Source organism: Veillonella parvula, assembly GCF_024461875.1.
Lineage (GTDB): Bacteria > Bacillota > Negativicutes > Veillonellales > Veillonellaceae > Veillonella > Veillonella parvula_I.
Map to the genome: position 1 here is coordinate 230,686 of NZ_JANGAL010000003.1, position 115,343 is coordinate 346,028.

At 40.0% G+C, this 115,343-nt stretch carries 88 protein-coding genes, 1 other RNA gene and 1 riboswitch (1 of these 90 running past the window's edge); of the genes, 65 read left to right on the top strand and 24 right to left on the bottom strand.

All coding sequences use genetic code 11. From position 1 onward, the window contains the following. Positions 1 to 184: 184 nt before the first annotated feature. The 13 genes from NE668_RS06880 (at position 185) to NE668_RS06940 (ending at position 18,427) form a co-directional block, all read left to right on the top strand. Complete coding sequence (locus tag NE668_RS06880) at positions 185 to 1,378, top strand: GNAT family N-acetyltransferase (RefSeq protein ID WP_227037307.1); 1,194 nt, start codon at positions 185 to 187, stop codon at positions 1,376 to 1,378. A gap of 1 nt (position 1,379) precedes the next feature. Further along, the gene (locus NE668_RS06885) at positions 1,380 to 2,246 is read left to right on the top strand and encodes an RluA family pseudouridine synthase (RefSeq protein WP_195394740.1); all 867 of its coding nucleotides are present in this window, start codon (positions 1,380 to 1,382) and stop codon (positions 2,244 to 2,246) included. 318 nt (positions 2,247 to 2,564) lie between these two features. Beyond that, a complete protein-coding gene (gene gltB, locus NE668_RS06890; protein ID WP_227037308.1) occupies positions 2,565 to 7,145 on the top strand; it encodes a glutamate synthase large subunit in 4,581 nt (1,526 codons plus the stop codon). Between the two features lie 116 nt (positions 7,146 to 7,261). Beyond that, positions 7,262 to 7,361, top strand: an RNA gene (ffs, locus tag NE668_RS06895) — signal recognition particle sRNA small type. A gap of 167 nt (positions 7,362 to 7,528) precedes the next feature. Further along, positions 7,529 to 10,234: a DNA polymerase III subunit gamma/tau gene (dnaX, locus tag NE668_RS06900; RefSeq protein ID WP_227037309.1), complete on the top strand. Its 2,706-nt coding sequence runs from the start codon at positions 7,529 to 7,531 to the stop codon at positions 10,232 to 10,234. A gap of 141 nt (positions 10,235 to 10,375) precedes the next feature. Continuing rightward, complete coding sequence (locus NE668_RS06905) at positions 10,376 to 10,705, top strand: YbaB/EbfC family nucleoid-associated protein (protein ID WP_008714816.1); 330 nt, start codon at positions 10,376 to 10,378, stop codon at positions 10,703 to 10,705. Further along, a complete protein-coding gene (gene recR, locus NE668_RS06910) occupies positions 10,706 to 11,302 on the top strand; it encodes a recombination mediator RecR (RefSeq protein WP_008714818.1) in 597 nt (198 codons plus the stop codon). Positions 11,303 to 11,306: 4 nt separating this feature from the next. Further along, a complete protein-coding gene (locus NE668_RS06915; RefSeq protein WP_004694917.1) occupies positions 11,307 to 11,558 on the top strand; it encodes a hypothetical protein in 252 nt (83 codons plus the stop codon). Positions 11,559 to 11,570: 12 nt separating this feature from the next. Then, positions 11,571 to 14,159 (top strand): 3'-5' exonuclease, encoded by a 2,589-nt coding sequence (locus NE668_RS06920; RefSeq protein ID WP_227037310.1) that lies wholly within the window; start codon positions 11,571 to 11,573, stop codon positions 14,157 to 14,159. Then, positions 14,159 to 15,277, top strand: a complete 1,119-nt coding sequence (locus NE668_RS06925) for an RluA family pseudouridine synthase (protein WP_227037311.1) — start codon at positions 14,159 to 14,161, stop codon at positions 15,275 to 15,277. The genes NE668_RS06920 and NE668_RS06925 overlap by 1 nt, the downstream gene beginning before the upstream one ends. Before the next feature lie 260 nt (positions 15,278 to 15,537). Further along, positions 15,538 to 16,662: a cation diffusion facilitator family transporter gene (locus NE668_RS06930; RefSeq protein WP_227037312.1), complete on the top strand. Its 1,125-nt coding sequence runs from the start codon at positions 15,538 to 15,540 to the stop codon at positions 16,660 to 16,662. 207 nt (positions 16,663 to 16,869) lie between these two features. Beyond that, positions 16,870 to 17,760 (top strand): hypothetical protein, encoded by an 891-nt coding sequence (locus tag NE668_RS06935; RefSeq protein WP_227037313.1) that lies wholly within the window; start codon positions 16,870 to 16,872, stop codon positions 17,758 to 17,760. Between the two features lie 94 nt (positions 17,761 to 17,854). Further along, positions 17,855 to 18,427 (top strand): immunity protein YezG family protein, encoded by a 573-nt coding sequence (locus NE668_RS06940; protein WP_024062680.1) that lies wholly within the window; start codon positions 17,855 to 17,857, stop codon positions 18,425 to 18,427. Between the two features lie 33 nt (positions 18,428 to 18,460). Here the strand turns inward: NE668_RS06940 and NE668_RS06945 are convergent, their stop codons facing one another. After that, positions 18,461 to 19,903, bottom strand: a complete 1,443-nt coding sequence (locus tag NE668_RS06945) for an amino acid permease (protein ID WP_227037314.1) — start codon at positions 19,901 to 19,903, stop codon at positions 18,461 to 18,463. Between the two features lie 293 nt (positions 19,904 to 20,196). Here NE668_RS06945 and NE668_RS06950 point away from each other — a divergent pair, with 293 nt between their 5' ends. The 5 genes from NE668_RS06950 (at position 20,197) to NE668_RS06970 (ending at position 24,051) form a co-directional block, all read left to right on the top strand. Next, positions 20,197 to 20,604, top strand: coding sequence for an SRPBCC family protein (locus NE668_RS06950; RefSeq protein WP_227037315.1), 408 nt, complete (start codon positions 20,197 to 20,199; stop codon positions 20,602 to 20,604). 12 nt (positions 20,605 to 20,616) lie between these two features. After that, a complete protein-coding gene (locus NE668_RS06955; RefSeq protein ID WP_227037316.1) occupies positions 20,617 to 21,060 on the top strand; it encodes a MarR family winged helix-turn-helix transcriptional regulator in 444 nt (147 codons plus the stop codon). Positions 21,061 to 21,095: 35 nt separating this feature from the next. Further along, positions 21,096 to 21,608, top strand: a complete 513-nt coding sequence (locus tag NE668_RS06960) for a pyridoxamine 5'-phosphate oxidase family protein (protein WP_227037317.1) — start codon at positions 21,096 to 21,098, stop codon at positions 21,606 to 21,608. Positions 21,609 to 21,845: 237 nt separating this feature from the next. Next, the gene (locus tag NE668_RS06965) at positions 21,846 to 22,607 is read left to right on the top strand and encodes a hypothetical protein (RefSeq protein ID WP_215675886.1); all 762 of its coding nucleotides are present in this window, start codon (positions 21,846 to 21,848) and stop codon (positions 22,605 to 22,607) included. Between the two features lie 136 nt (positions 22,608 to 22,743). Beyond that, positions 22,744 to 24,051: a hypothetical protein gene (locus tag NE668_RS06970; RefSeq protein ID WP_004694938.1), complete on the top strand. Its 1,308-nt coding sequence runs from the start codon at positions 22,744 to 22,746 to the stop codon at positions 24,049 to 24,051. 236 nt (positions 24,052 to 24,287) lie between these two features. Here NE668_RS06970 and NE668_RS06975 read toward each other — a convergent pair whose 3' ends face one another. Beyond that, positions 24,288 to 25,655, bottom strand: coding sequence for an NCS2 family permease (locus NE668_RS06975; protein WP_021148589.1), 1,368 nt, complete (start codon positions 25,653 to 25,655; stop codon positions 24,288 to 24,290). Between the two features lie 146 nt (positions 25,656 to 25,801). Between NE668_RS06975 and NE668_RS06980 the strand changes: the two genes are divergently transcribed. The 3 genes from NE668_RS06980 to aroD all read left to right on the top strand — a co-directional run bounded on the left by NE668_RS06980 (position 25,802) and on the right by aroD (position 28,693). Beyond that, positions 25,802 to 26,221, top strand: coding sequence for an RrF2 family transcriptional regulator (locus tag NE668_RS06980; protein WP_004694942.1), 420 nt, complete (start codon positions 25,802 to 25,804; stop codon positions 26,219 to 26,221). 261 nt (positions 26,222 to 26,482) lie between these two features. After that, positions 26,483 to 27,739: an MFS transporter gene (locus NE668_RS06985; RefSeq protein ID WP_227037318.1), complete on the top strand. Its 1,257-nt coding sequence runs from the start codon at positions 26,483 to 26,485 to the stop codon at positions 27,737 to 27,739. A gap of 159 nt (positions 27,740 to 27,898) precedes the next feature. Then, positions 27,899 to 28,693 (top strand): type I 3-dehydroquinate dehydratase, encoded by a 795-nt coding sequence (gene aroD / locus NE668_RS06990; protein WP_004694946.1) that lies wholly within the window; start codon positions 27,899 to 27,901, stop codon positions 28,691 to 28,693. Positions 28,694 to 28,895: 202 nt separating this feature from the next. Here aroD and NE668_RS06995 read toward each other — a convergent pair whose 3' ends face one another. From NE668_RS06995 to aroF, 6 genes are all read right to left on the bottom strand, one after another. After that, positions 28,896 to 30,131 (bottom strand): shikimate kinase, encoded by a 1,236-nt coding sequence (locus NE668_RS06995; protein WP_021148587.1) that lies wholly within the window; start codon positions 30,129 to 30,131, stop codon positions 28,896 to 28,898. A gap of 124 nt (positions 30,132 to 30,255) precedes the next feature. Beyond that, positions 30,256 to 31,395, bottom strand: coding sequence for a bifunctional chorismate mutase/prephenate dehydratase (locus tag NE668_RS07000; protein WP_004698197.1), 1,140 nt, complete (start codon positions 31,393 to 31,395; stop codon positions 30,256 to 30,258). Beyond that, positions 31,382 to 32,476: a chorismate synthase gene (aroC, locus tag NE668_RS07005; protein WP_227037319.1), complete on the bottom strand. Its 1,095-nt coding sequence runs from the start codon at positions 32,474 to 32,476 to the stop codon at positions 31,382 to 31,384. The genes NE668_RS07000 and aroC overlap by 14 nt, the downstream gene beginning before the upstream one ends. After that, positions 32,466 to 33,734, bottom strand: a complete 1,269-nt coding sequence (gene aroA, locus NE668_RS07010; RefSeq protein ID WP_021148584.1) for a 3-phosphoshikimate 1-carboxyvinyltransferase — start codon at positions 33,732 to 33,734, stop codon at positions 32,466 to 32,468. Before aroA ends, aroC begins: the two co-directional genes overlap by 11 nt. Before the next feature lie 18 nt (positions 33,735 to 33,752). Further along, on the bottom strand, positions 33,753 to 34,805 hold the full coding sequence (gene aroB, locus NE668_RS07015; RefSeq protein ID WP_024060220.1) for a 3-dehydroquinate synthase: 1,053 nt from the start codon (positions 34,803 to 34,805) through the stop codon (positions 33,753 to 33,755). A gap of 74 nt (positions 34,806 to 34,879) precedes the next feature. Continuing rightward, complete coding sequence (gene aroF, locus NE668_RS07020; protein WP_004694956.1) at positions 34,880 to 35,893, bottom strand: 3-deoxy-7-phosphoheptulonate synthase; 1,014 nt, start codon at positions 35,891 to 35,893, stop codon at positions 34,880 to 34,882. Positions 35,894 to 36,366: 473 nt separating this feature from the next. Here aroF and NE668_RS07025 point away from each other — a divergent pair, with 473 nt between their 5' ends. Beyond that, a complete protein-coding gene (locus tag NE668_RS07025; protein WP_004694957.1) occupies positions 36,367 to 36,783 on the top strand; it encodes a GNAT family N-acetyltransferase in 417 nt (138 codons plus the stop codon). Positions 36,784 to 36,884: 101 nt separating this feature from the next. Further along, positions 36,885 to 37,343, top strand: a complete 459-nt coding sequence (locus NE668_RS07030) for a DIP1984 family protein (protein ID WP_004694959.1) — start codon at positions 36,885 to 36,887, stop codon at positions 37,341 to 37,343. A 382-nt stretch (positions 37,344 to 37,725) separates the two neighbouring features. On the opposite strand, the gene NE668_RS07035 is transcribed toward NE668_RS07030, so the two are convergent. From NE668_RS07035 to NE668_RS07045, 3 genes are all read right to left on the bottom strand, one after another. Beyond that, the gene (locus NE668_RS07035) at positions 37,726 to 38,754 is read right to left on the bottom strand and encodes a ribonucleotide-diphosphate reductase subunit beta (RefSeq protein WP_004694963.1); all 1,029 of its coding nucleotides are present in this window, start codon (positions 38,752 to 38,754) and stop codon (positions 37,726 to 37,728) included. Between the two features lie 148 nt (positions 38,755 to 38,902). After that, complete coding sequence (locus tag NE668_RS07040; RefSeq protein WP_227037320.1) at positions 38,903 to 41,185, bottom strand: ribonucleoside-diphosphate reductase subunit alpha; 2,283 nt, start codon at positions 41,183 to 41,185, stop codon at positions 38,903 to 38,905. A 437-nt stretch (positions 41,186 to 41,622) separates the two neighbouring features. Continuing rightward, complete coding sequence (locus NE668_RS07045) at positions 41,623 to 43,182, bottom strand: hypothetical protein (RefSeq protein ID WP_227037321.1); 1,560 nt, start codon at positions 43,180 to 43,182, stop codon at positions 41,623 to 41,625. A gap of 148 nt (positions 43,183 to 43,330) precedes the next feature. On the opposite strand from NE668_RS07045, the gene NE668_RS07050 reads away from it, so the two are divergent. From NE668_RS07050 to NE668_RS07085, 8 genes are all read left to right on the top strand, one after another. Next, positions 43,331 to 44,503, top strand: coding sequence for an iron-containing alcohol dehydrogenase (locus NE668_RS07050; RefSeq protein ID WP_227037322.1), 1,173 nt, complete (start codon positions 43,331 to 43,333; stop codon positions 44,501 to 44,503). 24 nt (positions 44,504 to 44,527) lie between these two features. After that, a complete protein-coding gene (locus NE668_RS07055) occupies positions 44,528 to 45,355 on the top strand; it encodes a hypothetical protein (protein WP_306795554.1) in 828 nt (275 codons plus the stop codon). Positions 45,356 to 45,367: 12 nt separating this feature from the next. After that, a complete protein-coding gene (locus NE668_RS07060; RefSeq protein WP_227037324.1) occupies positions 45,368 to 46,204 on the top strand; it encodes a hypothetical protein in 837 nt (278 codons plus the stop codon). 166 nt (positions 46,205 to 46,370) lie between these two features. After that, positions 46,371 to 47,690 (top strand): dicarboxylate/amino acid:cation symporter, encoded by a 1,320-nt coding sequence (locus tag NE668_RS07065; protein WP_227037325.1) that lies wholly within the window; start codon positions 46,371 to 46,373, stop codon positions 47,688 to 47,690. 308 nt (positions 47,691 to 47,998) lie between these two features. Next, positions 47,999 to 49,036 (top strand): nicotinate-nucleotide--dimethylbenzimidazole phosphoribosyltransferase, encoded by a 1,038-nt coding sequence (locus tag NE668_RS07070; protein ID WP_227037326.1) that lies wholly within the window; start codon positions 47,999 to 48,001, stop codon positions 49,034 to 49,036. Between the two features lie 9 nt (positions 49,037 to 49,045). After that, positions 49,046 to 50,359 carry a DUF389 domain-containing protein gene (locus NE668_RS07075; RefSeq protein WP_227037327.1) on the top strand — a complete coding sequence of 438 codons (1,314 nt, stop codon included), beginning with the start codon at positions 49,046 to 49,048 and terminating at the stop codon, positions 50,357 to 50,359. A gap of 373 nt (positions 50,360 to 50,732) precedes the next feature. Then, positions 50,733 to 51,566 carry a MetQ/NlpA family ABC transporter substrate-binding protein gene (locus NE668_RS07080; RefSeq protein WP_060919058.1) on the top strand — a complete coding sequence of 278 codons (834 nt, stop codon included), beginning with the start codon at positions 50,733 to 50,735 and terminating at the stop codon, positions 51,564 to 51,566. Between the two features lie 493 nt (positions 51,567 to 52,059). After that, entirely contained in the window at positions 52,060 to 56,316 is a 4,257-nt protein-coding gene (locus NE668_RS07085) for an acyl-CoA dehydratase activase-related protein (protein ID WP_227037328.1), read from the top strand. 709 nt (positions 56,317 to 57,025) lie between these two features. Here NE668_RS07085 and NE668_RS07090 read toward each other — a convergent pair. The 3 genes from NE668_RS07090 to NE668_RS07100 form a co-directional block, all read right to left on the bottom strand. Continuing rightward, positions 57,026 to 58,213, bottom strand: coding sequence for a multidrug effflux MFS transporter (locus tag NE668_RS07090; protein ID WP_008602366.1), 1,188 nt, complete (start codon positions 58,211 to 58,213; stop codon positions 57,026 to 57,028). 389 nt (positions 58,214 to 58,602) lie between these two features. Then, entirely contained in the window at positions 58,603 to 60,240 is a 1,638-nt protein-coding gene (locus tag NE668_RS07095; RefSeq protein ID WP_008602367.1) for an L-lactate permease, read from the bottom strand. 295 nt (positions 60,241 to 60,535) lie between these two features. Next, on the bottom strand, positions 60,536 to 61,675 hold the full coding sequence (locus NE668_RS07100) for an Ldh family oxidoreductase (protein WP_005385319.1): 1,140 nt from the start codon (positions 61,673 to 61,675) through the stop codon (positions 60,536 to 60,538). Positions 61,676 to 62,255: 580 nt separating this feature from the next. On the opposite strand from NE668_RS07100, the gene NE668_RS07105 reads away from it, so the two are divergent. From NE668_RS07105 to cysK, 15 genes are all read left to right on the top strand, one after another. Continuing rightward, a complete protein-coding gene (locus tag NE668_RS07105; RefSeq protein WP_227037329.1) occupies positions 62,256 to 64,259 on the top strand; it encodes a molybdopterin-containing oxidoreductase family protein in 2,004 nt (667 codons plus the stop codon). 204 nt (positions 64,260 to 64,463) lie between these two features. Continuing rightward, entirely contained in the window at positions 64,464 to 65,795 is a 1,332-nt protein-coding gene (gene brnQ, locus NE668_RS07110) for a branched-chain amino acid transport system II carrier protein (protein WP_187002394.1), read from the top strand. Positions 65,796 to 65,944: 149 nt separating this feature from the next. Further along, the gene (locus NE668_RS07115; RefSeq protein WP_004698178.1) at positions 65,945 to 67,018 is read left to right on the top strand and encodes an iron-containing alcohol dehydrogenase family protein; all 1,074 of its coding nucleotides are present in this window, start codon (positions 65,945 to 65,947) and stop codon (positions 67,016 to 67,018) included. Positions 67,019 to 67,062: 44 nt separating this feature from the next. Beyond that, positions 67,063 to 67,299 (top strand): DUF1653 domain-containing protein, encoded by a 237-nt coding sequence (locus tag NE668_RS07120; RefSeq protein WP_004698254.1) that lies wholly within the window; start codon positions 67,063 to 67,065, stop codon positions 67,297 to 67,299. An 8-nt stretch (positions 67,300 to 67,307) separates the two neighbouring features. Next, the gene (locus NE668_RS07125; protein ID WP_004698247.1) at positions 67,308 to 68,084 is read left to right on the top strand and encodes an HAD family hydrolase; all 777 of its coding nucleotides are present in this window, start codon (positions 67,308 to 67,310) and stop codon (positions 68,082 to 68,084) included. Between the two features lie 136 nt (positions 68,085 to 68,220). After that, on the top strand, positions 68,221 to 69,129 hold the full coding sequence (locus NE668_RS07130) for a DUF3829 domain-containing protein (protein ID WP_004698282.1): 909 nt from the start codon (positions 68,221 to 68,223) through the stop codon (positions 69,127 to 69,129). Positions 69,130 to 69,355: 226 nt separating this feature from the next. Continuing rightward, positions 69,356 to 69,997: a peptidylprolyl isomerase gene (locus NE668_RS07135; protein ID WP_004695007.1), complete on the top strand. Its 642-nt coding sequence runs from the start codon at positions 69,356 to 69,358 to the stop codon at positions 69,995 to 69,997. Between the two features lie 124 nt (positions 69,998 to 70,121). Continuing rightward, a complete protein-coding gene (locus NE668_RS07140) occupies positions 70,122 to 70,373 on the top strand; it encodes a GIY-YIG nuclease family protein (RefSeq protein WP_012864827.1) in 252 nt (83 codons plus the stop codon). 51 nt (positions 70,374 to 70,424) lie between these two features. Continuing rightward, positions 70,425 to 70,883 (top strand): YwiB family protein, encoded by a 459-nt coding sequence (locus NE668_RS07145; RefSeq protein ID WP_004695011.1) that lies wholly within the window; start codon positions 70,425 to 70,427, stop codon positions 70,881 to 70,883. Next, positions 70,849 to 72,582 (top strand): arginine--tRNA ligase, encoded by a 1,734-nt coding sequence (gene argS / locus NE668_RS07150; RefSeq protein ID WP_004698104.1) that lies wholly within the window; start codon positions 70,849 to 70,851, stop codon positions 72,580 to 72,582. The genes NE668_RS07145 and argS overlap by 35 nt, the downstream gene beginning before the upstream one ends. 15 nt (positions 72,583 to 72,597) lie before the next feature. Then, positions 72,598 to 74,208, top strand: a complete 1,611-nt coding sequence (gene pyrG, locus NE668_RS07155) for a CTP synthase (protein ID WP_038125685.1) — start codon at positions 72,598 to 72,600, stop codon at positions 74,206 to 74,208. A gap of 9 nt (positions 74,209 to 74,217) precedes the next feature. Continuing rightward, positions 74,218 to 74,433: a hypothetical protein gene (locus NE668_RS07160; protein ID WP_060919048.1), complete on the top strand. Its 216-nt coding sequence runs from the start codon at positions 74,218 to 74,220 to the stop codon at positions 74,431 to 74,433. Between the two features lie 188 nt (positions 74,434 to 74,621). Continuing rightward, positions 74,622 to 75,185 carry an alkyl hydroperoxide reductase subunit C gene (gene ahpC, locus NE668_RS07165; RefSeq protein ID WP_004695016.1) on the top strand — a complete coding sequence of 188 codons (564 nt, stop codon included), beginning with the start codon at positions 74,622 to 74,624 and terminating at the stop codon, positions 75,183 to 75,185. 482 nt (positions 75,186 to 75,667) lie between these two features. Then, a complete protein-coding gene (locus tag NE668_RS07170) occupies positions 75,668 to 76,117 on the top strand; it encodes an RrF2 family transcriptional regulator (protein WP_004695020.1) in 450 nt (149 codons plus the stop codon). A gap of 15 nt (positions 76,118 to 76,132) precedes the next feature. Then, positions 76,133 to 77,068: a cysteine synthase A gene (gene cysK, locus NE668_RS07175; RefSeq protein WP_012864824.1), complete on the top strand. Its 936-nt coding sequence runs from the start codon at positions 76,133 to 76,135 to the stop codon at positions 77,066 to 77,068. A gap of 341 nt (positions 77,069 to 77,409) precedes the next feature. Here cysK and NE668_RS07180 read toward each other — a convergent pair whose 3' ends face one another. From NE668_RS07180 to dapF, 5 genes are all read right to left on the bottom strand, one after another. After that, complete coding sequence (locus NE668_RS07180; RefSeq protein ID WP_256196393.1) at positions 77,410 to 81,198, bottom strand: subtype B tannase; 3,789 nt, start codon at positions 81,196 to 81,198, stop codon at positions 77,410 to 77,412. Between the two features lie 446 nt (positions 81,199 to 81,644). Further along, positions 81,645 to 83,639 (bottom strand): PTS fructose transporter subunit IIABC, encoded by a 1,995-nt coding sequence (locus tag NE668_RS07185; protein ID WP_004695026.1) that lies wholly within the window; start codon positions 83,637 to 83,639, stop codon positions 81,645 to 81,647. 33 nt (positions 83,640 to 83,672) lie between these two features. Continuing rightward, positions 83,673 to 84,587 carry a 1-phosphofructokinase gene (pfkB, locus tag NE668_RS07190; RefSeq protein WP_101928485.1) on the bottom strand — a complete coding sequence of 305 codons (915 nt, stop codon included), beginning with the start codon at positions 84,585 to 84,587 and terminating at the stop codon, positions 83,673 to 83,675. A gap of 28 nt (positions 84,588 to 84,615) precedes the next feature. Continuing rightward, positions 84,616 to 86,013, bottom strand: a complete 1,398-nt coding sequence (locus NE668_RS07195; RefSeq protein WP_050774475.1) for a Na+/H+ antiporter NhaC family protein — start codon at positions 86,011 to 86,013, stop codon at positions 84,616 to 84,618. Position 86,014: 1 nt separating this feature from the next. Further along, positions 86,015 to 86,848 carry a diaminopimelate epimerase gene (dapF, locus tag NE668_RS07200; protein ID WP_004695030.1) on the bottom strand — a complete coding sequence of 278 codons (834 nt, stop codon included), beginning with the start codon at positions 86,846 to 86,848 and terminating at the stop codon, positions 86,015 to 86,017. Between the two features lie 318 nt (positions 86,849 to 87,166). On the opposite strand from dapF, the gene ptsP reads away from it, so the two are divergent. Both ptsP and NE668_RS07210 read left to right on the top strand, forming a co-directional pair. Beyond that, positions 87,167 to 88,894 (top strand): phosphoenolpyruvate--protein phosphotransferase, encoded by a 1,728-nt coding sequence (gene ptsP / locus NE668_RS07205; protein WP_227037331.1) that lies wholly within the window; start codon positions 87,167 to 87,169, stop codon positions 88,892 to 88,894. Positions 88,895 to 89,030: 136 nt separating this feature from the next. Further along, complete coding sequence (locus NE668_RS07210) at positions 89,031 to 89,291, top strand: HPr family phosphocarrier protein (protein ID WP_004695032.1); 261 nt, start codon at positions 89,031 to 89,033, stop codon at positions 89,289 to 89,291. Positions 89,292 to 89,384: 93 nt separating this feature from the next. On the opposite strand, the gene NE668_RS07215 is transcribed toward NE668_RS07210, so the two are convergent. Beyond that, positions 89,385 to 89,663, bottom strand: a complete 279-nt coding sequence (locus NE668_RS07215; RefSeq protein WP_004697521.1) for a metal-sensing transcriptional repressor — start codon at positions 89,661 to 89,663, stop codon at positions 89,385 to 89,387. Positions 89,664 to 89,993: 330 nt separating this feature from the next. Here NE668_RS07215 and NE668_RS07220 point away from each other — a divergent pair, with 330 nt between their 5' ends. The 10 genes from NE668_RS07220 (at position 89,994) to NE668_RS07265 (ending at position 103,384) form a co-directional block, all read left to right on the top strand. Beyond that, the gene (locus NE668_RS07220) at positions 89,994 to 90,800 is read left to right on the top strand and encodes a transglycosylase domain-containing protein (protein WP_058948111.1); all 807 of its coding nucleotides are present in this window, start codon (positions 89,994 to 89,996) and stop codon (positions 90,798 to 90,800) included. A gap of 250 nt (positions 90,801 to 91,050) precedes the next feature. Next, positions 91,051 to 92,262, top strand: coding sequence for an argininosuccinate synthase (locus tag NE668_RS07225; RefSeq protein ID WP_004697508.1), 1,212 nt, complete (start codon positions 91,051 to 91,053; stop codon positions 92,260 to 92,262). Beyond that, positions 92,262 to 93,689 (top strand): argininosuccinate lyase, encoded by a 1,428-nt coding sequence (gene argH, locus NE668_RS07230; protein ID WP_119562544.1) that lies wholly within the window; start codon positions 92,262 to 92,264, stop codon positions 93,687 to 93,689. Before NE668_RS07225 ends, argH begins: the two co-directional genes overlap by 1 nt. A 589-nt stretch (positions 93,690 to 94,278) precedes the next feature. Next, positions 94,279 to 95,610 carry a putrescine-ornithine antiporter gene (gene potE, locus NE668_RS07235; protein ID WP_004697529.1) on the top strand — a complete coding sequence of 444 codons (1,332 nt, stop codon included), beginning with the start codon at positions 94,279 to 94,281 and terminating at the stop codon, positions 95,608 to 95,610. A 402-nt stretch (positions 95,611 to 96,012) separates the two neighbouring features. Then, a riboswitch (cobalamin riboswitch) is annotated at positions 96,013 to 96,200 on the top strand. 144 nt (positions 96,201 to 96,344) lie between these two features. Next, complete coding sequence (gene nikB, locus NE668_RS07240) at positions 96,345 to 97,283, top strand: nickel ABC transporter permease (protein ID WP_004697516.1); 939 nt, start codon at positions 96,345 to 96,347, stop codon at positions 97,281 to 97,283. Next, positions 97,283 to 98,104 (top strand): nickel transporter permease, encoded by an 822-nt coding sequence (nikC, locus tag NE668_RS07245; protein ID WP_227037332.1) that lies wholly within the window; start codon positions 97,283 to 97,285, stop codon positions 98,102 to 98,104. The genes nikB and nikC overlap by 1 nt, the downstream gene beginning before the upstream one ends. Before the next feature lie 153 nt (positions 98,105 to 98,257). Then, the gene (locus NE668_RS07250; protein WP_024061596.1) at positions 98,258 to 99,826 is read left to right on the top strand and encodes an ABC transporter substrate-binding protein; all 1,569 of its coding nucleotides are present in this window, start codon (positions 98,258 to 98,260) and stop codon (positions 99,824 to 99,826) included. Between the two features lie 12 nt (positions 99,827 to 99,838). Next, a complete protein-coding gene (locus NE668_RS07255) occupies positions 99,839 to 100,636 on the top strand; it encodes an ABC transporter ATP-binding protein (protein WP_227037333.1) in 798 nt (265 codons plus the stop codon). Beyond that, a complete protein-coding gene (locus tag NE668_RS07260) occupies positions 100,629 to 101,444 on the top strand; it encodes an ABC transporter ATP-binding protein (RefSeq protein ID WP_101928478.1) in 816 nt (271 codons plus the stop codon). The genes NE668_RS07255 and NE668_RS07260 overlap by 8 nt, the downstream gene beginning before the upstream one ends. A gap of 386 nt (positions 101,445 to 101,830) precedes the next feature. Next, complete coding sequence (locus tag NE668_RS07265; RefSeq protein ID WP_227037334.1) at positions 101,831 to 103,384, top strand: ABC transporter substrate-binding protein; 1,554 nt, start codon at positions 101,831 to 101,833, stop codon at positions 103,382 to 103,384. Between the two features lie 67 nt (positions 103,385 to 103,451). Here NE668_RS07265 and NE668_RS07270 read toward each other — a convergent pair whose 3' ends face one another. Further along, positions 103,452 to 104,381, bottom strand: a complete 930-nt coding sequence (locus NE668_RS07270) for a DUF3829 domain-containing protein (RefSeq protein ID WP_004695044.1) — start codon at positions 104,379 to 104,381, stop codon at positions 103,452 to 103,454. A 314-nt stretch (positions 104,382 to 104,695) separates the two neighbouring features. Between NE668_RS07270 and NE668_RS07275 the strand changes: the two genes are divergently transcribed. The 7 genes from NE668_RS07275 to NE668_RS07305 all read left to right on the top strand — a co-directional run bounded on the left by NE668_RS07275 (position 104,696) and on the right by NE668_RS07305 (position 111,873). After that, positions 104,696 to 107,599, top strand: coding sequence for a DEAD/DEAH box helicase (locus tag NE668_RS07275; RefSeq protein ID WP_227037335.1), 2,904 nt, complete (start codon positions 104,696 to 104,698; stop codon positions 107,597 to 107,599). A gap of 8 nt (positions 107,600 to 107,607) precedes the next feature. Continuing rightward, positions 107,608 to 108,012 (top strand): (deoxy)nucleoside triphosphate pyrophosphohydrolase, encoded by a 405-nt coding sequence (locus tag NE668_RS07280; protein WP_120056047.1) that lies wholly within the window; start codon positions 107,608 to 107,610, stop codon positions 108,010 to 108,012. Positions 108,013 to 108,198: 186 nt separating this feature from the next. Next, positions 108,199 to 109,017: a sulfurtransferase gene (locus tag NE668_RS07285; protein ID WP_105087029.1), complete on the top strand. Its 819-nt coding sequence runs from the start codon at positions 108,199 to 108,201 to the stop codon at positions 109,015 to 109,017. A gap of 13 nt (positions 109,018 to 109,030) precedes the next feature. Further along, entirely contained in the window at positions 109,031 to 109,258 is a 228-nt protein-coding gene (locus NE668_RS07290; RefSeq protein ID WP_008602417.1) for a hypothetical protein, read from the top strand. 137 nt (positions 109,259 to 109,395) lie between these two features. Next, complete coding sequence (locus tag NE668_RS07295) at positions 109,396 to 110,151, top strand: exodeoxyribonuclease III (protein ID WP_101928473.1); 756 nt, start codon at positions 109,396 to 109,398, stop codon at positions 110,149 to 110,151. Positions 110,152 to 110,219: 68 nt separating this feature from the next. Further along, positions 110,220 to 110,909, top strand: a complete 690-nt coding sequence (queC, locus tag NE668_RS07300; protein ID WP_101928472.1) for a 7-cyano-7-deazaguanine synthase QueC — start codon at positions 110,220 to 110,222, stop codon at positions 110,907 to 110,909. Between the two features lie 472 nt (positions 110,910 to 111,381). Continuing rightward, positions 111,382 to 111,873 carry a QueT transporter family protein gene (locus tag NE668_RS07305; RefSeq protein WP_227037336.1) on the top strand — a complete coding sequence of 164 codons (492 nt, stop codon included), beginning with the start codon at positions 111,382 to 111,384 and terminating at the stop codon, positions 111,871 to 111,873. A 141-nt stretch (positions 111,874 to 112,014) separates the two neighbouring features. Here the strand turns inward: NE668_RS07305 and NE668_RS07310 are convergent, their stop codons facing one another. From NE668_RS07310 to NE668_RS07320, 3 genes are all read right to left on the bottom strand, one after another. Further along, entirely contained in the window at positions 112,015 to 113,271 is a 1,257-nt protein-coding gene (locus NE668_RS07310) for a Glu/Leu/Phe/Val family dehydrogenase (RefSeq protein ID WP_227037337.1), read from the bottom strand. Between the two features lie 359 nt (positions 113,272 to 113,630). Beyond that, a complete protein-coding gene (locus NE668_RS07315) occupies positions 113,631 to 115,091 on the bottom strand; it encodes an alanine/glycine:cation symporter family protein (RefSeq protein ID WP_227037338.1) in 1,461 nt (486 codons plus the stop codon). Positions 115,092 to 115,230: 139 nt separating this feature from the next. Further along, a protein-coding gene (locus tag NE668_RS07320; RefSeq protein ID WP_004697535.1) for a GntR family transcriptional regulator crosses the window boundary here: on the bottom strand, positions 115,231 to 115,343 show its 3' portion. It continues 580 nt past the right edge of the window; the window shows 113 of its 693 coding nt (coding positions 581-693); its start codon lies beyond the right edge, outside the window; its stop codon occupies positions 115,231 to 115,233.

Below are 115,343 nucleotides of genomic sequence, written 5' to 3' on the forward strand. Positions count from 1 at the left end.
ATAATAGAATTGTTAGCCTATCTATTTGAATGTAACTATCGTATCATCATAGCGATATGGCGATATGGCGATATGGCGATATGGCGATATGGCGATATGGCGATGCGATGTGCTTAGATTAGATATTATACGCTGTGAAACGACAGATAGATAATGGCTCTTATGATATAACGAGGATATAAATATGGAATTTAGAATTGCAACGGCTCAAGATACGCCTCATGTGGAGAATTTATGGGCGTACTGCTTTGAACCTAAGGAAGATCCATTCTTCCAATATTATTTTACAAATTGCTATGAACCAGAGAATACAATGGTCGGGTTAGAACAGGGCCAATTGTTGAGCACCGTTCATTTGCGTCAATACAATCTTAATGTACGTGGTGCCGTATTGCCTACGAGCTATATGGTAGGCGTTGCAACGCATCCAGCAGCCCGCCGTGGTGGTGTAGGCGGTGCACTGTTAACTGCTGCACTAGAGGAGCTTCGTAAACGCGGTCAAGCTATGACGATTTTGATGCCATCCAAGGCGGCGTTCTATCAGCAATATGGTTGGGAGCTTTATGCTCATCAATGGGTGAACACCATGTCGCTAGAAGACTTGCGCCCTATGACAGATAAAACGTTGAGCTTTGGCTTGCTAAATAGCGTAGATCAATGGACTTTGTTAGATCCAGTATATAAAACCTATACGGCTCGTCTTTCCGGCTACGCAGAGCGCGGTGAAAAGGAATGGAAACGATTATTAGGCAGCTTCTTTGCAGAAGGCGTAAACATTGCTGTAGTGCGCAACGATGATAACGTCATTGAAGGCTATGCAGTGTATCGTTTAGGTCAGCCTGAAATTCCTGTTTCTGAATTGGTTTACACGACACGCCGTGCACAACGTGCATTATTGAACTACTTCTATAATCACCGTTCTCAAGGCACTTCTATCCGTTGGAATGAAGGCCTTCATGATACATACTATCGCTTCTATCCTGATGGTAGAACTGGTCACGCTACAATGCCGTATATGATGAGTCGTATTGTAGATGTAAAAGCTGCTTTTGAAGCGATTCCTGTAAATCCAGAGGCATTGATGATGCCTATAACAATGACCTTTGCTGTAAAAGATGGGCTTTGCAGTTGGAACGAAGGTCGCTATGAAGTACAATATGGCGGTGCATTAACTCCATCCGTTAAAAAGATTTCTGATACATTGGATGGCGAAGCGGATGTTACCTTTGAAGTTGGTGCATTGAGCCAGTTATTAATGGGCACACTTACGGATCGAGACCTTGCTTTTGAAGGGAAACTATTAGTAAGCGAAGAATGGTTAGACTATTTCGATATTCTCTATCCTGAACAAAAAACATATATTAACGAATGGTGGTAATATGAGCTGGAAAACGTATACGGTGAAAGAACCGACTGAGTTGACGGTTTCTAAATATGTAAAGGAACGATTTTCCTTATCCTCTCGGGATATCCAAATGATGTTTCGCAAGAAACGGGTAAAAGTTAATAGCTGTGTGGCTCATTCGCAGCGAGCACTTAAAAAGGGTGATGTATTAACCTTGGAGTTACCACAAGATAAGGATTATGGGGTTGATGTAGAAAAGGGACCGATTACAGTTCTCTATGAAGATGCGCATACGTTAGTTGTAAATAAGGATCCCTTTATGCTCGTTCATCCTGCAGGGCAAACGAAGTCTTGTACATTGAGTAACTATGTGGCAGGGTATTATGCGAAGAAAAACGTAGTTCATAAGGTTCGACCTGTGCACCGCCTCGACCGAGATACATCGGGGTGCATTCTCTTTGGTAAAACAAAAGAAGCACAACAATACTATACGGATGAGCTACAAGCAGGTCGTATCGACCGCATTTATACAGGCCTTGTAGAAGGGCGTATTGATGCGGATGGTATGGTAGATGCGCCTATCGGGGTCGATCCAGTATTTGATAATCGCCGCGTTATCGATGAATTTGGGCAGCCTGCTCAAACAGAATATATTGTTCTTAATCATGAGGGAGACAATACTCTGTTACGTTTTAAGTTATTGACTGGTAGAACTCATCAAATTCGCGTACACATGGAACACATTGGACATCCTATTGTTGGTGATGCTATGTATGGTACGCGCAATAAGCCCTATACACGCCAATGTTTACATGCATCGGAGCTAACTTTCGTGCCGTATGGTAAGGACAAAGCTATTACGGTTACCTGTGATGTAGGGGATAATTTTGGTCGAGAATAATAACTGTAGATTTTACTACTCTAAATAATAAGCCCATCATATCTATCGGACGAGATGCTTATTTTCCCTGTATCCTTGTATACAAAAAACAATAGTGATAAAAACTCATAGTCTATGCATGAAAAGCATAGACTATGTTTTTTTTATATTTTCAATTCACAGTGGACAGGAGTATACTGTGTATAGACATAAAATTCTATAGAATGTTAAATTGATAATTTTATAGAGAAATAGTTTGTTAGTTATACTTTTACCAAGACCGAACGGAACGATGCCGCAGTGCTTGGAATAATCAAGTGATATGAAGGAGTGCACGTTATGGATATGAAGCAAAGCACAATAGAGCAACAACGTCTAGATCAAGCTAGACTCGAAGCCAATGGCATGTATAGCAGCCAATTTGAAAAGGATGCGTGTGGCATGGGTTTTGTTGTTAATATTAAGGGAAAAAAATCTCATGATATTATCGACGATGGTTTGCGTATTTTGGAGCGCCTTGAACATCGTGGTGGTGCTGGTGCCGATAAGGACACAGGTGATGGTGCCGGTATTTTGGTACAAATTCCGCACGAGTTCTTTAAGCGTGAATGCGAAGTGCTTGGTATCAACCTACCTGCAGCTGGTGAGTATGGCGTAGGTATGGTATTTGCTCATAAATATGAAAGTCTCCGTAACGAGCAGAAGCGAATTCTTGAAGAGGTCGTACGCGAAGAGGGCCAGGTTGTTCTCGGCTGGCGTGAAGTACCGGTAGATGGCACAAAGGTCGGTAAAGAGGCTGCGGCGATTCGCCCTTGGATGATTCAAATCCTCATCGGCAAAGGCCCCGATGTAACTAACAATAAGGAATTTGAACGTAAACTATATATCATCCGTAAATTGGCGGAAAAACGCATCATTCCATTGAGCAAGGAATTATCCAGCGATTTTTATATCGCATCTTTGTCTTCTAAAACAATCGTATATAAAGGTATGCTAACACCTGGTCAATTGCGTGACTTCTACCTTGATTTGAGCGATCTTGACTTTACCTCTGCGTTGGCAATGGTTCACTCCCGTTTCAGTACGAATACATTCCCAAGTTGGGCTCGGGCACATCCTAACCGTTTCTTAGTTCATAATGGTGAAATCAACACTATCCGCGGTAATGTAAACTGGATTAATGCTCGTGAAGGTAAAGCGGAATCTCCATTGTTCCCAGATATCAAAAAGGTATTCCCTGTAGTAGATGATAGCGGTTCTGACTCTGCTATGTTTGATAACACATTGGAATTCTTGCATATGACAGGTCGCTCCTTGCCTCATGCGATTATGATGATGATTCCTGAACCTTGGGAACGCAATAATCTCATGAGCCAAGAAAAACATGATTTCTATGAGTTCAATAGCTTTATGATGGAACCATGGGATGGTCCTGCGGCTATGGGATTTACGGATGGTACAGTTATCGGCGGTGTCCTTGACCGCAACGGTTTACGTCCTGCTCGTTACTATGTGACAACAGATGACCGCGTTATTATGGCTTCCGAGGTTGGCGTTGTAAACGAAAATGCTGAAAACATACGCGCTAAAGGCCGTTTAGAACCAGGTAAAATGCTGCTCATCGATACAGAGGAGCAACGTATCATCTCCGATGAAGAAATCAAACATCGCGTCGCTACTGAATTACCATACAATGAATGGGTAAAGGAACACGTTATTCATTTGTCTGAAATTACGCAAGCCGATGAAAGTACAATTCCAAAAGTAGATGATTTATTTAAAGAACAACAAGCTTTTGGTTATACCCAAGAAGACCTTGTGCGCATGATCGTGCCTATGGCAAAAGATGGTAAAGACCCTGTAGGTGCTATGGGTGCCGATGCACCTTTAGCTATCTTGTCCGATAAACCACAATTGCTATATAGCTACTTCAAGCAAATGTTTGCGCAAGTAACAAATCCTCCTATCGACTCTATCCGTGAGGAGATGGTTACATCTACACGGGTTATGCTTGGTAACTCTGGTAATCTAACAGAGCCTAACAAAGCAGGAACCTATGCGCTGTCTATGCGCACACCAATCCTTACGAACCAAGAGTTGGCGTCCATCAAAGCTCTTGATTGTCGTCGCATGAAATCCGTAACCTTGCCAATTCTCTTCGATCCTACTAAGGGTGCTGAAGGCTTGCGCGATGCGCTAAATGATTTATGCGAAAAGGCAGAAGAAGCAGCTCGTACAGATCAAAATGTGTTGATCTTATCCGACCGCGGTGTCGATGAAAATCATGCACCAATTCCAGCGTTGTTGGCTGTAGCTGCTGTTCACAATCACTTGATTAACAAAGTGTTGCGTACAGAAATTGGCCTCATCCTTGAATCTGGTGAACCACGCGAAGTTCATCACTTCTGTACATTAATCGGTTATGGTGTAACAGCTATCAACCCATACTTGGCGCTTGAAACTGTACGCGATTTACAAGCTCGTAAACGTCTTGGCGATATTACGCCAGAACAGGCAGAAAAGAACTACATCAAGGCCGCTGTAGGTGGTATTATGAAGGTCATGTCCAAAATGGGTATTTCTACAGTTCGTTCCTACCACGGTGCACAAATCTTTGAAGCGTTGGGCTTGAATACTAACTTTATTAACAAGTTCTTCGTAAATACACCAACACGTATTGGCGGCATTGGTCTTGGTGGTGTAGCACATGAAGCATTAGCTCGTTTTGAACGGGCTTTCAAATCCGATGAAACAGTACTCGAACCAGGCGGTTGGTATGGTCCAGTAAAAGATGGGGAAGAGCATCTATTCAATCCTAAGACTATCGATCTTTTACAAGCATCCCTTATCGAAAAGGATTATGCAAAATATAAAGAATACTCCAAAGCGATTCGCAACGATTACCATGTTACATTGCGTTCTTTGATGGAATTGAACTATCCTGTAGGCGGTGGTATTCCTATCGAAGAGGTTGAACCGGAAGAGTCTATCGTAAAACGCTTTAAAGCGGGAGCTATGAGTTACGGTGCCATCAGTAAAGAAGCACATGAAGCCATTGCTATCGCTATGAATCGTCTTGGCTCCACATCCAACTCTGGTGAAGGCGGCGAAGATGTAGAGCGTTTTAAACCATTGCCAAACGGCGATAGCATGAACTCCGAAGTAAAACAGATTGCATCTGGTCGTTTTGGGGTAACCGCAAACTACCTCATTCATGCAAAAGAATTGCAAATCAAATGTGCTCAAGGCGCTAAGCCAGGTGAAGGAGGTCAATTACCAGGTAAAAAGGTATATCCTGAAATTGCCAAGGCTCGTCACTCCACTCCAGGCGTTGAGCTCGTATCTCCACCACCGCATCATGATATTTACTCCATTGAAGACTTGGCAGAGTTGATTTACGACTTGAAATGTGTAAACAAAGATGCGCGTATTTCCGTTAAATTGACATCTGAAGCAGGCGTCGGCACGATTGCTGCTGGTGTTGCAAAAGCGAAAGCAGATAACATTTTGATTTCTGGATATGATGGTGGTACAGGTGCAGCAGGTCGCACGTCTGTAAAACATGCAGGTGTACCTTGGGAACTTGGTCTTTCTGAAACTCATCAAACCTTGATGCTCAACAGATTACGTGACCGTGTTCAATTAGAAGTAGACTCCAAGTTGATGACAGGATTCGATGTAGCTGTGGCAGCTATGCTCGGTGCTGAGTTATTTGGCTTTGGCACATTGCCTCTCGTAGCAGTAGGCTGTAAAATGGCTCGTGTATGTAATCTTAATACATGTCCTTATGGTGTAGCTACACAAGACGAAAAATTGCGTGCTCGTTTCACAGGTAAGCCTGAATATGTTGAAAACTTGATGATTTTCATCGCACGTGAATTGCGTGAAATCATGGCTCGCCTAGGTATTCGCTCCGTAGCAGAACTCGTTGGGCGTATCGATCTTGTTCGTCAAAAATCGCAAGACGATAACTTCAAATTGTCCCGTGTTGACCTTAAACGTATATTGTTCCGTCCGTACATCGATGCCTCTGTAGGCCATATGCACACGATTGACCAAGATCACGAGTTGGAACGCACCTTGGATATGTCCAAGCTTTTGCGTATGTGCCGTCCTGCTATTGAGGACCAAAAACCGATTCGCGCTAAATTGGCTATCACTAATATCAACCGTGTTGTAGGTACCTTGGTTGGTTCTGAGGTGACTCGTCGTTATGGTGAAAGCGGTTTGCCAGATAACACAATCAAGTTGAACTTTGAAGGCTCTGCAGGCCAATCCTTTGGTGCTTTCATCCCTAAAGGCATGACCTTAGAACTCGAAGGGGATGCAAATGATTACCTCGGTAAAGGCTTGTCCGGCGGTACTATAACGGTGTACCCACCTAAGAAATCTATCTTTGAAGCGGATGAAAACATCCTAATTGGTAATGTCGCCTTCTATGGTGCAACCTCTGGTACATCCTACATCAACGGTGTAGCTGGTGAACGTTTTGCCGTTCGTAACAGTGGTATCACGGCTGTTGTGGAAGGTGTCGGCGACCATGGTTGTGAATACATGACCGGTGGCGAAGTGCTCGTACTCGGTAAAATCGGCCGTAACTTCGGAGCAGGTATGTCCGGTGGCTATGCGTACATCCTCGATTGCGATGAACGCTATGTAAATCCAGGTCTCGTAGAACTACGTCCTGCCAATAATGATGACCTTAAACGCATTAAAGAACTAGTAGAACAACATGTATTGCATACTAACTCCGCTAAAGGCCGTCACCTTTTAGAAAACTGGAATAACTTTGTAAACAGATTTACAAAGGTTGTACCTGTAGCATACGAGGAAATGCAAGCTGCTATTGAACGCTTTAAAGAACAAGGCTTGTCCTTGGAAGAAGCACAACTGGCTGCATTTAAAGAAAAATATGCATAATAATTTTTAATTTGATTGAATATCGTTTGGATAGGATATATGAAAAGCCTCTATAGCTTTGACTATAGAGGCTTTTTCATGTATAATATTTATATTGCAATATTGGATCATGGCAGTTCTCGGGCCTGTGCAATGGGGGCCTGTGAATCGTGTCAGGACTGAGAGGTAGCAGCACTAAGCGGTAACCTTCATGTGCCACGGGGAACCCGGGGGCTGTCGTGATCGAATATTGCAAGGCGGCCTGTGGGGCCGCTTTTTTTATGTCTAATTGATGGGCTCAAATGACTAGTATGAATTACTGATAAAACTCTATAAAATGAGTCAGATTTTCTTGAATATGGTATAATAAAGTATTATAAGTTTCGGAAAAAGGGGGTGTTCCAATGGCATATATTGCGCTATATCGTAAGTATCGTCCTCAGACATTTACCGATGTAGTTGGTCAGCATCAGGTGTCTGATACGTTGATGCGCGCTATCCGGGAGGATAAGGTAGCTCATGCCTATTTATTTGCCGGTCCTCGGGGGACTGGTAAGACGAGTATGGCGAAGATTTTTGCGCGCGCTATTAACTGTGAGCAGGGCCCAACGGATCACCCTTGCAACGAATGTAGTGCTTGTAAATCAATTTTGAGCGGCCAGTCCATGGATGTTCTTGAAATTGACGCCGCATCAAATCGCGGTATCGATGAGGTTCGTGATCTTCGTGAAAGCGTCAAATTTATGCCTGTTGAGGGGCGTAAAAAGGTGTTTATCATAGACGAAGCCCACATGCTCACTACAGAGGCGTGGAACGCGCTTTTAAAAACAATCGAAGAACCTCCTGCTCATGTGATGTTTATCTTTGCCACTACAGAAATTGAAAAATTGCCTGTTACTATCGTGTCTCGTTGTCAGCGCTATACTTTTAGACGCATTACTTCTGATGACATCGCACAACGGTTATCTTACGTAGCAGAAAAAGAAGGCTTTGGTCTTGATTCTGCGGCGGCTCAGCTCATCGCTGTTCATGCAGATGGTGGTTTGCGTGATGCCTTGAGTATTCTAGACCAATGTGCAGGTATGGCAACGGGCTCTATTACACCGCAAGTGGTGGAAGAGTTAATCGGTCTCGTAAGTAAGGAATGGATTATTCACTTCCTAGATGCTTTGCGCAACGGCGATGGCCCTAAAGTATTATCCTACGTTCACGATGCATTGGCGGAAGGTCGCGATGCGACGCAGATTATGGAAGCCCTCATTCAACATGTGCGTGCCTTGCTCGTTGGTAAGGTGGCTCCTGATGCGGATGAGCTCAAGGTATACGATGCCTTTAAGAATGAGTTCCTAGCTCAGGCCAATAGTGTTGATTTCAATGAACTTAACCAATATGTACGCAGTGCTCAATCCATCATGAATGATGCGAAACAAGTGGATAATCCAAGAACCATCATTGAAATGGGTCTACTTGTGCTTTGCGCTAAATTAGGCTCTGTTGATGAAAGCTTAGAAGACCGTGTATATGCTCTAGAAAGTACTGAGCGATCTGAACGAAATGATTTATTGAACCGCATGGCTCAATTGGAACAACGAGGCCCAGCGGCTCCTACACCAGCTTATGGTGCTAATGCATTTGGTCCACCTAGCGGCTATGCGAATAGCTTTGTTCCTGTAGATAATGGTGCTGTACAGAATACTTCCATGAGTAGTATTCAAAACACTGCTGGTGACACTGTGCCACCTCCAAGTAGTGTAGGCATGATACCACCGCCTGCGAATGTGGGTATGACTCCACCGACTGCGAGTGTAGGCATGACTCCACCACCGATGGGAGCACCAGGTAGTACACCGCCTCCGATGAATGGAGTGGGTATGGCTCCGCCACCAATGGGCGGCGTTGGCATGGTGCCACCGCCAAACAGTGGGGATACGGCTTCCCGAAAACCTACAAAAAACCAAGCTAAAGGTCGCGGTAAAAAAGGCATTAGTACACAGGCCATCATTAGTGACCAAATCCTGTCTGCTCAAGAGTATCGCAATGTACAATCCAATGTCATTAAATACTTGAAGGATAGTAATCGCAATATGACTTCTACCGTTATCGGTCAAGGTCAGCTAGTGTATGTAGACCAAAGCAAGGCGGTCATGGCCTTTAAAAATACATTACATCTCAATGTAATGACCAATGAAGTGAACTTGGCGGAAGCGGTTGATGCTTTCACCTATACACTGGGCTATGCAGTACACGTAGAAATCGTGGATGCCCTCACGCAAGTTTATAAAGACTATAAAAAGGCTGCTGGTAGCACCACACAACGCCAAGTAAAAGCACCCCAACGACCACAAGAACCGATGGTTGACGTAAAGACGACCTCTGGTGGGCAACCGACACAAATGGATTTAACCAATGATCCTCAAGAGAGTAAGCCTGATTCTGCAGCCGTGGACGCGGCTAAGGCTGCGGCTATGGCATTCTTAGCCAAGAAAACCGGCGGTGCTGTTGCAAATACAGCAGTTAGTGATAGTGCGAATACGACTACAATAACTGCATCAGAAACTGCAGTAGGAGCTGATGTAGAAACAGAGCCAGCATTCGGTGGTGATGTGCCGATTACAACTTTTGATGGCAGTCCATCTAATCAGGTCCCCGATGGTGAGATTCCTATTGAGTCTCTAGCGGGTTCTATTGAAGGGGATGATATTCCAGTTCATTCCTTTGATGATGTGCCTATAGATGATATGGAGGATTCTTATGTATCATCCTTAGATGATATGCCGCCACATCCATTAGATAGTGTGACTGTTATCAGCGAGGATGGTGAAGTGTTAGAGCGCCCTATGGATAGCGGTGCACATATCGAGGTTGAAGCTGTCCCAAAGTCTGATGGGGGTGAACCTCATGAGGAAACCCTGCATCAAAGTGATGACAAAGTTATGCTTTCATCAGCACCTATTGAAGTAGAGGCTATCGATAGTGTTACGGTGGCTCGAGAATACGCCTGGGATCCAGAGCATATGACAGAAGAGGAACGAAACAATCCTCTCTTGGCGGAAACATTAGAAAAATTATCTGAAGACCATGACATCATAGTCGAGGTTATCGAAGAATAGATAAAAAAGCAATTATTATATAATGACCTTTGGCCTTAGGGCTATTAGGGGCCACATATGTTATAAACCTATGTCATATAGTATTAATGATATGGACTTAGAATATTAGTATAGGACGATGTCCTAAAAGGAGGAAATACAATGTTTGGTAAAGGTATGGGCAATATGACTGGCATGATGAAAAAAGTTCAAAAAATGCAAGCAGATATGAAGAAAATGCAAGAAGAGTTAAAAACTCGTACTGTAGAAGCTTCCGTAGGTGGCGGTGCCGTAACTGTTGTGATGAATGGCGAAAAAATCATCGAATCTTTGAAATTGAATCCTACAGCTGTTGATCCTGAAGATGTAGAAATGTTAGAGGATCTAGTAATGGCTGCGGTAAACGAAGCTAGCAAAAAAGTAGACGACCTCTTGGCTCAAGAAATGGGCAAAGTGACTGGTGGTCTAAACTTGCCAACAGGTTTATTCTAAATGACAAACGCTTTAGAACGGCTCGTAGAACAGCTGCGCCGCTTGCCTGGCATCGGCTCCAAGTCGGCTAGACGCTTGGCTTATCATTTGGTAGAAATGCCGAAGGAAGAGGTAGACCGCCTCGTGGAAACTATCGTAGAAGCGAAGGGGGCTACGCGTCACTGTTCTATTTGCTTTAACTTATCAGCTCAAGATCCTTGCGAATTCTGTAGCAATCCAAATCGCGACCAAACGACGATTATGGTTGTTGAAACATCTCGCGATGTGATTGCTATCGAGCGCAGTGGTGATTATAAGGGCTTGTATCATGTATTGGAAGGCGCTTTATCCCCTATGGAGGGCATCGGTGCCGATGATATTCGCGTAAAAGAATTGATTGCACGCCTTCGTGATGGTGTTGTACAAGAGGTGATCCTCGCGACAGACCCAGATATCGAAGGGGAAGCAACAGCTCTGTATTTGGCGCGCTTATTAACTCCAAGTGGCATCAAGGTAACGCGCATTGCCCGCGGTGTTCCTGTGGGTGGAGATATCGAATATGCCGATGAATTAACGCTAGGCGGTGCCGTAGTGAACCGTCAAGAAATGAAAGGATAGTAGTATGGGAGCTTTATTAGCATCACCGATTATATCGGCGGTTATTTCCATTGCTGTAGCCTACATTGCTTTCAAAGTAGCATTTTTCACCATTAAACGGGTGGCTATGAATGTTGTGATTGGTGGGTTAACCTACTGGGTATGCGTTCATATACTTAATATTCCAATGGATATTGGGGTGGGTATTTGGGCATTAACAGCAATTTTAGGCCCTATTCCTATGGTCTTAGCTGCTATATATTACGGCATTAAATAACAGGAGGTTTTTATGCTTATCAATCGTGAACAACAACGCGTTATTGATGAAGTGGAACAGAATATCCTCTTGTTAGCGTCCGCTGGGACGGGAAAAACGAATACACTTGCTTATCGGGTGGCTCATCTCATCGAGGGTGGCTATGCGAAGGCGGAGAATATCTTGTGCATGACCTTTACGAACAAGGCCGCAAATGAGATGAAAGGCCGCATTCAATCGCTCGTAGGCAGTCCTGCAAAGGCTGTGGAGGTTAGTACATTCCACAGCTTTTGCTTTTTCATTCTCCAACAAGAGGGAAAGCGCAACGAAACCTTGTACACAGATGTGACCATCTTTGACGAAGAAGACTGCAAGGAACTCTCTGAACCGTACCGTCCTGGTAAATTGCGAGAAATGTCCTTTGCTAATGTTATCGCTATGGTGAAAGAATATCGCTCTTTATATGGATTTTATTCTGATGACCTTCTAGGCGATTACAAGCGGACCATCGAACGCTTACAGAAGGAACAGCGTGAAGCCATTGAGCAGCAATTCTCCAGCTTTGGCAATGTCCTCTATAGTGAACTCAATGATTTCTTGAACCATGGTCACGAATGGATTGCTGCGTATGATGAAAGCCTAGCTTCCGTGCATGGCCTAGATTTTACGGATCTGATCTGCGGTGTTCATCGCCTATTCCAAGACCCTGTAGTTCGTGAACGCTGGCGCAGTCGTTACAGCTATATCTCTGTAGATGAAATGCAAGATACTGGCGTACTGGAGTACAAAGTATTAGAAATGTTGTGGGAAGGTAATCACGTGCTACTATGTGGAGACTATTTCCAAACCATATACGAATGGCGTGGCTCCGATCCGTTCCGCTTGCTTAAGCAATTTGATGCGGATTTCAAGCCCTTGAAAATCATCTTTTATGAAAATTATCGCTCTAACTGGACGCTTTTTACGATGGCTTTCAAGACCTTGCAAAATATGTTCCCCGATCTAGTTGGGTCTATCTACACTGAATTGCCTCGTGCCAATAGTGAAAGCAAGGGTAAGCCAGTTCTCATTAAAGGCTGTAAAAATAGTTATCTTGAGGGTCGATATATCTACGAATCCATCTGCGCCTTACCAAAGGATGCTAATATCGGCGTTCTTGTGAGGGATAATAAAAAGGCACAGCAGTTAAGTGATTCTTTTGAACGTCTTAACGGCGAACGACCTGAAGAGGAACGCCGTCATTTTATGATTATCGACGAGTTCAAATTCTTTAGACGTCAAGAAATCAAAGACGTTATGGCTTACTTTAAACTGCTTATGAACCCGAATGACTCCGTCAGCGCTAAGCGCATTATAAAACGTTATGTTGCTGGCATCGGTGACGCTCGTATCGCTGCGATTGAAAGCCCTGAGACGCGTCAAGTAGGTTTAAAATTGACGGATTTCATGGATATGCCTATCTTTGAGGCGGAGCCTTATGCAAAGCTCGTAAGTGGGCTTGAACAGCACGAAGTAGTTGTTTATGACGTGGAGAGCACCGGCACAGATACGGCTCAAGACCATATCATTCAAATTGCGGCTATCCGCATCGATGAACATGGACAGGTCTTAGAGACTTTTGAACGCTTTATCAATCCTGGTGTACCTGTTGGTCAATCCGAAGAGGTACACGGCTTCTCCGATGCGTATTTACAAGAGCACGGCGAAGAGCCAGCTATAGTGTTACAAGCCTTTAAGGAATTTTCCAAGAATGCTATTATTGTAGGTCACAATGTAAACTATGATGTAAGCATTTTTACGAACGAATTGGCGCGTCATAACTTAGGTAATCCTGAGTTCAAGGCTATCTACGATACCCTCGATATCTACCGTCGTTTCTATCCTAATTTACCAAATCATAAATTGGGCTTCCTTGCGTCTGAGTTTCCTATCCACCATGAGCCAACGCACAATGCGATGGACGATATCTTAGCCACTGCACAGCTTTTAATTTATGCGGTGAAAGAAAATATCGTGCCTACTACAACGGGACGTATGGTAGCTATTAACAAATATAAGGCAGCTTTCACGAGTATCGCATCTCAAATGGCGACGTTGCGTAGAAAAGCCTATACGGAGATGCCAACGAAATTATTGGCGTACATCATGAATCAAATGGGAGTTCTAGAATACTACAAATCTCATGGAGAAGCGGCTAAAGTAGAGCATATACGCGATTTATATCGTATTATGGAAAAATTAGATGCGGCTTATGAAGGGCCTGCAGGACTGGCGCGGTTAAATCAAATCTTGCAGCTCGCAGCTCTCACGGCAGGCGAGCCTGCACAACAGGTGCGAAACGAAGACCGCATTCCTATCATTACCATTCACCAAGCAAAGGGCAGTGAGTTCGATTACGTATTTTTAGCAGGACTCAACGAAGGTATGTTCCCAAGTCCTTTTGCCCTTGCAGAAAATCGTGAAGACGAAGAAAAGCGCTTGTTCTATGTGGCCATCACTCGACCTAAACAAGAATTGACCATTACCTTTGAACAGACGAATATAAGAGGTCGAGCCGTTCAACCAAGCTCGCTACTCAACTATATGCCACGAGATCCTGAACTCGTAGAAAGGAGATACTGATGGCGCGAAAAACACATCGTCCTGACGATATTCTGTGGACCGTGACCGCTGCAGATATAGACGCTGTGCTTAGTCAGAAATATGCAAAACAAAAGCTGTCTGATAATGGTCAAGGCGTATTTAGTAGCAGTCGAGGTATATCGAGTAGCAATCAAGACATGTCAAGTCGTGATCTAGAACATACTGGCGAAGCATGTGATATTTCACTTGGCGAAGTGTTAGATACTAAATATCCTCGAAAGTCCTTAGTTAAACTCTTTGAAGAGAAATTAATCCATATTAATGGGCATAAGGCTACACCAAAGGATGCAATCTCCGTAGACGATGAGATCTGGATTGCTATGGCTAAAGAGAAGATTGACCACGATCCAATCGAAATGGACTTATCCGTTTTATACGAAGACGAGGATCTTTTTATCGTGGATAAGCCAAGTGGTGTGACGGTGAACTCTAAAGATCAACTATCGCTTGCCAATGGTGTGGCGCACTATTTTAAAGAACATGGTATCAAGCGAAAGGTACGTTTCTTGAACCGTCTAGATCGAGATACGACGGGCTGCATTGTGATTGCAAAAAGTGGTTTAGCACAAAGTATTTATCAACAGCAAATGGATGATAATACCTTTGAAAAGTGGTATATGGCGACTGTGGAAGGCATTGTAGAAGCCGATGAAGATTCTTTGGTATTTCCTATGGAACGCAGTGCTGATGGGATTCATTACGAAGTGAATCCTAAGGGAAAAGAGACTCGTACAGATTTTTCCGTCCTATGTAGACATTCTTCGCAGGCTGTGGATAACTCTGTGAATAAGTCTAAAAATTCTGTGGATATAGCAGCAAAAAATGTGGATATAAACTTAGGAGATGTTGATAAAAGTAATCAAAATGTGGACAAAACTGTGTATAAGTCCAATAAATGTGGATATTCTGAGGTTTTAGTTCGTTTGTACACAGGGAAAACACATCAAATTCGAGTAGCTTTCAGCCATATAGGGCACCCTCTTGTAGGAGATACCTTATACGGTGCACAACCTACGGAACAGGCATTTCAATTACGCGCTCAAAAGGTGGTATTTACACACATGCGCACAGGAGAGCGTATTACGGTTATGGCATAATCTGATCTGATTAACTTGTTACGTAATACAAAATACTAGTTTGTTAATAATAGGTTTGTACTATACATTGTGAAGTCACAATACATCAAATACTCTAATTGAGAAATGAGAATTATTGATAACTCAGTAAAATCAATAAGTTTAAAAATATTTTTCAAGAAAAATAATGACAAATGATAATCGATAAGCTATAATAGGATTATAAGTAAATCGATATAGTTCAATTTAAAAACTATAAATCAGAATGTAAGAGGTGTAGTATGATTTTACAAGATAATGGTGCAGCACGTAATCGGGGGATTACGCTTGCCAGTATAAAAGGCATTATAGGTAATGTCGTTCTCGTTATTTTTAAAATGATTGTGGGCCTTGCGTCTAATTCCATCGCCATCATCCTTGATGCGGTAAATAACTTAACAGATGTATTGTCCTCTGTATTAACTATTGTGGGTACGAAATTAGCCGCCAAAGGGGCTGATAAGGAGCATCCATTTGGCCACGGTCGTATAGAATATATGACTACCATGGCTATAGCTTTCATCATTCTCGGTGCAGGTATTGGATCCCTTAAGGAATCTGTGGATAAAATTATCCACCCTGAGGTATCTACATTTGATATTCCAGGTCTTGTTATCATCGCTGTTGCCATCGTTGTGAAAGTAGTGATGGGTCGTTATATCAAGGCACAAGGTGAAAAATATAAATCTGATGCGCTCGTAGCATCTGGTATAGATGCCCTTTTTGATGCGGTGATTACCTTTGCTACATTGGTATCTGCAGGCTTAGTATTTTTCTTTAACTTTGATATTCAAGGTTATGTGGGCGCTGTTATTTCTGTTTTGATTTTAAAAGCGGCGTATGATATTTTACGTGAAATGTATAACCATTTGCTCGGTGTTCGAGCAGATGATAATTTAATCCGTAATATTAAAGAAACTATCGCACAGCATCCGAATGTGGGTGGTGTATATGACTTGGTATTAAATAGCTATGGGCCAGGAGAAACAATTGGTTCCGTTCATATTTCTGTACCAGATACGATGACAATGGCAGAAGTTCACCCATTAACAAAGGGCATTGCGGTTCATCTTTATAAAAAGTTTGGTATCAATATGACTGTTGGTGTATATGCTGAAAACAAACCAAGTGTAGAAGTACTTGAAATTAGAAAAGCTCTTGATCAAGTTATTAGTTTATATACACATGTAGTACAAGTACATGCCTTCTACGTACAAGAAGAAAAGAAGGTTATCTACTACGATATTATCTTTGACTTTGATGAAGAAGATCCACATAGTACATTAGAAAAAATCAAGGCAGAAATGCAAAAACGTTACCCTGATTATACACAATTCGCTATTGTGGATACGGATTTTAGTAACTAATTTAGTAATATTGATTTTGATATTTCTGCGAATAGAAACATCTAAGTATATCTCTTTGCTATATAGGACAATTTCATAACCAATATTATAAAATTAAAGGCTTTTACCAGTAATTGACAGAATATAATCAGTCAAGAATTGGCAGAAGTCTTTTCTTTTATTAGTCGACAGATTTAGTTATACTATAGGTAAGAGAGAGGTGGTCCTATGTTGCAATGGATACAAAAGCATTATATTGTTGTTTTTTTGCTTTTACTTATCCTTATTTTGTGTGCCTTACACCTTAGTGGTACGAGAAATGAGGCTCGAATTTTACCAAAACAAGGGGTAATTATAGAAAAGGATATTGCGGTTGATATTAATCGTAATCCTACTGCGGCATTAAAGATTCTGAGTGCATCTAATTATTCTGAATCGTATACTATCGATGTATTACCCATTTTAAAACAATATAACTGTTATATTGTTGATTATCTTATTATTAATGAGGAACTATATCTACTCGGATGCTCTAATGATACTATTCCTGATATGAAGTTGTATCCACTTTTGATTTTTAAAATCAATGATACATCTTTAGTTTCTAATATTATTGGATATGATTTAGATAAATTTTCTGCTTCCTTAGATTATATAGATGGAAAAATTATAGCCTCTAATCGAGATGGAGAATATATTATAGATGCTAATTTATCTGCTTCTAAAATAGTTGATACAGATCCACGTTTGGTTCAACAAAAGAAAGAAAGTAAACATGGTATTAAAAATGATAAAGTAATATTAGACTCTCTTATTCCTAGAGAATTATATATAAATGGTAAGGTAGGAGATACTTATTTGCTCACGGTTACTCCTCTTATATATGCGAAACCAAATATGAATTTACCTTTTGATTTTTTTAAAGCTGAACAGTATTATGGTATTCCTATATATGAAAATATGATGTTGTTCTGGAATGTTAAGACTGATGAGATGGAACGCTATGAAAATCTAAAATCGATTACCTCTTTTAATATTAAATATATGGATATGAACTACGATACTAAACGTTTTGAACGATGGAACCAAATCATTAATAGTGTCAGTCCTAAAAATTAAGTATGACTTGATATTAAACTGTTTAATGAATATAATAGAATGTGTTGCATAAAATATAATTTGTTTTGATGTATCCTAACTAAGGAGAGATGGAATGAAAAAAATTGCTCTTACCGCATTAGCTGTAATGGCGGTTGTTGGTATGTTCGCGGTTCAGCCTGCAGATGCAAAAAAGGTAGAACAAGATCCAGTAGTGGCACCTATTGATATGCCTATGAATGATGAAATTCAACAGGTTAATGGTGTGTCTAAATCAACAAATAAAGAAACACGACGTTTGTCTAATAATTTAGCAGAAGCTACAAAAGTGATGATTAAAAAGAATTGGAAGACCATTTATATTAAAGCTGTTCCTACGGGAGATAAGGATGCTGTACGCTTTTATTACAAAGATAATAGAGGTCAAGTATACAATGGACAAGTCATTAGAAATACAGGTCTATCCAAAGGTAAATATATGACCGGTTCTTTACGTCAAACAGAGGCCTTGCAAGAATTAGTTAACCACTTACAACAGAATGGTCAAGAAGTACCATCCTCTATTGATATCATCATCACTCAAGAAGGTTATCGCATCAAGACTATCTTTAATTACAATGAAGATACAAGTAATTTACCAGCATATCTAGAACAATATGAACAACAGAATTTTCCTACTATGAAGTAAAAGAAAAGCTCGTGCTATGCACGAGCCTTTTTGTTAGATTACGTAATCATCGGAATCGTCTTTTTTAGGTTTTTTGTAAATTTCTTTTACACCAGCCATTTCGATGAGTTCTTCCCCAAGAGCATCTTCATCGTCCGTGTTAAGCATGGAGTAGAAGGCCCAAAGAATGATAAACCAAATTGGTGTGAACAAGAGGGCAATTCGCGTATCTTCGTTTAAGGCTAGAATGGCTAAAACGAAAACGAAGAAAGCGAGGATGACGTAGTTCATTACAGGGTATAGAGGCATTTTAAATTTAGACTGTGCCGCTATCTCAGGATTTTTCTTGCGATATTTGAGATGGCAAATAACCATCATGGCCCAAATAAAGATAAAGCAGAACGTGGAGATTGATGTAATCATAACGAATACTGCTTCAGGCATTACGTAGTTGAGTACAACTGTAATCAATAATACGGCTGCCGAGAAAATCGTTGCTTGGTATGGCACACTGCTGTGAGTCAAGCGGCGCATCGAACTCGGAGCGTGACCGCGTTTTGCCAAGGCATAAATCATACGACCTGTACTGAAGATACCAGAGTTTGTAGCGGATGCTGCAGAAGTAAGAACAACGAAGTTTACGATACCTGCGGCGGCTGTAATGCCAACGGCGGTAAATACAGCCACAAATGGACTTGCAGCAGGGTTAACGGCAGTCCAAGGGTAAATACTCATGATGATGGCTAAAGAGCCTACATAGAATAAAATAATACGCAATGGGATATTGTTTATGGCCATTGGAATAACCTTTTCAGGATCTTCTGTTTCGCCAGCCGTTAAACCTACGAGTTCTATGCCTGTGAAAGCAAATACAACCATTTGGAATGATAGGATAAAGCCCATCGTTCCATTCGGAAACCATCCTCCGTAATTCCACATATTGCTAAAGGCGGCGACGCCAGCATCTGTGGTGAAACCAGTAATAATCATGATGATACCGATAATGATAAGAGAGATGATAGCAATCACCTTAATCAAGGCAAACCAGAATTCCATTTCGCCAAAATATTTTACCGCTGTCAAGTTCATTAACAGCAAGGCGACTAGAACAAGTAGGGCTGGTATCCATTGAGGGAGCCACGGTATCCAGTATTGCATGTAGAGGCCTACGGCCGTTAAGTCTGCCATGGCTAGTGAAAGCCAGCAGAACCAGTATGTCCATCCCGTGATAAAGGCTGCTCGATCCCCTAAGTAATCTTCTACAAAATCGATAAAAGAGTGGTGGTTTAGGTTGGATAACAGTAATTCGCCTAGTGCTCTCATAATAAAGAAGCACATAACACCTGTTATTAGGTAGGCGAATATAATGGATGGACCTGCCAAGTGAATGGCGCGGCCGGAGCCTAAGAATAAACCTGTACCAATAGCACCGCCGATGGCGAGCAGCTGTACATGCCGGTTCTTAAGACCCCGTTTTAACTGATGCGTATCAGACATAATAAAGACCTCTTTTCTACAAACTATCTATAAATATAAAGGCTATGGATTACCACAGCTTTAACAATCTATAGAATCTTTAAAACTATTTTTTTATAATACAGTATCTATTCTAAAAAGTCAAATGTATTTTTACAGTAGACAAAAGACCTGATGATTTTCTGATGAGAGTATACCCTTATATTGATAAACGCATAGAATATCCTTTTTTGGAAGTTAATTGACGAATAATATAAAATAATTTATAATAAGTATACTTATAATAAAGCACTCGTAAAAAAGGAGGATATAAAATGGAATTTAGTTTTAGTTTGAAAATAAAAGCAACAAAAGAAGCTGTATGGGCGTACTATGCGAATATCGAAAAATGGTATGACTGGGAAGAGGATCTAAAAAATATTACATTAAACGGTAAATTTGAGACCGGTTCATGTGGTACAATGGAGCTTGAAGGCATGCCGCCTATGGAATATCAGCTCACTCTTGTAAAACCTTTTGAAGAGTTTTGGGATAAGACTGAAACTCCATTTGGTGCTATTCTTTTCGGACATCAAATAATTGATAATCATGACAGAAGTGTAAATGTAAAGCATACTGTAAGCTTAGAAAGTGAAGATAAGCAACATTTAGAATTTTTAAGTCAAGTTTTTTCAGATGTTCCCCAATCTATATTTATTCTAAAAAAATGTTTAGAAAGATAAGGTGATTGTTGTTTGTTTACATCAAAATATAAAGACAATTCAGAAAAATCAACAGGATTATTGTTCATGAGGGTGTACAATAAATGGCATTTTACTATAAAACAAGCGTTAAAAGAGCTGAACTTAACACATCCTCAATTTGTTGTTTTAGCATCTCTTGCATATCTATCACAACATGATAACGAAGTTACACAAGTTATGATTTCAAAACATTCAGGGATAGATGTTATGACGGTATCTCAAATATTGAGCTTATTGGAAAAACGTGGTTTTGTAGAGCGAAAAGAGCACTCTAGAGATACACGTGCGAAAGCTGTTCTTTTAAATAAAGAGGGCGGTGCAATATTACAAAAGGCAGTCCCATTAGTTGAAGAGATTGATGAAATCTTTTTCGGAAAGCTGAATAGTGATGAGGCTCAATTTAAACATTTTCTTGGCAGATTACATGAAGAGTAAGGTGTATTAATTTTCCGATTCTTGTGGAGGCTATTATGAGACGTCAAGATCGTATGGTTACAAATGTAGATGAAATTAAAGGTATTTTAAGTAGCACTCGCATCATTCATTTAGGCATGATGGATGGTGATTATCCTTACGTGGTACCTCTACATTTTGGCTATGAATTTATAGATGATGTACTTCATATCTTTGTGCATGGCCATCATGAGGGAAAGAAGTTTGATTTGATTAAAGTGAACCCTCATGTATTTATCGAAATTGATGGTAATGATGAGACCCTCGTATCAGGTGGAGATATTCCTTGTAAATATAGCTCGGTTTATTCTAGTGTGATGGGTCGAGGAGAGGCTACCTACTTAGAGCGTGTTGATGAAAAGGCTCATGGTTTACAAGTATTAATGAAGCATCAGACTGGTCGAGAATTTCCCTTTACTGACGCTATGGTAAACTCTGTGGGCGTCGTTCAAATTAAAGTTGTAGACTATACTGCAAAGAGACGAAGACAGCTTGAACAAGATATTATTATGCCTCCATTAACTAAATAATGATAAAACATCCTATTGAACTCTATTGTAATATAGCGTTTAGTAGGATGTTTTATTATGTATAACTAGTTAGCATTAAAGCAGCTAATGGCTCATAACTATACTTTCACAATAGGAAAGATAAAAGTTTTATGAAGTAGCTAGGGCAACAGAATCGGCAGCATGTTTTTGATATAAATAAGAAAATATATCATTATATGTGTAAAGTATATATCAAGTTTTTATAAAGGAGAGATCATGAAGAAGCTTCTATTTAAGTCCGTTTTATCTGCTATGGCTGTAGGATTATTGTGTGCAGGATATGTTTCAGCTGATGTTGTTAATGATTCAATATCTACCGATAATGTTGGCGTTTCCGCTGCCGTTACATTTGATATGCCTAGAGTTCATCCTGATTCAGCAATCAAAGCATTACCAAGAAAGACTTTATTAGAGTGGCCTATGAAAACTCAAGAAGGGGCTCGTAATTGGAAAGGAATAGTAGAAGCTGCACAGCAACTGTCGTATGAGGTCAAGGCGCCTAGTTATATACCTTATGATTATCAGCTTTATACAGCACGTCAAGATCGAAATGATGTATTAGAGGTTGTATATTACAAAAAAGGTGTGACTATCTATCGGGATGGGAAAAAATATATAGATAGCATTATGGCCTATAGAATGGGATATTCCTTGGATACTGTGAGAGACACACCATATGTGCCATCTGAGTACGGTGATCTTGAATGGTCTAAATCAGGTGATTCTGGTGAGATTTATTATACAGGAAATCCTGAAACCCATATGGTTCGTAGCATTACGTGGGCGAAGGATGGCATGGCTTATTCTCTATTCTTCTTAGAACGGGTGAAAGAGGCTGATGCGGAATTCTATAAGGACCATGTGGTACCGTTGAAAAGTATTGATAGCTCTTGTTATGAACTAGTTGGTAACTATCTGACAACACCGATTAAACCTAAAACTATTGAAGAAATAAAAGAGGAACATGTAGTCCTATGAAAGCAAAGACTGGCGTGTTTTATTAAGATTACGTAGCACTATTAAAAGTCAGTGATCTGAGTTAAAAATGTAATAGATAAGTGATTACCTCGGTAATATATACTTATGAAATATCTAAATTTAGAGAGAAGAAATTATGAGATTGAAAATAACAAAATCATTATTAGCCATGGGAATACTAGCTGCTGTGGTAAGTAGCTTTGGAGTACAACCAGTTAGTGCGTTATCCCCTTTAGTGGATGAAAATGGAAATACTGTTACCATCGATACAGTGGAAAAGAATAAAGAGCTAATGAATCGTTATCGGTGGTATGATCAAGTTGATAATGGTGATATAGTACAGCTTAATGTTGACGCAAGTACAAATTATTTTGGATATGATTTACAAATTCCATCTTATATGCCTGAAGACTATGCAGTACGCGATGTAAAGTCAAGGGATCATGACGTATTAGAAATCGTATATACGGAAACGGGCCATGATGGAGAATATGGTCCGAAATTAACTTTCTCTAATACAGATATTGTGTATCGTATGGGGTGGGCTATCGATACCGTAGTAAAGCCTATTTTGGAAAAGACAAAATACAATGCTGATGATGCCGTTAGCTTTACTACCCCTAATGGAATCTCTGTACATACTTTAGGCTCTAGCAACGATTCTGTTCAAATTGCTTATTGGGAAAAAGATAACAAAGTTAATATGCTTTACTTTGCTTCCTCAAGAAACCAAAACTATGTAAGCAAAATTGTAGATTCAGTAGGGTCGTTAAGTAATGTGGCTTCTGATGATACTAGATTACGTGGTGACCGAAATGATAAGCAAAATGTTAAAGGCAATAATGCGCAAAGTGTTAAACAAAATGGAGAACAAGATAGACCTCATTTTGAATCTATTGGACTGCCATTGCGCACACATACGAATTCTGAGTGGCCTATACTTACGAATAAATCCATCGGCTTACCAAGCGGTGTAATGGATGCATCTCGTAAGATGCCGTATGACGTATTTGTACCAAGTTACTTGCCTCTTGGCTATACATACTATGCTACACATTTTTATGATAATGATGTATTAGAAACTGTATATTGGAAGCAAGATAAAGAGTACAAAGAACATAGCGGCCGTTGGGTAAATCATGTTATGGCCTTCCGCATGAGTTACTCTAAGGATACTGTATGGCCTAAAGAATATGTTCCAACGGAATACCATGACGTACAGTGGATTGACTCTACGCCAACAGGTGATGTGCAGTATACAGGTAATTTAGATAAGAGCTTAGTTCGCAGTATTACGTGGAGCAAGGATAACATGGCATATTTCTTGTTCTTTCAAGTGCCTGTGAAAGCATCTGAAGCAGAGTTTTATAAAGAACATGTAGTACCATTAAAAAATATTGATTCAAGTCGTACAGACTTAATCGGTGTAAAAACGATTCGTTAATACTAAACCCTAATAAGACTCTATAGTACGATTCGGTAATGCCATACGACGTTAGCATTTAGTAAAAGCGTACATAATAAAAAGCACCTATCTCCTAGATATTAGGGTAATATCTTTGGAGATAGGTGCTTTTAGTGTATGTGATTTATATATAATTTGTTCTTAGGTATTAGTGATTTTATAGCTATCAATATAAAGCAGCTTTCACTAATAGTATAATTATGGACATACGTTAATTAGAAGAATACGTAGCGGATGATAACGAGTACCGCCAATACGTACATAATCCAATTAACTTCTTTTGCACGTCCCGCAATAATTTTGAGTAGAGGGTATGCAATAAGACCTGCAGAGATACCGTTAGCGATGCTATATGTGAACGGCATTAATACGATAACGAGGAATGCAGGGAAGCCTTCTGTCCAATCATCGAAGTCAATATTGCGAATGGCACCTAACATGAGGGCACCTACGATGATAAGAACAGGAGATGTGGCTGCATTTGGAACCAAGGATACCAATGGAGCCAAGAATAAGCAAATTAAGAAAAGTACGCCTGTTGTGACAGCTGTTAAACCTGTACGGCCACCAGCCCCTACACCTGCCGCACTTTCAACGAAAGCCGTAATTGTAGAAGTACCGAGCAATGCACCGGCACTAACACCGATAGCATCTACGGTCATGGCTTTACCAAGACCCGGGAATTTACCAGATTTAGGATCTGCAATTTTCGCCTCTGTAGCAGTACCAATCAAAGTACCCATCGAGTCGAACAATTCTACGAAGGTGAAGGAGAAGATAATCGTAATTAAGCCCATGTGAAGCGCACCAGGAATATCTAATTGCAGGAATGCTGCTTTGGAGAAATCAGGAATAGCCAATACGGTGAAGTTCTCAGGCATTGTGGAAAGGCCTGTCGCATAGGAGATGATTGTTGTTACTAAAACGCCAATCAAGAGGGAACCTTGAATTTTGCGAGCCATCAATAAAGCTGTAAAGATGAGGCTGAATAGTGCTAACAATGTTTCACCACTGTGCAAATTACCAAGCGTTAAGAGTGCCTCAGATGCTGGAGGGACTAAATTACCATGTGTCTGTACAACCTGACCTAAGGAGTTTGGAGACAAACTAATGGAGATGGCCATCAAGCCGGATAACTTCAAACCGATGATAGAAATGAAAAGACCAATACCAACGGTAATGGCAATTTTCATGGAGGCTGGGATACCTTCAACGATCATTTGTCGTATTGATGTCAATGTTAATACGAGGAAAACGAGACCAGAAATGAATACCGCACCTAATGCTGTTTGCCAAGATACGCCCATACCGAGAACTACGGTAAAGGAGTAAAATGCCAAGAGGCCAACCCCTGGAGCGAGAGCAATTGGGTAGTTTACGAATAGACCCATAGCAATCGTCACAAGACCTCCACCTAAGGCTGTGGCAATGAGGACCGCATCCTTATCCATGCCTGCAAGACTAAGAATGTTTGGCGCCAAGAATAGGATGTACGCCATCGTGATAAACGTAGTGATACCTGCTAAAATTTCTGTTTTAACGGTTGTGCCACGCTCACTGAGTTGAAATAATTTATCTAACATTAGATAAAATCCTCCCTATATGAAATTAAAATCATACCTAAATAAAGATATTTCGATATATGTATAGTGTATCATATTTCCCACCATTTTTTGTATGAATTTGTGATATACTATTAATATATTATGAATGATATAGAGGTTAACTTATGAAAATATCTACAAAGGGGCGTTATGCCTTACGGATATTGGCGGATATTGCAGAACACGGGGTAGAAAAAAATGTACCGATTCGTGAGATTGCAGAACGCCAAGGATTTTCCGATAAATATTTAGAGGGGATTGTATCTCGTTTATCCTCTGCGGGCCTTGTTAAAAGTGGACGTGGTAAATATGGAGGATATCGTTTGGTGAAATCTCCGGCTGAATACAATGTATATGAAATTTTATATGCCGCAGAGGACTCCATTGCTCTCGTGTCTTGTTTAGAAGATGATGTAGAACCGTGTCCTATGTTTAATGACTGCTTGACAGCTCCATTGTGGCAGTATTTACAAGATGAGTTCCGACATGTTATGGAACATGTTTCCTTGCAAGATGTAATGGATCACAAATTTCCTACGGAATAATTGATAGTCCGAAAACTTTAGTTTGAATAATCTTTGAGGATTACTACATTGTATACCTATATTTTAGGTATTTTTTATGGAAAGAGTCGCGTTTCGTATGCGGCTCTTCTTTATATATGAAATTAAAATGTAGTAACATTTTATGAATAGTAACATAGATTGAAATCTAAGTAGGACTGTAATTTAAATGGAACTGTAATTAAAAGTGATTTATGTGTATATTAGTTTATCTAAACGATTTTATGTGGAAGGGAGGGTACTATGAGTACAAGTGTATATGATGCTCGCGGTGGCATGCGCAATGTATGGATTATTACGGCTAGTATGACCGTGCTAGCCATATGTTACACAATGATAATTCCTTTTCTGCCTATATATCTGTTGGAACTCGGTGTTCCTAAGGTTGATGTGGCACTTTGGTCAGGTCTTGTCTTTGGTATTACCTTCCTTATTGCTGGTATTATGGCGCCTATATGGGGCAAAATTGCAGATAATAAAGGGAAAAAACGGATGGCTTTGCGCGCTGGTTTTGCCATTGCTGTCAGTTATGTCCTCATCGGTATGGTAACGGATCAGTACCAATTGTTGATGGGGCGTGCCTTGGTAGGTTTTGCCAACGGTTTCTATCCTGCGGCGATGACCATGGTTTCCCTGAGCGTTGATGAGAAACAGGTGGGCCGTGCCCTCGGCATATTCCAAACAGGTCTGATTTTAGGCAATGTCATCGGCCCATTTTTAGGTGGTGCCGTTGAAAGTGTCGTAGGTATGCGCCCTGTATTTTATATTTCTGGTATAGCTGTATTCATTGCTACTTTGGCGGTATTGTTTCTTGTAAAAGAACCAAAACTAGAAGTTGAAAATACAACTTCTAAGGAGCAGTCCAAACAGCCGGTAAAAGCTACATCCTTGCGAGAAGATTTTAAGTCGGTTCAAGAACAACCTGTATTAGTAAGACTTTTATGGATTTACTTCTTTATGCAATGTGTCATCATGATGTTACAGCCTATTTTGGCGCTTTATGTAGGTGATATGCAAGGCACTATGGAAGGGGCAGCTATCATTTCAGGTACAATCCTCAGTATCGGTGGTTTAGCCGGTTCCTTAACGACCAATATATGGGTGCGCCTCGGTGAGCGTCGTGGGTACTTTAGAACCATTTCCTACTGTATGCTTGGTAGTGGTGTTGTTCTTTTACTTCAAAGCTTACCAGTAGGTATCTGGTGGTTTGGTGTACTACAAGTGTTAATTGGTTCTTGTATTGTAGGGATCAACCCATCTTTGAGTGCAGCTGTAACACTTAATACAGAACCAGGCTTTAGAGGTCGCATGTTTGGTATGACGACGACGGCTCAACAATTTGGTTCCATGGTAGGTCCAGTGTTTGCAAGTATTGTATCTACCTATATTGGAATATCCTATGTATTTAGCATTACAGGTTTGTTATTACTCTATATGGGATTCCAATCACGGAAACTATCCGTGCGACATGATATAACAAAAAATGACATTAATCGTTAATCTAAGAATACTGTTTTAGTGCATAATAACAGGCTTTCATACACTTTTAGTGAATAGCAATCCAATATGGGTGGATTGATTGCTTTTACAAAAATATTGGTATATAGTTAGTTTAAGGTAAGTCATTAGTCTCACCGTGTGGGACAGAAAGGAGTTATTATGGTCCGTATCGGTCATACTGTACTCGGCGAAAAGTGTACAAAAATATGTGTGCCTATTGTGGGCACAACAATGAAAGAAATTCTAGATGCCACTGCGGTAGCATGTAATACACCGTGTCACGTCGTGGAGCTACGCATTGACTATTATGAGCGGGCCCACTCCATTGACGCTATCATTGAATTATTAATGCTCATCAAGCCACAACTGAAAGGTCGTGGGTTGCTCTTTACATGGCGTACCAAAGGTGAAGGTGGGGAAAGAACGATTTCCACACAAGATTACTTTACAATGCTAGAACGTTTGATTCCTACCGGATTGGTGGATGCTATCGATATTGAGTTATTCTTTGATCAAGATAGAATGCTTAAAACGATAGAGTTTGCTAAGGTTCATGGAATTACTATTATCATGAGTAACCATGATTTCCATGGTACGCCGAGTCGTGAAGTCATTGTAAATCGACTCATTCAAATGAAAGAGTTCTTAGCGGATGTGCCAAAGATTGCCGTTATGCCTCACACAACTGGTGATGTATTGACGCTCCTTGAAGCAACAGCCGAAGTAAAGGCTTTGTATCCTTCGGATCCAATTATTACGATGGCAATGGGAGAACTAGGTGCTGTTACACGCACTGCAGGTGCTCTATTTGGAAATGCCATGACCTTTGCTTCTGCTGGTAAAACATCAGCACCAGGGCAAATCGATGTACATGCTTTAAAACGAATTCTAGATACCATCGACGTAGATGGCGTATTTGATGAACAACAACATAAACGCGTAAAAGTACATTAAAAAAGTCGGCGAAAGCCGACTTTTTTATATGTTTTGTATTTCTTGTAGTATATTCATTTTTGAAGGGCGAATATAAAAAATATATATGTTTTTATTAATGACTTTATATAGAAATACAGATGTAAATGCTCTTACTTCTAAAGATGTAGAAGGCCTTACTTATATAGAGGAAATAATCTTATAAATACAGTTATATAAACTCTTACAATAAGTTTGCTTCAAAGTCTTCGAGAATAGCCGCCACTGTTTCTGGTGCATTGCGATTATGTTCCACGATGCATTGTGCAAAGCTTTCATACATTGGGGTGCGAGTTTCCTCAAGTTCACGTAAACGTTCTATACCGCCACTAGATAGAACACGACCTGAAGTAGATAGTTTTTCTACAGGTTGTGTTAATTGGTAAATACGCCCATTTTGGCGCAGGTGTGCATAGTTTTTAGGTACTGTTACACAGCCGCCACCAGTGGAGATGACAAGGCCAGTTTGAGTGCCTAGTTTTGCAATCATTTCTGCCTCTTTTTCACGGAACGCAGCCTCCCCTTGTTCTGTAATATAGGTAGAAACATTGCCAATTTCTTTTTCTAGCTCGTGATCCACATCAAACCAAGTACGGCCCATCTCTTTACCGATTGCTCTGCCTACTGTTGTTTTTCCAACACCAGGCATACCGATGAGGATAATATTTTCCTTTTCACGGCGCACATCTCGCAAGATTTGTTCTATCTCTTTCGTACCAAAGCTTTCACCTTGAAAATGATTAGCTGCCTCAACGCCTTGTGCTACGAGGAAAGGTAGACCATCACAGTGTGGAATATCCATCATTTCTGCTTGTAAAAGCAAAACTGTACGGCGCGGATTGTAGATGAGATCTACAACGCCTTCTAATTTGGAAAATTGCATAATATCTATCAGGCTAGCCGGATTATGCGGATACATCCCGATAGGAGTGCAGTTAATGATAATCTGTGCTGTTTCGTAGTAATTAGGTGCATCGGTATAGAGCGGAGCTGTTTTACGGGATAGATGCGTGATGCTCTTAGCACCTAGATCTTCAAGAGCTACGTGAACCGTAGCAGAGGAGGCACCATCGCCAAGGATAATACATTCTTTACCGGATACATTTATACCAGCGTGTTCTAGAGTAAATACGAAACCATCGTAATCTGTATTGTAACCATGCCATTTGCCGTCTTTACGAACCATCGTGTTTACACAGCCAATGCGTTCTGCGCGAGGGTCTACTACATCGCAAGCTTCAAGGGCGTTAACCTTGTAAGGGAAGGTAATATTAATACCTTGTAATTCTTGGTCTGCAAAGAACTCTTGCAGTTGGCTCGGTTCTCGTTCAAATAATTCATAATTAGTATTTCCCAAAGCATTGTGGATGCGTGGGGAAAAGCTATGGCCCAACGTACGGCCAAGTAAACCAAATTTCATAGGACCTCCTAGGTCAATATACACAAAATGGCTAATAGGCTGTCACCTATTAGCCATTGGAGTTTTAAAACTATATCCATTGTACTATATATGCCATTAATAAGCACTACCATAAAGGAAAATATCAATTTTCAGGATAATTGCCGAGCAAGCGGAATTTATCTTGCGATGCGTGGAGCTCTGCTAATACGGAAAGTACTTTTGGATCTGCCAAGGATGCTTCTAAATCGAGGTAGAACAAGAATTCAAAGTTATGTCCTACGATCGGACGGGACTCAAGTTTTGTAAGGTTCACACCGATATTAGCAAACTTGGTGAGCAATGTACCAAGCCCGCCTGGAGCATGACTTGCAGTCGTTACTACTGAGATTTTATTGGCTCCTGGGTATACGTGGAAATCCTTACTAATGCAGATAAAGCGCGTATAGTTGTTATCGCTATTTTGGATATTTCTCAACAATGGAGACAAATTATATAGGTCTGCACATTGAGGTGCTGCGATAGCCGCTACTCCAGGGTCATCACTAGCTGCTACGAGCTGTGCAGCTCGAGCTGTATTGTCATAGGAGCGTAATTCTACGCCTTCTAACTTATCTAGGAAGTGACTACATTGGCCCAACGCTTGAGGATGGGAAATTATGGTATGAATATCTTCTAGTTTTGTGCCTTTTTTCACGAGCAAGTCGTGAGATATCCAAAGGCGCGTGCCGCGAACGATATAGCATTTGCGCTCTTCTAATAGGTCATATACTTCTTTTACGGACCCATTGGAGCTGTTTTCGATAGGCAATACACCAAATTGACATTCACCGGATTCTACGGCATCGAATACGGAACGGAAACCTGTTACATAATGGATTTGGCTAAGAGGTAATAATTTATCACACGCCATTTGAGCATTACTGCCAAATACGCCGGCGCAAGCTACACTGCCTCGTTGAGGTGGCAAGGTAGGGGATTGCTCAATGGCTTTTTTCATTTTCAAAGTAAATTCATTGTCTTGAAATAGCTGCTCAGATTGGTATGTGCGACTTAAGCTAAATAATGCTTCAAAAAAACGGCGTGCATATAGATCGAGGTCTGGACCTGCATCTTTTGTTACCTTGTCGAGGATGTCGCGCTCTCGTTTGGCATCGTAAATGGCCTTATTCATTTCCTTTTTTGCTGCTGCTACGTCCTTAGAGAGTTCCATGCGCTCTTTGAAGAGGGCGAGCATTTGGTCGTTTATATCGTTAATTTTAACGCGTACTTCATCTAAGTTCATGGTCAATATCTCCTAAGAAATCAAGAATGACAAGAGCTGTAACGGCTTCGATAACAGGTACTGCACGGAGTGCTACACATGGGTCGTGACGACCTTTGATGGTGAGTAATGTGTCCTCTTTTTGTGAAAGCGACACAGAATGTTGTTCCTTATAAATGGATGGAGTAGGCTTAATGCCCACTTGCATAACGAGGGGCAAGCCGTTGGTGATACCGCCTTGAATGCCACCGCTATTATTGGTAGTTGTTGTGATTGTATCGCCGTCCATGGTGAAAGCATCGTTCACTTCTGATCCAAGGCGAGAACACATGTCGAAGCCACCCCCAAAGGACACGCCTTTGATGGCAGGTACGCCAAAGATCACGCGAGCTAATCGGTTTTCAATGCCGTCAAAGTTTGGATTGCCAAGTCCGATTGGTAGACCTGTAGCCACAACCTCAACGATACCGCCTGTAGAGTCGCCGTCTTTTTTTAGTTTCATGACCAAGTTTTCTACTTCAGAACGCTTGTCTGCATCGAGCATAGCAATTGGTTCTGTAGCAATTTCACGGAGTGCTTTCATATCTGGATGAACCATATCGATAGGAGTATCTTGGATTGTACCAACTTGTTTTAAATGGCCGTGAATTTCGATGCCTTTTTCACGCAATAACTGTAGTGCAATGCCACCAGCTACGCAGAGAGGTGCTGTAAGACGTGCCGAGAAGTGGCCGCCACCGCGCATATCTACTTTGTCACCATAGCGCATGCGAGCCGTAAAGTCCGCATGAGATGGGCGAGGAATGTCGCGCAAGTTATTGTAATCACCGGAGTGCTGCGATGTATTGCGAATCATAAATGCTAATGGAGATCCACTGAGCATGCCATCTACCATACCTGATAAGAATTCAGGTATATCGGCTTCTTTACGTTGCGTTTGTAATTGGTTTTGACCTGGCGCACGGCGCTTTAAGAAGGCTTGTAGCTCGTCGATGTCGATGGAATGTCCACAAGGGAGGCCTTCCACGATACCACCGATGGCGTACCCATGAGACGCGCCAAAGGTAGATACTTGTATGGTTTTACCGAAATTAGATGCCATTAGCATTACCTCCTAGTAAGTTCCAGTCCTCAAAGAAGTCTGGATAGGATTTTGTGATAGCTTCGCTATCTTTTAATGTTACAGGATTTTCACTGATGAGTGCCATCAATGTACCTGCCATAACAAGGCGATGGTCGTTAACACAATCACCTTGTCCTCCTTTTAGTATACCACTACCGATGATATATAGGTCATCACCATCTTCACGAACCGTACCGCCTAAATCTCTGACCAGATTAGCAACGGCTTCGAGGCGATCGGATTCTTTCAAGCGTAGGCGTGCACCCTTAACAAAGGAGCTTTCACCATGGATAGAGCAAGCGAGGGCTGCCATAACTGGCAACATATCGGGCATTTGTTCGAGGTCGGCATGGATTCGTTTTACTGCACGACCCATAACGGTTACGTTCATGCCATCCCATACTACATCACAACCGGCATCAATCATAATCTGCATAATGCGACGATCCGCTTGCACAGAATTTTTGTTCATATCCGTAATGGTAATTGGTTTACCTGTCATGCCCGCTGCTACCATCCAAATAGCCGTATTGGACCAATCGCCTTCGATTTGGTAATTACTTTGACCTTTAAAAGTAGTATTAGCCGCTACTGCAAAGGACTCTTGGACTGTGCCAGAGGCGGGAGTATGGTCGACTGTTACGCCGAAGTCTGCCATTGTTGTAGTCGTCAATGTTACATAGTCGCTAGATTGAAGTGGTGTAGTAGATGTGATTGTAGCACCTCCACATTGTGGCGCTGCTAATAATAATCCAGAGAAGAACTGGCTACTCACATCTCCAACCATACCGAACTCACCGCCTTGTAGACGACCTGTCATAGTGAATGGTGGTTTATCTTGGGAGAATGTTACGCCGTGAGCTTTCATTTCACCGAGCATGGGCTCTAAAGGACGATCTGGTAAACGCCCTTTCGCATCCACGTCTACCTCATTACAAATGGACGCTGCTACTGGTAATAAGAGGCGCAATGTGGTACCGGATTCATGGGGAACTACATTGCCCTTTGTTGGCACAGGACCTGGTGTAACAGTGACAACTTTGTTTTCATATACAACTTGTGCGCCTAAGCCTCGCAAGGAGTCCATAGTTGCATCGATGTCTTTAGAGGTGCGGCTCAGTAGTATGGTAGATGGCGAGTTTGCGAGAGCTGCGCAAATCAGTGCACGGTGCGCATGAGCTTTTGCAGGAATGGACGCGATAGTCCCTGTAGGGATGGCGTTCGTTACGGAATGCATATAAATCTCCTTTATATCTCAGTCTAAATAGGTTGCAAGTTCATCGTGTGTTACCACTTTGAGCTCGCTGTGACCATAGCTAGTAGGTACTACGATTTTAATGGTTGCTCCTTCGCTTTTTTTGTCGTGCTTAGCGGCAGCTAGAATTTCTTCTTTGCTTATCGTTGTTGTGATTGGCAAATCGTGTGCTTTGATAAGGGTCTTTAATTTCTCTAAAGCTTCCGCATCTAATTCTCCATGTTTGACAGCACCTTGTGCCATGAGCACCATACCAATAGCAACGGCATAACCGTGATGTACCTTGAAATGACTCGCTTTTTCGATGCCGTGACCAAAGGTATGACCGAGGTTTAAGAGGGCACGAACGCCAGACTCGCGTTCGTCTTGTTCCACGATATCCGCTTTTGCTTGAATGCAACGAGCGATGACAGTACTAACACTATCGCGATGTTTAATTAATGGTTTATGTTCTAGTTGGGTTAATAAACCAGGTACGTCGAGGAAGCCGTATTTGATAATTTCACCGCATCCATTAATCCATTCCATATCAGGCAATGTATTGAGTGTAGCTGGATCGCAGAGGACGAGGATAGGTTGTTTGAAAGCACCCCAGAGGTTTTTCCCAGCTTCGAGATTGACCGCTGTTTTACCACCTACAGAGGAGTCTACTGCGGCTAATAGAGATGTAGGAACCTGAACATAGTCGATACCACGTAAATAGGTTGCTGCTGCAAAGCCCGCCATATCGCCTACAACACCGCCCCCAAGGGCGATGAGCAAGTCTTTGCGAGTCAATGATTGGCCCGCCATGTATTCTACTAAATCGATGAGTTGATGAGCATTTTTGGAGCTTTCACCAGCAGGAAACACATAATCACAAACAACATAACCCGCATGTTCCATATTAGCTTTCACAGAGTCCAAATAGTGGGGCGCTACATTACTATCACTGACGATGATAACACGACAATTTGGTTTTAATGGTTTAATATAATCGGTGATGCGTTGTAAAGCGCCTTCCTCGATGACAACGTCATACGGTGTGGATGCGTTAATATGGATGCGAGTCATGATGGTTCCTTTCATAAAAGAATAAGCTAGTATCTATTATAACGGATACTAGCTTATTTGTGTGATATTTGAGATTATTTAGTGCATTCCACCAATGCTTGGCGCAATGCGATAATTTCTTTCATAAGGCTAGTGAATTGGTCTGGACGCAATGCTTGAGGGCCATCGCACAATGCTTTGGAAGGATCATTGTGAACTTCGATCATAAGTCCGTCTGCACCGCCGCCTACGGATGCAAGTGAAAGCGGGCGAACCATGCGGCTCATACCTGCTGCGTGGCTAGGATCCATGATAATTGGCAAGTGAGATAATTCATGCATCATAGGAATTGCTGTTACGTCTAAGGTATTGCGAGTCTTAGTTTCGAATGTGCGGATACCGCGTTCGCATAATACAACTTGTTCATTGCCTTCGGACATGATGTACTCAGCAGCCATCAACCATTCTTCGTATGTGGCAGATAAACCCCGTTTTAATAGAACTGGTTTATTCAATTTGCCCACCTCTTTTAAAAGCGTGAAGTTTTGCATGTTACGAGCGCCGATTTGAAGCATATCTACATTATCGAAGTATTGTAATTGGGAGATATCCATAACTTCGGAAACGATAGGAAGACCTGTTTCTTTTTTAGCAAGCTCTAACAATTCTAAGCCTTCTGGGCCCATGCCTTGGAAGGAATATGGGGATGTACGAGGTTTGAAAGCGCCACCCCGAAGGATTGTGGCACCAGCTTCTTTACAAGCTTTAGCAGTGGCTAATACTTGTTCAGGTGTCTCTACAGAGCAAGGACCGGCCATTACTGCGAAGTGACCACCACCGATAAGTGCACCACCTACATTGATTACAGAATCATCGGGATGGAACTTGCGGTTTGCTTTTTTGTATGGCTCTTGAATGCGAGTTACTTTATCTACGAAATCTAGGGACTCGATTTGACGCGCATCAAGAGATGCAGTATCACCAATCAGACCTAGAATATTGTATCGCGTTCCTTCTACTGGGTGGATAACAAATCCTTGAGCCTCTAATTCACTGCGTAAACGAGATACTTCTTCTGCTGCTGCATTTTGTTTCAATGTAATAATCATGATAATTCCTCCTTGTAACTACAGTGAATAGTTGGGCTGACCATACGGATAGCAAACAAAAAGGGCTACCCGTAATCTAATACGGGTAGCCCTTTTACTATTCTAAGCAACTAATGTTGAATAATCCTTTATTAGCGCATCACAAATAGTTCCTTACCCGTACGTTGGATAAAGAACCAATAAAAGTATTGTTTTGCTGTGAGGCTAATTTGGTTAGTCATCTTTGGTTGCTCCTTTCTAAAATGTTGGGTATAGTATAAACCCAAATGATAAAATTATGCAATACCTAAAAATGAATTTCATGGAAGTTTTAAAATATTTTTGATATGGGAATTAACAGGAACTGAGACGTTTTGTGGTATTAAGCGTATTTTTGATATAATAAAAATAAGAAGCTTTTATTGCTTATAGGATATTTCGTAATACGCCTAAATCGATTCTTATAAATATGCTTATAATCAGAAAGGGCACCTATGATTATTCAAATCTTAGATCATATAACAGAGGAAATAAAACAAATTCGTGTCGATGTATTTATAAAAGAACAAGGGTTTGAAGACGAGTTTGATGAAATCGATGAGACTGCAAAGTTTGTGCTCTTATCCATTGATGGTAAAGCGGCTGGTACGTGTCGATATTTTCCCAGTGACACAGCTGGAGATGCACATATTGGGCGTATGGCGGTACGCAAGTTGTATCGTGGACAACATTTAGGTACTAAGATCATGATGGCCGCCGAAAATGCTATTCGTCGTGACGGCTTTAAGACGTGCTCCTTGTCAGCGCAAGTACAGGCCAAACCATTCTATGAATCCCTTGGATATCGTGCTGAAGGGGACGAATACCTTGATGAAGGCTGTCCGCATGTGATGATGCGGAAAGTATTATAAGCCGTTCAATAGTGTTGTATAATAAGAATTGATGGATATATTATTATTGTACATAGTATTTTATAAGTAAATTGATATATCTTTTTGAGAGGTGAGAGTTTATGAAACTAGCAGAAGCATTACAAGAACGATCTGATTTAAATTATAAAATAAGCGATTTAGAGCTTCGCTTAACTCAAAATAGTTTAGTGCAAGAAGGGGAAGTACCGAATGAGAACCCTGAAGAACTTTTGAAAACATTAGAACAATGTGTAAATAGACTTCAAAAATTAATTGCAGATATTAATTTAACAAATTGCAAAACTATTATAGAAGGTCGATCTATTACTGAAATCATTGCCGAAAAAGATTGCGCTGCTTTGCGCCTAACTGCTTATCGAACATTGGCATCTAGCGCAGGTAGTATTAATTTCCGTGCGAGAGGGTCTGAGATTAAGCTAATGCCGACCGTGAATGTGGCAGACGTCCAAAAAGAAGCTGATCATATCGCAAAACAAGTCCGCTTATTAGACAATCTATTGCAGTCTGCTAACTGGACAACTGAATTGATTGAAAGCTAATAATAGTTGGTAGTTTGAAACAGGGTGGACACAAAAACTTTTGCTTTTACCAAGCTTATTATGAATACATTCATGGGGCGAATGAAAATCTACGGTGTAGGCCTATTTGCGCACAAATGTATTGATACAATTTACAATGTATAACCATGTGTCAACTGTAAAAACGAGGGTGGCGTTTGGGGACTATATTTCTAGCAACATATACACTGATATGATAGTATTTTGTTTTTTTAGAGATAAATAGGAGAGAGCTGTTTAAACTTGCAGCAATTCCTCATAACTAAGGTTTAAAAAATCATGAAAAAAGAGCTGATAGCGTTATAGCTATTAGCTCTTTTCTATTGGCCCGTACGTCCCTAGATATTGTATTTTATAACGTCTATTATTCTAAATCGTCAAAGTCAAATGCTGCCGCTTTTGTATAGTTTGTAACTTTTGCTTCGAAGAAGTCAGTTTTTGTACTATTCAAGTTGGAGAAGCTTTCAATCCATTCCATAGGGTTTTCCTTGATTTCAGGATATAGATGAGGCAAGCCGATTGCTTCTAAGCGGATGTTTGCAAGGTATTTGATGTAACGTTCGATAAGAACATTGTTAAGGCCGAGGATTTTATCATCAGTGATGTACTGACCCCAAGCGATTTCGTTCTCTGCACCTTGGCGAATCATGTCCGTAATTTTCGCTTCTAGTTCAGGTGTGAACAAGTCAGGACGTTCACGACGTAACTCGCGAATGATGTTTTGGAATAATACGAGGTGAGTTACTTCATCGCGGTTGATGTATTTGAAGATTGTGGATGTAGCTGTCATCTTACCTTGGCGTGCTAATGTGTAGAAGAAGCTGAAGCCAGAGTAGAAGTAGATGCCTTCTAAGATATAGTTAGCGATGATTGTATGAATAAGGTTTGCTTCGCTAGGATCATCGCTGAAACGTTGGTATGCATCGGCGATGAAGCGGTTACGTTCAAGCAATGTTTTGTCTGTACGCCATTCGTCATAGATTTTGTCACGTGTAATCGGATTTGTTACAGTGTCCAAAATGTAGGAATAACTTTGAGCGTGAATTTCTTCTTGGAATGCTTGGATATTCAATAAGGATGCCACTTCAGATGCTGTAATATAACGGCTCAAATTAGGCAAGTTTTCAGATTGAATGGAATCAAGGAAGTTCAAGAACGCAATGATTTTATCGAAGGCACGACGCTCGTAATCTGTTAAGTATGGGAATTGTTTAACATCTTCGTTCAAGGAAATCTCTTCTGGAATCCAGAAGTTGTTGAGCATTGTACGGTACATTTGATTTGCCCAGTCGTACTTGATACGGTTCCATTCGCGAAGGTTTGTTGTGTTGCCGCCAATCATAGATTGCGTGCCACGTTCACCATGTTCGTTGAAAATCAGTTTTTTCTCCATAGTAGGACTCCTTTATACAATGATGCGACCTATACGGCTATAGGTCGTCATCAGATTTATAGTGCTGGTGAAAGTATCCTTCTCGAAATCGGTACTCTCTATTTATAGTGAATAGGTTTTGCAAAATATAGCAATTATATTTTCAATATTAGGAGGAGCAGCTAGTGCACTCATCCATTTCAAGGGATTGATTACGGATATAGTAGATTGTTTTGATCCCTTGTTTGTAGGCTTCTACGTAAAGGTCAAGAATTTCTTTCGCTTTCATTTGAGGCGTGATGTACAAGTTGAAAGATTGTGCTTGGTCAATATGACGTTGACGCACGCCACAAGCTTTGATGGACCATTGTTGGTCTATTGTATGTGCCTCTTTGTAGAGCCAGAATGTTTTGTCGTTCAAATCTGGTGCCGTTTTTGGTGTGAAGGAACCTTTCTTCTCTTCGATGAAGAATTTTTTGAAGATAGGGTCGATACCAGCTGTTGTATTAGCGATATTGGATGTAGAACCTGTAGGAGCTACGGCCATCAAGTAACCGTTGCGGATACCGTATTTTGCAACGTCCGCAGCCAATTGTTTCCAACGATCAGATGTGTAACCACGACGTGTGAAGTATTCACCAGTTTCCCATTCGGAACCTTTGAATGCTGGGTACGCGCCTTTTTCTTTTGCAAGCTCCATAGAAGCTTTAATCGCATAGAATGCAATGTTTTCAAATAATTTGTCCGCTACTTCGATGTGTTCATCAGATTCCCATTGGATATCATGGTTTACAAGGTAGTGGTGATAACCAGACGTACCAAGACCGATAGCGCGGTATTTATCAGAAGTCATGCGAGACTCTGGTACTGGTGCTTGGTTGATGGAAATAACATTGTCTAACATACGAATTTGAAGGGCAATGTTTTCTTCCAACTCTTCGTCTGTAATACGGCCAAGACTGATAGAGTTCAAGTTACATGTAACCATGTCGCCTGTATTTGTTTTAGTAGTAATTGTACCGTCTTCGTTGATGATTTCTTCAGCAAGATTAGTGAAGCCAACGTTTTGTGCGATTTCGTGACACAAGTTGGACGCGTAAATCATACCTGCATGTTTGTTAGGATTTGCAGCGTTTACAGTGTCGCGGAAGAAGATAAATGGCGTACCAGTTTCAACAGCGGAGCGCATGATTTTTTTCATCATGTCCAACGCTGGCACTTCGATGCCGTGTAAATTAGGATCTTGTTCACATTCGATATAGCGTTTCGTGAACTCTTTTTCGTCCTCTGTATCGAAGTAGTCCTCTAAAGAGTAGCCTTTTACAGCAAAAATTTCATGAGGGTCGAAGAGGGTGAAGTTTTCACGAGCTAACATACGTTCCATGAAGATGTTTGGAACGGAAATAGCAGGGAAGATATCGTGCGCTTTGCGGCGGTCATCACCGTTGTTTGTACGAAGCTCTACGAATTCGTAAAAGTCTTTGTGCCAAATATCAAGCGTTACTGTAGCGCCGCCTTTACGTTTACCCAATTGGTCTACTGCAACAGCTGTATCATTGTACAAGCGGATCCAAGGAATAACGCCGCCAGAGGAGTTTTTGAAACCGCGGATATCGGAGTTCAATGCACGAACTTTACCAAGGTAGATACCAAGAGCTCCACCGTGTTTAGATACGCGAGAGAACTTGCTATTTACGTCGTAGATAGACCATAAGTTGTCGTCTACACCAGAGATAAAGCAAGAGGACAATTGGTGGAATGGTGTACCAGCATTTGCCAAAGTAGGTGTAGCTGTTGTCATTTTTAATTGGCTCATCAAATCGTAGAATTTCTTAGCGTATTCTACTTTATTTTCCCCTTCTACAAGAGCCAAGTGCATTGCGATAGCCATGAAACGCTCTTGCGGTAATTCAAAGATTTCTTTGTTAAAACCTTTTACCAAGTAACGGTCAGCCAATAATTTGAGACCTTCATAGTTGAAGAGATAGTCGCGCTTAGGTTTGATGTAATCGCCTAACTCTTGCAATTCGTCAGCAGTGTATTCTGTAACGAAGAAGTCTGCGTATTTTTTCTCTTCTACAAGCATGTTTACAAGATTTGGGAAGTTGCCGTAGCCAAATGCTTTGTAACGACGAGTAATAGCGGCTTCTTTATAGAGATCGAACAAGAATAGGCGGGCTGCTACGAACTGCCAATCTTGGTTCATTTTATTAACTTGGTTGCCGAAGCCGTCGTCTTTTTTAGATATAACTTTTTCGATGGCTGTTTGGACTAAAGTTTTTTGAATTTCTTTAGTGGTCATGCCATCAACGAATTGCAACTTCGCATCCATTTCCAATTCTAGTGGATCACAAGAATCTAACCCCAAACATGCGAAGGCTATCATTCGTTTCGTTTTTTCAACGGACAACGGCTCGAAATGGCCATCCCGTTTCTTGATCATAATCTCCATTACTGTTCCCCTTGAGAGCAAAAAGTCATAAAACTGTTAATATAGTCGTATAAGCATATATAAGATTAGAATGAATTATATAAAATATCTTTAAGTTGAGTCTAATCAGAAAAATAAGAAAACTACTATATATGGTAGTTTTCTTATTTGGCTTATACATTATGTTACGATTATAGCGAAAAAATTCTATACATTCAATATTGACATTTGGAAAATTTTTAATATAGTTTCATAAAAAATGTCGATATAACTGAAGATGCTTTATATTACTGTATAGAGAGGTGATATATGAAAATTATGAATAATATATCTCTTTTTAGAATAGAAAATGGATAGTACTGTTTTGACGTAATTGTAAATCTGGATAATATATCATCAAATCATTAATCATTTATATACAAATAAAAGCAGTACCCCTAGGGGCACTGCTTTTATAATTAATTATATAATACGCTAAAAATAATTCTTCGTGCGCTGTCTTGATATGCATAGTAGGAGTGGATTAAGAGTTTGTATCCCGTGCCTTCTATAATGACTGAATCTGAAGCTGTTTTTGGCACAGTGAGGAATTTTTCATATATATGATGAACCTCGGTCACGCCATTTGGTAGAGATACCTCTAAATCAAGGCCTTCATTGATGAATCTAAAGTTGATAGATTCATAGGATGCTGTTGGTATGTCAGCTGTACTATCAGCAGGCTCACGTACTTCTAATTCGATGTTAGAAATGAATTTATTATATCCTACAAGCGAAATAACATGAGGTTCTTCAACGGCCGTAAAACTGATAAACTGAATATTTCGTTCCTTATATATTTCCGTTGCTCCTGGTTTTGAAGAATCCCCCTGTATAATCGTCCTGCCATAGTCTGTAAAATCAGGGTTAAATGTTTCTGTAATAGGCAAGTATACGTGCCATTGACCGTCAATTTTCGTATAGTTTGTAAACTCTCGATGAGATGTGTAACCGATAAAAGGCATTAAAAGGACTGCACCTAGGGCGAGTGCCATAATCGTTGTATGGATCGATGGAGTCAAACGTTTTACAAAGGAATATACGTTATGTGCTAAGAAGATTAGATTGAATGCGGCTACGTAAATCGTATTGAGCCAGAGTACGGGCTCATTTATTACGCGCTTACCAATCAGGATTAAGCACAATATTGTAATCGTAATAAATAAGAAACATAGGATCCTTTGTGTCTTGCTGCTTTCACTAGACCTGAAACTAGCCAAGTAAAATAGATAGAAAATGGCTACATACGGATAATATGTGTAAAGGAACCGTGCATCTTCACGGAGGCCTAAGAGGATCAATACCAAGTAGATATTAGCTAGAATACCTGTAATGATGGAAGCTTTTGGTAGTATGATTCCAAAAACAACATTATAGAATGTATTTGGTTCTGGCGGACCATCAAGCTCCTCTTTGTAAGTGCACAGCATGGACATACAGATAAATATATTGATAGCGGCTAATACTTTAAAGATTAGATCATCAAAGGTAAATGGTTTGTTCAGAATGATGAAGAAAAACCATAGAGTCATGATTATGACGACATTGTACAGTGTTGATGTAACAATGGTAATACCAATCCGTTTCAGGCGATTGACGATTTCGCCAATGTAGTATTCTCCAGGCGATGTAAAATATAGAGCAATCATAGAGTACAGCCATAGATATGATATATTTTCTGTGGCTAGCTCGATGCCTCGTATGTGATGGTACGTTTCATGAATCGTATATAGACCAACGCTGATACCTATGCTTAATAATGTATATACTATGGAGAACTTTCGATCTCGTGTTATATATGATTGTAGTATGACGATGAAGAAATACAGTCCATAGAACCAAAGGTCTATATCGGCAAACCAATCTTGCTCTAGATAAAACGGTGTACATGAAAATACGGCAATTAATGCCAGTAATATAGGTGACTGCGTTGCTAGGTCACGCAGCGAAGACCATAAATGTGTAATTGCAGATTTCATATATTCTCTCCCTTTATAAAAATAAATGCTCCCCTCTTATCTGTAGTATACATGTTTTCTAGTGAAAGTCCTATGAGGTTTTACAGGCGTCTGAATATACATTACAATAACATTAAGATCTAGTATTTATAGAAAAGAGGTCGTTCACATGGAGTTCTCTTATTTTTTACCAGTACATATCCAATTTGGTTGGGATAAAGTCGATAGTGTTGCTGATTTTGTTAAGCCTTATGGCAATAAAGCACTCATCGTAACAGGGCGGATAAGTGCCAAAAAATCTGGACTATATGACCGTGTGACAGCAAAACTTGATGCGGCACATATTGAACATGTATTGTTTGATCAAGTGGATGCCAATCCTTTAACAACGACTGCATTGGACGGCGCTACTTTAGCTAAATCTGAAAGCTGTGATATGGTCATTGCCATCGGTGGCGGATCTATCATGGACTGTGCAAAAGGCATTGCATTTATGGCCGTCAACGAAGGTGACATTAACGACTATATCTTTAACCGTAAAACCAGTGATAAGGCGTTACCTCTTATTGTAATTCCTACAACCTGTGGGACAGGTTCTGAAGGTAATGGTTTCGGGGTGCTTACAAATCCTGAAACAGGAGACAAGAAATCCTTGCGATGTAATGCCATCGTACCAAAGGTATCCATTGTAGACCCTGCTGTAATGGGTACAATGCCACCTCATGTATTGGCGTCCGTAGGCTTTGATGCCCTATGCCATAATATCGAGGCCTACACCTCTAAAACGGCGCAACCTTTTACCGATGCATTAGCTCATTATGCGGTAACCTTATTAGCACAATATCTTGTACCACTATATAAACATGTGAAAGCAATGGCTGAAAGCAAAGCAGCTGTTCTCAACGAAACTCAACTTACAAAAGCTTGGGAGTCCGTTACCTTGGCTAGCACAATTGGAGGCATGGTTATTAATACTGCCGGTGTAACACTTGCTCATGGCATGGAACATCCTGCTAGTGGGCTTAAGAATATTACTCACGGTGTAGGCCTTGCCGTTATTGAACCTGTTGCGGTGGAATATACATGGAGTGCAAACCCAGACAAATTTGGTGCCTTAGCTCGTATATTCAACCACGGAGATGGATCCGAACTAGGTGAAGCATTACGCTTGATTGTACATGACCTAGACCTTACTACAAACCTTACAGAACTTGGTTTTACAAAAAAAGACATTCCTTGGCTTGTAGATAACGTGTATGTCGTAGCTACCGGCAATATTGCTAATACAGTGGCTGAAATTAGCCGTAAAGATATAGAAGTGTTGTATAAAAAGATGTTTTAAGAGTTGTCATAATAGGAGAGAGTTTTGTTTCAAGGATTTTATGGCTTATTGACAATATGTATAAGTGTATTCTTTATACTGAGTATGCTATTTAATATAGCTCCTATAACATACATTGTGTTTGGTGTAATGATACTATTGAGTTTATTATTACAATATATTCGTTTTAAGAAACAGACTGTATCTGAAAAAAGGCACACTCAATTGGCCTGGTGTTTGTATATTGCGTTTACCCTCAGCTTTTCTTGGCTAATAGGCGATTGGTTTAAGTACGACTTGCAAACAAGCCTTGATAAATTTGGTTCTTTCGAGTATAGCACAAAGGATTGGAATCAAGGCTGGCCCAATAGTGAAGAATTGCCGGAGGAGTTAAAACGGCCAGAAAAACTTCCAGAAGGTATTTATAATGCGTCTGCTTTTCGTAGTAGTTTAGCTTGGGCTAATGCATATCCAGAGAGATATACGGTATTGGAGGGGGACCCAAAAGTAATTGCACAATATGAGGCGATAGCTAAACAAAATGCAGCCTATACAGCGCAAATTGATGCGGATGGTGTATTGCGTGATTTAGATACTGGGGCGAAAAAGCGCTTTATATCTCACCCAAATAGCTATAACATTATAGAAAGTATAGAAGAAGAATCTTTAAATTTGCCGCAACGGAATTTTATAGAGTGGTTGCGCTTTGCACCCCGAAAAGAAACAAAAACAGTGGTGAAGGATACATATAATTCTACCCGAAATCATAGATTATATGTGTTTGTAGATGATGGGAATACTAAAAGGCCTCATTTTGTGGAACTTTTAATCAGTAATGATGGGACACGGGCTGTGTTTTATCAATCTAAGTAAGGATTATATATTGTGAATCGATTTATTAAACTTTTACAAATGCTAATAGGTCCTCCTTGTGGTAAACATATTATTCTATCAATCGTGTTCTTTGCCTTTTTCCTTTGGGGAAATGCACATGTTCAATTGCCAGGACTATGGTTTGTAATTGTAGGTGTAATCTTAGTATTATCAATAAGAATACAGTTTTATTACTACTTTTATCATTTAACATTATCGAAAAAACATATTTTATATGCTTGGTGCACATTACTTGTAGCATTACCTTTATTACTAATGTCTCTGTTTATATATGAAATCCTTTTTGGCAGTGAAGTTAATGATGTATCACGATGGAAACAAAGATGGCCAGTAAATGCAACAGTATTACCAGAACACTTTAGGAATCCTGATATAGTACCAAAAGGATTGCATCCTATATCTTCAAGGGGAACAATAGAAGGTTTTTATGATTTCACAACCACTATTGTTTTTGAAGGTAACCCAGAAGTTGTAAAAGAATTTGAGAAAACTGTTGCCGAATCCTCAGCACCTGGTGTAGTTATTACACCGGAGTTATTTAAGGCGGGCACATATAAGTCTGTGGCAGACTCTATTTTTTCAAAAGGGGATATACAAAGCACTTATGACCTTTTAATTGAGGATTATACAAAGTGGAACTTATTTGTGTGGCTTCTATATGGTCGTCAACTAGCAGGTGGATATTATCAACTTGAACGAGTTCCTACCTATGGCTATACGGTTTATGTTCTACACCGAGAGAGTGGAATTGATCCGTATGTGATTTATTTTTTGTTTAGCCCTGATCGTACTCGTGTTGTCTTATATGATTTTATAGTGACGCATTAATGGAATATATTAATCTATATATCAAATTATTTTGGTTTGACAGCGTTAAAACATATCTTTATAATATGTTTTAAAAAGAGACTAGGATATAACTACTGTCCCAGCCCTTAGGGCTGGGATTTCTTTTTATAGTCTCATATAGTTTAGTTTGTAAAGAGGTGTTTTTATGTCAAATCAAAAAAACAAAAATGTCGATGCCTTAGCGCAAGAGATTACCTTGAAAAGTCGTGGACAAGGAAAATTGCGTCAGTTCATTTTATGGATGGGAGCTCTCATCATAGGCGCTATCTTAGGATGGCAACATATTCCAGCTCTAAATGAGCTCTTTAATTTTATTGCAGCAGTCTTTACTCGCTTGTTCCAATTTATTGCGATTCCAACAGTGTCTTTAGCGGTTATTACTACATTATCTATGCTAGGTGCTAAAAAGGACACAGGTCGTATCTTTGGTCATGCTGTAGTATATACATTACTTACTACCATTTGTGCAGCAGCTGTTGGTCTTGGTTTATACCTCTGGATTGCTCCAGGTAACTTACCACTTGATGTAATTGGTGCTGGCGCATCTCAAGTACCAGAAAAACTCGGTACCGTTACCTATTACGATCATTTCTTATCCGTTATTCCAAACAATATCTTGCAACCTTACTTACAAGCTAATGTATTGTCCGTAATGTTCATCTCCGCATCCGTTGGTTTAGCCTTTGCTTTCATGCCACGCACAGAAAATCGTGAAGCGGTGTTGAAAGTGTTATTTGGTTTACAAGAGTTATTGTTCACGTTGATTAAAGCATTGCTTTATGTATTGCCAATCGGCATCCTTGCCTTTGCCGGTCAATTATCTGCACAAATCGAAGCAGGTGTCATTGTTGGTGCCTTAGGTAAATATACGGCTGTTGTTATCGGCGGTAACTTAATCCAATTCTTTATCGTAATTCCATTGTTCTTGTTATTCCGTGGTTTAAACCCTGTAGACGTATTCCGTAAAATGTCTCCAGTTGTAGCTGTTGCGTTGTTCACAAAATCTTCTGCAGCAACTTTGCCTGTTACATTGGCATCTGCTGAGGATAATTTGAAAGCGCATCCTGTAGTAGCTCGTTTTGTATTGCCAATTTGTACAACAATTAACATGAATGGCTGTGCTGCTTTCATTCTTGTTACATCCTTATTCGTAATGCAAAATGCTGGCATGGAATTAACGATTGGCACAATGGTAGCCTGGTTATTTATTGCCGTTCTCGCTGCTATTGGTAATGCGGGCGTTCCAATGGGCTGCTATTTCTTGACTTTGTCATTGATGAGCTCCATCGGAGCACCAATCGGCTTGCTCGGTATCATCTTGCCAATCTATACAATTATCGACATGATTGAAACCGCTGAAAACGTATGGTCTGATGCATCTGTATGTGCCATGGTTGACCATGACCTTCAAGGTAAATTGGACGACTCTAGCGGGGATGATATGCCTCAATTCCAAGGTGCTTAAATTAAGAAACTTAATAAATTTACAAGAGATATATCATGTATCCTAAATATAGTTCAAATAAAAGGTTATCCTGTAAGGGATAACCTTTTTTGTTTGAACATAACTTTATATTAAAAACAGAATTACCTTTGTCGATACAAGCTTTTAATGTATTCAAAGTAACGATATATAAAACCTTTACACATGACTTTCAAAAACCTAAAAATAGGTACATTACTAGCCATATATTTTATGATATACTTTCATATAGAATAATATCGAATTAATAGAAGGCTAGTCGGCACATTACGTACGGACTAGAGAATAGAATGAAAGATAATTCAGTAAGACCGATAGAGAAACAATTAAATAAATTTCTTCAAGCGAAATGCCTCATCCCAGGTGGTCTTGGTTTATGGGAAATGTATTTCCGTAAGATTTGCACGGCATGGGGCGAGATTAATGGCGAAATCCGACCACAACATATCATATTTTCGGCCGATAATGGTTGTAACATGGAAGGCTATGTAGGCTATAACTATGAGGTAACACAAAAGCAGTCTCGTAATATGTTATTAGGTCACTCATCGGCAACGCAATTTTGTAACTTTAACAATATCCCTTATGAGGTTGTAGATGTAGGCATTGCCTCAGATGATGGTATCGGTGTGGATCGCAAAGTAGCAAAGGGGACAAAGAATATTTTGAACCATCCTGCAATGACCGAGGATGAATTTAATAGCGCCTTTCAAGCTGGATATGAACGGGTTCAACATTATATAGAACAAGGAATCAATCTGTTCTCCTTTGGTGAAATGGGTTTAGGGAATACAACAACCTCTGCGTGTGTGTTGTCTGCATTAATTGGAGCTGATCCGACGGAAACCGTAGGACCTGGTTCTTGGCCAGACAAACCAGAGCTGATGAAGCGTAAAATTGATTTTGTTCGGTCTGTTTTAGAGCATCATAAGAACAATATAGTTTCTAAACATGAGCCTGACCGAGTTCGTAAAATCGTAGCTCATGTAGGAGGCTTTGATATTGCTGCTATTCTTGGGGCGATGATAGCTTGTGTAGATTATGAAAAGCCCTTTATTATCGATGGCTTTATTACAGCTGTTGCAGCTGCTTGTGCAGCACATATAAACGCTCGTATTAAGGACTATGCATTACCATCGCATCAGTCTAAAGAAAAAGGCACGGAACTCGCTTTGGCTGAGGTGGGGATTACTCAAGACATGGTTCCTATTCAAGCACAAATGTCGATGGGGGAAGGTACGGGAGCCATTTTGATGGTGCAGATGCTAAAAACAACACAGCATATGTTTGTAAATGTGGGCACCTTTGCAGATTTGATGAAGTTATAAGGAGGACGAATGGAAATAAATAAATACTTTGATATACATTTTGAGCGAGCCGATGATGCAACCATTGCTAAAAGGTTGATAGGTGGAGCTAAGATTAAGGGACCTGCTTTGGTTATTTTGATCCTCTCCATGTTTATTGCCTCTATTGGGTTGAATATGAATAGTACGGCAGTTATTATTGGTGCTATGCTTATATCGCCGTTGATGGGACCTATTCTAGCAACTGGTTTTGGCTTCGCTACGCTTAATTTTACAGTTGTGAAAAGTGCTATTTTAAGATTGTCTTTACAGATTACGATTGCTGTTTTGGCATCTACTTTATATTTTTATATTTCCCCCGTTCATACGGCTACATCTGAATTATTAGCGCGTACAGAACCGAGTATTTTTGATGTATTTATTGCTATATTTGGTGGGTTGGCTGGGATTATTGGGCAAACACGTAAGACCTTAGATAATGTTATACCAGGGGTTGCGATTGCGACTGCACTTATGCCACCACTATGTACGGCAGGATATGGACTTGCCAATGGAAATTGGAACTATTTCTTTGGGGCTGGCTATCTATTCTTTATAAATGCATTTTTCATCTTCTTTGCATCATTTATTGTTTTAAAGGGTGTATATAGTTTGCCGTCCTGTAAGCAAACAGAAGCGATTAATCGTCGTAATCAGCTAATATTTCTTGTGATCGGTCTTATTATGGCTACACCAAGTATTTATGCAGGCTATGATATGACTATCAAGTATTCTGAGTCAAATCATATAGAGCAGTTTATTAAGACTGATATTAATCAAGATGGACGTCGACAAGTGATTGATTATTCCTTGGATCGGGTGAATAAGCTAGTAGATATAGTAGCTATAGGCGCTCCTGTGACTTCGGAGGAGCAATCCCAGTTGGGTGATAAGTTACAGAAAGATGAGTATTTGCAGCCTTATACATTGCGATTTGTTAATAGCGTAGATGAGAATAAATCTACTATGGATAAGACGAACTTGAATAAATCTTCGGAAAATCTTGAAAAATATAAAAACTTGAGTAATCTGTACCAGCCGACTTATCAACTAGTAAGTGAAACTATAAACACTATGAAAACGACAGAAGCTGAAGCAAAGGCGTTATTCCCGTTTGTAAGCAAAGTGGAAGGCATGCCTTTGATAGATAATCTTGAACAGGCTAAAGCGAGTCGTTATATAGTGATTATCCGTACCACGTCTAGTGTATCTGATGTAGACTCGAAACGAATAAAAGCTTGGTTGGAGGCTAAGTTATCAGCACCTGTAACTATTTCTATTGAGCAAACAACGTCAACTTTATAATTTGATCTTTTTGATTTTGATTAGATTATTTATTATATAGAGCGACATTTATAACGGTACTAAGTTTGATTTTAGCTATTAGGTATATTACCTAGTAGTACGGGAAATCATCTTAGTACCGTTTTTATTTGCTTGGTATAGTTAAACGTTATTATTTTATCCTTGCTATAGATTTTAGTTATAAAGATTAATATATAAAATCTATTATGCAAGTAGGATTTAAATTGCTATACTTACAACATTGAAATTATTAAATAATTAAATGTAGATACATGAATAAGAAAATATAAATTTATTATAATATCTACGTGTGTTGTATACGCGTGAGTCCTCGTCAATAGATGCAGGTGTTCATCGTAGATAGGAGGATTACATGAAAAAATGGTTAGCATTAGCAGCGACGGCCGTATTAGGCGCGTCCTTATTGATTAGTGGTTGTGGCTCTTCCACAAATGACGCAAGTTCCAGCAGTGCTGGTAGTTCTAAAGCAGAGGTGTTAAAGGTAGCAGCGAATCCTGTACCTCATGCTGAAATCTTAAATCAAATTAAGCCTTTATTAGCTAAGGAAGGTGTAGATCTTCAAATCATTGAATTTACGGACTACATCCAACCAAATATGGCGTTGTCCAGTAAAGAAGTAGATGCAAACTTCTTTGCTAACGTGCCTTACCAAAATAACTTCAATAAAGATCATGGCACAAACTTCGTAAGCTTTGCCCCAGTTCACATCGAACCATTGGCTATTTACTCTCAAAAAATTAAAGATTTGAAAGACTTGCCAAATGGCGCAAAAGTAGCGATTCCATCTGATCCAACAAATAGTGCTCGTGCACTTCTCTTGTTACAAAGTGCAGGTCTTGTAACTTTGAAAGACCCAACTGGTTTGACTAACACACCATTTGATGTGACTAGCAACCCTAAAAACATTCAAATTACAGAGTTAGAGGCAGCTCAAATTCCTCGTTCCATTCAAGACTTAGACGCAGCTGTAATCAATGCTAACTATGCATTGCCAGCAGGTCTTAATCCTACAAAAGATGGTTTATTCGTAGAAAAAGCGGATTCTCCATATGCAAATCTTCTTTCTGTAAACCCTGGTGATGAAAATAAACCAGCTATCCAAAAATTAGCTAAAGCATTACAATCTCCAGAAGTTAAGAAGTTCATCGAAGAACATTACAAAGGGGCTATCATCCCAGCGTTCTAATCAACTGATTCGTTAATAACATAGTGTATTTCACAAAGCATCTCCTCAGATTAACTTTATTGATACGAAAAAGGCGCAATACCTATTAGGTGTTGCGTCTTTTTATATGTTACATGTGGGGTAAAATTTACCAGTTTAATCTATATATTATATTAGAGTCTTATGTTACAAAGGATACGTTATTTTTCATTGGAAAATGGTATAATATTCTTTACATCATATAAAAATATGACTTTGTAATTCAAATCTAGATATATTTTCTATAACTCTTTGGAATACAGAAAAACTTAGATTTTAACTGCTTTTGTTGTATAATAATAGTAGGATATTTAAAAATTTAGATATTTTAGTGAAAGTAATATATCCTCATCTAATTTAGTTACGTACTTTAGATGTTCAACACATATATATGTTGTATATATTGAATGTGCTACTTTCACAAAACGAGTATGATCACTTGGTGGTTATACGGTTGTTAAAAAGAGAGGTATTTATGCAGCACATGCTACGCATGGGTATTGACGTGGGGTCTACAACGGTTAAAGTTGTATTATTGGACGAACACGATAATTATTTGTATAAGAAGTACATACGCCATTATGCGAACATTTTGGACACAGTATATACCTTACTTCAAGAGGCTCAAGTGGGACATGAAGATGATCTAGTTCATGTGTGTATCACTGGTTCTGGTGGTATGGCGATGGCTGAAAAGGTGCGCATTCCATTCGTACAAGAGGTTATTGCTGAAACACGAGCTGTAAAAGCCCTTTATCCAGAGACCGATGTTATTATCGAACTTGGTGGTGAAGATGCGAAGGTTACCTACTTAGGTCAAACTGCAGAACATCGTATGAATGGTTCCTGTGCTGGTGGTACAGGTGCTTTCATCGACCAAATGGCGACTTTGTTGCAAACTGATGCGTCTGGTCTTAACCAATTGGCTATGAATTCTGATACGATTTATCCGATTGCGGCACGTTGCGGCGTGTTTGCGAAAACCGACGTTCAAGCCTTGTTAAATCAAGGGGCATCCCATGAAAACATTGCTAAATCCGTATTCCAAGCTATCGTAAATCAAACGATTGCTGGCCTTGCTTGCGGACATAAAATCGAAGGTAATGTGGCATTCCTTGGCGGTCCGTTGACCTTCTTGTCCGAATTGCGCCAATGTTTTTGCGACACATTAGAGCTAGAAGAATCTCAACGTATTATCCCTGAAAATGGTGAATTGTTCATCGCATTAGGGGCGGCATTGATGAAAGATGAGTGCCGTGAAATCACGGTTGGTCAGTTGACGAAGGAAATCGGTGCACTTATCGGTATTCCTATGGAAGCTACGGACCGTGTCGATCCATTATTTAAAAATGAACAAGAATTAGAAGAGTTCCGCGCTCGTCATGCTAAGGCGGTAACGCCAAAGGCGAATATCGAGGATGCTCAAGGTCCTTGCTATCTTGGCATTGATGCTGGTTCTACTACGCTAAAGGTAGTACTCATTAACAGCAATAAGGAAATTATCTTTTCTCACTATGGTCCTAACCATGGTAAACCGTTAGAAAAATCTCGTGAAATTATCGAGAAAATATATGAATTATTGCCAAAAGGCGCCTATATTGCACACTCTGGCGTAACTGGCTATGGCGAGGCCTTTCTTAAACGCGCCCTCGGCATCGATATCGGTGAAGTAGAAACGATGGCTCACTATCGTGCGGCACGCTTCTTCTGCCCTGATGTATCCTTTATCTTGGATATCGGCGGTCAAGATATGAAATGCTGTAAGGTTCGCGATGGCTATATTGAAGACATCGTATTGAACGAAGCTTGCTCCTCTGGTTGTGGCTCTTTCATCGATACATTTGCATCTGGCTTGCGTATTCCTATCGACCAATTCGCGAAGGAAGGTTTGTTGGCAACCTTGCCAATCGACTTAGGCTCTCGTTGTACTGTATTTATGAACTCTAAGGTTAAGCAGGCTCAAAAGGAAGGTGCTACAGTACAAGATATCGCTGCAGGCCTTGCTTATTCTGTAATTAAAAATGCCCTTTATAAGGTTCTTAAGGTGAAAGATCCTAAAGAATTGGGCGATCATATCGTTGTACAAGGCGGTACATTCTATAATGAATCCGTTTTGCGTGCCTTTGAGAAATTGATGGGCGTCGAAGTAATTCGTCCTGATGTATCCGGCTTGATGGGGGCGTATGGCATGGCTCTTCTTGCGGCTGAAACGGCGGAAGAGTTACAAAAGGGTGAAAGTACATTGCTCGATAGTGAAGGACTTAATTCCTTACAGGTGTCTACGACAATGCGCAATTGTGGCCTTTGCTCCAACAACTGTATGCTTACTATCAATGCTTTCTCAGATGGTCGTACGTACGTAACGGGCAACCGTTGTGACCGCGGTGCAGGCGGTATGATTCAAGAGGAGCGTAAACCAGTTCCCAACTTGGTAGATGTAAAATTACGTCGTTATTTCGACTATTACTTAAAGAAAAATATTCCAGAGTTTGAAGGTAAAATGCGCGTTGGTATTCCTCGCGTTCTCAATATGTATGAGGATTTTCCGTTCTGGTTTACATTCTTTAATACCTTGGGCTATGAAGTAATCCTTTCCGATTATACGACTAAGGATCAATACAACAAGGCTATCGATACGATTCCATCCGATACGGCTTGCTATCCTGCGAAGGCCGTACATGGTCATATTCGCGATTTGGCGAATGCACAGGTAGACTTTGTTTGGTACCCTTGTGTTCAACATGGGCCAAAGGAATTTAGCCGCGACAATAATTACCATTGTCCTATGGTTATTTCCTATCCTGAACTCATTAAAAATAACATGCAAGATGTACTTGGGAATACTCCGTTCCATGCGCCGTTCTTGCCGTTAGCTGATAAGAAATCTCTTGTTCCGGCTCTTGTGAAAGCATTGGACTTCTTGGACCTCAAGAAGAAAGATATTGCTAAGGCTGTAGACCTTGCTTGGGAAGAACAAGAAAACTGTAAAGCTTCCTACCGTGAAACAACGAAGAAAACTGTATCTCGCCTCGTAGCAGAACAAATTCCAACAATCGTTCTAGCCGGTCGTCCATATCATTTGGACTCTGGTATCAACCACGGTATTCCAGAATTGATTACATCCCTTGGGATGGCTGTTCTTACGGAGGATGGTGTTGCGCCACTCGGTAATGATATCAAGCATTTACGCGTTGTAGACCAATGGTCGTATCATAGCCGTCTATATCGTGCCGCTGAATTCGTAAGTAGAACAGAAGGCTTCCAAATCGTAGAGCTTAACTCTTTCGGTTGTGGTCTTGACTCTATCGTTGCTGATCAGGTAAAAGATATACTTTCAGCAAACCACAAAATCCATACCTTGCTCAAAATTGACGAAGGTACAAACCTCGGGGCTGTTACGATTCGTCTGCGCTCATTGCAATCCGTAATGGAACGGAGCTTACGTCGTCACAATAACCCAGAGGCACCGGAAGAAGTGGTGTTAGAGAAATTACCAACTTACGATTATAATCGAGTGATCTTCACTGAGGAAATGCGTAAGACTTATAAAATCTTGGTGCCACAAATGTCACCATTGCATTTTAGCCTCTTAGAGCCAGTTCTCAAAAACGAAGGCTATGACTTTGAAATGTTGCCAGCTCCTACACGTGACGATATCGAAGTGGGCCTAAAATACATCAATAATGATGCATGTTACCCTGCAATCATTGTGGTAGGTCAGCTCATGGCGGCATTGTTATCTGGTAAATATGATGTAGATAAAACAGCTGTAATTATCTCCCAAACGGGTGGGGGCTGTCGTGCGACGAACTATATCGGTTACTTGCGTAAAGCATTGATTGATGCTGGTATGAAACAAGTGCCAATCCTATCCCTCAATGCGAGCGATATGGAACGTCAACCGGGCTTCAAATTGACAAAAGGCTTTTTACATCGCATGATTCAAGCTGTAGTATACGGGGATGCTATCATGCAATGCGTATTGGCTACGCGCCCATACGAAAAGAATTCTGGCTCTACTGATGCATTATGTGATTACTGGCTTAAAAAGCTCCGTGAAAACATTACATCTGCAAGCCTTCGTCAGTACAATAAGTACATCAAAGAAATCATTCATGACTTTGATAACTTGCCAGTCAATAAAGACGTACAAAAACCTCGGGTTGGCGTAGTAGGGGAAATTTACGTTAAATTCCACCCTAGTGCGAACAACAATATCAATGAACTTATTGAAAAAGAAGGGGGCGAAGTCGTTACATCTGGCTTGCTAGATTTCTTCTTGTACTGTGCGATGGACAGCACATATCGTGCAAAACATCTTGATGGCACATGGCTATCTGGCTTCTTTGGTACATTGGCTCGCGAAGCCCTTGAACTATACCGCTTGCCATACGCTAAAGCTGTAGCGGCATCAAAAAACTTTGATCCATTACAACGTATGACAGAAGTAGCAAAAGAAGCGGCTCAATTCATCGGTCTTGGTAACCAATGCGGTGAAGGCTGGTTCCTCACAGGCGATATGATTGACCTCATCGAAAAAGGGGCTAAACAAATCGTATGCTTACAACCATTTGGTTGTTTGCCGAACCACGTAACAGGTAAAGGCATGGTGAAAACACTATCCGCTGCCTACCCAGACGTGCGCATTGCGGCTATCGACTACGACCCAGGCTCCAGTGCGGTAAACCAAGCAAACCGATTGAAACTACTACTATCGACAATGTTTGAATAAGGGTGCTCTGTTATATTTTCAATGGGGCCCCGTGACAACTACATAACACTAGTATAGAAAAAACACAGCCCTCTCTTGGCTCAGTACGGCGCTACGCTTCGTAAAATCGCTGCAGAGAGGGCTGTGTTCTTTTCTATATACACCTGTTATGAAGCGGTCCCATTGAAAATATAACTAGTGCAGTGGGGAGAAGTTGGGATGGAATTTAGTGAATAAGCGATAAGGTCCCTTACATTTTATAATGGGGCCCGAATACAACTGCATATTACTAGTATAGAAAAAATACAGCCCTCTCTTGGCTCAGTACGTCACTACGTTCCGTAAAATCGCTGCAGAGAGGGCTGTATTCTTTTCTATATACGCTAATTATGAAGATGTCCCATTGAAAATATAACTGGATAGAGGAGGGGGAAGAAATGTGGAGATGTGCCTATGGCACATCTCCTTTCTCCTACAATCAGTTGTGTAGGTGGTTTTCGTTATTATGCCTAGGTGTTTGTAGAGTTAAAGAATTAATCTATTTTGAAATATGCTTGTAAAGCCCAACAATGGGACGCCTCTATAGATAATGTTAATATAAATACGATACCCCTTTCCGAAGCGATTTTACGAAGTACTGAGCAAGGAAAGGGGTATCTTATTTATATACTAATATTATTTTGTTGTAGTCGGGCCCCATTGTGGGGCTTATACAAATGTGTAAAAGAGATTAATCTTTTTCTACCAAACCATATAGGCACAATAAGGAAAGCGCTGAACATACTAGCATTGTAGTCCCCATGGGAATCCCTGTATATTCCCCACCAATACCAACTAATGGAGATACGATTCCTGCAGAGAACATGCTAGCAAAGCCAAGTACTGCAGAGGCACTTCCAGCCATTTTACCGTATTTAGCCATTGCCATAGAGAAAGAGGCAGAGCCAAATAGGGATACTGTACATACGGTAAAGAATAGAATGGCCGTTACAGGAATAAGTGGCCATTCGAAAAGCATAGCTATTAAGAATAGCAAGGAGCCGATTGTTAGTTGCCAGAGGGCAAATGTTAGTAATTGTCGAACTGTGATTACATTACTTAATCTAGCGCTTATGGCACTAGCTAAGATAATACCACAGCTATTGATACCAAAGAGATAGCTAAATTCTTGTGCAGATAGTTGGAAGATGTTTTGGTATACAAAGGATGAACCTGAGATATACGCAAAGAATCCACCAAAAGCAAAGAATTGGATTAGTGTTTGCCCAAGGAATCGCTTATCTTTAATAAGCGTAATGTAGTTCTTTGTAGCAGTTGCAACGCCACCTGTAACGCGTTTTTCTTTAGGTAAGCTTTCACGGAAGAGAAGAGATCCCGCTAATAGAATAGCAGAAAATATTGCTAAAATAACGAAGATAACGCGCCATGTAGTGAATAGTAATAATTGACCGCCGATGAGCGGAGCGATTACTGGCGCCAAACCGTTAACCATCATGAGCAATGCAAAGAGTTTAGTCAATTCTTGACCAAATGCAAAATCTCGAGCGATGGCCTTAGCAATTACAACGCCCACAGATCCTGTTAAACCTTGTAGAAAGCGTCCTAGTAAAAGTATTTCAATGCTTGGTGCATAAGCACAGATTATGCTAGAGATAACGCAAAGTAAGTTGCCTGTTATAAGAGGCAACTTGCGGCCCATAGTATCACTAATAGGACCTCCAAATAATTGACCTAATGCAACACCAAAAGTCATCACACCAATGGTCATTTGAATATTTGATGCAGATGTATTTAGTTCACTAGGCATAATTGGTAATGCTGGTAAATATAAATCTGTTGCAAGTGGTGTGATGGCTGTCAACAGACCAAGGAATACTACTAAGATGAAAGAGACCTTAGCAGAATTTTCTTGAGTCATAAAACCCTCCTATACTAAAGTGAGAAAAATAAAAGTCTGCGAATCGCACTTCGCAGACTGCATTTAATTTTTTCTATTTGATACGATGTATTTTACCATGATTGAGAAAAAATATCTATATGAAATATTGAGTTTGCTATATCTCTATTTATAGATTACAATTAGTATATTAATTATATCTAAAAATATCAATGTGTTTATTGGCGATGGGAGAATTATATGAAATATTAACTAAAAGGTTTTGTGTTAGCTGCAATAGTAGTAATCGGGACAGCTACGGTTTCATCTGTAGAAGCAATATCATTAAACCATGTTATATGTAGTATTCTCATATGTGGCAACAAAAAAGAACAGCTCGTGAAGAGCTGTTCTTTTTTTGTTACCAGTTCTTAGAAGAAAAAGTGGTGAATTTCATGGATGAAATGTTGACCGAAGAAGGAAATACAACCGTGCATTACGATGAATACAATGAAGTATTTGAAGGCACTGTTCATGATAACGCTTGCTTCGATTTCATGTTCTAGTTTATGAGCTTCTTCAGCACTGATTTCTTTGTGGTTTTCTAGGTATGCTTTTAAAGCAGGTCCTACGGCACCAATAGAAATCGCGATGGATTGTGGGGACAACATTTTGCCGATACCAGCTGCACCGGAGTTAACTGCTGCCAACCAGAAGCCAAGGTCTTCGAAGTTTGTAGGATCTAAACCTTGAGCTGCAGCGATTTGAAGTGGACCAAACAATACGTTGGAGTTTGTACCAGAACCAGTTAAGAATGCACCCAACGCACCCACGATAGGAGCGAATAGAGGATACAATGTACCTGTACCAGCAACCATTGCTTTTGCAATGTCTGCAGTCATACCAGAGTAAGTCATCAATTTAGCTGTCATAACAACTGTGATGATTGTAAGGTATGTGAATTTCAAGTTTTTAACTGTGCTACCCAATGTACCGAAGATTTCGCCAGCTTTTGCTTTTTGGATGAAACCACCAACAATACCAGCGATAAAAATCATAATACCAGGAGTTGCAATCCATACGAATGTGTAAGGTTTTGCACCAGCACCTTGATAAATAGGTACAGATGTTTTAATGGACGCAAGAGGACCATTAATTGCAGGGAACAATTTAGAAGTTAATAACAATAATACGAAGATTAAGATGAATGGCATTGCAGCTACAAGGCCTTCGCCACCAGAAACTTTAGGGACTTCGCCAGTTTGTTTAACTGCGTATTTAGGATCATTAGGAGGCATGATTTTTGCACAACCAATGATAACTGCCATGATAACGATGGATGCAGAAATTACGGATAATTCTGGACCCATTACAGCGTTGATTACAGTTTCAGGAACTGCTAATGCTAAACCAGAAAGCAATGTTACAAGGAATACGCCTTTTAACGCTTTAATACCGCCACCAATAATCATAACAACAAAGAATGGAGCGATAAGGTTAAGCAAGAACAATTGTACGGAAATGAATGTACCTAAATGGCTTGGATCAAGGTTTGTTAAGGATGCCAATGTAGTTGTTGGAATCCCGATAGAACCAAATGTTGTTGGTACGGAGTTTGCAACGAGACATGCGATGATAGATTTAAGTGGGTCAAAACCTACGGCAACCATCATAGCTGCAGGAATTGCAACGGCAGTACCGAAGCCAGCCATACCTTCCATGAAGGCACCAAAGCCCCATGCAAGTAGTAATGCAAGTACACGAGTATCAGATGTTACAGAAGAAAGCATGGTTTTAATAGTTTCCATTGCTTTCGTATGTACTACCAAGTTATAAACGAAGATAGCAGCTGTAATAACTAATAGGATTGGCCAGATTGCCAATGCGGCACCTTCAAGGGCACCAGTGACCATAATAAATGGGTCAGCTTGGAATGCTGTAATAGCGATAATGAAAGAACCAATCGCAGCAACACTTGTTGCTTGCCATGCAGGTAATTTCAAGATGGATAACGCTACAATCAACCAAATGATTGGAGATAGCGCTAATAGAACGGTGATAGCACTCATTTCTAAGATCATCCTTTCAAGTAAAACAAAAATATATGCTCAACAGGACGACGTAGTTTAATCAATTTAATTGATGAATAAATCGCTATGATGTTAATTTGTAAAAGTTCAGTTAAAATAAAAGCTTACAATAAAATAACAGATATACTTATCATAAAAATTGATATAGTACATAAAATTTTTTAACCTCATAGCCTATGAGGTTAAAAACATAAGAGAGGGGACATAAACAGTGTTTATGTCCCCTTCTGTACTAACTACAAGTCCTTGTTAGGGCCATTACTAAGTTTAGGTATTAGTAGTTACCTTTGAACATTGTAGCAGGAGCTTCTGGTACATAATCGCCGAAGTAGGATTTGAAGTCTAAACCTAATTCATTGCAAAGGTCTTGAACTTCAAGCATTGTACCGTTAAGTACAGGGATGCCTTCAGCTTTAACTTTAGCAACAGATTCATGTTCTTTTTCACCATGAGTGTAGATACGGTCTTGACCTTGAGCTTTAGGCGCTTCACGTAATTCTTGTAAGAATTGGGAGAAGTGTTTTTTGATTTCAGCTGGGTCACCGAAGAATTCAGGGTTGATAGCCATGAAGCCGTGACAGATGTTGGATTTACCGCCAACCATACATTTGTTGGAAGTACCGCCTTGAGACAAGATGGAGGAGAATAATTCAGCAATCATGCCGTTACCATAACCTTTGTGGCCGCCAAGAACTTCTGTAGCACCACCTAAAGGAAGGATACCGCCGCCTTCATGACGGGAGATGTTGCCCAATACTTCAGCTGCGTCAGTGGAAGGAACGCCGTCTTTATTAACAGCCCAGCCATCTGGAGTAGCTTTGCCCATTTTGTTGTACATTTCAAGTTTACCACGAGTTACTACTGTAGTGGAGCAATCGAAGAAGAAGTCAACAGGATCAGCAGGTACAGTCCAAGCGATAGGGTTGGAACCAAGCATAGCTTTACGAGCATATACAGGAACCATGATTGCTTCGGAGTTTGTACAAGAGAAACCGATTAAGCCTTGGTCGGAAGCCATTTTAGCATAGTAACCAGCGATACCATAGTGGTTGGAGTTACGTACGGATACGATACCAACACCGGATTTTTTAGCTTTTTCGATAGCCATTTCCATAGCCATGTGGCCCAACAATTGACCCATGCCGTCATGACCGTCGATAACTGCGGAGATTGGAGTTTCTTTTACGATTTCAGGTTTAGCGTCGATTTTGATCAAGCCATTAGTGATACCTTTATGGTAACGAACCATACGTTGCATACCATGGCTTTGAATACCGAACAAGTCAGAAGTCAAAAGTACGTCTTGGATGATGTCAGCTTCTTTTTCGGAGAAACCAAATTTTTGGAAAGCGTCCATGCTCAATTTTTTTAGTGTTTCATAAGGGAATAACACAGTGTTTTTTGCGTCTGCCATCGTTAAAACCTCTTTTCAGAAAATATGTACCTGATATAGCTACTTCACATTAGATAACCATGAATTCAAAATGATTTCTTGTGAGTTCTATATCCTCTCAAATGACACTGTCAGTATAGCACAGAAACAAGTGAGATTGAATAGTCTTACAGTCTGAACGACATTACTAAATACGCATACGTACCGGTGATTTTTGTCACATAATCTATACGACACTATTAAAATGTCTGATTATACCTAAAACTATATGGTTATGACTTTTAGTAATGATTACATGATTTTTTTGAAGAATTTTGGTATTTTTATAGAACTTATTAGTATATCTGTTTAGGCATTGGACAAGAATGATAATGGATAGATATCGATAAAACTTGAAATGTCTAACTATATATATCAAAATAAATGATGAGGTCATAAATGTAATGTGATAATCGAATGCATTGATATACATAAAATAATCATTTCTAAAACCTTTTTAATTCAGAAGATGTGCAAAAGGTTATACTTATACGAGTCATACTATAATATAATATAAATATACATCCTATAGTTTATACAATTTATAAGCGAGGTGCTTATTATGAAAGAATATAAATCTGTATGCCCATACGATTGTCCCGATGCATGCGGTCTCATTGTATCAGTCGATAATAATAAAGTAATATCTGTTCGAGGGGATAGAGCACATGCTTTCACAAGAGGTACACTATGCCCTAAGATGGCACATTATGAAAAGGTAATCCATTCTCCATTGCGCTTGAAGTCCCCTATGAAGCGTGTCGGTAAAAAGGGAATTGGTGAAGATCAGTACACTCGTATTAGTTGGGATGAAGCCCTTGATGCAATTGTCAATAATTTCAAAGAAACTATTGATACTTATGGCAGTGAAAGTATTTTGCGTTACTCTTATGCAGGAACAATGGGGGTTATTCAGAGTCCTGCAGCAGATTATTTTTTCCGTTGTATTGGTGCTACAGACCAAGATCGAGGTATTTGCTCTCCTGCTAAACAAGCGGGGTTCCGTTCTGTTTACGGTGATACCTTAGCGATTAAACCACAAGAGGCGCAACATAGTGATCTTATCGTCTTGTGGGGGATAAATGCGACAGCCACAGATGTTCATATTTTACATGATGTGAACATTGCGAAAAAGAAGGGGGCTCGCGTTTGGATTATCGACACTCATAAAACTTATACTTTTAGCCAAGCTCATGAACATATTTACGTTAAACCAGGAAGTGATGGGGCACTAGCTTTAGGGATGCTCCATATCATTCATCGTGATGGCTTGGCAGATATAGATTTTATTAAGAAGCATGTCCAAGGCTACGATGAGTTGGTAAAAGAGGTGTTGCTTGACTTTACGCCGGGAAAAGCGGCTGAAATTTGCGGTGTTTCTGTGGAGCGGATGACTGAGTTTGCTCATGCTTATGCAAAGTCAAAAGCGCCGTTTATTCGTCTCGGCAGTGGACTATCTCGATATGGCAATGGTGCTATGACATGCCGTGCTATTAATGCCTTGCCTGCTGTGGTTGGAGCATGGCAATATCCTGGGGGTGGATTGTTGTCGAGTGCTAGTGGTAGTAAATTTATTGGCAAAGATGTGATGCAACAGGCTCATGTTCATGCGCCAGCTAAACGATTGATGCCTATGATTAAACTGGGTGAAATGCTTATAAACCCTGAAGGAACTAAAGTTCATAGTTTATATATCTTCTCTTCAAATCCGGCTATCACAGCTCCTGACCAGAATGTTGTACGTAGAGGGTTGATGCGCGATGACTTATTCACTGTGGTACATGAGCGTTTTTTTACGGATACCTGTAAATATGCGGATATTATTTTGCCGGCCACAACATCTGTAGAGCATGATGATATTTATAATTCTTATGGTCATTACACAATTGGTACGGGTTACAAATTGATTGATCCAGTTGGGGAGTCTCGTTCCAATTGGCAAGTTATCGCCGAGTTAGCAAAACGTATGGGGTTGGAGGATGATTTTTTTGACCTTAGTGAAAGAGAGCTTATTAACCAAATTGTGCGGACTTCGAGTCGTATATCCAAGAGGGACCAAGAGTTGATTTTAAATGGTGAGCCTGTGGAGATGACGGTACCTGAGAGTTATAAGATGGATTTCAAAACACCGTCTGGAAAAATTGAATTATATAATCCGCAGGATGTAGAACCATTAATTCGGTATATGCCTCCATATGGTGATAATGCACCGTTTTGGCTTATAAATGGTAATGATATTCGAATTTTGGACTCTAGCTTCTGCGAATTAGACTTTAATGATCCTGAGTTGATGAAACTTCGCATCCATCCAGAAGATGCAAAAATGTATAACATAAACGATGGTGCTGAGGTAGAAATCTATAACGATCGTGGCAGTGTAAAAATTAAAGCATACTACGACGATGAAGTACAGAGAGGGACATTGGTAACACTAGGTGTATGGTGGCAATCTCAATCGAGTGATCCTCACGTGGCAATCAATGCGCTTACCGCAGCTCGTCCTACCGATCAGGGATGGGGGAGCACCTTTTATGATGTACAAGTTCATATAAGAAATCTTTTGTAGTGAATGACCAATTAATAGTCTGTAATGATTACTGTAAAATAGGAATTTATCTACTTATTTCTATAAGTAAAAGTTAAAGTCTGTTACTTATGGGAATAACTCTATACGGATATAGAATAGTGAGGATATTTTTCTTGTATACCCAAGCCCCTTTAGATTATAATAGTAATATTATTTTTATATAACCTAAAGGGGGTTACATTTATGAATGGTAACGATAATCTGTCGACCCGTGCTTATCTGGCTATAGGCATGATGTTATTTGCTCTATTCTTTGGGGCAGGGAACTTGATCTTCCCAGCGGCCTTAGGTCAACAAGCTGGTGATAATGTCGGTTGGGCATTGCTCGGTTTCGTATTAACTGGTGTAGGCCTTCCACTCTTAGGGGTTGCAGCGATGGGTTACTCTTCCTGTAAAGATGTTGAAGAACTTGCAAGTCGTGTTCATCCGATTTATGGCTTGTTGTACACAATTTCTTTATACTTGAGTATTGGTCCAATGTTTGCGACGCCACGTACTGGTACTGTAGCTTATGAAATCGCAATTAAACCTTTTGCTGAAGGTTTAAGCATGAATATGGAACCAATTTTCTTGGCATTATTCTTTGGTATTTCTTTGTGGTTATCTATTAGTCCGCAAAAACTTGTTAACCGTATCGGCAATATTTTGACACCAGCTTTACTACTTGTAATTCTGTTGTTAATTGTTAAATCCTTTATTACTCCACTTGGTGGTTATGCGGTGCCACAACCGGCATATGGTGATGCGCCAACGGCTGTATTACAGGGTTTCCTAGATGGCTACAATACAATGGATGCCTTAGCTTCCGTAGTATTTGCTATTCTTGTAATCGACTTTGTTCGTCTTAGCGGTGCTACATCTCGTGCTGTGATTACAAAAACGGTAATGGAGGTAGGTGCTATTGCGGTAGGTCTTCTTGGTATTGTTTACGTATTTATCGCTAATATCGGTGCTACTAGTGTTGAACGCTTTGGTTTGTTCGAGACAGGGGCTCCTGTATTGTCCGTAAGTGCTAACTATTTGTTTGGTGAGTTCGGTCAAATCATCTTGGCTATCATCGTTTTGCTAGCTTGCTTGTCTACAAGTATTGGTCTTATCACTTCTTGCGGTACATATTTCCACAAGTTGACGCCAAAGATTAGTTACAAATTATATGTAGTAATTTTCTCTGTAGCGGCGTTTGGTCTTAGCATGTTTGGCTTGAAAACAATCATCAGTGCAGCAATTCCTGTGTTGATGCTCTTGTATCCGTTGACTATCGTAATCATCTTGTTGGCACTTCTTCATAATGTGTTTGGTGGTCGTCGTTGCGTATATGCATGGACTATGGCTTTCACAATGATCTCTGCCCTCATGACTGGTCTTGAAACTGCAGGTATTGCACCTACAGCTTTGGAACAGCTCTTTGCTCAATATATTCCATTTCAAAGTGCTGGTATGGGCTGGGTAAGCTTTGCGGTATTAGGCTTTGTTGTGGGTCTTATCCATAAAGGTCTTGCTTCCGATAATAAGTAATAAAGATAAAGGCTCTATGCTTTCATTTTGTGAGAGTATAGAGCCTTTTTATGTTTTGATTGTTGTCATATAAAATTGATTTTGTGTGTAGAAGTTTCTATAATAAGGATAAATAAGGATATAAATGATAAAAGAAGGAAGGAAATTTTATGCGTAGTACTCATTGTTTACCTAGTTATAGTTTTGGAGGTCATGATGTATTTGACGCTATTCCAAAGTTTACAAAATTATATGGCAAGTCTGTAGCTATCATCGGTGGCGAAACAGCTCTTTCTAAAGCTTTGCCACACATTCGTCCAGTGCTTGATAAAGCGGGGATTAAGGTGCTAGATATTATCCACTTTGGTGGAGAGTGTACTTTTGCTCGAGGCAAGGAAATTGCACAAATGGCATCTGTAAAAGATGCGGACTTTTTGTTTGCTGTTGGTGGTGGTAAGGCCATGGATACGGTAAAAGTAGTAGCTATAGAGTTAGATGATAAACCATTCTTTACAATTCCAACCATTGCGTCTACTTGTGCGGCAACGTCAGAAGTGGCAGCTGTATACACGGCAGATCATACTTTTGATGACGTAGCTTTTGTAAATCATCCTCCTGTGCACTGCTTTATTGATGCTGATATTCTCGTAGAAGCACCAAGCCGTTACTTGTGGGCAGGAATGGGAGATACTATTGCAAAACACTATGAAACTCATCTTTCTGCTCGCAGTCGCGAGCAAGACTATAATACTCAGTTAGGCCTTACTCTAGCTTCTATGTGTAGTGAACCAATTTTAGCACATGGTATACAAGCCTATAAAGATAGTCAAGCTAATAAACGTAGTGATGCCTTTGATACCATTGCTATGACTGTTATCTTTACTACCGGTGTTGTATCAGGTTGTGTTCCTATGGCATATAATAGCAACATGGCTCATGCTGTATGTTATGGCTGTGTTACTAATAAAGAAACAGAAGAAAATCATTTGCATGGTGAAATAGTAGCTTATGGCTTACTTATTTTGTTAACCGTTGACCAACAAATGGATGAGTTACAACGGTGGTTGCCAGTATATCGCGAATTAGGTTGGCCTACTAAACTTTCACAATTAGATCTTACTGCATCGCATATTCCTCAAATTGTTGAAAAGGCTACATCTGTTCATGATATTGATGTATCTCCATATAAAATTACAGCAGATATGTTGACTAAGGCTATTCAATATATGGAATCTCTTGATTAATATGGTTTGTAACTATTTGTGTATGTTATGTGATGAGGTTATAAATGCAAGAAATTGTAAAGGGTGGCTTATATCGTCATTTTAAAGGCATGTACTATTACGTGTTAGATGTTGCAACTCATTCGGAAACGAGTGAACAGTTCGTGGTATATCAAAAATTATATGATCAACGTGACTTATATGTACGACCACTAGATATGTTTTTGAGTGATGTGGACCATGAAAAATATCCAGATGTAAAACAAAAAGAGCGGTTTAAGCTGATGAGTGGACGCGATTAGGAGGGCCTGTGGAACAGAAGTTTTTCTTTTTCGATATCGATAATACCTTAGCTGTATGGCCTGAAGGTAAAATCCCTGAAAGTGCTCAATACAGTTTAGATGAGTTAAAGCGTCGTGGTCATCGTGTAGCCTTAGCAACTGGTCGTATTCAAGTGGATGCTAAGCGTTTCGCAGAGCAAGCAGGCCTTACTGATTTCGTAGCAGATGGTGGTCACAGTATCACTGTTAATAATGAATTGGTATCCATGATAGGTATGGATCGTGATGCATGTATTAAATATTTAGAGTATTTAGAATCACATAATATTCCTTGGGCCGTAACGGATCGTAATAAACTCGGTCGTATTACGCCGTATAAGGAAATTTTAGAGTGGCATCCAAATTGGGATGTATTTAAAACAACTGTAGACCCTAATTTTGACTTTCATAGTGTTGAAGAATTTTATAAGATTTATGTGTTTTTCAAGGAAGGAGAGGAAGAGGAGAAGGATATCGAGCATATGACACATAAGCTCATTCGTTATGGTGATGGCTGTGTTCTATATGAGCCTATGGAAAAGGCGTTGGGTATTCGTAATATGCTTGAACACTTTGGAATGCAGCCAAATCAAGCTGTTGTATTTGGTGATGGGTATAATGATCTGTCTATGTTTAGGCCTGAGTGGCTAAATATTGCTATGGGTAATGCGCGCCCTGAATTAAAGGCAAAGGCTGATTATATTACTACAGACTGTGATAAAGATGGCATTTATAATGCGTGTAAGCATTTTAAATGGATTGATTAATTATCGCTAATGCCCCTAAGCCAGGTGAAGTTTATATGAAGATTTATTTTTGTAGCTGCGGCTACAGAATTGGTGTAGTATAGTTAGTATAATGCGCTTAGTTCAATATTCATGTGTTAAAAGGAGAAGAGAAGATATGAACAATAAACGCAGATTATTTTCAACTTTACTTTGTGTAGCGGCATTGACAGCAGGTTTATTTGTTTCTGGTTGTGGCAGTGATAAAGCGGGTGGCATTGGCTCCGTAGTATCCTCCGTAGTTGATGGCGGTAGCGATGAGAAAGCAGCTGCTAAGCTTAATACACTTATTGATGCAACAAATCGCTTCAATGGTGATAATGCAACTTGGGGTCAAAACTATGCAGATAGTTTGGCTAAACTAAAGGGTGGTTTCCAAGAAGGTGCTATTGGTCGTCAACCTCACTATGATACTTTAAAAGATGCTTTGGAAAAATCTAAAAAAGAAGGTTCTACATTTAAAGAAGTTGACACAGAACGCGATAATGTATTAAATATTCTTAATGAATTAGTACCAACATTCAAAGATTTGAAAGCTTATGATGACTCTAAAGCCTATATGAATGATGGTGGTGCTAAAGGTAAAGAACTAGCAGCTAAATACGTAGCACAAGTAGAAAAATTTGATGCAGCTTATGCGAAGTTCAATGATGCTCTTAACAAAGCTAACACCGAACAAACTAAGAAACAAATCGAAAAATTGAAAAAAGACGGTAAAAAAGGCTATGCAGCAGCAATGGAATCTACGCTTCGCTTGACTACTCTTGTAGAAAATGTAGAAAAAGCTCCTAAAAATGCAGACAAACAAGCTGTAGAAAAAGAACTTAATGAAATTCAAACATTGCTTAAGAGCATAAATAATGATCGTGGAGAAGTGCTTGTTAACTCTTATAACTCTGTAGTTGGTTCTGTTCGTCAAGTACTTAACGATGCAAATGAAAACAACCTTAACGACATGATTGAGAATTTCAATAATTATATTGAGTCTTATAACAATACAACTCCAGACCAATTTGACTCTAAATAATCGAATTAACTACGTGATTATCTGAGGATTACAAAAACAGAGCTCCTTTGAAGCTCTGTTTTTTGTTGTTATTATTTATTGTTATATTATTTTTTTATATTTTTAATCTCAATAGTGCCATAATATGATATACTAAAAAAGAGCCGCTCATGGGTTGAGCGGTTTTTCTATGTAAATTTTAAATCTACATTTTAGTTAAATATAATATTAGTATTTTGGGGGACATATGAACTGGAAACGCTTGGCTTTATGCGCAATGTTGGGGATTACAGTGCTTGGTACAACTGCATGCGGTACAAACAGTGGTGAACAACCACAAGGTAACACCGTGAAAGCAGAAACTGTAGCTATGCCCAATTTTACAAACGCACCAATTGCTGATGAATATGCTATCTTTGATACAAACTATGGTCAATTTAAGGTTCGTTTGTTAGGGTCTAAAGCGCCGATTACGGTCAAAAATTTTGATTATCTCGTGAAAAAAGGCTTCTATAATGGTGTGACATTTCACCGTGTTATCGAAGGCTTTATGATTCAAGGTGGAGATCCTGATGGCACAGGTGCTGGTGGCCCAGGCTATACAATTCCTGATGAATTCTCCAATGATTTACACTTCAATAAAATGGGCGTTCTAGCCATGGCTAACCGTGGTCCTAATACAGGAGGATCTCAATTTTTTATTACCTTGGGACCTACGGATTGGTTAGATAATAAACACACCATCTTTGGTACTGTAGTACAAGGCATGGATGTAGTTGAAAAAATCGGCAAGGTTAAAACCGGTCGCAATGATAAGCCAGTAGAACCAGTAATCATCAATACCATTACATTGGAGCCGATTACTGATGATGCGAAAAATGGCAAATAAGAAAAGTACTTCTCAAGAGTCTCTTTCTGGTGAATGCGCATCTACACAAGAGGTACAAGGTATAATTGTAGATTGTGATACAATCTTGAACGACGCTAGTGTTCAAGGCGATGAATCAAAAGAAATGCACTATATTTACTTAGTGCGTTGCTCTGATGATTCTTTGTATTGTGGATGGACTACAGATCTCAAACGTCGAATAGATGCTCACAATGGACATATCCCAGGCGGTGCAAAATATACGCGAGGACGTCGTCCTGTGACCTTGGTATATGCTGAAAGCTTTCACCAAAAACAAGAAGCACAACGCAGGGAATATGCTATTAAACGGATGACGAAGACTAAGAAATTGAGACTCATTAAGGGTGCAAAATAGTCCTTGATTATGGTATAATATGATGATTAATTACTACCACGGAGGTTGAAAATGAAGCGGGTTCTAGTGTCCGTAAAGAGTGTACAACGAGATATGGATGGCAAGGATACCGTAGTGGAACTGATTTCCCCAGGTACGTCACATGAAAAAGGTAATGCTCAATATGTGCGTTATGAAGAATCTAGTGTGACTGGATTGGATGGGGTTAAGACGACCATTAAAATTCATGATGATTCTATCGTGTTGCTCCGAACAGGGGCTGTCAATATGCGTCATCAATACGTCCGTGGTGAAGAACGTGAAGCCGTATATGAAACACCATATGGTGATTTACATATGGCTGTAAATACTCATGAATTAACAGTAGACTTTCATGATGGCGTAGGTCATGTTCATTTAGGATATGATATTTCCGTTGAAGGTGAATGGCAATTTTATAATCAGTTAGATATAGACGTGCGGGAGGATATAGAGCATGGACATGAAGGAAATCCTGAAATCGGGGATTGAACAGGCATTACAAGATACGATTAACAGCGGTGATTTGCCGGCTGGGGAATATCCAGAAATCGTTCTCGAAGTGCCACCTCAAAAGGAATTCGGTGATTTTTCTACAAACATCGCTATGCAATCCGCTCGTGTAGCTCGTCAAAATCCTCGAGCCATTGCTGAAGCTTTGATTAGTCATATGAATTTTGATTGGCTTGAACGTGCTGAGGTTGCCGGCGCAGGTTTTATTAATTTCTTTTTGAAATCTGATATGGTGTACGATACGTTAAAAGCCATTTTGAATGCTGGTACTGAATATGGTGTTCAACCATTGCGTGCGCGCGATACAATTCAAGTAGAGTACGTAAGTGCAAACCCAACAGGTCCATTGCATGTTGGTCATGGTCGCGGTGCTGCGTACGGTAGTGCTCTTGTAAACTTGTTACGTGCAGCGGGTTATAATGTACAATCCGAGTACTATATCAATGATGCAGGTAATCAAATCGACAACATGGCTATTTCCATTGAGTACCGTTTCCAAGAGTTACAAGGTGCTACATTAGTATTCCCACCTAAACGCAATGAAGACGGTTCTATGCCTGAGTTCGATATTCCAGAAGGGGCTTTAGTGTTCCCTGAAAATGGCTATCGTGGCCCAGATATTATTGAAACAGCGAAAGCGATTGCAGAACGCGAAGGCTTTGATAAATTAAATGCTATGAACGAAGCAGATCGTGTAGCCTTGTTTAAGGAAGAGGGCTTAAAAGAAAAATTAGCTCGCTTAGAGGAAACATTAAGAAACTTCCGCGTTACTTTTGATAATTGGTTCTCTGAACGTACAGTTCATGAAACGGATGAGATTCATCATTCCGTAGAGGCATTAAAGGCCCTTGGCAAAGTTTATGAAAAAAACGGTGCTTTATGGTTAAAATCTACTGATTATGGTGATGATAAAGACCGCGTAGTTATTCGTGATAATGGGGTTCCTACATATTTGGCGGCAGATATTGCGTATCATCGCAATAAATTTGATCGTGGCTTTAAAGAAATGATTGATATCTGGGGCGCTGACCATCATGGCTATGTATGTCGTGTAAAAGCGGCTATGGCGGCGTTTGGTTATGACCCTGATAAATTAACAGTATTGTTATTACAAATGGTAGCATTGTTCCGTGACGGACAACTTGTTAAATTGTCTAAACGTAGTGGCGATAGTGTTACATTAGATGAATTGATCGAAGAGGTTGGCGTAGATGCGTCTCGCTATTTCTTCTTGATGCGTTCCTTGGATAGCCAACTTGATTTCGATATTAACTTGGCAAAATCTCGTAGTAATGACAACCCAGTGTATTATATCCAATATGCTCATGCTCGTATTCACAGCATTTACAACCAAGTGCGTGAAGCTGGCATTGCATTTGGCGATTATAGTGAAACTGATTTCACAACGCTTACAAGTGAAATGGAATTAGAATTAATTAAGAAATTAGCTGAATATCCGGAAGAGGTCGTTCAAGCTGCTGAACATCGTGCACCTCATCGTATTGCTCGGTACTTATACGATTTGGCAAGCATGTTCCATTCGTTCTACCGTCAAGGTCGTATCATTGGCGTAGATCCAGCATTACAACAAGCTCGTCTTGGATTAATTACAGCGATTGCCCTCGTTCTTCGTCAAGGCTTGGGTATTTTAGGTATTTCCGCTCCGGAAAAAATGTAATAGGTGGGAGGCATCATGGCAACTAAGTATATTTTCGTAACTGGCGGCGTTGTTTCTTCTCTTGGGAAGGGAATTACAGCAGCATCTTTGGGTCGTTTACTAAAAAACCGTGGTTTCAATGTAACGATTCAAAAATTTGACCCATACATTAATATCGATCCGGGTACGATGAGCCCTTACCAACATGGTGAAGTATTTGTAACAGATGATGGCGCCGAAACGGACCTTGATTTGGGCCATTATGAACGCTTTATCGATATTAACCTTAGTAAACGTTCCAATATTACAGCTGGTAAAGTATATTGGTCTGTAATTAATAAAGAGCGCAAAGGTGATTACCTAGGTAGCACTGTACAAGTAATTCCACATATTACAAATGAAATTAAACAAAATGTTTACCGTGTAGGTAAAGAGGATAATGCTGATGTAGTTATTACTGAAATTGGTGGTACCGTAGGTGATATTGAAAGCTTGCCATTCATGGAAGCTATTCGCCAAGTGAAAAAAGAAGTAGGTCGTAACGACGTACTTTACATTCACGTTACATTAGTGCCTTACATCAATGCCGCAGGCGAGTTGAAAACAAAACCTACACAACATAGTGTAAAAGAATTGCGCAGCATTGGTATTCAACCAGATATTTTGGTATGCCGTAGCGAAAAACACATTTCTGATGAAATGAAAGAAAAACTTGCGTTGTTCTGCGACGTAGAACCAGAAGCAGTTATTGAAAACCAAACTTGTAGTTCCATCTATGAAGTGCCATTGATGATGCAAGATCAAGGCCTTGACGATATTGTTATCAAAAAATTAGGTCTTGAAGATCGTCCATGTGATATGACTGCATGGAAAGAAATGGTTCATAAAATTTTGAATCCTAATAAAGATATTACAGTTGCTATCGTTGGTAAGTATGTAGCATTGCATGATGCGTATTTATCCGTAGTTGAAGCTCTAGATCATGCTGGTATTGCTACGGGTACTAAAGTGAATATTCGTTGGATTGACTCTGAAGAACTTGATGATACATCTGTAGATCCTAAAGAGGTATTTGAAGGTGTTGAAGGTATCATCGTACCTGGTGGATTTGGGTCCCGTGGTGTAGAAGGTAAAATTCGTACAATCCAATATGCTCGTGAAAACAATATTCCATATCTCGGCCTATGCCTCGGCATGCAATCTGCAGTTATGGAATTTGCTCGTAACGTATGTGGCATGGAAGGAGCAACCTCTAGCGAATTCGACGAAAATGCTAAGTACAAAGTAATTGACTTGATGAGTGATCAAGTTGATGTAGATAAAAAAGGCGGTACAATGCGTTTAGGTATCTATCCATGCAAAGTGGAAGCCGGTACGAAAACTCACGAGGCTTATGGAGAAGATTTGATTTATGAACGTCATCGCCATCGCTATGAGTTCAACAATGAATATCGTCAACAATTGACTGATGCAGGCCTCGTAATTTCTGGTACATCTCCAGATGGCCGTCTCGTTGAAAGTATTGAAGTGAAGAATCATCCATTCTTCATTGGCACACAAGCACATCCAGAACTTAAATCTCGCCCAAATAATGCACATCCATTATTCCGTGGTTTCGTAGATGCAATCTTAGAACTAAAAAAATAGATTAAAGCGATGGAATCTATTTTATCTATTATAGGTTTATTTATATTAGCTGCACTCAAACTAGAGCAGTTTGTATATGGTAAATCGGGAAAAGAACAATCTACAACTGGTCACATAGCACGGAGAGGGCTTGCTAATATAGCGGGTTTAATAGCTTTTGATCACGCTACTGTGAACAGTAAGTCTGTTGTAGTACGTAAAAAGAAGAAAGATGCTCAGAAATGAGCATTTTTCTTCTTTTTTTTGCTTACATCGAAAATGTTGGAAAAATATATCGATAAATTTAAAAATAACGCTTGCAATATTGAATGATATTTGTTATTATATAGACAAAGATAGATATAGATGTGGTGTTAAGTACACCAATATAAATATATTCGTTACATATGGAACTCAAATAAGGAGGACATAACATGTCTATTATTGGTAAACAACTTCCTGAATTTACACTTGATGCTTTCAAAAAACCTGAATTGGTAAAAGTTAGCACTGCAGACGTGTTGGGTAAATGGTCTGTATTCGTATTCTATCCAGCAGACTTCACATTCGTATGCCCTACTGAGTTGGAAGACGTACAAAACTCTTATGCAGAGTTGAAAGAATTGGGTTGCGAAGTTTACTCTGTATCTTGTGACTCCGAATTCGTTCACAAAGCATGGTCTGATGCTTCTCCAAGCATCAATAAAATCGAGTACTACATGTTAGCTGACAAAAAACATGAATTGGCTGACTTCTTCGATGTATTCCAAGAAGAATCTGCTATGGCTTACCGTGGTACATTCGTAGTAGATCCAGAAGGTTTCGTGCGTACAGCAGAAATTCATGATATGGGTATCGGCCGTTCCGCTGAAGAATTAGTTCGCAAAGTACAAGCTGCTCAATTCGTAGCTAAACATGGCGATCAAGTGTGCCCTGCACGTTGGAAACCAGGTAAAGATACTTTGAAACCAGGTCTTGATCTTGTAGGTAAAATCTAATTAAGAAACTTATACTTAAATGCTAGAGTAATCTAGACAACTCCTCAAATGACATAAACACGGGCGCGTATTGTTTTCCTGACGATACGGTAAGTCCCAATACCAGATGAACCCTCTCCAATTCATCATGGTAAACCTCATATAACAAACTACAAACTATACGCAAAAGGACTGGCCTTCGGGCTGGTCCTTTTGTGTTATAAGATTATTCTTACTTCGTTGTGTTGCGAGTTAACAAAAGTATAATAACTTGAGCTTTCTACAAGGCAAGTTATTAAGTTAAAATATAGGATAAACTCAATAAATATAGGATAAGTAAATATCCCTTTATAAAAGTAGGAAATAAGTTCTTGCATTTTTATAGTGAGTGGTCTATAATGAAATTAATTCCTATTAATATGAAAGGTTTTATAAATATAATATAAGTACTTTATAATATGGGGTGTGTTTAACACTAACGTTTACAAAGAAAGGCAAAATATATGAGGATTTCCACAAAAGGTCGGTATGCATTGATGGTCCTCATCGATTTGGCAGAGCAAGGTCAAGATAAACCTGTCTCCTTGCGATCTGTAGCAGAACGACAAGGCATATCTGAAAAATACCTAGAAGGTATCGTAGCTCGTTTAGGCGCTGCAAAACTAGTGGATAGTATCCGCGGTAAGTATGGCGGCTATCGCTTATCTAAAAGCCCTAAAGAATATACCATTATTGAGATTTTGCTTGCTACAGAGGAATCTATGGCTATCATCTCTACCCTTGACGAAGGGGTGAGTACTGATACAGTGATCAACGAACGGACCGTTGGTTTCTGGGCAGGATTACAAAACTATATTCATGATTATTTAGAAAATGTAACTCTTCAAGATGTAATCGATGGGACTTACGCAAAACTTGATACAAAATATGATAATTGGGATGGTTCTATTTAATAAGGAGTGACCACTATGTCTAAAATTGCAAAATCTTTTGTTGAATTAATCGGTAAAACACCATTATTAGCTGCTACACGTTTTGGTAAGAAATATGGTGCAAACGCTAATATTTTCGCAAAATTGGAATACTTCAACCCAGGCGGTTCCGTAAAAGACCGTATCGCAGCAGCAATCATTCAAGCTGCAGTTGAATCTGGTGAATTACAACCAGGCGGTACAATTGTAGAGGCTACATCTGGTAATACTGGTATTGGCTTGTCTGCTGTAGGTGCTGCGCTTGGCTATAAAGTTGTAATCGTAATGCCTGAAACAATGTCCATTGAACGCCGTAAATTAATGCTTGGTTATGGTGCTCAGCTCGTATTGACTGACGGTTCTCTTGGCATGAAAGGCGCTATTGCAAAAGCTAAGGAAATCGTAACGGCTACAGCCGGCGCTATTGAAGCAGGTCAGTTCGTAAATCAAGCTAATCCTGCAATTCACTACAGAACAACTGGTCCTGAAATCTGGCAAGATACTGATGGTACCGTAGATATCTACGTGTCTGGTGTTGGTACAGGCGGTACGTTGACAGGTGCAGGTCGCTACTTGAAAGAACAAAACCCTGATGTACATGTGGTTGCCGTAGAACCAGCAGATTCTCCTGTATTGTCTAATGGTAAACCAGGCCCTCACAAAATCCAAGGCTTAGGTGCTGGCTTCATTCCAGATACATTGGATACTAACATTTACGATGAAGTAATCCAAGTTTCTAACGAGGATGCTTTTGCTACATCTCAAGCTTTCGGTCACACAGAAGGCGTATTGGTAGGTATTTCCTCTGGTGCTGCGCTTTGGGCGGCTCAAGAATTGGCAAAACGCCCTGAAAATAAAGGCAAAAATATTGTAGTAATTCTCCCTGATACAGGCGAACGCTACTTATCTACAGCATTGTTCCCTGAAGTTTAATCGCCTATCATGGTGAAAGCATAATAATTGCTTTTACCTTAATATAATTAAGTAGTCTCTTGCTTAGTACTATGCATCGATTTTTCTGGATGTATAGTATTTACTTGCTCAAATACATAGATGCCCCCTTGTATTTTACAGGGGGCATCCTTTTTTGTTTGAATTCTTTTATAATATAATAGGGTGATGTACTGATTAAATAATGGTGCAGATTATTCATAGTCGGAGCGGGACTTTCACAAGAACATTTATAATTGAACACATAAGAAAATTTATAATTGTATATGAAAAAGGAGCTACTAGGTAGCTCCTTTAGTATTTTGGTATGTATTTAATTGTAATTATCTACCGTTTTTAACGATATTATCCATCCAGTTGAATAATTCTTCTAAATCGTAGTCACCAGAGTGATCTACATCAAATGGTGTTGCCATATCTACTCTGTACCCAAGGTTTTGAGCACGTGTACCTACGATTAAAGGAATTGCAACAGATGTATTGCTGTCGGCTGTGCCATAACGAATACGATAGAATCGTGCATTTGTCGCAGCAGGAGAACCAAGATAGTTCATTGGGTTCATCATAGTAACGATCTTAGCATTTTCTACGTATACATCTTGGTTAGCTGTTGAATCGTGTAATGCAGCAGTAATGGTAAAGTGATTATTATCTGTAGTACTTGTACCAAATAGATTGTTTTCACCTGTATCATTAGCACGAGAGTCAAAGGCACCAGGCGCTTTTGAGCGACTTACAAAGTGGTTATATGCTTCCCAGTTTATGTCTTTGATAGTTCCTGTTTTATTATCTCGTACAAGGTATGTATGCTTGGATAAATCAGTACCTTTAGCTGCTGCTTTATTAGCGGCAGCAACAATAAATTCTTTTACATAATTTTTGAAAGTACCGTTACCGTTCTTGTCAAGTTTTAGTACACGACCTAGAGAGTCACGTAATTGTAAGTTATTTACGTAATCAGGGAAGTGTTCGCTGAGCATTTTAGAGTATGATAGATCGTCTGCATTCAAGTTTACACGTTGCATCGTGCGTTGTGGTGGAGCAGAGTTGCCACCTACATTAGCTTGTGGTAATTCGCCTTGGCCCATAGTTACTTTGTTAAAGGATGTGATACCATTATAGCTCCATTCGTAAGCCATATCAGCCGCATCAAGGTTAGTGATAGGGGCATACGCAGATACTGCGTATACATTAGTTGCCGCTGTAGCTGCACCTAATGCTTGTAAATATGGTTGGAAGTCGGAACTGTTACCAGTTGCACCTTGTAACAAGGATACACCACCGCCTGCACTTGTACCATTTGTGATAATGCGGTTTGCATTACCTGGCATAGCGGAATCGTTAGCGTGTAAGTAGGCTGTAGCCGCTTGTAAGTCAACGATTACTGCCGGGGCCTTACCGATGAAGTTGCCATCGGAAGCTTTATTGGTACGACCACGAGTAGATGGGGAAGCTACTACATAACCACGGGATAATGCGTAAAGAACACTGTTAGGTTTTCCATTTTCCACCTTAGGCGTCATAGCTTGGCTCGGCATGTAACCACCTACTGCATTTGGCATGAAGATAGGGGCTGTTTGGGTATTGTAACCATTGATTGTACCGTTGTTGAAATATTCCTCTGGTACATAAATGTTCATGTATTGCTGATCTATGTCGATTGGATTAGCCACGTAAGGGATATACTCGAAGGCGCGATATTTAATTTCCTTATTATCTACTGTGGTAGACATGGATTCATAATTTTTCGCGTCGAAAGCAAGACTAATCTTTGCAGACGCATCAGCTTGCAATGGGGGTTCAATTGGTTGGGAGAGAATATTTTTCTCTTCTGTAACAGTAGAGCCCTTTGTGGAAGCTTCATTACGAGCGTTTACATAAGATTGCGGTAATTTACTTTCTTGAACCTGTTTAGTCTCTGCGTCAGATTTAGCTTTTGCTTCGGCTTCAGATTGAGCTTTAGCCTTAGCCTCGGCTTCAGCCTGAGCTTTAGCAGCAGCATCTACTTCTGCTTTAGCTTTTGCCTCTGCTTCAGCTTGCGCTTTAGCAGCAGCGTCTGCTTCTGCTTTAGCTTTTGCCTCTGCTTCAGCCCGAGCTTTAGCTGCAGCGTCTGCTTCTGCTTTAGCTTTTGCCTCTGCTTCAGCCTGAGCTTTAGCTGCAGCTGCCGCTTCTTCTTTTGCTAGTTGTTCAGCAGCTAAACGTTCTTGTTCTTCTTGGATCACAGCTTGTCTTGCAAGTTCCGCTTGTTTAGCAGCAATACGTTCTTGCTCCGCTTTTATAGCGGCTTCGCGTTCAGCTTTAGCTTTCTCGGCCGCGATACGCTCTTGTTCAGCTTTTAAAGCTGCTTGGCGTTGAGCTTCAGCCTGTTGTGCGGCGATACGTTCTTGTTCTGCTTTAATAGCTGCTTGGCGTTGAGCTTCAGCCTGTTGAGCTGCCATACGTTCTTGTTCTGCTCTAATAACTGCTTGTCGTTCGGCTTCAGCTTTAGCGGCGGCTTCAGCACGTTGGCGAGCTGCTTCTTCAGCCGCTAAGCGTTCTTCTTCAGCCTGTTGAGCGAGGATACGCTCACGTTCAGCTTTTAAAGCTGCTTGGCGTTGAGCTTCAGCCCGTTGAGCGGCAATACGCTCTTGTTCAGCTTTAATAGCTGCTTGGCGTTGCGCTTCGGCTTGCTGAGCGGCGATACGTTCTTGTTCTGCTTTAATAGCGGCTTGCCGTTGCGCCTCAGCTTGTTGAGCGGCGATACGTTCTTGTTCAGCTTTAATAGCTGCTTGGCGTTGAGCTTCAGCCTGTTGAGTGGCAATACGCTCTTGTTCAGCTTTTAAAGCGGCTTGGCGTTCAGCCTCAGCTTGTTGAGCAGCGATACGTTCTTGTTCAGCTTTAATAGCGGCTTGCCGTTGCGCTTCTGCTTGTTGAGCGGCGATACGTTCTTGTTCAGCTTTAATAGCTGCTTGGCGTTGCGCTTCGGCTTGTTGAGCGGCAAGACGTTCTTGTTCCGCTCTAATAGCGGCTTGACGTTGCGCTTCGGCTTGTTGAGCGGCGATACGTTCTTGTTCCGCTCTAATAGCCGCTTGACGTTGAGCTTCAGCTTGTTGAGCAGCGATACGCTCTTGTTCCGCCTGTTGCTCAGCAATACGGCGTTGTTCCTCTTGGATACGAATGCGTTCCAGCTCTGCCGCTTGACGACGTTCTTCTGCAATACGCGCTTGCTCAGCTTGTTGGGCCGCAATACGTTCCTGCTCAGCACGTAAAGCCGCTTGGCGTTGAGCCTCTGCTTGTTGAGCTACCACACGTTCTTGTTCCGCCTGCAAAGCTGCTTGCCGTTGGGCTTCTGCTTGTTGTTGTGATTGTAGTGCGGCTTGCCGTTGTGCTTCAGCTTGCTTTTGAGCAAGTTGTTGTTGATCAGCTTGTGATAAATTTTCTTGTTGGGATGCTTCTTCAGCGGCTAGTTGAGCTAGACGCTCACGCTCAGCTCGTTGAATATCTCGAATCGTAAGCCTCTGTTTTGCTACTACGGCTTTTGTTACTGTAGTATTTGATACAGTTAATGGAGCTATGGATTCTTGTTGAATAACAACAGGCGTACGCTCTACTTGTGTAGTTTGTACTTGTTGCTTACCATCCACTGGTTTCTCTACAGTAACAGGTTCAGTTTTTCGTTGTACATTTATCAAACTGTGCATTGCTAATGTAGGCTCCATGACAGTTTTTGTATCTTTATTGACAACATACTGAGGTTGAGTTTGAACCTGTTGTTGAGATTGCATTGGTACTACTTGTTGCGGTACTGATTGCAATGGTGTAACTTGTTGAGTTTGTACAGGGCTAACCGTTGCTGGTTGCATCACGTAGGATGGTTGAGGTTGTGCCATCGGTGGTGTTTGTTGTTGTACAACGGTGGCCGGTTGTGGTGTAGCTGGTAAGACTGGCTGAGTTGCAATTGGTTTCACGACTGGAGTTGCTACACTTGTAGGACTCTGTGTCGTTGATTCAGCACTGGTACTCGTACCTACTAAATCATTCATGTTAAGTGTAGGCTCTGCATGGGCAACACCACCCAATGCAGCTGCAGCAAGAAATGCAGCAGTGACCTTACAATTTTTGGATGATTTCATGAATTAGCTCTCCGAACTAGATTTCTAATAATAGTTTATAATTTTAAAGTTTATTAATATTTATATAGTTTAACATAAATCGATGTGATTGTACAATTTTGAGGACTTGCTTCCACTTTTGAAAGTAGTCTAGATTATAAAATATAAAATAATATTAATTATTTTTGAATATCAGAAAAGGACTAGATCACGTATACTTCTGAATTGTTGTTCCAAAATTGTGTCCAATTTTAGGTCAGTTCAGAATACGTATATTCTAGTCCTTTTACTATATCTACTGGTGTGACACCAGCTTTCACCATCGATAAGAGTCATTAATCAATTAGTCGCTAAATGTTAACTATTAGTTACTAACTGCTAATCGCGAAACTCATCATAAACAATCAACAATTATCAGCCATCAATCAATCATATATAAGCTATAATTGATGGTTAATTTTAATGATTTATTTTGTGATACTATTTTTTAAGCTTGGCTTTACAAGTGCTAAGATAAAGCAAGCCACAACGGAACCGATTGCGATGGACGCAAGGTATAGTAGTGGATTACCAATTGTTGGTACTACAAAAATGCCGCCGTGTGGAGCGCGTAGTGTGCATTCGAAGAACATGGATAACGCACCGGCTGTACCAGCACCGATAATACAAGCTGGTAATACGCGAACTGGATCGGCTGCTGCAAATGGGATGGCACCTTCTGTGATGAAGGAAAGGCCCATGATGTAGTTTGTAATACCAGATTTACGTTCAGCCTCTGTGAAGCGGCTAGGGAAGAATGTAGTACAAAGAGCGATTGCCAATGGAGGAACCATACCGCCTGCCATGACAGCCGCCATAATACCGTATTCGCCAGTTGCAAGAGCACCAGTACCGATAACATAAGCCGCTTTGTTTACAGGGCCGCCCATGTCAACTGACATCATAGCACCAAAGATAAGTCCTAATAATACGCGGCTCGTTGTGCCCATGGATTGCAAGGAGTCCATCAACCAGTGGTTAAGTGCGGATACAGGAGGATTGATGATAAAGGTAATAGCGATACCGATGAATAATACGCCAAGTACAGGATAGAAGAGAACCGGTTTTGTACCTTCTAAGGCTTGAGGTAAACCAGATACTAATTTCTTAACTAATAATACCAAATAACCTGCTGCGAAACCGGCAATCAATGCACCTAGGAAACCAGAGCCACCTTGGTTAGCTAATAAGCCTCCAACAAAACCAGCTACAAGACCTGGACGGTCCGCAATACTCATAGCGATGTAACCCGCTAATACGGGTAACATGAAGCCAAAGGAAGCGCCACCGATTTGCATTAAGAAAGCTGCAAGAGGTGTACCGGAACCAAAGTTTTTAGGATTTGCTGGGTCGAATACATCGAATAAAAAGGCAAGGGCAATTAAGATACCGCCACCGATAACGAATGGCAACATGTGGGAGACACCATTCATCAAATGTTTGTAGATTTGACGACCAAAGTTATCTGCCGCATCGAATGCAGCCACTGCACCATTTTTGTCAGATGGGGAAGCATGGTATACAGGTGCTGTACCAGCCATAGCTTCACGCAATAACTCTTCCGCTTTATTGATGCCGTTCGCAACCTTAGTTTGAATCATAGGTTTGCCATCAAAGCGTGCCATCTCTACTTGACGGTCAGAAGCTACGATAATGCATTTAGCGTGCTCGATTTCTTCTGCTGTAAGAGCGTCTTTAACACCAGATGCACCATTCTTTTCTACTTTTAAAGAAACACCCATTTCTTTAGCTTTGCGTTCTAAAGATTCAGCCGCCATATAGGTATGTGCAATGCCTGTAGGGCAGCCAGTAACAGCAAGTACATCATAATGCGGGTTATCTACAGAAATCTTAGGTGCTACCTTTTCAATTGCTTCTGTAGCCTTTGCTTCGATAGCATCGGTAATGCTGGTTGCTTTTTGATCCTCTGCTGGTTTGATATATCCTTCTACGGATGGGTCAAAGTTTCCTTCTTCTTTAGCTGTAATGAGCTCTAAGAATCGATCAACAGTAGCCGCTTGAATTAGGGCTTCTTTGAAGTCTGGGTCAATCACCATAGTTGCTAGTTTGCTCAATACCTCAACATGAGTGTCAGCGGCGCCTTCTGGAGCCGCAATCATGAAGAATAGGCGAGAAGGTTGACCATCTAATGCTTCAAAGTCTACCCCATTAGGTACAACCATAGCGGCGAGGCCTGGTTCTTTTACTCCTGCAGATTTAGCATGTGGTGTGGCAATACCGTCGCCAAGGCCTGTAGAACCAGACTCTTCACGAGCGAAGACAGCTTTTAAATATTCTGCCTTGTCTGTCAAATAGCCTCCTTTGTCCATCAATTCACCTAAGGTGTAAATGGCGTCAGCTTTTGTGACAGGATCTGCATTCAGTAGGATAGATTGAGGTTTTAATAGATCAGTGATTTTCATATGTGTACTCCTTGATGCACATAAAATATAAAACTATTTAACTCGTACTTGTGAAAGCAGTGTTTCTACTTCTTCAAGGGTTGCGAGGTTTTCAGAGTAAGCGGAGGCAGAGCCACTGGAGATACCCCAATAGAGCGCCTCTTGTAAGTCACCCGTCTTTTCATAGCCCGTAATAAAGCCGGCTACCATGGAGTCGCCAGCACCCACGGAATTCACGAGAGTTCCTTTAGGGGCAGGACTGGTATATACAGTGCCGTCAGCGGACACCAAAATAGCACCATCACCAGCCATGGAGATGAGCACGTGTTGTGCGCCTTTCTCTTGCAATGTTTTTGCTGCTTCTACAAGCTGATCTTTTGTAGATAAAGTGCGCCCAAAGATTTCACTAAGCTCGTGATTATTTGGCTTAATTAAAAATGGTTTATAAGGCAAGACTTTTGTGAGTAGATCCTTTGTAGCATCGACTACGATGCGAATATTTTTATGTTGTAAGCGCTCCATAATGAGTTCGTACATATCGCTTGGTAGGCTAGAAGGAATGCTGCCAGCAAGGATTAAGGTGTCCTTTTCGGTCAACGCATCAAGCTGTTTGTATAGAGCTTCTAATTCGTCGGTACCGATGATTGGGCCGCGGCCATTAATCTCTGTTTCCTCATCAGAGGCTTTTACCTTAACATTGATGCGGGTTAATCCTTCGCGAAGCCGGATGAAATCTTCTTTCACGCCGAATTTCTTGAGTTGTGTTACGATTTCTTCGCCTGTAAACCCTGCGATGAAGCCGAGTGCTGTCGTATCCATGCCAAGATTGTTGAGCACGATAGATACGTTGATACCTTTGCCACCACCGAGAACGTATTCTTGGATGGTGCGATTAATAGTACCCGTCTTGAGGTGATCAAGGCGCACGATATAATCGAGAGCTGGATTAAAGGTAATGGTATAAATCATACAATTTCCCCTTTTGAGATAATACTAATTAGCGTATGATTGGTTGATCTTGCTTCCGTAATCGTAACCAATAGATGAGTGGTACTAGATATAGGAAGAAGGCAAATGGTACATAACCTGTTGAACTTGTACCCATCATGACAATGGGCACGTAGGCAGCGATATTCCATGGTTGTAATGGAGCGATGAGAATGCCACTATTTTCAAAGTCTAGCATTACATCTTCGTCTTGAATACCTCGCTGTGCGTAGGTAATACGCATAATAGAGTGCGTCATAACTACCGCAATAGCTTGGCTGCATCCAACCGCACCTGTTAAGAAAGCAAGACCTACATTGGCAGCAAATACATCGCTCCGTGTTTTAGCTCGCTCTAACAGTTGTCGTATATCGTTCCAGAAGCCAACCCCTTCGAGCATGCCTGAAATGGCAGTAGCCATAAAAATTGAAAGGGTAGGGATAAACATCGTTTGTAGACCGCCGCCATGAATGATATTAGCTAGTGGATTATAGTGCGGTAGTTCAAAGCCTGTTAAGGTATACCATCCCAACTCTGAGAGGCTCGCATCCTGATTGGTATAGGCTAGAATGGCCGCCGCTAATGCACTGAGTCCGATAGGCCAACGGATAGATACTTTCAAAGGCAATAGACCAATGACGATGATGACTGGAATCCATAATGTCCAATCGATATTGAAAATAAAGTGAATTGTATCGGATAGTAAACTATTTTCGTAATTGAGTGGGTACCACTGAGATAGTAATAGATACAACACTGTAGAGATGATGAGTGCTGGAATACCATCTTTAAACATAATGGGAATATTCGTCGATACCTTTGTATGGGTCAAGGCCGCTACAAGAGATGCACTAGAGGATAGTGGACCGTTTCGATCACCAAAGTAAGCACCTGCAATAATGGCACCAACTACGATATTTTCTGGAATACTTCCAGCTCTTGCCATGGTGATGAGTACGATGCCTATCGTTCCTACAGTGCCCAGTGCAGTACCTAACAGCATACTCACTATGGCTGTTATTAAAAAGGCACAGACGATAAAGATGGATGGATCAATTAAATCGATACCTGTGGCGATAATCATAGGAATAACGCCTGCTGCTTGCCACATGGCGATGAGCCAACCGATGAGAAGGAAGATTTGCATCACTATGATGGATGTTTTCGCACCTGTCCAAGATAGGTTTAATAATTCTTTTAGGGCATATCCTTTGCGGTAGAACACGTAGGCCATGATGCTCCATACGACAATCAAGGCATAACCAATAGCGATGCTATTGGCTACGGCTATGAGGATGACGAGAATGGATGCAAGTAGTCCCAAAAGGGGCTCTATATTCCGTGGTATGAGTGTGCGACCCTGTTGGTACCTTAGGAACGCATTTAATATAAGTTGTAACCACTTCATTTTAATCGATAGGAAGTTCTGTTTCGAAGACTTCCTCAGCCGGGCCTGTCATGAGCACCGTGCCATCCTCCAAGTATGAAATATGCAATGTTCCTAAATAGAGTTCCACATCTACTTCGCGGCCTGTTAAGCCCTTTTCAAAGGACATAGCGGCAGAGGCACAAGATCCTGTTCCACAAGCTAAAGTAGCGCCAGCGCCGCGTTCCCATGTGCGCACCTTGATGTGTTTGTCGTTTACCACTTCAATGTAGTTTACATTGGTGTTGGCAGGGAAGGCATCGTGCTTTTCAAGGATAGGGCCTTGTGTTGTAACAGGGGCTTTTGTAATGTCGTCGATGAATACCTCCGTATGAGGCACACCGAGCAATACAGAACTCACTGTTACGGTTTCACCGTTTACATTGAGGTCTACGTCGATAACCTTATCCATGTTTACATTCATAGGAATGTCTTGGGCCTTAAAAAATGGTTTGCCCATGTCTACAGTAACTTGTGTGACTATACCGTTTTCGATAGTCAATGTAGGCTTCATTACGCCAGCTAAGGTTTCAATGGTGAAAGTCTCCTTCGTTGTTTCACCGTGTTCATAAGCGTATTTGGCAAAGCAACGGATGGCATTACCGCACATTTCTGCTTCACTACCATCGGAGTTGATGATGCGCATGCGCACATCACAGGTTTCGGAAGGAACTAGGATAGCAAGACCATCAGCACCAATACCCGTGCGACGATCGCAAAGGCGGATGGCGAGGTCTGTGTAGTCTTTAGACGTCCCTTGTGGGTCGGCAAAGAGGATGAAGTCATTGCCGAGACCATGCATTTTCGTTAATTTCATAAAGTCTCCTATCAATAAGTAAGACTTTCACCATGAAGCCCGTGAAAGTCTCATATGTTTATTATTATATATTCTATATTATAATATTATATCATAAATAGGTCCTAAGCATGGCATGGAATCGTATAAATTTATAGCAAAATAAAGGGAAAATAAGGAAAGCTTACAACGTTTATTGAGAGTTATAGTAAAACAAAAAATGCCCCATATGGGACGGTTATTTAAGGGAGTATAGGTATTTGGATTACTTTATTGTTTAACAGAGAAATGATAAAATAAAGAGTAATGTAGTTAATCGTAATAGAAAGAGGAACACATATGCGAATTCAAGGGATTTCTGGATCTCGTGGCGTTGCAGTAGGCAATGTATATAGATATATTCAAGAGGAAATTGTCATTCCTGATTACAATGTAACGGAAGACAAGGTAGAAGAAGAAATTGGCAAGTTTGCAACTGCTATGGCATCTACCTTAAAACAATTGGATACTATTCGTAAAAAAGCGTTGGATGAAATGGGGCCAGAAGAGGCGGCTATTTTTGAAGCGCATATGCAAATTGCTCAAGACCCATCCTTATCTGACGGAATTAAATCCCTTGTTGAGTCTAGCCATATGAATGTGGTAGCGGCTACGGCTCAAACAATTGAAACCTTTGCCAATATCTTCCTCGGTATGGAAGATGCCTACATGCGTGAACGCGGTGCAGATATTAAGGATATCGGCGATCGTTTGATGCGCAATATATTAGGTATGAATCCTCGCGGTTTGTCCCATATTTCTGGCGAAGTTATCTTGGTGGCTCATGATTTGGCACCATCTGATACGGCATCCCTTGATAAAGCGGTAGTAAAAGGTATCGTTACGGCAGCAGGTGGCCCTACATCTCATGCGGCTATTATGGCTCGCACCTTAGAGATTCCTGCAGTTATGGGCGTTGGTGATATTGAAAGCTTTGCAGATGGCGATAAGGCAGTCGTTCTTGGTACGGATGGTATCGTGGAAATCAATCCATCTGATGCGGATTGGACGGAGTATACAAATCAAGCGTTGGCGTTCCAAGAAGAGTTAAAACGGTTACGCGAATCCGCTAATCTTGAAGCTACTACCATTGATGGTCATCATGTAGAACTATTCGGCAACATTGGTAAGGCGAAGGATGCTAAACATGCGCTCACTATGGGCGCACAAGGTATTGGTTTGTATCGTACAGAATTCCTTTACATGGAAAATGACGAATTGCCTGCAGAAGAAATACAATTCGAAGAGTATAAAAAGGTAGCCCAAGATATGAAGGGGCAGCCTGTTATTATCCGTACCATGGACATCGGTGGAGACAAGGAATTGAAATGCCTTGATTTACCAAGTGAAATGAATCCATTCCTAGGATATCGCGCTATTCGTATATCCTTAAATCGTCCAGACATCTTTAAGGTACAATTGCGTGCCTTATTACGAGCTAGTGCGTTTGGTGATATTCACATCATGTATCCTATGATTGCTTCCGTTGAGGAAGTGAAGCAAGCGAATGCTATGCTTAGTGAATGTAAGGAGGAACTGGAGGCTGAGGGTAAGGATTTCAACAAGGATATCAAGGTTGGCATCATGATCGAAGTACCAGCGGCAGCTGTTATATCTCCAATTCTTGCTAAATATGTAGACTTCTTTAGTATCGGTACGAATGATCTTTGCCAATACACATTGGCAGTAGACCGTATGAACGAAGCAATTGGTAGCTTGTATCAACCATTGCATCCAGGTGTGTTACGTCTTATTAAGCACGTCATTGATGCTAGTCATGAACAAGGTAAATTTACAGGCATGTGTGGTGAGCTTGCTAGCGACCCTGTGGCGACCATGATTCTGTTGGGCCTTGGCCTCGACGAATTCTCCATGACGGCTTCTTCGATTCCTCTTATTAAAAATATTTTGCGTTCTGTTTCCAAAACAGAATGTGAAGAGGTAGCAAATAAAGCACTTACTATGGACACAGCAGAAGAAATTACAGAATACGCTAAATCTGTATTAGCTGAAAAAGGTTTATTATAATTTTACTTTTGTTAAATAGGATTATTACATAGTAAATAGGATGTAATATACTTGAATTGAAATGCTTGATATTGATACAATATATCTATTAGAACGTATGGATAGGCACCGCCTATCGAGATAGAAAGAGGTTATCATGAAAGAATTAACAGTAGAAATTACTAACGAATCCGGTTTACATGCTCGTCCTGCTACAGCTTTCACACAATTGGCTGCTAAGTTCGCTTCCAAAGTGACTATCGCTGCTAATGGCAAAACAGCAGATGCTAAATCCATTTTAACTGTATTGACCTTGGGTGCTACAAAAGGCACATCCGTTACCTTGACGGCTGACGGTGCTGACGAAGACGAGGCACTCGCTGCATTGAGCGAATTCTTAACAACTAACCACGATTAATATGAGGGTAATAAAAAGGACCCTACATTTTGAACTGCACCTCCAAAAATTATGTCCAATTTTTTGGGTGCAATTCATTTGTAGAGTCCTTTTTTATTTACCCATATTTGCAAAGCGCTCTACAGCTTTTGTAAAGTCGCTAATGGTTTTTTCCACGTCACCATGTTCGATACCATCTCGTACGCAGTGGTTGATATGTCCTTCAAGAATTACTTGTCCTACTTTATGTAGTGCAGACTTAGCTGCATTAATTTGGCTCAACACATCTTCGCAGGGAATGTCTTCTTCAATCATTCGATCAATAGCTTGCACTTGACCTAAGATTTTACGCAATCGACGATGCAGATTTTCTGAATCCATACACTGTTTCATATTACTCCTCCATAGGCATGTTTTTATCATCTCATATATTATACTCTATTTAAAGTTTTTAATACAACTTAATAAGTATAACTAATATGCATTAATCGGTATTTATAGATATATAGTGTCGTGCCGTTATAAGATATATTAAATATATTTGTAGTATGAGTGGACGTAAAAACTAGTGTTTTACATATCTTCTTCTTGATTGATGTGATACAATACATTTAATATACTTTATATTTGTATATGTATATAAGGTATTGTATAGATGGCTAGATTATAAACTTATGTTTACATGTGTTTATATTACAGACCTTTAAGAAATAGGTGAAAGAAATGAAAGTATTTCGCTACCTTCGAAACCTAGTTGTATTCGTGGTGGTCATGATTTTGGCTATGTTTATATATGACGGATACCATAGCTTTCAAGGGACAAATCGTGAGAGTAAAGCTCATACACTTGTTGAAAAACAAATAGAACAAAGTGAAGACACGCTCAGTCGTACGGATCGAATTATACGACTGTTTACATTTAGAGATAAAGTACAGATAGCTCTTAATCAACGTGTTTCAAAAGAGCATTGGGTGAAAGGGGATGTTATTCCTGAGTATACAAAAAATGCATTAATCGCTATTGAAGATAAGCGGTATTATAAACATGGAGCTATTGATGTACTCGGTATTATTCGCGCCTTGTACACAAATACCATAGCAGGTGAAACCTTGGAAGGCGGTAGTACTATTACACAACAACTTGTAAAAAATCTGTTCCTTTCCTCAAAGCGCATCATGAGTCGTAAGGTAGAAGAGGCCATCCTCGCTAGCGAGATGGAACATTACTATTCTAAGGAAGAAATTTTAACTATGTATTTGAATACCGTATATTATGGTCATAATTATTATGGTATCTACGAAGCAGCTCACGGATACTTTGGGACGAGTCCCAGTCGATTAACATTGGGGCAAAGCGCTTTGCTCGCTGCATTACCCAATGCACCGTCCTATTTAGATCCTTACACGAACTATGAAGGGGCTAAAGCTCGACAAAAGCTGGTGCTCGAACAAATGGTAGACCAAGGCATGATTACACAAGCAGAAGCAGACTATGCGTATGAACAGGACTTAGAGCTTGTGGAAGAATAACTTAATATATTTAATAAGCTATATCTGGTGTTCGATTACTAGATATAGTTTTTTATTAGTTCGGAAAAGAAATATATTATTAAAGTGAATAAAAATAATACTTGCATTTATAATTATACAGGTGTATACTATTTTTTGTCAGAAGGAGAAAATGCCTGTCGGGATAGAAAATACCACGGTGCTTTCACAATTATCTGATATTGTATTGATTATATGAGTCTAAATAGATAGTGGTTTATGAGGTGTTATCATGGGTAAAGCAAATAAAGTAGTACTCGCATATTCTGGTGGCTTAGATACTTCTGTTATCATTCCTTGGTTAAAAGAAAATTATGGCGCTGAAGTTATTGCTGTGTGTGTAGACTTGGGCCAACCTGAGGATTATGATGCAGTTGAGAAAAAAGCGATCAAATCTGGCGCATCTAAAGCGTACATCGTTGACGCTAAGGAAGAGTTTGTAAAAGATTATGTATGGCCTACTGTAAAAGCTGGTGCAATTTATGAAGGTAAATATTTATTAGGTACATCCTTCGCGAGACCTTTAATTGGTAAAATTCTTGTAGATATTGCAAAAAAAGAAGGCGCTGATGCAATCGCTCATGGTGCGACTGGTAAAGGTAATGACCAAGTTCGTTTTGAGTTGACTATCAAAGCATTAGCTCCTAACATGAAAATCATCGCTCCTTGGAGAGAATGGGATTTGAAATCTAGAACAGACTGTATGGAATATGCTGCTAAACACGATATTCCAGTTGTAGCTACAAAATCTCATCCATATTCTATGGACCAAAACGTATGGCATTTGTCCCATGAAGGCGGCGATCTTGAAAATCCAGCAAATGCACCTAAAGATGATGTGTACTTGGTAACACATACACCTGAACAAGCTCCAGATGAAGCTGGTTATGTAACTGTATCCTTCAAAGAAGGTGTACCTGTAGCTGTAGATGGTCAAGAAGGTACTCCATTACAAATATTAGAAAAACTCAATGAAATCGGCGCACATTATGGTGTGGGCGTTGTAGATATCGTTGAAAATAGATTGGTAGGTATGAAATCCCGTGGTGTTTATGAAAACCCGGGTGGCTCCATCATCATGTATGCTCACAGAGAACTTGAATACCTTTGCTTAGATAGAGCTACATACCACTACAAAGAACTCATTGCTAACAAATACGCTGAACTCGTATATGATGGCATGTGGTTTGCGCCATTGATGAACGCATTACAAGCGTTTGTTGATGAAACTCAAAAAACTGTAACCGGTGAAGTAAAACTTAAATTGTACAAAGGCAATATCATTTCTGCGGGCAGCACTTCCCCATATTCCTTGTACAGCGAAGATTTCGTAACATTTGAAGAAGATGATGTATACGATCAATCTGATGCAGAAGGTTTCATCAACTTGTTTGGTTTACCTCTCAAAATTAATGCATTGATGAAAGAGAAAGCAGGTAAATAATGGCTAAATTGTGGGGCGGGCGTTTCACAAAAGGCACTGATAAAGCGGTAGAGGATTTTACATCCTCTATCGCTTTTGATGCGCGGATGTACGCCGAAGATATTGCAGGTAGCAAGGCACATGCGACAATGCTGGCAAAACAACATATTATCTCCGACGCAGATCGAGATGCTATTTTAGCAGGTTTAACGAAGATTAAAAATCAAATCGATAAAGGGGAATTCCCGTTCTCCGTGGCTCTTGAAGATATTCATATGAATATTGAAAAACGCCTTACCGATGATATCGGTGAAGCCGGTGGTCGTTTGCATACCGGCCGCAGCCGTAATGATCAGTGTGCAGTAGATTTGCATATGTATGTGCGTAAGGCTGTTGTGGAAATGGGTGAACTCATCGTAGATATGCAGAAGGCTCTCATCGAAACAGCTGAAAAGTATAGTGATGTTATCATGCCTGGCTATACGCATTTACAACGGGCTCAACCTGTATTGTTTGGGCATCATATGATGGCCTATTTCTCTATGTTGGAACGCGATTTTGATCGTTTGTTGATGGTATTCAAACATGCTGACATCATGCCACTTGGGGCCGGCGCATTAGCTGGTTCTACATACGGCATTGATCAAACATATACGCAAAAGCTTTTGGGCTTTTCTCGTATTTACGAAAATAGTATGGACGCCGTATCTGACCGTGACTACGTAGTTGAATTCTTGTCCTTTGCATCTCTAGTGATGATGCATTTGAGTCGTCTTAGCGAAGAGTTGATCTTGTGGTCTACCAATGAGTTCAATTTTATTGAACTTGATGATGCTCACTGCACGGGCTCTAGTATTATGCCGCAAAAGAAAAATCCTGACGTTTGCGAGCTGGTTCGTGGTAAAACAGGCCGTACCTATGGTCATTTGTTAGGCCTTTTAACAACTTTGAAAGGCTTGCCTCTTACATACAACAAGGATATGCAAGAGGATAAAGAAGGTATCTTCGATGCTATTGATACAGTACACTTCGCATTGTCCATTAATGCGGCTATGATTCGTGGTATGAAGGTCAATGGGGCTCATATGAAAGCAGTCCTTGATGACGACTTCTCTAATGCTACGGATATGGCAGATTATCTTGCGAAGAAAGGTGTCCCATTCCGTGAAGCCCATGAAATCGTAGGTAATGCGGTGCATCATTGCATCGAAAAAGGTTGTGTACTTCTTGATTTATCGGTAGAGGACTTCAAAGCAATCTCTCATCACTTTGATGCGGATATTCTTGATGCCATTTCCATTGAAGCTTGTGTTGCAGGTCGTAATAACTATTCTGGTACGGCGCCAGAATGTGTGGAGCGACAACGCAATAATGGTAAAGCTATTATCGTTGCTGAGGAAAAACAAATTGCTGAATGGAAAGCAATCGTTGAATCTGTACAAGAGTAGAGCTTAGTGCGGAATAAGTAGTAGATAAAAATAAAGAATAGTTATCAATAAAATCTGGAAAAATAAGATCGATATACATATAAGGATTTCATTAAGGGTCTAATATTGCCCATTATACTTATATGTATATCGATTTTTTATTTAAAAGCTAGACGATACCTATAAAGCCCAAAATTCTAATTGATAATCCACTATTAAAATGATGTATTTACATGTACATATATAGTGGACTGTGAGAGAATAATAGTCTTGTACTAGGACACTATAACCGTGATAGATAGGAAAAATTACATCTATACACAGAATAAAATGGGGTAAAAATATACTTTGCCACGATTAAAATGAGTTCTGTTCGATTTTGATGATAAATTACCTATGATTTATTCAATTCGTGTAATATGCCTTGTCCGCCAATAAAGTACTTTTATTTTGGTTTCATAGGTGTTATTATTTAACTCGTAATAAGAATAAAAACGGTAAATTCACATTCAAGCCCATCACAGCACGAACTGAATTTACTTAGCGGTATATATATTTTAAGTGAATTATGGACGAGAAAAAATTCACCTTAGTGAAAGGGGATTGATACATGAAAACCACCGCTAAAAAAATGTCTGTATTCCAGCTAACCACAATGGTAGCAGCCAATATGCTAGGAGCTGGGATCATTATGTTACCAACTAATTTGGCTCAAGTTGGTACTATTTCAGTTTTATCTTGGCTCGTGACAGCTGTGGGTGCGCTTTTACTAGCGTATATTTTTGCTCAAGCGGGTATGTTCTCCCAAAAACAAGGGGGCATGGGCGGTTATGCAGAACATCGCTTCGGTAAAACTGGACATTTTATGGCGAGCTATGCTTACAGCATATCTCTCATCATTGCTAATATCGCCATCGCGGTATCTGCCGTAGGTTATGGCGCAGCTTTCTTTGGTGTTGACCTCAATGCGACACAAACAAGTCAAGTAACAATTGTGCTCTTGTGGTTTGCAGCGATTCTAAACTTCAGAGGGAATCGTTTCACAGGTCGACTCAGCAATATGACTATTTGGGGCTCTATTGTTCCGGTTTTATTAATCGGTACAATCGGCTGGTATTGGTTTGATCCATCTATCTATTGGGCGGCATGGAACCCAAATGATCTTCCGCTTTATGATGCGGTAAAACAATCTATTTCCCTAACTTTATGGGGCTTCCTAGGATTTGAGTCCGCAGCGGCTAATGCTGATGCTGTTGAGAATCCAAAGAAAAACGTACCTATCGCAACTGTGGCGGGTACATTAGCAGTGGCAGTGGTTTATATCTTGTCCACAAACGTTATGGCAGGTATTGTGCCTAACGTTGATTTATTAAATTCTAACGCACCATTCGGTTTGACATTCGTATACATGTTTAATGATACAATTGCAAACATCGTTATGGCTGCTATGGTTATTTCTTGCTTTGGCGCTTTGCTTTGCTGGCAATTCACATTGTCTCGCGTCTTCAAAAGTGCAGCAGAACATGGTTACTTCCCTAAAATATTCGCTCGTGTAAATAGCAAAGATGCTCCTGTTCGTGGTGTATTGATTTTACTCGCTGTTGAAACATTACTTACTTTATTCACTGCAAGCGAATCCTTGCGTGAGCAGTTTGAAATCCTAGTAAACTTAGCGGTTGTAACTAACGTAGTACCGTATGTATTGTGCATCTTGGCAGTACCTACAATGATGCGTATGGCTGGCGTAGCTGAAAGTCGTATTAAACGCTCTAATTACTTGTTCGGTATAGGCGTTCTTTACTGCCTATATGCAATCTACGCATGTGGCTTTGATGCTATGGTAGGTAGCGCAGTGGCAGTAAGCATAGGCTTGGTGATCTATGTTTTGCGTAAAGCGTGGGATACACGCAGAGCACACCGCTTACAACAAAGTATTGATTAACTGAATACATCTCGTCTTATTAGAGGCTATTACTTGGTAATAGCCTCTTTTTTATCATAATCATGCATTAGACTTATAATTAATGCGAGCTAGATATGAAAAAATATAAAGAGTATTATTATTAATCAAATTTTTGCTGTGTATAAAAAGATTTTATAATAAAGTTTTTACATTGCTTTATTATTATTAAAATTAATATATATACCGTCATATACAGTAAATATAATAAAAAATTATTTATATAAGTTAATTTATATAATTTTATGCAGGATTGTGAATTTAATCATTAATCAATATTTTTTATCAGTATAAAAATTATATTGAAAATATGCGAAATACATATACCCATAAGGGGTATATGTATTGTAAATAGAGTGTTAATATAGTATATTTATAATCGATAAAAATGAATGAACTAGTGAGTGTCGGTATTTACCGAGCGTAAAAGAGGAAAATGGGTGAAAAACCCATACTATGCAAATAGCTGTAATGAGGAGCAAGGTTTCATTATAGGGTCACTGGGAAACTGGGAAGGCCGAAATGTTGCGATGAATCAGAGTCAGAAAGCCTGCTCTAAAGGCATGGTATGCATATGCTGTGCTTAATTTGGGTTAGTCGGGCGACTAACCTTTTTTCGTTCCCTAGCCTTTAAGCTTCATCGCTATATAAAAAGCTAGTACCATTAGTTTGTCATTTGAATTGTTGTTAGTGTTTAGAGAGTTTAGGAGGCGCCTATGGGCAAACGCTTTGTCAAACAATTGGGGCAATTTATTGTTACCTTGTTTGGCATCACATTTTTGACATTTTGTCTCACCTATTTAGCACCAGGTGACCCAGTAACGATGTTACTTGAAACGGCAGATACTATCGTATCTCAGGAGCTTATCGATGAAACTCGAGCTCAGCTTGGGTTAGATAAACCATTTGTAGTACAGTATGCAAACTGGGTCGTCAATGCCGCACAAGGTGATTTAGGGATGAGTTATTCTGCTAAAAAACCAGTAGTAGATCGTATGTTGGAGGCTTTACCAGGTACATTAATGTTAGCGGGTACGGCTTTAGTATTTACGCTGCTCTATGCATTGCCTGCAGGTATTATAAGCGCTTTAAATCGTAACAAATGGGTTGATTATGTGTTGAGATTTCTATCCTTCGTAGGCGTATCTATGCCTACGTTCTGGTTAGGTCTTGTACTGATTTACATCTTCGGTCTTAAATTGGGCCTTGTACCGATTGCATCCTCTCGAGTGACTGCGTCTGGTGTTATTTTGCCCGCTATTACTTTGGCAGTTGTTGTTGGGTCTAAATACATGCGTCAAGTGCGGCTCGTTATCCTTGAGGAAATGCAAAAGGATTATGTTATTGGCGCTCGTGCTCGCGGTGTTAGTGAGATAAAAATTTTATTCGGTCATATTTTACCTAATGCGGTGTTACCACTCATCACTATTCTTGGTGTTGTTATTGGTTGGTTACTAGGTGGTGTGGCAGTCGTAGAAATGGTATTCTCTTGGCCGGGACTTGGGAATATGGCAATTTATGCTATTACTATGCGCGATTATCCATTGATTGAAGGTTTTGTGTTGTGGGTTGCTTTAGCATATATGTGTATTAACGCATTGGTTGATGCATCATATATCTTATTAGACCCTAGATTGAAAAGGGAGAGAGCATAATGGCAGAATTTATTCAAAAACATAAATTGTTCTCTTTCTATAGTGGGTTGATGATTATCATTGTTCTCATCGCTATCTTTGCACCCTGGCTTGCACCGGGCGATGCTTTCACCTCAAATATAAGTCAGGCATTGCAAGCACCAAGCAGCCAACATTGGTTTGGTACAGATAAATTAGGACGTGATGTATTATCTCGTATCATTTATGGTACTCAATTATCCTTGTTCATGGGCGTATCCATCGTCGTTATCATGGTGAGCATTGGTACTATCATCGGTGCTATAGCAGGCTATTTTGGCGGTAAAGTTGAAATGGTTCTTATGCGTTTAGCAGACATCATGTTATCATTCCCTGGTATCGTATTGGCTATTGCTATTGCTGGTATTCTAGGTGGTAGCATTGTAAATACGATTTTAGCCTTATCTGTTGTAGGTTGGGCAAAATATGCTCGTATTGTACGTTCTATGACGCTCAAGGTGCGCGGTGAGGAATATGTAACGGCTGCTGTTATGATGGGCGCATCTACGACGGACATCATCAGACGTCATATCATTCCTAATATTATGCCTCTCGTTATTACAACAGGTGCATTAGATATCGGGGCTATCATGATTGAGGTAGCAGGTTTATCCTTCCTTGGCTTTGGTGCTCAGCCACCGACTCCAGAATGGGGTCTTATGCTTAACGAGGGTCGCCAGTACTTGCAAACGAGTCCATGGCTCATGGCATTCCCTGGTATGTCCATCCTTATCGTGGTTGCTATTTTTAATCTTTGGTCTGACTCCTTACGAGATGTAGTGGATCCAAAAAATCAAGGATAAAATTGTTTTTACCTTCATAAATTTGAATCTTTATCTAGTGAAAGTTTCATTATGACTGGTAAGAAATTATGGTTTTTCCATCACAACTATTTTAGATAGTGATGATGTTAAATGTTTTTATGTTTTACATGTAGTTGTAAAAGGAGATTTTAAATGAAAAAATCTTGGAAAAAGGCCCTATTAGCAGGTCTTAGTATTGTAATGATGGGTTCCTTCATAGCTGGTTGTGGGTCTGATAATAATGGTGCTGCTAACAAAGATGTATTAAAAGTAGGCGTTACTAACTTCGCATCCACATTAGAACCTACAGAAAACTTCTTCGCATGGGTTGTAATGCGCTATGGTGTAGGTGAAACATTGGCTAAGTTTGACGAACAAATGAAACCTCAACCATGGATTGCATCTAAATGGGAAGTATCCCCAGACCATAAAACGTGGACTTTCACAATCAATGATAAGGTGAAATTCTCCAATGGTAAAAAAGTTGATGCAGCAGCTGTAAAGGCGTCTATTGAACGTGCTTTTGCAAAGTCTAATCGTGCGAAAACATTCTTCGAATATGACTCTATGGAAGCTAATGGTCAACAATTAGTTATTCATACAACAAAAGAATATCCTAATATGCCTGGCCTTTTAGCGGATCCGTTGTTCCTAATCGTTGACGTTCAAGCTGAAAAAGATGGCCGTAACTTTGCGAAGGAAGGTCCTATCGGTACAGGCCCATATGTAGTTAAATCCTTCACTAAAGAACGTGCTGAAATGGCTGCGAACGAAAACTACTGGGATGGTACAGTACCATTTAAAACTGTAGAAATTCCTTCCATCGATGACCCTAATACGCGTGCTTTGAGCTTACAATCTGGCGACGTAGATATGGCTGTTAACATCGGTCCTGGTGAAATTGGTTTATTCCAAGGCAATGATAAATTCAAAGTAGATGAAATCGCATCTCTTCGTGTCGTATTGGCCCGTATTAATCAAAAAGGTATTCTTGGGGATGACAAAGTTCGTGCTGCAGTTATCTCTGCAACAGACCGTAAAAACTATGCTGATGTATTGTTAAAAGGTACATTCATTCCTGGTTCCGCTCCAATTCCACCATCCATGGACTATGGTTTCAAAGACTTGAAAGATCCAAATGCATATAATCCTGAACGCGCTAAACAATTGTTAGCAGAAGATGGCTGGAAAGATACAGATGGCGATGGCATCCTTGATAAAGATGGCAAACCATTAACATTCAACTTCGTAGTATATAACTCTCGTGCAGAATTACCACTTTATGCAGAGGCTGTTCAAGCAGACCTTAAAAAGGTTGGCATCGATATGAAAATCAAAACAGTTGACTATAACTTGATCGATAAAATGGGTCAAGAAGGCGACTATGATATGCTTATCTCCAATATCGTAACAGCTAATACAGGCGATCCAATCTGGTTCTTGGCTAACTACTGGCACACTAATAACAATGGTTCCAACCCTCAAAATGGTTCTGGTTACTCCAATCCACAAGTTGACCAATTGTTAGATGCAGCTGAAACTGAATTCGACCCAGCAAAACGTCGTGATTATGCAATCCAAATTCAACAATTGTTGATGAATGATGGCGCTGCATTATTCTTAGGTTACCCTAAAACTAATATCGTTACAGGTTCTTACTTGAAAGGTGCTGTAATGTACCCAAGTGATTACTACTGGATTACTAACAAAATTACAAAATAGTGAGGAGCTATAATGGCAGAAAACATACTAACTGTAGAAAACCTTAACATTGCGTACCAAGGTGTGCCTGCTGTTATGGATGTGAACTTTACCTTGGAACGCGGTAAGGTATTAACCATCGTAGGTGAGTCCGGATCCGGTAAAACTACCGTGATCCGGGCCCTCATGGGTTTATTGCCTGTAGGTGGTGAGGTAACAGAGGGTACAATGCTCTTTAATGGTCATGACCTTCGTACCCTATCTAAGTCTGAATGGAGATCCATACGTGGCAAAGACATAGCCATGATTTTCCAAGATAGTGGTAGTGCATTAGATCCAATCGTTCGTATCGGTAAACAATTTAGAGAATTGTTTAAATCCCATATTGAAATCGATAATGACGAATGTGACCGTCGTGCCATTGTGCTTTTAGAAGCCGTATCTCTACCGAACGGGGCAGATATATTACGTCGCTATCCTCATGAGTTATCTGGTGGACAACGACAACGTGTTGGTATTGCCATGGCATTAGCTTTGGATCCTGCATTACTCATCGGTGATGAACCGACATCTGCGCTAGATGTAACGACACAATCTCAAGTGGTTATGCAAATGCTTGACCTAGCTAAAGAGCATAACTCCGCAATCGTAATGGTAACCCATAATCTTGGTGTAGCGGCGTATATGTCCGACTACATTATCGTTATGAAAAAGGGCCGTGTCGTAGATGCAGGTACTCCTAAAGACATTTTGGAAAATCCATCTAATGAATATACGAAACAATTAAAAGAGGCTGTACCAACATTGGGAGGAGGTCGTTACATTGACTAACTACGCAGTAGAATTAAAAAATGTATGTAAACGATTCCCACTTCCCACTGGTGGTGAACTCGAAGCATGTAAGGATATTAATATAACTCTCGAAAAAGGTCAGTCCCTTGGGATTGTAGGGGAATCTGGCTCTGGGAAAACAACATTGGTTCGTATGATCATGAAAATGCTTCCTATTACGGAAGGTGAGATTTATGTGGATGGTGTAGAGATTCAACATATGAACTCCGAACAAACGAAAGAATACCGTAAAAAAATTCAAATGGTATTCCAAGATCCATCTGCAGCCTTTAATCCGCGAATGAAGGTGAAGGATATTATTCTTGAGCCACTATACAACTTTGGTCTTCTTGAAAAGGGAAAAGAAGAGCAAATCGCAGGTGACTACCTGGAAATGGTAGATTTACCTCGTGAGTTTATGCATCGCTATCCTCATGAAATGTCCGGGGGGCAACGCCAACGTGTTGCCATTGCTCGTGCTATCGTATTAGAGCCAGAAATTCTCGTTCTAGATGAGGCTACTAGTGCTTTAGACGTATCTGTACAAGACTCCATTGCGTACCTTTTGGCGCGTTTACAAAAAAAGAAAAATTTAACATACCTATTTATTGCTCATGATATTGCCTTTATTCGTACTATGTGCCACAAGGTGGTCGTAATGTACAAAGGTGCTATCGTTGAAGAACTAGATGCTTTCCACTTGGCGGATGCAAAACATCCATATACAAAGGTTTTATTGAGCTCTATCTTTGAAATTGGTCAAGATCATAAGCCGCTTACCTTGGATGAGGCTGCATTAGAAGCTTAATAGGAAAATTTACTTTCAAAATTTCAAAAGTATAAATTTGAAATGTAGAGAGTTACATCGGATAGGTAAACTTAAAATAGCAGTTAGTTTCAAGACTAACTGCTATTTTTATGCATAGTTAAGATATGAAATTTTTTAATAGATATATTGAAATGTTTCTCAAATTATACATTGTGTTAACACCTAATATATAGTATAGTTGACTGTATAAAATATACCCCTATGGGTATAATAAGATATGCTCATATGAAGTGATGTACATAGATTCTCTTTATATTAACTATTGTAAAAGCAGGTTATATTTACTAGATTATGTTAATGCAAAAAATAGTGAGTATCTGAGTATAAATAGATAGTTAATGTGTGTAGAAAGGTTAGGTGTATAAATGAAAGGATTACGCAAGTCTTTACTAATTGGTATGACCCTTGGTGTGACTATGCTCGGGACTATTGGTTGTATGAATCAAGATTCTGCTTCATCTAATGATGTATTAAAGGTAGGGGCTATTAGTTTTGCTGGCACATTAGAACCAACGGAAAATTATTTTAGTTGGGCCGTTGTACGATTTGGTATAGGTGAAACGCTTATCAAGTTTGATGATCAAATGAAAGCAACGCCTTGGCTTGCCACCTCTTGGAAGCAAGGTGATGACAAGTTAACATGGACTTTCACCATCAATGATAAAGTTAAATTCTCAAATGGTAATAGTTTGACAGCTGAGGCGGTAAAAGCATCTTTAGAACGAACTTTTGCTAAAAGTAAACGAGCAAAAACGTTCTTTAACTATACAGAAATTACTGCTAACGGTCAGGAGTTGACCATCAAGACTGACAAGGAATATTATAATTTGCCCAACTTGTTAGGAGATCCATTGTTTTTGATTATGGATGTGACAGCAGAGGCGAATGGTCGTGATATTGCAAAGGAAGGTCCTATTGGTACTGGTCCATATGTAGTATCCTCTTTCACAAAAGAGCGTGCTGAACTAAAGCGCAATGATAATTACTGGGATGGCAAGGCAGGCTTTGCTAAGGTTGAAATCCCATCTATTAATGATGCGAATACTCGTGCTATGGCGTTACAAGCGGGCGATGTAGATATGGCCGTTAACATTGGACCTGGTGAATATAGTATCTTCCAAAATGATAAGAAATTCACTATCTATGAAATGTCTTCCTTGCGTGACGTATTTGTTTGTATGGGGCAAAAAGGGAAACTACAGAATCCTAATCTTCGTGCAGCCCTCATTGCAGCAGCAGACCGTGAGTCTTATGCGAAGAACCTCATGAAGGATACGTTCGTAGCTGGTAAGGCTCCATTGCCACCATCCATCGATTATGGCTTTAACCAATTACGCGATCCTAATAAATATAATGTAGAGCGCGCTAAAGAATTACTTAAACAGGAAGGCTATGAAGATACGAATGGTGATGGCATTGTCGATAAAGATGGTGAAAACCTCGTACTTGATTTTTATGCCTACACAACTCGTCCTGAATTGCCATTATATGCGGAAGCATTGCAAGCGGACTACAAAAAAATCGGTGTAGATTTACGAATTAAAATCGTAGATTATGCGGTTATCGACACATTATCTCAATCTGGTGATTATGATATGATTATCTCTAGTGTTGTAACCGCTAATACGGGTCAACCAGTATGGTTCTTGAAACAATATTGGGGTACAGGTGTTGAAACTAATGGGTCTGGCTTCTCTAATCCTCGTTTCGATGAATTGTTGGCTCTTGGTGAAAGCAGTAGCGACCCAGTGGTGCGTCGTAATGCAGTTATCAATGCGCAACAACTGATGTTAGATAACGCTGTAGCATTATTCCTTGGGTATCCTAAAATTAATATTGTAGGTAATAAACGTATTGATGGTATCAAGATAACACCGTCTGAATACTATATCATTACAAAAGATTTGAAAAAGAAATAAAGTTTGTTGCTTACATAAAAATAAAAGGACTAGCTCGCATGGGCTAGTCCTTTGTGTTATCTAAATATTATTTTTTTTCTGTTACATCTAAGTCTGCCATGTTAACTGCATTGGCCTTGCCAATCATTTTATTATACTTGGTAAATAATTGCGTATAAGCTTCGCCATAAGATGAGTTGATAATAATGTAGTTGCGTGCTTCTGCAACAAATTCTTTTACTGAGTCTTGATACTCTCTTACCGCATTTTGTACTTCTGGTGTAGTACCAGGTTGTAATTTATTGAGGCGTTGTGTAATTTGTTGTAAGTTTGATTCTACCTTTTGGGTGTCTGTATTCCCATCTGGATCAATAAGGTCAATAGTTTGTGCTGTTATGAGATTTATCTCTATAAAGTTAACCGCATTTTCCCGTTTTTCTCCCTGATACTCAGTCATGCGTTCGTTATAAAGCTCATTATTACGATTATCTAAAGCTAAGTCTAATGCATTATATGTAGCGTAGAACTGTTCTGCTAAAGGTACATATTGAGCTGCTAGCTCATCGCTACCTTTATAATTATCCTTTTCATAACGACGTTCCACATAGTAAGATTGCAACTGATCAGCAATAGGAATAATTTGATCAAGTACTACGAGGACATCATTTGTTGCTTGGTTTACATCTTCGTAGGGCGTAGAACTATCTTGTTTTGCTACCTCTAATGCAGCTTTAAGTTCCTTATATTTAGGTAAGGTAATCGTCGTATTATGAGACCCATTGCGCAACTCTTCAAGAGTTGGCTGTAATTGGCTAGCATAGGCTACACTGTAGGAGTTATATGCATCTAATGCAACAATATAAGGTCGTATGGCGTTGATTTTATCGTCAACGGTTGATCGATATAAAATTGTCGTTGTATTGGATGATAAGAGTGTATACACCCCATAGATCCCACCACCGATAATAGCAGCACCGAGCACAATGGCTGCTATTAACTTGATGTACCCCTTTTTCAACTGCGCACGCTCCTTGAAAACACACTAACTCTTTTGGATCCATTTGGACAGACTAATGTCCTAAGAGTAATTATTTACATTATATCACAACTTTACGTGGCAAAAAAGACGTATAGATACGATAATTATAAGGAATAGATGAAAATGTTAGATTTGGACATGTATTTATATTTATAATTAACGATTAAACGATGAATGAGGCTGTAAGCTGTTATAAAAATATACTTTTAAAAGTAAAACTATATACTCTCTAGACGTTGCAGCTGTGGCTGGTATAATAGCAAGTATAGTATTCATTATATGGGGAGTTCGTTATGTCAGAATCGAATCATTTAATCAATTTTGCTACATCTTCGGAACTTATTGCTAATGGGGAAGGGCGTAATGTGCTATCTGCCATTGAGGACGGATTACGCAGTTGTGATGAGTTTTTAATATCTGTAGCTTTTATTACATCAGAAGGTTTGTTGACGTTAAAGCCAATCTTAAAGGAATTAGAGGATCGTGGTGTTCGTGGTCGTGTGTTAACGACAGATTATCTTGGTTTTAATAGTCCACAAGTTTTGGAAGATTTAGGAAGTTTAAATAATATTGAGTTAAAAGTGTATTGTACCACGCAAGGTAGTGGTCATGGATTCCATACAAAAGGCTACATTTTTAGAAAAGATGAATCTTATCAGATAATAGTTGGTAGTTCTAATTTAACTATTAATGCATTAAAGAAAAATCGTGAATGGAATACTCGCTCTGAAGCTCATTGCAGTGATACCTATGCTCGAGAAATTACGGAAGAATTTGACTTATATTGGAATTCAAAATTTTCTATTCCCTATGAAGATTTTATTCCTTGGTATAAACCAAGATGGGTACGGCCAGAGCGCGCTTCACAAAAGACTGTAGCAGAGCAATTTAGAAAAATAGATTTGGGTCAACTAGAGCCCAATAGTATGCAACAACAGTTTATTGCTAACTTCAATGAACTAAGGGCTAATAATGCTAAAAGAGGCCTTTTGATTTCTGCTACGGGTACCGGCAAAACCTATGCGGCGGCTTTTGCTATGAGAGAAATGAAGCCTAAAAGAATATTATTTTTAGTACATCGGGAGCAAATTGCAAAACAAGCGATTGCCAGCTTTGAGCGGATTTATAATGATCCATCCATTACATTTGGTTTGGTTTCTGGGAATGCTAAATATTATAATGCGACTCATGTATTCTCTACGATGCAAATGATGGGCCGTAATGATGTAATGAAACAGTATGATCCAAAGGAATTTGACTGTATTATTATTGACGAAGTGCATCGTGCAGGTTCAGATAGTTACCAACGCATCATTGATTACTTTGATCCTCAATTTTTATTGGGAATGACAGCTAGCCCGGAACGTACAGATGGTTATGATTTATATGAATTGTTTGACCATAATATTATTTACGAAATTCGATTACAACAGGCTTTAGAAGAAGATTTATTATGTCCATTTCATTATTTTGGTATTAGTGATTTATGGGTAGATACTCAAGAAGATATTTCTGATATGGAGGTATCCTTTTCAAACTTGTCTACAAAAGAGCGGGTAGATAAAATTATAGAAAAGATTCGCTATTTTGGACATAGTGGTAGTCGTGTAAAGGGCTTAGTATTTTGTAGTAATCGAGTTGAGGCAAAAGAGCTGTCTAATGCTTTTAATGAGCGTGGTATTTATCGTACGATATGTTTAACTGGTGAAGACAGTCAAGAAATTAGGGAGAAAGCAATTGCTCGATTAACTGGCACAGGAGAGTACCAAGGTCGTATTGATGAACAGCTAGACTATATCTTTACCGTAGATATCTTCAATGAAGGTGTTGATATTCCAGAAATTAATCAAGTTATTATGCTACGTCAAACGGAAAGCCCTATAATCTTTATTCAACAACTTGGACGTGGTCTTCGTAAATTTGAAGATAAAGAATATGTAGTTATCTTGGATTTCATTGGAAATTATACAAATAATTTTATGATTCCATTAGCCTTATCTGGTGATAGGAGCTATAACAAAGATACATTGCGTCGTTATGTACAAGCTGGCAATCGTATTATTCCAGGTACATCAACTGTACATTTTGATAAAATTGCAAAACAACGCATTTATGAATCTATTGATACGGCAAGATTTTCCGATATGAAATTAATTAAAGAAGCCTATTTTAATTTACGCTTCAAATTAGGTCGTATTCCTAAAATTTCTGATTTTGCCGATCATGGTTCGATTGATGTTAGTAGAATTTTTAGTAAATTTAAGTCCTATCATCATTTCTTGATAAAGGTTAAGGATAAGGACTATGATATATCCTTTACACCGGTTCAGGAGAGAATGCTACATTTTATATCTCAGAAATTAACGACCGGTATACGTGTAAGAGAGCTTCTATTGTTGCAAGCATTACTAGATGGTCGTGATGATGTGATTAATTATGTTTCCGAAGAGCTATTTGATAGTTATAATGTAGACCTATCGGAATATGGACGTGTTAATCTCATCAATATGATGACAAATCAATTTGGTGTTCAAGTAGCACAAAAGACATTTGCCGATAGTGAATTTATTGAATTTTCCAATGGTAGATATGGTATATCTCGAATCTTTAAACAGGCTTTAGAGGATAATAATTTTAAGGAACAAGTTCAAGAGCTTATTGCTTATGGATTGAAGCAGTTCAATGATAAGTACAAAGATAATATTTATGGTAATACACCATTTGCATTATATGAAAAATATACGTATGAACAGGTTTGCCAATTATTAGAGTGGCCTCAAAACGAAGTTCCTCTCAACATTGGGGGTTATAAATTCCATAAAGAAACAAAGACATATCCCGTTTTTATTAATTATCATAAAGCAGATAATATTCAAGATACCATTAAATATGAGGATAGATTTGAGAATCCAGGATTACTAAAAGCTATTTCTAAAAATAAGAGAACCTTTGCTTCTGATGATGTACAAACCGCGTTTAATGCTGATGAACTAGGTGTTGCTATGCATTTGTTTGTGAGAAAAAACAAAGATGATGAAGAGTCTAAAGAGTTTTACTATTTGGGACCGATTCATTCTACTGGTCAGGAAAATGCTAAAGAAATCTCCATGGCTAATGGTACTGCGGCGGTAGAATTAGAATATGTACTCGAAGTACCTGTACGGGATGATATTTATGATTATATTGTTAATGGATAAGGATATATATGAGTGAACAACGAAAACATATTGAAGTGGTGGCAGCTATTATAAAAAAGGATAATACCATACTAGCAACTCAACGAGGCTATGGTGATCTTAAGGATGGATGGGAATTCCCGGGTGGCAAAATTGAATTAGGTGAAGCCCATGATGTAGCTCTTATTAGAGAAATCAAAGAAGAGTTAGAAGCGGATATTAACGTTCAAGAGCATATTATTACGATCGAATATACAGGTTATGAAAAGTTTGATTTAACAATGCACTGTTATTTATGTTCGTTGGAAAATGATTCTAATATTACTTTAGTAGAACATGAAGCTGCAAAATGGTTATCTAAAGATAGTTTATATTCTGTGGATTGGTTACCTGCCGATATTGATGCGGTAGATGCCATATACAAACGCTTGTAAGTTAAACATTAAATTACGTATAAGTCCCTATCTTAGATAGGGGCTTTTTCATGTTTATCTAGTTTTAATATTACGCAAATAAATAACTTTTACTGTGCCAAAATAAATTGTATATCCCGTTGTACTCGTATATAATAATATTATCAGATTTGTATTTTTCGATATAATCAAAGAAAGGAGTACAACATGTCAAATTTTATCACTCCTAAAGAATTATTAGCTTGTTTCGATGAGGTCATCATTTTAGATGCTCGAGGGTATCAAGATTATAAAAAGGGCCATATTAAGGGGGCTTATGCGGTAGATTTAGATAAGGATTTAACAGGTCCTTTGGGCGAGCATGGTGGTCGTCATCCGTTGCCAGATATGGAACGATTGGCTCATACCTTTGAGTCTTATGGCATTACTCGCAACTCCAAGGTTGTAGTATATGATTCTTGGCTATTTTTAGCGGGCCGTCTTTGGTGGACGTTGCGCTACATGGGCTTAACTGATGTACGTGTATTGTCTGGTGGTGTTGAACGTTGGGTTCGAGAGGGCCATCTCCTAACTAAAGAGCCTACTCCATTACCTGCTGAACCATCTATCTTTAACTACGAGTTGCAAACGCATATGGTTATGAGCCGTGATGAGGTACTCAAGGCTAGTGAAAGCGGAGATCATGTTATCATTGATGCTCGTGCACCATTCCGCTATGATGGATCTCAAGTAGATACGATGGATGGCATGACAGGCCATATCCCTGGCGCTGTTAATCACTTTTATGAAAGCGGTTATACCGTAGATGGTCCTAAATCCTTGAAAGATTTAGAGGCTGAGTATTACAACGAAATTTACCAAAATAGGCCAGTTGTAACGTACTGTGGGTCTGGTGTGACTGCCTGCAATGCGTTGTTAACCATGAGTGAAGTAGGGCTTGAATCTGCTTTATATGTTGGTAGTTCTAGTGACTGGGTAACGTATGAAAGCTTCCCGCTTAGTACAGGTGTAGAAACATTAAACTAACTTAGGAGGGCGAATGAATCTATTAAAACAATTATTAACAGTCGTTGCCTTTGGTTATTTGTGTTATCATATCTATACCTTTGGACCTGGTATGTTTAATGTAACTGTATTAGTAATCCTTGTCTTGTCGGCGGTGGCTAACTATTTTCGTGAGAAACGTGAAAGCGATCTTAAAGCAAATGAAAATGCCCGCAAGGCTCGTGCAGAAGCAAGACATGCTAAGAAACATAAAAAGCAGTAGTATTGCTAACATATAATCTTTAGATTAGCTTACATTAAGCAAAAACTTGACGTATATTCTATGTGAAAGAGACTTTCACCAAGTTAAATACGGTGAATAGTATTAGATTGATGCGAAGTATTATAAAGGAGTAAGAATTGAAATTAATTTCTTGGAATGTAAACGGCCTCCGCGCCGCTGTAACAAAGGGATTTATGGAATCCTTTAATGAATTAGATGCAGATATTTTCTGCCTGCAAGAAACAAAATTGCAACCCGATCAAATTTCTTTGGAGTTGCCAGGGTATGAGCAATATTGGAATAGCGCTGTGAAAAAGGGTTATAGTGGTACTGCCGTATTCACGCGCGTTAAGCCTTTGTCTGTAGCTAACGGTATTGGCATTGAAGAGCATGATCAAGAGGGCCGTGTTATCACTGCTGAATATGATAATTTCTATTTAGTATGCTGCTACACACCTAATAGTCAACGAGAATTGGCACGCCTTGATTATCGTATGACTTGGGAAGATGCATTCCGCAATTATCTACTTGAATTAGATAAGAAAAAGCCTGTCATTCTATGTGGTGATCTCAATGTAGCACACCAAGAAATTGACCTAAAAAATCCTAAGACGAACCGTAAAAATGCAGGCTTCTCCGATGAAGAGCGTGCAAAGATGACAGAACTCTTAGGGGCAGGCTTTACAGATACATTCCGCCATCTCTATCCAGATGCGATTGAAGAATACAGCTGGTGGTCCTACATGGGGAAAGCTCGTGAACGAAATACAGGATGGAGAATTGACTATTTCATCACATCTAAACGTCTTGACGATAAAATCCAAGAAGCTAAGATTCACCAACAAATCTTTGGCTCTGATCACTGTCCAGTAGAATTGGTTATTGATCTATAAAATTTTAGTGAATGTAAAAGCACAGCCTCATCTACGGATGAGGCTGTTGTGATAGAAAAGGAGATACTATGGCTCAAAAACAAAAGGCCGTCGTTCTTTTTAGTGGTGGCGTAGATAGTACTACGTGTTTAGCCCTTGCCATTGAACGATTTGGCAAAGATAATGTGGTGCCTTTATCGATTCAATATGGTCAAAAACATAGTAAAGAATTAGAGGCTGCTATAGCTATTTTAGAGTACTATGGCATGGAAGGTAAAACGATGGATGTTACTAAGTTATTTGCCTTTAGTAACTGCTCCTTATTAGCACAATCTAGTGAAGATATTCCGCAAGGTTCCTACAAAGAACAACAAGATATAGAAGGCAAAGGGATAGTAAGCACTTATGTACCGTTTAGAAATGGTTTATTCCTATCCGCCGCAGCATCTTTGGCGTTATCCTTAGATTGTGGCTATATCTATTATGGTGCTCATAGTGATGATGCGGCGGGCAATGCATACCCTGACTGTACGGAATACTTTTACAAATCCATGGGTGACGCCATCTTTGAAGGATCCGGTAAAGAATGCTCCTTAGAAGCACCCTTCATTAACTCCAACAAAGCTGACATCGTAAAAGAAGGTCTACGCCTCGGCGTACCATACCACTTAACCTGGTCCTGCTACGAAGGCGGAGACAAACCATGCGGACACTGCGGTACCTGCATCGACAGAGCCAAAGCCTTTCACGCAAACGGAGTCGAAGACCCAGCATTGTAATTCCCATAAACTGGCTTAGACAAGTAGTCGCCTTTTAGGCGGCTACTTTGCATATACTCTAATAGAGTAGCATGTATATGTGATTTAAGGCGGACTTGTACGTCACTAGTATTAGGGTATAAGTAGAGTTGCTAAATTTGAAGTGGTGGCAGATACCTTTTCAAAGAGCGACTTTGGCAGGTTGAGGCCTTCGGCCGATGACCGGTTCGCCAGTGGAGCGATGAGGAAAGGTATCTTACGCCACCCCGTCCTTACAAACTTAACACTAATAGTAGATTCACAGACAAGTCCGCCTACAACCAAATTGGTTGCGAAAATATTAGATATATGCTAATATTAGTACTGCCTAAAGGCGACAACTAAATAAGACAGTTTGAAACCATCCTGTCTCTAAACAAAACTACGGAAATTCATAAGCATTTATAGCATGGTAGTTTTGCCATGCTTTTTTTATTTTGAGGAGGTGAGTGTTATGATTTCTACACGCAAATTGACTATTTCTGCTATGGTTGTGGCATTGTACATCGTTGTATTGTATGTAACGCAAAGCGTTTCCTTCGGGGCTTATCAAATTCGTATAGCAACATCATTATATGCACTTGCTTATGCCTTTCCGTTCTTGGTGATTCCCATGGGGATTGGCAACCTCATTTCTAACTTCCTATTCGGTGGTCTTGGCATCCTCGATATGATGGGGGGCTTTGGTGTCGGTGTAGTAACGACAGGCATCATCGTAGGGATGCGCAAGCTTGGCCTCAGCGCTTGGTGGGCAATGCTGCCAATCGTCTTTGTGCCTGCGTTATGTGTGCCCTTGTGGCTCAGCCCATTACTTGGTCTACCGTACTGGCCATTAGTGTTGAATCTTATCGTGGGTCAAACTATTCCAGCGATTCTTGGTTCTGTATTGGTGAAAGCTTTGATGAGCCGTCCTAGTGTGGCTGCTTTGTTAGGTGCTTTTAAATAATAAGTGGTTTTATTGACAAAACTAAGTAAATAATTGAATCTCAAGAGATGTTTCGATTATGTATATAGGTAAATAAAAAGGCGTAAGCTCAATGTGAGCTTACGCCTTTTCCATGGCTAACATGTATGGAGGTATAGGAGTTTAACAGTTGTAGCCACGCCACTTAGTTTCAACTACGAGTCGTTCAAGAGCAACCATGTACGCTGCTTGACGAGGAGGTACATTATATTTATGTTGCATTTCCCAAACAGCTTCGAAGCTATTTTGCATATTTTTAGTTAATCTTTCATTAACCTCTTCTTCAGTCCAGTAGAAGCTTGCTTTGTTTTGTACCCATTCGTAGTAGGATACAACTACGCCGCCACCGTTGGCAAGCACATCAGGAATGATATCAATGCCCTTTTCATAGAAGTATTTATCCGCATCATTAGTAGTAGGACCATTAGCTCCTTCCAAGATGATCTTAGCTTGGATATTTTCCATGTTGTCTTTATTTAATTGGTTTTCAAGGGCTGCCATGTACAATACATCCACTGGTTGAGCCAATAACTCTTGAGGCCCAATTGTAGTCATGCCTGGTTCGCTGTAACCTTCTAGGGAACGACCGTGGGAGTTAGCATATACGTATGCTTTTTCAACATCGAGACCGTTAGGATTGTAGATGTTAACACTTACGTCGCCGATAGCCACAACTTTTGCACCTGCTTGTGCAATGAGACGAGCACCTACGGAACCTACGTTACCAAAGCCTTGAACTGCAACTGTAAGGTTTTTAATATCTAAGTTTTTCTTAGTAAGATAGCTTTGCAATGCGATGAGACAACCGCGACCAGTCGCTTCATTACGGCCTAAGGAACCGCCTACTTCGATTGGTTTACCTGTAACGATACCTGGGCTCCATTCGCCTTTTAATGTGCTGTATTCGTCAGCAATCCAGCTCATGATTTGGGCATTCGTATTTACGTCTGGTGCAGGAACGTCAGTATTAACACCAATGATAGGTGCAATACGACGTACGAAGTTACGAGTTAAGCGTTCTAATTCACGAGGGTTTAAAGTTTTTGGATCGACTTTAATGCCCCCTTTACCGCCGCCATAAGGAATGTTAGCGATAGCGTTTTTAATAGTCATCCATGCCGCAAGTGCACGCACTTCGTTTTCATCGGAATCTGGATGGAAGCGAAGACCACCCTTAGCACTACCACGCAATGTGGAATGTTGGCATCGATAGCCTTCGTATACGCGAACTTCGCCATTGTCTAGTTGAAGAGGAACTGCTACTTTTAGTTCCCGTTCTGGGTGACGCAATACTTCGTATTCACTACGAGTATAGCCGAGCTTTTCAGCTGCTACGTCTAATGTGTTTAACATGTTTTCATATGGGTTATAACCGCTCATAATTACCTCCCGGATAACAGAGTAAATTAATTAGTGCTAATTTTTCACATACTTAAGTATTCGACATTATAAATAGAATACCCTTTATATTTTTATAAATATATTCTATAGTTTTTAACCTTTAAAAGTAGGAAAAATATAGATAGTTACTGTGATATCTGTCACTTTAAAATCTCTTGGTGGAGGATAGTCTTATCTATGAAAATGGATACTTTTACAAAAAATAAAAATCTATATTCTGAAGAATATAGACCCATCTGTATGTATTAATAAAGTATTTTAAAGATTATACGAATTTAAAGATTATACGAAAAAGACTGGTGAAAGATACTTTCACCAGCCTCATAGGTCAATATATTTTATTTTTCCACTGTATCTTCAATCGGAGTAGGAGGTACGGAGGAGTCTGTAGTTTGACCATCGCCCCACCATACGATGCCATATGTGTGATTTAGGATGGAACGGTTAAATACAGGCGTTTCAATACCTGCTTTGCGTTGTTTGATATAGTCGTCAAGGGCAAGACCTGCTGTGCGCCCCATGCGTACGATGGAACTTACGTTAGTTAATACTAAGAAAGCCATGAATAAATCGGCTAGATTCCATACGAGATCTAGAGAGGCAACAGAGCCAACAAATGTCATAAGAATTACGCCAATACGGAACAAATGTAGGTAGAATCGTTTATTTGTTAAGTGGCTGATATTGATTTCACCGTAGTAATAGTTACCAATTAAGGAACTAAAGGAGAACATAACGATGAAAATGGCTACGGCTGTAGGCGCCCAAGAACCAAGTTGTTGAGCTAGATTATGTTGTACAAGAGCAATGCCTGTTAGACCTGTAGTGCTGTAATCACCCACGATGAGTACGATGAAAGCAGAAGCTGTACAAATGATGAATGTATCAAGGAATACGCCGAATGCTTGTACAAGACCTTGTTCTACAGGGTGGTTAACAGCTGCCGTAGCGGCTGCGTTTGGAACAGAACCTTCCCCGGCTTCGTTAGAGAAGAGCCCCCGTTTGATACCATTCATAACAGTAGCACCTAATAAGCCACCACCTACTGCAACAGGCTCAAATGCGGAGGCGAAAATAGTATAGATTACATGTGGGAATTGGGTGATATTCATAATTACCACAAATAATGCAGTAGCAATGTATAGAATCGCCATGATAGGAACAATGATTTCAGATGCTTTTGCAACGCGGTTGATACCACCGAATATGATAATACCAAGAAGGACTGCTACTACAGCGCCTGTATAGGACACATCAAGGTTAAATACCTGGAGAGATGCAGCCAAAGTATTGGCTTGTACAGAATTGTAAATCCAACCATAGGTAATACTGATTAAAATAGCAAATAGAACAGATAATGCCTTGTTGTTTAGACCATACCGAATATAGTAAGCTGGTCCGCCATAGAAACCGCCCTTAGCAACAGGTTCTTTGTAGATTTGTGCTAATGTAGATTCGATGAAGCCCGTGGCAGCACCGATGAGTGCGATAACCCACATCCAGAAAATAGCACCAGGGCCACCAAGTACAACGGCAATAGCTATTCCTGCGATGTTACCAACACCTACACGAGATGCGGTACTAACACAGAATGCTTGAAATGAGGATACATGGTTCTTTTCTGTAGAGCTACCTGCGCCGTTAATTACGAGGCGAATCATTTCTTTAATCATGCGAATTTGTACAAAATTCGTTGTCATCGTAAAGAAGAGGCCTGCGCCGATAAGAATAAAAATGATGAAATAACTCCATAAATAGCCGTTTATGGTAGATATAGCATCATTAAGCATTGCTTCCATAAAAACTCCCTTTCCTATAAAAAAATCCATATTTCATAATAATCAATGATATTGTATCAATTTCTATAGACTATGTAAAACAAAAATCCTTCACAAATAGGAAGGATTTTGCTTTATATAGTATTTTGTAGGATGTTTTTTATGCCTTAGTAAATTCTTGTGACTCTTCCATTCCTTGCAACAAGGTTTGTTCAGAATGTTCCATGTGAATTCGAGCTAGTTTACGAGCTTGTGCGGCATTGTGAGAGGCGA

Coding starts and splice junctions, on each gene's coding strand:
- NE668_RS06880 (WP_227037307.1), top strand. CDS start 185: ATGGAATTTAGAATTGCAACGGCTCAAGATACGCCTCATGTGGAGAAT.
- NE668_RS06885 (WP_195394740.1), top strand. CDS start 1,380: ATGAGCTGGAAAACGTATACGGTGAAAGAACCGACTGAGTTGACGGTT.
- gltB (WP_227037308.1), top strand. CDS start 2,565: ATGGATATGAAGCAAAGCACAATAGAGCAACAACGTCTAGATCAAGCT.
- dnaX (WP_227037309.1), top strand. CDS start 7,529: ATGGCATATATTGCGCTATATCGTAAGTATCGTCCTCAGACATTTACC.
- NE668_RS06905 (WP_008714816.1), top strand. CDS start 10,376: ATGTTTGGTAAAGGTATGGGCAATATGACTGGCATGATGAAAAAAGTT.
- recR (WP_008714818.1), top strand. CDS start 10,706: ATGACAAACGCTTTAGAACGGCTCGTAGAACAGCTGCGCCGCTTGCCT.
- NE668_RS06915 (WP_004694917.1), top strand. CDS start 11,307: ATGGGAGCTTTATTAGCATCACCGATTATATCGGCGGTTATTTCCATT.
- NE668_RS06920 (WP_227037310.1), top strand. CDS start 11,571: ATGCTTATCAATCGTGAACAACAACGCGTTATTGATGAAGTGGAACAG.
- NE668_RS06925 (WP_227037311.1), top strand. CDS start 14,159: ATGGCGCGAAAAACACATCGTCCTGACGATATTCTGTGGACCGTGACC.
- NE668_RS06930 (WP_227037312.1), top strand. CDS start 15,538: ATGATTTTACAAGATAATGGTGCAGCACGTAATCGGGGGATTACGCTT.
- NE668_RS06935 (WP_227037313.1), top strand. CDS start 16,870: ATGTTGCAATGGATACAAAAGCATTATATTGTTGTTTTTTTGCTTTTA.
- NE668_RS06940 (WP_024062680.1), top strand. CDS start 17,855: ATGAAAAAAATTGCTCTTACCGCATTAGCTGTAATGGCGGTTGTTGGT.
- NE668_RS06945 (WP_227037314.1), bottom strand. CDS start 19,903: ATGTCTGATACGCATCAGTTAAAACGGGGTCTTAAGAACCGGCATGTA.
- NE668_RS06950 (WP_227037315.1), top strand. CDS start 20,197: ATGGAATTTAGTTTTAGTTTGAAAATAAAAGCAACAAAAGAAGCTGTA.
- NE668_RS06960 (WP_227037317.1), top strand. CDS start 21,096: ATGAGACGTCAAGATCGTATGGTTACAAATGTAGATGAAATTAAAGGT.
- NE668_RS06965 (WP_215675886.1), top strand. CDS start 21,846: ATGAAGAAGCTTCTATTTAAGTCCGTTTTATCTGCTATGGCTGTAGGA.
- NE668_RS06970 (WP_004694938.1), top strand. CDS start 22,744: ATGAGATTGAAAATAACAAAATCATTATTAGCCATGGGAATACTAGCT.
- NE668_RS06975 (WP_021148589.1), bottom strand. CDS start 25,655: ATGTTAGATAAATTATTTCAACTCAGTGAGCGTGGCACAACCGTTAAA.
- NE668_RS06980 (WP_004694942.1), top strand. CDS start 25,802: ATGAAAATATCTACAAAGGGGCGTTATGCCTTACGGATATTGGCGGAT.
- NE668_RS06985 (WP_227037318.1), top strand. CDS start 26,483: ATGAGTACAAGTGTATATGATGCTCGCGGTGGCATGCGCAATGTATGG.
- aroD (WP_004694946.1), top strand. CDS start 27,899: ATGGTCCGTATCGGTCATACTGTACTCGGCGAAAAGTGTACAAAAATA.
- NE668_RS06995 (WP_021148587.1), bottom strand. CDS start 30,131: ATGAAATTTGGTTTACTTGGCCGTACGTTGGGCCATAGCTTTTCCCCA.
- NE668_RS07000 (WP_004698197.1), bottom strand. CDS start 31,395: ATGAACTTAGATGAAGTACGCGTTAAAATTAACGATATAAACGACCAA.
- aroC (WP_227037319.1), bottom strand. CDS start 32,476: ATGGCATCTAATTTCGGTAAAACCATACAAGTATCTACCTTTGGCGCG.
- aroA (WP_021148584.1), bottom strand. CDS start 33,734: ATGCATTCCGTAACGAACGCCATCCCTACAGGGACTATCGCGTCCATT.
- aroB (WP_024060220.1), bottom strand. CDS start 34,805: ATGACTCGCATCCATATTAACGCATCCACACCGTATGACGTTGTCATC.
- aroF (WP_004694956.1), bottom strand. CDS start 35,893: ATGATTATTACATTGAAACAAAATGCAGCAGCAGAAGAAGTATCTCGT.
- NE668_RS07025 (WP_004694957.1), top strand. CDS start 36,367: ATGATTATTCAAATCTTAGATCATATAACAGAGGAAATAAAACAAATT.
- NE668_RS07030 (WP_004694959.1), top strand. CDS start 36,885: ATGAAACTAGCAGAAGCATTACAAGAACGATCTGATTTAAATTATAAA.
- NE668_RS07035 (WP_004694963.1), bottom strand. CDS start 38,754: ATGGAGAAAAAACTGATTTTCAACGAACATGGTGAACGTGGCACGCAA.
- NE668_RS07040 (WP_227037320.1), bottom strand. CDS start 41,185: ATGGAGATTATGATCAAGAAACGGGATGGCCATTTCGAGCCGTTGTCC.
- NE668_RS07045 (WP_227037321.1), bottom strand. CDS start 43,182: ATGAAATCTGCAATTACACATTTATGGTCTTCGCTGCGTGACCTAGCA.
- NE668_RS07050 (WP_227037322.1), top strand. CDS start 43,331: ATGGAGTTCTCTTATTTTTTACCAGTACATATCCAATTTGGTTGGGAT.
- NE668_RS07065 (WP_227037325.1), top strand. CDS start 46,371: ATGTCAAATCAAAAAAACAAAAATGTCGATGCCTTAGCGCAAGAGATT.
- NE668_RS07070 (WP_227037326.1), top strand. CDS start 47,999: ATGAAAGATAATTCAGTAAGACCGATAGAGAAACAATTAAATAAATTT.
- NE668_RS07075 (WP_227037327.1), top strand. CDS start 49,046: ATGGAAATAAATAAATACTTTGATATACATTTTGAGCGAGCCGATGAT.
- NE668_RS07080 (WP_060919058.1), top strand. CDS start 50,733: ATGAAAAAATGGTTAGCATTAGCAGCGACGGCCGTATTAGGCGCGTCC.
- NE668_RS07085 (WP_227037328.1), top strand. CDS start 52,060: ATGCAGCACATGCTACGCATGGGTATTGACGTGGGGTCTACAACGGTT.
- NE668_RS07090 (WP_008602366.1), bottom strand. CDS start 58,213: ATGACTCAAGAAAATTCTGCTAAGGTCTCTTTCATCTTAGTAGTATTC.
- NE668_RS07095 (WP_008602367.1), bottom strand. CDS start 60,240: ATGAGTGCTATCACCGTTCTATTAGCGCTATCTCCAATCATTTGGTTG.
- NE668_RS07100 (WP_005385319.1), bottom strand. CDS start 61,675: ATGGCAGACGCAAAAAACACTGTGTTATTCCCTTATGAAACACTAAAA.
- NE668_RS07105 (WP_227037329.1), top strand. CDS start 62,256: ATGAAAGAATATAAATCTGTATGCCCATACGATTGTCCCGATGCATGC.
- brnQ (WP_187002394.1), top strand. CDS start 64,464: ATGAATGGTAACGATAATCTGTCGACCCGTGCTTATCTGGCTATAGGC.
- NE668_RS07115 (WP_004698178.1), top strand. CDS start 65,945: ATGCGTAGTACTCATTGTTTACCTAGTTATAGTTTTGGAGGTCATGAT.
- NE668_RS07120 (WP_004698254.1), top strand. CDS start 67,063: ATGCAAGAAATTGTAAAGGGTGGCTTATATCGTCATTTTAAAGGCATG.
- NE668_RS07130 (WP_004698282.1), top strand. CDS start 68,221: ATGAACAATAAACGCAGATTATTTTCAACTTTACTTTGTGTAGCGGCA.
- NE668_RS07135 (WP_004695007.1), top strand. CDS start 69,356: ATGAACTGGAAACGCTTGGCTTTATGCGCAATGTTGGGGATTACAGTG.
- NE668_RS07140 (WP_012864827.1), top strand. CDS start 70,122: ATGCACTATATTTACTTAGTGCGTTGCTCTGATGATTCTTTGTATTGT.
- NE668_RS07145 (WP_004695011.1), top strand. CDS start 70,425: ATGAAGCGGGTTCTAGTGTCCGTAAAGAGTGTACAACGAGATATGGAT.
- argS (WP_004698104.1), top strand. CDS start 70,849: ATGGACATGAAGGAAATCCTGAAATCGGGGATTGAACAGGCATTACAA.
- pyrG (WP_038125685.1), top strand. CDS start 72,598: ATGGCAACTAAGTATATTTTCGTAACTGGCGGCGTTGTTTCTTCTCTT.
- NE668_RS07160 (WP_060919048.1), top strand. CDS start 74,218: ATGGAATCTATTTTATCTATTATAGGTTTATTTATATTAGCTGCACTC.
- ahpC (WP_004695016.1), top strand. CDS start 74,622: ATGTCTATTATTGGTAAACAACTTCCTGAATTTACACTTGATGCTTTC.
- NE668_RS07170 (WP_004695020.1), top strand. CDS start 75,668: ATGAGGATTTCCACAAAAGGTCGGTATGCATTGATGGTCCTCATCGAT.
- cysK (WP_012864824.1), top strand. CDS start 76,133: ATGTCTAAAATTGCAAAATCTTTTGTTGAATTAATCGGTAAAACACCA.
- NE668_RS07180 (WP_256196393.1), bottom strand. CDS start 81,198: ATGAAATCATCCAAAAATTGTAAGGTCACTGCTGCATTTCTTGCTGCA.
- NE668_RS07185 (WP_004695026.1), bottom strand. CDS start 83,639: ATGAAAATCACTGATCTATTAAAACCTCAATCTATCCTACTGAATGCA.
- pfkB (WP_101928485.1), bottom strand. CDS start 84,587: ATGATTTATACCATTACCTTTAATCCAGCTCTCGATTATATCGTGCGC.
- NE668_RS07195 (WP_050774475.1), bottom strand. CDS start 86,013: ATGAAGTGGTTACAACTTATATTAAATGCGTTCCTAAGGTACCAACAG.
- dapF (WP_004695030.1), bottom strand. CDS start 86,848: ATGAAATTAACGAAAATGCATGGTCTCGGCAATGACTTCATCCTCTTT.
- ptsP (WP_227037331.1), top strand. CDS start 87,167: ATGCGAATTCAAGGGATTTCTGGATCTCGTGGCGTTGCAGTAGGCAAT.
- NE668_RS07210 (WP_004695032.1), top strand. CDS start 89,031: ATGAAAGAATTAACAGTAGAAATTACTAACGAATCCGGTTTACATGCT.
- NE668_RS07215 (WP_004697521.1), bottom strand. CDS start 89,663: ATGAAACAGTGTATGGATTCAGAAAATCTGCATCGTCGATTGCGTAAA.
- NE668_RS07220 (WP_058948111.1), top strand. CDS start 89,994: ATGAAAGTATTTCGCTACCTTCGAAACCTAGTTGTATTCGTGGTGGTC.
- NE668_RS07225 (WP_004697508.1), top strand. CDS start 91,051: ATGGGTAAAGCAAATAAAGTAGTACTCGCATATTCTGGTGGCTTAGAT.
- argH (WP_119562544.1), top strand. CDS start 92,262: ATGGCTAAATTGTGGGGCGGGCGTTTCACAAAAGGCACTGATAAAGCG.
- potE (WP_004697529.1), top strand. CDS start 94,279: ATGAAAACCACCGCTAAAAAAATGTCTGTATTCCAGCTAACCACAATG.
- nikB (WP_004697516.1), top strand. CDS start 96,345: ATGGGCAAACGCTTTGTCAAACAATTGGGGCAATTTATTGTTACCTTG.
- nikC (WP_227037332.1), top strand. CDS start 97,283: ATGGCAGAATTTATTCAAAAACATAAATTGTTCTCTTTCTATAGTGGG.
- NE668_RS07250 (WP_024061596.1), top strand. CDS start 98,258: ATGAAAAAATCTTGGAAAAAGGCCCTATTAGCAGGTCTTAGTATTGTA.
- NE668_RS07255 (WP_227037333.1), top strand. CDS start 99,839: ATGGCAGAAAACATACTAACTGTAGAAAACCTTAACATTGCGTACCAA.
- NE668_RS07265 (WP_227037334.1), top strand. CDS start 101,831: ATGAAAGGATTACGCAAGTCTTTACTAATTGGTATGACCCTTGGTGTG.
- NE668_RS07275 (WP_227037335.1), top strand. CDS start 104,696: ATGTCAGAATCGAATCATTTAATCAATTTTGCTACATCTTCGGAACTT.
- NE668_RS07280 (WP_120056047.1), top strand. CDS start 107,608: ATGAGTGAACAACGAAAACATATTGAAGTGGTGGCAGCTATTATAAAA.
- NE668_RS07285 (WP_105087029.1), top strand. CDS start 108,199: ATGTCAAATTTTATCACTCCTAAAGAATTATTAGCTTGTTTCGATGAG.
- NE668_RS07290 (WP_008602417.1), top strand. CDS start 109,031: ATGAATCTATTAAAACAATTATTAACAGTCGTTGCCTTTGGTTATTTG.
- queC (WP_101928472.1), top strand. CDS start 110,220: ATGGCTCAAAAACAAAAGGCCGTCGTTCTTTTTAGTGGTGGCGTAGAT.
- NE668_RS07305 (WP_227037336.1), top strand. CDS start 111,382: ATGATTTCTACACGCAAATTGACTATTTCTGCTATGGTTGTGGCATTG.
- NE668_RS07310 (WP_227037337.1), bottom strand. CDS start 113,271: ATGAGCGGTTATAACCCATATGAAAACATGTTAAACACATTAGACGTA.
- NE668_RS07315 (WP_227037338.1), bottom strand. CDS start 115,091: ATGGAAGCAATGCTTAATGATGCTATATCTACCATAAACGGCTATTTA.